The organism is Ruegeria sp. EL01, from assembly GCF_900313035.1.
Taxonomy (GTDB): Bacteria; Pseudomonadota; Alphaproteobacteria; order Rhodobacterales; family Rhodobacteraceae; genus Ruegeria.
This window is the reverse complement of sequence record NZ_OMPS01000038.1, coordinates 1-111,191: the sequence shown is the minus strand read 5'-3', so window position 1 is coordinate 111,191 and position 111,191 is coordinate 1. Positions and strand designations below refer to the sequence as shown.

The following is a 111,191-nucleotide window of genomic DNA, read 5'->3' as shown; positions in this document are numbered from 1 at the left end:
TGAAATAATGGAAAACCTTACGCGACGTCCGATTTTCGAATTGATCGGGATCAATGTGAAGCTCTGCCATTTCTGAACTAGTTGGTTCATACGCAAACAGGAGCTACCCGATGCTTAAGAAGTCTTTTGTCGTATTGCTGATGTTGTCCGCGCCCTTGCTGAGCGCGTGTGAGAATACCGGTGAAGCTTACCCCGTTAGTGGTGAACAGTGCGGCCCGGAAGATCCGGTGAAAACCCTTGACGCTGCCGATTGTAACGTACCGCCCGCAGGGGTTTGAGGCGTGGACCAAATCCGGATGTCAGTCGGATTTGGCGAAAGTACGTTCGGCCGGGGGTGCCGCTCCTCTGGCCGAGCTTCGTTTAGCCGCGCAGCCGTCGTTGTGCTAAGCTGCTATGAAAACGCGAATTCCAAAGGAGTATCGGACCATGCGCTGGGCCATTTTCGTCGTGTTTCTGCCGAGTGTCTTAGTAGCTGACCCGGCAATGGAATGTTCTGATGCAAGTTCGCAGGTCGAGGTCGGCGCTTGCGTTACTGAAATGGAAGGGCGCGTGAATGGCGCGTTGGAAGAAAGCTATTCTTTCGCCATTGCCGCAGCCAAAGAACTGGATGACGTGACCGGGCGGGTCGCGGCGCTACCTGCGCTGGAAGCTGCGCAAAACGCATGGGCCGCGTTCAGGGATGCGCAATGCGAGGCGGTTGGCGCCTCTTTCGGTGGCGGATCTGGTACTGGCATCGCAATTACGTCCTGCAGGATCGATTTGGGCCGCGCGCGCGTGGAAGAATTACTGCATTTTGCAAATTGATCGACACGAATTCTTTTGATCTTTGCGCGCAGTCCTATATAGAGGCGCATCCCAAGCCCGAAGCCCTGAGAATTTATCATGTCAGCCAAAGCGCCGATCACCCAAGACGTCATGACCATCCCCCGCAAACTGCCGGAGGGAAAGGTCAATCTTGTCGGCCTGACGCGCGACCGGCTACGCGACGTTCTGATCGAACATGGCACGCCTGAGAAGCAGGCCAAGATGCGGACAGGGCAGATCTGGCAATGGATCTATCAATGGGGCGTGCGCGACTTTGCCGAGATGACCAACCTCGCCAAAGCCTATCGCGCGCAACTGGCCGAAAGCTTCGTCATCGAAACGCCCGAGGTTGTGACGCGTCAGGTGTCCGAAGATGGCACGCGCAAATATCTGGTCCGCATCGCGGGCGGGCATGAAGTTGAAGTGGTCTACATCCCCGAGGATGATCGTGGAACGCTGTGCATCTCGTCTCAGGTCGGGTGCACGCTGACTTGTTCGTTCTGTCACACCGGCACCCAAAAGCTGGTGCGCAACCTGACGGCGGCTGAAATCGTCGGTCAGGTGATGATGGCGCGTGACGATCTGGACGAATGGCCAACTCCCGGTGCCCCCAAGGAAGAAACACGCCTGTTGTCGAACATCGTTCTGATGGGCATGGGCGAGCCGCTTTATAATTTCGAAAACGTCCGCGACGCGATGAAGATTGCGATGGACCCCGAAGGGATTTCCCTGTCCCGTCGCCGCATCACGCTGTCGACCTCGGGTGTTGTGCCCGAGATTGCACGCACGGCACAGGAGATCGGCTGCCTGTTGGCGATCTCTTTCCATGCCACCACGGATGAAACGCGCGATTTCCTGGTGCCGATCAATAAACGCTGGAACATCGAAGAACTGCTGCAAGCGCTGGCCAGCTATCCGAAAGTCTCAAACTCTGAACGGATCACGTTCGAATACGTGATGCTGGACGGGGTGAATGACAGTGACGAAGACGCCCATCGCCTGATTGATCATATCAAACGCCACAAAATACCTGCCAAGATCAATCTGATCCCGTTCAACGAATGGCCCGGTGCACCGTACAAGCGTAGCTCGAACAATCGTATTCGCGCTTTTGCGAACATTATCTATCAGGCAGGCTATGCCTCACCCATCCGCAAGACGCGAGGTGAGGATATCATGGCTGCCTGTGGTCAGCTGAAATCGGCGACCGAGCGCGCGCGCAAATCGCGCAAACAGATCGAAGCCGAGGCGGGATTGAAGGGGTAGCCCCGACTATGGGTCAATTCCGCCTGACAGATCAGATCTGATACATTTTGGTAGCTAATACAAGAATTGACGCCTCAAATCTGCGCACAAGGCAGTGAATGTGCCATGGCGAAATTGGCAAATTGCCTGATGATTGCTATTATCGCCTTTGTCGATCTACACGGCAAAACGGCGAACTGGTTTTCAGGTGGGCCACTATTATGACTATTGATTTTCAGCAGAATTTTCAAAGAACAGCGACCGCAATTGCCTTGCTTCTGGCTTGCGCAAACATGGCGATAGCCGATGAACAAGATGCCCATCTGGCGATTGAGAACCCAGCCGAGTTGAGCAAGGAAGAAGCTGAGGCGTTCTATCGGTCTTTGACCCGCCGCATGGCGCGGGGCTATGCGGCCGCCCGTCTGGATATGATCCGAAACTATCAAAATTGGCCGGTGTTCAACGATGCACCTTACATCTCGGCCACTCATGGGCAGCGCTACGTCAACAGCTATGCTAACCGGATGGCGCACAATTATGGCACCCTGCAGGAAGGCGAAGCCCTGCCAGCGGGCTCTGTACTTGCCAAAGACAGTATGACTGTCACAGACGAAGGCAATGTGCATCCCGGCGCTATGTTCGTGATGGAAAAGCTGCGTGAAGGCGCTAGCCCTGATACGGCTGACTGGCGGTACATCATGGTCTTACCGGACGGGTCGGTGTTCGGCGATACAACGGGCAATCGTTCCGCTGCAGTTGCCTATTGCCACGACTGCCACGAACAAGTCGCCGATCGCGACTATACTTTCTTTGTGCCGGAAGAATACCGGGTGGCAAACTAACTTCGACGAAAGCGCGCAGTGCCGATTACCTCAATCAAGGTATTGCGAACAGTGTCCGGCTGAGCGTCAACCGCGTTCAGCACCTCCCGAAGTTCGGCCCGTAAACAGTGCATCTGATCGATCAGAGAAATCATCATCGACAGCGCATCGGCTTCCATGTCGTATTGTTCATGCAACTCGCACGCCAGCTCAAGCCGCGCAACATCGATGCTCTGATACACCCAACCTTGTTCAGATTGTTCGGGGATCACGATTTCCGCGGCTAGATACTCTGATAAACGGTTCGACGTGAGGCGGGTTATGGTGGCGATCAGTTCCTCTTCAGTCAGGGTGCGGGTCATGACGGCATTCCTTTTCGCGGATCATAGCGATGCGTTTCGCGCCAGCTCTCCATGAAGGTTTTCAAGTCATCGTCAATTTTGTCGGGCACTGAGACAGTCAGCTCGATCAACTGATCCCCCCTGTCAGATGATCCGCGTTTTTTGACGCCTTTGCCGCGTAGCCGCAGGGTTTTGCCGCTGCTGGTTCCCGCTGGAACGTTGACATTAACGCCGCCGTCAATTGTTGGGGCGGGGACTTTGCCACCCAGAACGGCCTCGTCAATTGTGATGGGCAGCGTGATGTGTATGTCATCGCCCTGACGGTCAAACACTGGATGATCATCAACCGATACAGACACCAATGCGTCGCCCGGTGGGCCATCGCCATAGCCAGGCGCGCCTTTACCGCGCAGGCGGATGGTTTGGCCGTTGGTGATGCCAGCCGGGATCTTGACCTCGATCCGATCACCATCGGGTAGGGTCAGCTTTTGGCTGGCGCCAAAAACCGCATCCAGAAAGCTGATCTGAAGTGAATAGTTTAGATTGTGGCCCGGGGCGTGAAACTGATGGGTCTGCTGCTGCCCATGTTGCCCACGTCCGCGCATGAACTCGGCAAAGATGTCGGACATGTCATCCGGTTCGCCATAAGCAGCGCCCGAGCGATAGGGGTTTCCAGCGGCTTCAGCGTAGTCGCGATAGTATTGTTGCTGTGGCCGTTCCTGACCCGATGCGTCAATCTCGCCATTGTCATATCGGGTGCGGGTTTCCGGATCTTTCAACAGATCATAGGCTGCCGCGGCGGCCTTGAACTTTTCTTCTGCCGCGGCATCACCGGGTTTGAGATCCGGGTGACATTCCTTGGCGATTCGCCGATAGGCTTTCTTGATATCGGCAGCGCTGGCATCCTTTGGGACGCCGAGGACCGTATAAGGATCGTCGCTCATCTCACTCTCGCTGATGTGGTCAGGTCTGACCTTGATGAAAGTGTTTTATCACGTGATTTCAACAGGTCAAAATGAAGAAGGGGCCAAACAGCCTCGTAAATTTCCGCAGTTCTGTTAGAACTTACATGTTTCGAAGTGTTTATTGATGGAGGCTGACCCATGTCGCGCAGAATTAAGTCCGCTTTGGCCCTATTGGCCGGGAATGCCATCGGTTTACTTTTGGCGACACTGCTTTTGGCTGGGTTCTCGATCCGGCCGCTGTCCTTCATTATTGTGGTGATCGTCTTCACCTTGGTTCAGGTTGTGGCTGAGCCCTTGATCCTGAAGCTGGGTGAAAAGAGAGCGCCTGCGCTGAAAGGTGGGATCGCTTTGGTCGTCACATTTGTTGGGCTGTTGGCGACGGATTTGATCACATCAGGCCTGACGGTGGGTGGTATTTCAAACCTTTTGGCCGCCACCTTGTTGGTCTGGCTGGGCGCGCTGATCGCCAGCGTTGTTTTGCCGATCTATGTCTTCAAAGAACTGCGCGCTCCCAAGACTTGATTAAAGCGCGTTCAGGCTGGCTTCGAGCGCCTGCCAAAGCTCTTCAACAGGTTCGCAGCCGACAGAAAGGCGAACAAAGGCCGGATCGACATCATCCCCCCACCGGGCGCGGCGTTCGGCGGAACTGTGAACGCCGCCAAAGGAAGTGGCAGGACGCAATAGCGGACAAGTGTTGATGAACCGCTCGGCCTTTACCTCATCCTCCAGCGTGATCGACAGCAAAAACCCGAACCGGGTGGTTTGAGCCTGAGCAACTGCGTAAGAAGGATCGTCCAGCAAACCTGGGTAGCGGACTTGTTGCACCGCCTTATGTGCCTTGAAACGCTCGGCCAGAACCTGAGCGGAGGCGCACATCCGGTCAAAACGCACGTCCAGTGTCTCTAATCCGCGATGTAAAAGCCAAGCCTCATGCGGGCCCGGAATCGCACCGGACACCCGTCGCCATTCTTCGATCCGTTCCATGATCTGTGCGCTACGGCTGGCGACATGACCCATAAGAAGATCAGAATGCCCCCCCATCGCCTTGGTGTCGGAGGACACAACAATGTCGACCCCCAGATCAAATGGGCGCTGTCCCAGAGGTGTCAGTGTCGTGTTGTCGGCAATTGTAATACCGCCGGCTGCGCGGACTTCCCGCGCGACAGCGCCAAGATCAATCATATCCAAACCGGGGTTCGAGGGGCTTTCGACAAAAACCACATCGAAACCGTCAAACCCACCATCAGCGAAAGCCAAGGTGGGGCGTTCTTCGACCGAAACGCCGAGGTTTGACAGGAACCTGTCGGCCAGCAATCGCGTGACGTAGTAGCCATCCGACGGGATCAGAATTCGCGACCCGGCTTTGACGGTTGCAAACAAAGCGGCCGAAATCGCCCCCATACCAGATGGGAAGGTCAGACAGGGCGCGTTTTCCAGATGAGACAGCACATGCTCCAGATGTACCCATGTCAAGTTGTCGACACGACCATAGGTCGCGTGCCCATCCGGCGCGCCGGGCAGGTGGAACATGCTGCTTTGGGTCAACGGCAATGCCACTGGATCGCCCTTATCCAGCGCGTTGCCGCGCAAATGAAGCATCTCGCCTGACTTTGGGGGATTATTCATGAGATCAGCGTCCCGGAATCTCATCCCGAGGCGGGGCGGGTTCCCAGTTCTCGATGATGTCGAGTGCTTGCTGTGCCGTATCGACAAAGCGGAACAGATCCAGATCATCATCTGAAATCGTGCCAGCATCGGCCAGAGCTTCCCAATTGATCACCTTCTCCCAGAACTCTCGTCCGAACAGCAGGAAGGGAACACGTTCCATTCGCCCGGTCTGGATCAGGGTCAGGGATTCGAACAGCTCGTCCATCGTGCCGAACCCACCCGGGAAAATCGTGATCGCGCGGGCGCGCATCAGGAAATGCATCTTGCGGATGGCAAAGTAGTGAAAATTGAAGCTCAGCTCGGGCGTTACATACAGGTTCGGCGCCTGCTCGTGCGGCAGCACGATATTCAGACCAATGGAACAACCGCCTGCGTCCTGCGCGCCTCGGTTTCCTGCTTCCATCACACCGGGCCCACCGCCGGTGACAATCACGTTCTCATGGCCGCCGCTTTCATGCGACTTCTCGGTCATCAGCCGGGCAAATTCGCGCGCCTCGTCGTAGTATTGCGACAAACCGGCCAGTGTTTCGGTCCGCGCGGTGTGCTTTTGCGCAGGCTCAGGGATACGCGCGCCCCCAAACATCACGATGGTCGAGGTGATCTCGCGCTCGCTCATGATCATCTCGGGTTTCAGCAGTTCCAGTTGCAGGCGCACGGGGCGCAGTTCGTCCCGACACATGAAATCTTCGTCGGCGAAAGCAAGACGATAGGCTGAGGAACGTGTCTGTGGCGTGTCTGGAACCTCGCTCGCGGTCGAGCGGTCGGTTTGTGCATCGCGAAAGGGGCTGAGGCGGTCTTCTCTCATTGCTGGGGGTTCCCTGCTTGCGTGTTTTTCAAACAGCTATAGGGTTCGCAGGCAGAGTGCCAGTCACGGAAAGACAAGAATGAATTGGAAGTCGGAAATTAAGGCAGCGCGTGATCGCATCCAAGGATACGCACAGGTAACGCCGGTCATGGAAAGCGGCATTCCCGGATACCCGATTGAAATGAAGCTGGAACACTTGCAGCACACCGGCAGCTTCAAAGCGCGCGGAGCGTTCAACACGCTGCTGGGTTCTGATGTGCCAAAAGCAGGTGTGGTGGCTGCGTCGGGCGGCAATCATGGCGCAGCGGCAGCCTATGCCGCCCGCGCCCTGGGATACCCGGCGAAGATTTTCGTGCCAGAACTGGCAGGACCATCCAAAATCGCGCTGATCGAACAGATTGGCGCAGACCTGAGTGTGGTGCCCGGCGAATACGCCAACGCCCTGACGATGGCGCGCACGCACGAAGAAGATACTGGGGCGATGCAAATCCACGCCTATGACGCACCAGCAACAGTCGCCGGGCAAGGTACCTGTTTCGCAGAATGGGATGCGCAGGGTTTACAGGCTGATACTGTCCTGATCGCCGTTGGTGGCGGTGGCCTGATCGCCGGGGCGCTGGCCTGGTTTCAGGGCGCGCGCAAAGTGGTCGCGGTGGAACCCGAAACCTCATGTGCTTTGAATGCCGCGCTGAAAGCCAACGAACCGGTGGATGTCTCCGTGTCTGGCATTGCGGCCAATGCGCTGGGCGCGCGGCGGATCGGACAGATATGTTTTGGGCTGGCGCAGGACGTGACCTCTGTGCTTGTGCCAGACGCCGCCATTTCCCAGGCTCAAAAAGCGTTGTGGCAATCCCACCGGCTTCTCGTCGAACCGGCCGGGGCAACTGCCTTGGCTGCTTTGATGTCGGGAATGTATCAACCGGAACCGGATGAGCGGGTGGCGGTTTTGATCTGCGGTGGGAATGTCGCTCCGGATCCGTTCGCGACCTAGGCAAGCTGCTTTGTGAAACTCAGGTATCTGCCAAGTTTTGCAGTTTGAACGGGCGCTGACGCAATTCGGTTCGGCTACGTCGCATTGCGCCATGGGCCATGCTTGCGTATAGGCCAAACCAACGTGAACAGATTCTGCAGGGAGTACCCCCATGTCCAACGCACAATTGGAAGCCGCCATTGAAGCCGCCTGGGAGGCACGCGATACGATTACGCCAGCCACCACAGGCGAGCAGCGCGAGGCGATTGAGGACACTCTGAACGCGCTGGACGGTGGCGCATTGCGTGTGGCCGAAAAGCAGGGTGATGGCAGCTGGCATGTGAACCAGTGGGCCAAGAAGGCAGTTTTGCTGGGCTTCCGTATCAAGGACATGGAAATCCAAACTGGCGGCCCTCAGGACGGCGGCTGGTGGGACAAGGTGGACAGCAAGTTCGCCGGATGGGGTGAAAACCAATGGCGCGCCGCCGGTTTCCGGGCGGTGCCGAACTGCATTGTCCGCAAATCCGCGTATGTGGCGTCGGGCGTGGTCTTGATGCCGTCTTTCGTCAATCTTGGGGCTTATGTGGACGAAGGCACTATGGTCGACACCTGGGCCACCGTTGGGTCCTGCGCCCAGATCGGCAAGAACGTGCATCTGTCGGGCGGTGTTGGTATCGGCGGTGTGCTAGAGCCGATGCAGGCAGGTCCAACCATCATCGAAGACAACTGCTTTATCGGCGCACGTTCCGAAGTTGTCGAAGGCTGTATCGTCCGCGAGGGCTCGGTTCTGGGTATGGGCGTGTTCATCGGCCAATCGACCAAGATCGTCGACCGCGATACCGGCGAGGTGATGTATGGCGAAGTACCGCCCTACTCAGTAGTCGTTGCGGGATCGATGCCATCGAAGAACAACGTCAATCTGTATTGTGCGGTGATCGTGAAACGGGTCGATGAGAGAACGCGGTCTAAAACCGGGATCAATGAGCTGTTGCGCGACTGATCAAAGCACTGAGTCCCTGAATAGAAGCAGGCCGCCGCGGGAACGCAGCGGCCTTTTTTCTGTAACGCTGAACTTAAGAAACGAGGATAAAATAGGCGTTGTGTACCCGCAATGGAACGATGTTACCGTTCGCTCTAGCTGTTCAAATGGCCGCTTTCCTTATTCAGTGAATAAACCGCAATGTGTCAAACTCTTGCCGCCACGCCGAAACCTCAGCGCTGACTTTTTCGCCGTCCAACCCTCGGGTGATTAGGTCGGCCAATCGAGTCGCATCATCGACCGTCATGCCCCAACGAACCAGTTCCGGGGTGCCGATCCGCAGACCGTTCATGTCGCCTTTGACCGCAGTCGTGGGAAGACCAATGCCGCAAGCCAAGAAGCCGGTCTGTCGCAGTTTCCTGGACGCAGCCTGCCCCCCGCCGAAGGGTTCTGCCAAAACAGCGAACTGGTGCGAGTTGGTGAAACCCTCTGCGCCCCTGAAGACGATGGTGCCATTCGCGTCCAATGCCGCTGCCAGCGCTTGCGACATGGCGATCATTTCTTTCGCATAGACCTCGCCAAAGGTTTTCCAATCCAGCATCGTCACGGCCAACGCCGCCGTTTTTGCGGCGTCGAAATTGGCCGTCATACCAGGGAAAGCAATAGCGTCGAGCGCCTTGGCGATTTCGGCATCGTTGGACACGATCAAACCGCCCGCAGGGCCGCCCAGACTCTTATATGTGCTCATCGTCATGAAGTGTGCGCCCTCGGCAAGCGGGTTCGACCATGCGCGCCCGGCGATGATCCCACATTGATGGGCGGCATCGAACATGACCTTGGCACCGATCTCATCCGCGATTGCCCGGACTTCGGCCACAGGATGTTCAAAAAGGTTCAGACTGCCGCCGATAGTGATCAACTTGGGTCGCTCGGCCAGCGCCATCCCCCGCAAACGATCCAGATCGATCGTATAGCCGTCAGCGTTCACCGGAGCCTCAATCGTGCGCAGCCCATATAGTCCCGCGCAACCGGCAACATGGTGCGTAACATGACCCCCGATAGAGGCTGGCGGCGCGATGATCGTGTCACCTGCGTCGCAGGTCGCCATGAACCCATAGAGGTTGGCAATCGCGCCTGAGGGCACGCGGACCTCGGCGAATTGGGCATCAAAGACCTCGGCGCAGAGTTGGGCCGCGATCACCTCGATTTCTTCAATCGCTTCCAACCCCATTTCGTACTTGTCGCCTGGATAGCCCAAAGACGGACGCGAACCGATGCCCGAGGACAAAAGCGCCTCGGCCTTGGGGTTCATAACATTGGTGGCCGGGTTGAGGTTGAAGCACTCTCGTTCGTGGATCACACGGTTCTGTTCCGCCAATTGCCCGATCCGGGTCAGCACATCGGCCGAAAGTGCGGATGCTGTCTTGCCAGCAATATCCTGAACCAAGGTTTCGCTGGCGGCAGGCACCCAGCTTCGCCGTGCAAGTGTCATTGATCATCCTCCTGTTTGCTCCAATTTGTCCTTAATTCAATGACAGCGCAAAACAGATTTGCTAATTCTTGGCGTAGAAAAACTAAGGCTATAGCCATGAGTGTCATACCCAAACGCCCCAAGGGGCCTCCGCTAAACGCTATGCGCGCTTTTGAGGCCGCGGCGCGTCGCGAGAGTTTTGTCGCCGCAGGTGAGGAGCTGAACGTAACGCCAGGGGCGATCTCACAACATGTTAAGACTTTGGAAAGCTGGGCGGGCATGCCGCTGTTTCGCCGAAACGCACAAGGGGTAGAACTGACCGAAGCAGGTAAGTCGCTGGTGCCGGAATTTGCCTCTGCCTTTGATGGGCTGGCCGATGCCACTCGTGCCTTGCGGAACCTGAAACCCAACGCTGATTTCCATATCGCGACCCTTCCGTCGGTTGCGCAGCTTTGGTTACCCAAAAGGTTGAGTAAAGTCAGAATGCACTTGCCACAGATCAACTTCTCGGTAACCGCGCTTGAAGAGCCGCCAAGCCTTTCCCGGGAATTGTTCGACTTGTCGATCTTCTTTGGTGTGCCAGATGGAATATCAGATCAGGTTTGTGTTTGCCCCGATGAGATAGCTCCAGTTTGTGCGCCTGCGCTCAAAGTTCGTGGTACCGAGCTTTATTCTGCTCCGCTGTTGCACGATCTGACTTGGGTGAATGATTGGGCATTCTGGTCTGAGACGACCTCAGTGTCGCTGAAAGACCCCCAATGTGGCCCGCATTTTTCTCTCTACAGCCTTGCAGTCGAAGAGGCGAAAGCAGGCGCGGGCGTGCTGATGGGCCACTTATGTTTGATTGAAGAGGCTCTTATATCCGGTTCACTGGTGCCCGCACATGATAGATCTTGCCGCACAGGTCGCTCACTTCTCGTTGACGTGCCGCATCAATCCAGAAAAAGACCTGAAACGGATTATGTGGTCGGGTTGCTGTCTCAGGAACTATAGCCAAAGCGTTCTTTCGTGCAGAGCACTGTATTCTGCACATTGAGGGCCAAGCAGGCATCGGCAATGTATCAACGGTTGAACTTGACCGCGATCAGGCATGGGGCTAAGGCCCGCTCTATGGAAAAGCAAAAGAAACCCTCGCGTCAGCAAGTCTACACCCTGTTGGTTCAGATCGGCCGCAAGGACGGTGATGGTCTGCCCGAGGGTGCGACAGGGGCGGCTTTGATGTGCTTTGCCAGCGGTGTGGACGAGGCCGAGGCCGTGCGTGAAACCGTGGCCATCCTGAAACAAGCCGACACGGCGCCTCTGGATGTGACAGGTTATGGAACACTGGCCGAGCGTGAGTCGCAGGGGCATGAGATCGATCCGGACGAGCGCGGCTTAATGCAGCGCGCATTGGACGAAAATGCAGTTATCGTCGCACAGATGACGCCGTTTTTCGGAGACGAGGCTAAATCCTAGTTTCGGTTGCCGAACCACTTGCGGTAAATCTCGTCATAGGTGCCGTCCTCACGCAAGGCGAGAAGCGCCTGGTTTACATCTTCCACCAGTGGTGAGCCACTTGGGAAGGCGATGCCGTAATTCTCTCTTAGGAAAATCCCGCCAGTCATTGTGGCCATCTGGCGACCTTCATGGGCTGTGAAGTAGGACAGGATTGGTGCGTCAAAGACCACTGCATCGAGTTCCTCTGCTTTGAATGCAGTCAACATTTCATCAAGCCCGGGGTAGCCAGAGAATTCGATTTCGCGGCGGTTTAGAAAGCTTGCGGCAGTGGATTCCGAAATTGTACCGACGTTTTTGCCATACAGATCATTTACCGAGTTCACATTGCCAGTGATCGCATCGACCGTCATGACCGAGGTGATGCGCGCCGTAAATACCGATACGATAAACAGGGATGAGACAACCAGTACAACGCCGAGCAGCCTGCCAAAGGGGGTGCGCGGCATCCGTTCTTCAAAGCCACCATTCACAACCAGGTTGAGCGCCCACCAGAAGGACGGAAACCATGCTTCGTTCAGATTGCGATCGAAATAGGGTTGGGCACGGCGTTCGAACCCCCACATCATCATGCCTCCGCCCAGCAGGATCGCAAAGGCGAGGCCAATGGCGATAAACAACTCTTGGGACAGTAGTGCCTGGAGCAAGGATGGTCGCCGCGCGGCATCCGATGGCACCATGATCTGCAACCCGGCCTCAAAAATCGGCTGAGTGAAATCCATCTGTGTTTCACGCTTGGCCGTGATCGAGATATTGGCAATCGCCATATTCGCAGATCCGTCTTGAACCGCGTCGAGCATCTCGGCAAAAGACCCCACGCGATTGACGGAGTATTCCCAGTTCAAAGACACGGCCAATGCCTGAAGCAGGTCCATCGAAAAACCAGTCTCGGCCCCGTCTTCAACATAGGAAAACGGGGGCCGGGTCACAGTCGTGACCGTTAAGGACTGAGCCAGGCTTTGCTGTGCAAGAACGGCGAAAGTCAGGCAGATCAATCCGAAGAGAGAGCGCTTCATATTCATATTACCTGTTTCGCGGCCCTCTAGCGCGATTACGTGGCGACGGGCAAGGTCGCCGCTAGGTCAAGTTTCATGTTTTCTTGGCGTCTCAGAACGAGATACCAGCAAAATGGCCGAGTGAATTTCCGTGATTGGGGTTGGCAAATCAGCCAATTCGTTGAATCTGTGCATGTTCCCGAGCGCTGACAACTTTGAGAGGCCCCAAATGACCGACCCAGTTCAATTGACAGCGGACTTAATCCGTTGCCCATCGGTCACACCAGACGAGGGCGGCGCGCTGGTTCTGCTTGAGTCGGTTTTGACCAATGAGGGCTTTGAATGCACGCGTGTGGATCGAGGGGGCATCTGCAACCTGTTTGCACGTTGGGGGCAAAAAGCCCACGCGCGAAGCTTTGGGTTCAACGGTCACACAGATGTTGTTCCGGTCGGGGATGAGGCCGCTTGGACGGCTTCGCCGTTCGGAGCAGAAATCCGAAATGGCGTGATGTATGGCCGCGGGGCCACGGATATGAAATCCGGGGTCGCAGCCTTTGCTGCCGCCGCTGTGAACTTTGTACGCGAAACACCACCAGACGGTGCCATCATCCTGACCATCACCGGAGACGAAGAAGGGGATGCATTGGATGGAACAACGGCCTTGCTGGATTACATGGCCAATAACGGGGAACGCATGTCTGTCTGCCTTGTAGGCGAACCCACATGTCCGAATGAAATGGGTGAAATGATTAAGATCGGTAGACGCGGGTCGATGACCGCCTGGTTTACGATCACCGGGGTGCAGGGGCACTCGGCCTATCCACATCGCGCGAAGAACCCGCTACCTGCCATGACACGGCTCATGGATCGGTTGGCCAGCCATGAATTGGATCAAGGGACCGCGCATTTTGACGCTTCGACGCTTGCCGTGGTGACAATTGACACCGGAAACCCGGCGACCAACGTCATTCCGGCGCAATGTACTGGTACGGTGAACATCCGTTTCAATGATTTGCATTCCGGTGCCAGCCTCAGTGAGTGGCTACACCGCGAGGCCGGTCAGGTGGCGACCACTTACGGTGTTGAGGTCGAAACCAGAATCAAAATCTCTGGTGAAAGCTTTCTGACGCCGCCGGGACCATTGTCAGACCTGGTCGCGAAATCTGTCGAAGCCGAAACAGGTGTGCAGCCCGAGTTGTCGACAACAGGTGGAACCTCTGATGCCCGGTTTGTGAAGGACCATTGCCCGGTGGTGGAATTTGGTCTGGTTGGCCGCACGATGCATCAGGTCGATGAATGCGTAGAGGTTGCGCAGATCGAGCAACTAAAGGCTATCTACAAACGAATTTTGACAGATTATTTTGCCTGAACCATGCAACGTACTTTGATTATCATGATCAAAGAACCCCGTCCGGGCCGGGTCAAAACGCGGCTTGGGCGCGATATTGGCATGGTTGGTGCAGCGTGGTGGTTTCGGCATCAGACACGGTCGTTGATCCGACGATTGCGCGACCCGCGTTGGCAGATTGTGCTGGCCGTATCGCCGGACAAGGAAGGGTTGATTAGCCGGGTCTGGCCAGCTGATCTGACCCGAGCGGCGCAGGGCTGCGGCGATCTTGGGGCCAGAATGGGGCGATTGCTGCGGGCGGCGCCAAAAGGGCCGGTTTGCCTGATTGGCGCGGATATTCCAGGCATCACGCGCGGGCACATAGCGCGGGCATTTGGTGCGCTGGGCAGATCGCAGATGGTTTTTGGACCTGCGCCGGATGGTGGATATTGGCTGGTAGGCGCGCAGCGATATGGTGCGTTGCCGCCCGGGCTGTTCGACAGCGTGAGATGGTCGACGGAACATGCGCTTGCAGACACTCTGACCTCTGTTTCAGGACGCCGAATTGCACTGCTGGACCATCTGCACGACGTCGATACCGTGGCCGATCTGCCGAGCTGACCTAAATCGCCGTTTTTTGGTCATGACGCCGTCGTGCGCTCGTGTTAGGCCGAAGATATGACTCGCATCCCCACCAAGCAGGAGGTCCTGGACTGGATCTCAGCGAACCCCACCCTCACTGCGAAACGCGATATCGCCAAGGCTTTTGGCATCAAAGGCGCGGCTCGGATCGACCTAAAGCGTATCCTGCGCGAGCTGGAGGCCGAGGGGCATCTGGAAAAACGCAAGCGCAGCTACAGCGATCCGGACCGGCTGCCGCCTGTCAGTGTTTTGCAGGTGAACGCGCCCAATTCGGACGGTGATCTGTTTGCTCGTCCGCTGGAATGGCATGGCGAAGGGGTGGAGCCCGTTGTCTTAATGATCTTACGCGCCAGCGACCCGGCTTTGGGCGAGGGTGATCGCATTTTGGCCCGGCTATCGGTGGTGCATGAGGAAGACCATAATTACGAAGCCCGCCTGATCCGCCGTATCGGATCCAACCCGCGCCGGGTCGTGGGGATTTTCCGCAAGGGGGCGGAAGGTGGCCGGATTGTACCCATCGACAAGGCGGGCCAGACCGAGTGGCTGGTGCAAGACGGCGCTGATCACGGTGCAAAAGACGGTGAGTTGGTTGAGGCTGAACAGGCCGGACCGAAAAACCGCATGGGATTGCCACGCGCGCGTATTGTCGAGCGTTTGGGCGACCCGTCTGCGCCCAAGGCGGTTTCGCTGATAGCGATTCATCAACACGGAATCCCGGATGATTTCCCAGACAAGGTGATCGACGAGGCCGACAAAGCCAAACCCGTTGGGCTGAAAGGGCGCGAAGATCTGCGCGACATGCCGTTGCTGACGATCGACCCATCTGATGCGCGTGATCATGATGATGCGTGCTACGCACACGCAGATGATGACCCCAAAAACCCGGGCGGGCACGTGATCTGGGTCGCCATTGCCGATGTTGCCGCCTATGTGCAGCCCGGTACGGCGTTGGACCGCGAGGCGCGCAAGCGCGGAAACTCCAGCTATTTCCCGGATCGTGTCGTGCCAATGCTGCCGGATCGGCTGTCCGGGGACCTGTGTTCCCTGCACGAAGGTGTCCCACGCGCTTGTATCGCAGTGCGGATGCAAATCGGTGCGGATGGAAACAAGATCGGCCATCGCTTTGTGCGCGGATTGATGCGCTCGGCGGCGTCCTTGCATTATGCCGAAGTACAAGAGGCCATCGACGGGACTGTGAACGACAGGACGGGGCCACTCTTGGAGCCTGTTCTGAAGCCACTCTATGCCGCCTACACGGCGTTGAAAAAGGCGCGGTCGGAACGTCAGCCGCTGGATCTGGATCTGCCGGAACGCAAGATCATCCTCAGCGACAAAGGCGAGGTGCAAAGCGTTGCCTTTCGGGATCGCTTAGACGCGCATCGGCTGATCGAGGAATTCATGATCCTGGCCAATGTCGCGGCGGCGGAAACCCTGATCGCCAAACGTCGTCCACTGCTGTTCCGCGTGCACGAGGAACCCGCGCCCGAAAAACTGGAAAGCCTTCGCGAAACGGCGCAGGCCGCTGGTTTGAATCTGGCCAAGGGGCAGGTGCTGCAAACCCGCCATCTGAATGCGCTGCTGAACGCAGCGGCAGGCACCGAGGATGCCGAGTTGATCAACCTCAGCACGTTACGCTCAATGGCGCAGGCCTATTACAACCCGGAAAACTTCGGCCATTTTGGCTTGGCGCTGCGGAACTACGCGCATTTCACCTCGCCCATTCGTCGTTACGCGGACTTGATCGTTCACCGCGCGCTGATTACGGCCCACAACTGGGGTAAAGACGGGCTGACCGAAGAAGAGATCGACCGGCTGGAAGAAACCGCCACCCATATCTCGGACACCGAACGACGTTCGATGATGGCCGAACGAGACACGACAGATCGATACCTTGCCGCCTATCTTAGCGAGCGCGTTGGCAACGAATTCGCTGGACGGATCAGTGGCATTGCCCGGTTCGGGGCCTTTGTGAAGATGGATGAAACCGGGGCGGATGGGTTGGTTCCTGTGCGGTCGCTGGGCCGTGAGTTTTTCCATTTCGACCGCGAGGCGGGTACTTTGATGGGCTCAGACACCGGCCTGATCATTGCGATCGGGCAGCGTGTCACTGTGCGCCTGACCGAGGCAACACCCGTGACCGGCGGGTTGGAATTGGAATTGCTGTCTATTGACGATCAGGCTCTGCCCCGTGGACGCGGAACCGGCAAAAAGCCAACACGCCGGAAAGCCGTCAGCGCGAAGCGCAAGAAAGACAAGATCAAGCGCAAGGTCGAACGTAAGCGCCGTCAGAGGTGATAGGTCAAAGCTCGGGCGATCAGCCATCCGTGGCGCGTTTCATCGATCTGATCCGGTGAGTCGAACAGAACCGCCCGGTTGCCGTCGATCCGGTCTTCGCCGGGAAAGGCTGTGGTAAAGTCGCCCATCAATCGGCTTTGGCAGTGCACGAACAGTGCAAACTGGGCGGACTTGTGCCCACCTAGCCGAATTGTTGATCCTTTTGGTGCCAGATAGGCTGGTTGCCCCCACCGCAGTGCTTCCTGCAGCGGTTGCGCCGTGGGCAAGGAGGCGGCTGTTTCCAGTATCAGTTCGCGCAGGTTCAGGACACCTGCACGCGTGTCCTGTGGCAGCGCGTCAAACGCTGCCTCAACTGCAGGGTCGTCTATCTTTGTCATGTCAACGGCAACGCCTCTTCCACCCGGTCCACATAGCTGTTGAGCAGAGTATCTTGTTTGATACGCTGCGTCAGTGGGGTATCTGCGGGTGTTGCACGCATCGCAGCCAACATCGGGCCAACACTCATGTCAGCAGAGGTCGGCTGATTGCCCATAAGGAAGGGCGATTGCCATAAGTAGGCTGAGATCGCTTCAAGATCGCGCTCTACCCGGTCCAGTCGTTCCGACAGTGAAAACCGGCCGATCCCTTGCGAGTTGATTCCTTTTAACACGGCTTTTCGGATCGAACCGGATACCGGTTTGCGGATCAGCGCCGGAATTCCGGTAAAAAACGTCTCACGCAGGATTGGCCACACCCGGTCATTGCCCCAGCGGTCCAGCACGATATTAAAATACAGGTGTTCTTCGGCCGTGCGGACCAAGGTCCGGGATTGCGCCTTTTGAATGTCTGTGAGGCCTTTGTCAAAGTCCGCCCCCTGTTGTTCTAACCATATGCGGATCATGTCGCTGTCAGGGACCAGCCGTTCAGGGGTGCGCAGCACCGGCAGTTTTTGATGCGGCATCTTACGCGGATCAAGCATATCCGATCGCTGCCATGCTTGCCCTGACTGCTGCAGCATAAATGCGCTTTTGACGCAGAAAGGGCTGGCGCTGAACAGGCCGAAGGCAGAGGGGTATGTGAGAAGGGTCAGCATGTTTCGCTCCATCTAATTGGGATGGCTGATAGGTATCTTCCACTGATGACAATTTCTGTCATCAGCATTAGATTAGGATGGGTTATGTCCCGTACCGCCCGTCTGTTCCAATTGATGCAAGCCCTGCGCTCTGGTCCGTCGCCCAAAACGTCGGTCCAGTTGGCGCAAGATCTGGATGTCTCGGCCCGCACGATCCACCGGGATATTGATGCCTTGCGTGGCTTGGGGGCTGTCATTGACGGTGAGGCAGGGTTTGGATTTACCCTGATCGAAGACGCCACGCTGCCACCGCTGGGGTTTACCGATGATGAACTTGAGGCGTTGGTTCTGGGCCTGCGCGAAGTTCAGGTGATTGGTGACCCCGCCTTGGCCGATGCGGCCAGCGCAGCGCTGCGCAAATTGCAGGGTCGCCTGCCCCCGCGTCAGTCTCATAGGTTGAGTCATGCCGTACTGGCCGCGACGCGGTTTAACAGGCCGTCGGCCCCGACGATTGAAGTTGCGGCCCTGCGACAAGCGACATGGGATGAGCGCACGGTCGAGTTTTCGTATACGGATGCGAAGGGCGACCCCACACGTCGGCGTGTAAATCCACTGAGTATTGTCTATATGGATCGCTCAAACGTATTGTTAAGCTGGTGTCATCTCAGACAGGATTTCCGCGTCTTCCGTTTGGATCGGATGCACGAGATGTCGGTTACAGATCAAAGCTTTCGACCAAACCGGGTACCGATGTTACGCGACGCACTGGCGCGTATCCGCGCAGAACGCGCCGCAAAAGAGAGCGAGTTGCATAGCTGAGCATTTTGAGAATTTCCAAAACTGCGCTATCCTGGGGTTGAGCAGTAAACAGGAAAAATCCGGAATGCGTAAATGCGTAGGCGGCGTTATGACCGTGGCATTGTGGGCATCCATCGTACAGGCGGAAACCACAGACAATGGTCTGGGGCCCGAAACCGGGCCTTTGGACAAAACGATACAACTTGCATCCGCGGACGTTACCGTCTCGGTGCGACCGTTACCCCGACCGACAGCTGAGGTGTTGCGCGTGTCGACAGAAGGCAATGCGAGGTTTCAGGCCTGGTTGGGGTCTTTCCAACAGCGGGCACTTCAGCAGGGTGTTTCGCAGACGACTCTGGTAAGGGCGCTGGCTGGTGTAACCTATGACAACGACGTCATAAAGCGCGACCGCAATCAGGCCGAATTCTCAAAACCCATATGGAAGTATTTGGATTCAGCAGTCTCTGACGCCAGGATTTCCAATGGGCGTAGATCCCTGGAGCGGCATCATCTGGCACTGGAACAGATCGAAGCCCAATACGGGGTCGAGAAAGAGGTTGTTACAGCTATCTGGGGGCTGGAAACCGCGTTTGGATCCTACCGAGGAAACAACGAAACCATCCGCTCTCTGGCGACATTAGCGTTTGATGCGCGGCGGGCGCAGTTCTTTGAAACCCAGCTGATTGCGGCGTTGCAGATCATCCAGTCAGGTGATGTGAGTGCCGGAAACATGATCGGCAGCTGGGCAGGGGCGATGGGGCATACGCAGTTTATGCCGACCTCGTATCTGGATCACGCGGTGGATTTCGACGGGGATGGACGACGGGATATCTGGTCGGATGATCCGACGGATGCGCTGGCTTCGGCAGCGGCGTATCTTGCGCGGCACGGGTGGACCAAAGGCCAGCCCTGGGGTGTCGAAGTGCGCCTGCCGAACGGGTTCGATTTTTCCACCGCCAAGCGCGAATTCACTCTGAAGCCGTCCGAATGGGCCGCGCGGGGCGTGGTGGCGCCGGATGGCGCACCCGTGCCAGACTATGGGCAGGCCGCAATTTTGCTTCCGGCAGGCGGGCAGGGCGTTGCATTGATGATTTTCGACAATTTCAAGGTGATCGAGGCATACAATGGTGCGGATGCCTATGTTGTCGGTATTGGCCATTTGTCTGATCGATTGGCCGGGCGCGGCCCGTTTCGATCCAATTGGCCGCGCGATGACCGGGTGCTGAGTTTCACTGAGCGCAAAGAGCTGCAGACGCGTTTGACACAAGCCGGGTTTGATACGCAGTCTATTGACGGGCGCATTGGCCCAAACACAATCGATGCATTGCGCGCCTATCAGGTGGCGCAGGGTTTGCCACCAGATGGTTATGCCACTCTGCAGTTGTTGGAGCGGTTGCGGTAAAAGATAAGGGGCGGTCTTGTTGACCGCCCCTTGTGTTTCGATGCTTCGGCCAGAAAGCTCAGGACGCAGCTTTCATCAGACCCTGCTTGATGATCTCTGAATGCGCTTCGTCCAGAGATCTGTGAATGCGTTCGAACATCTCGTCGATATCTGCGGGCGTCAGGATCAGCGGCGGCGAGATGATCATTCGGTCACCCACATGGCGCATGATCAGGTTGTTGGCAAAGCAACAATCCCTGCAGATGTAACCAATGGTGCCAGGCTCTGACGCGAATTTGGCGCGGCTTGCTTTATCTGGCGTCAGGGCAATGGATGCCATCATGCCGACGATCTTGGCCTCACCCACCAGCGGATGATCTGACAGTGCCTCCCACTTTTCCTTCAGATATGGGGCAGCCACGTCGCGTACGTGATCGACGATCTTTTCTTCCTCAAGAATGCGCAGGTTCTCAAGCGCTACGGCTGCGGCGACCGGGTGACCGGAATAGGTGTAGCCGTGGTTGAATTCAGTGCCCCCGATGACTTCGGCTATCTCATCATTGACGATCGATCCGCCAATCGGCGCATAGCCCGAGCTGAGGCCTTTGGCGATGGTCATGATATGCGGTTTGATTCCAACGGTCTGCGATCCGAACCAGTTGCCAGTACGGCCAAAGCCACAGATCACTTCGTCGGCGATCAGCAGGATTTCGTATTTGTCGCAGATACGCTGAATCTCGGGCCAGTATGTATCGGGCGCCACGATAACCCCGCCGGCGCCTTGCACCGGTTCTGCGATAAACGCCGCAACGCGGTCTTCGCCCAATTCAAGAATGGCGTCTTCCAGCTCGCGCGCGCGAGCAAAGCCGAAATCTTCCGGCGACATCTCACCCCCTTCAGCCCACCAGTTGGGTTGGTTGATGTGGTGAATGTCCGGAATCGGGATGCCGCCCTGCGCATGCATACCCGCCATTCCACCCAGTGAGGCTGACCCAACTGTTGAGCCGTGGTAGGCGTTGTGGCGGCTGATGATGATGTTCTTATTCGGCTGGCCCTTCTCGGCCCAGTAGGTGCGCACAAGGCGAATATTGGTGTCGTTTGCCTCGGACCCACCTGCTGCGAAGAAAACGTGGTTCAGATCGCCCGGTGCCAGTTCGGCAATCTTGGCCGCCAGCGCGATGGCCGGAACATGGGTCGTTTTGAAGAAGGTGTTGTAGTAGGGAAGCTCTCGCATTTGACGTGCGGCAACGTCCGCCAGCTCATCCCGGCCATAGCCGATATTGACACACCAAAGACCGGCCATGGCGTCCAGAATTTCTTCGCCCTCACTATCGGTCAGGTAAACTCCGTCAGCGCGGGTGATCACGCGCGCGCCTTCCTGACCCAGCGCGCCATTGGCGGAAAACGGATGGAGGTGATGCGCCGCATCCAGTGCCTGTAGTTCGGCGGTCGGCATATGATTGGTGATGGTGGACATCGGAGAGTCTCCTGCAAAAGCGATTGGCGATCACAATATGATCAAATTTTGCGCTGTCAATCGAATCGCATGGAGCTAGACAGCTGCAAGCGCTTCGGCCATCAGCTCCATCCCTTGTTCGATGTCCTGAGCAGTTGCCTTGGCCGCCTGATCTGCATCCCCTTTGCGCAAAGCTGCGATAATATCCTTGTGCCGATCCGGCAGGCTTTGCGTGCCAAAGCGACCGCAAACAACCCTCAGCGACGGCCCAAACCTGAGCCACAGTCTTTCCGCCAGATCACTGAGGATCGGAGCGTTCGCGTGGGAATAAAGCGTCTCGTGAAAAGCTTGGTTCAAACGTAGATACCCACTGACGTCCCCATCGATGATTGTCCGATCCAGATGGCGATCAATACGTTCCAGATGGTCGATGTCGACCGTCTGTAGGTTCGCTGTGGCGCGCCTTGAAAGCTCTGATTCTATTGATATTCTGGCAAATATCATCTCTTTGATGTCAGCCGTGGACAACAGGGGGACGCTCACCCGGCGATTGCCCTGAAACACCAATGCTCCGTCCGAAATAAGCCTGCGAATCGCTTCACGTACCGGGGTCATGCCAACACCCAGCGAATCAGTTAGACCCTGTATGGTGACAGGCTGACCCGGGACCAGTTCTCCGAATAAGATTTGTGATCTGAGAGTTTGGTAGACCTGTTCATGGGCCGGGCGTTTCTCGCGCTCGGATGGTGTGACAGATGCTTTATTTTTGATCAAATCCAATTGGTTCATCCCATTTCGACTACCCCTGACTTGTCAGGTGGCGGACCTCGTGAAACCATACGCTGGATCGGGGGAAAACGCAAAACTTGATCAAATCCGAAAAAACGGGAAAATACCCGTACATTCGCAGGGAGAAGAATATGACAATCAAAAGGCTGACGCTGACAGCGGTGGTCGCATTGGGGACATCGGTGGCTTTTGCCGATGAGGTGCGTGTTTACAACTGGTCCGACTACATCGACGAGGATCTGCTAAGCAAATTCGAGGAAGAGTCGGGGCTGACCCTGATCTATGATGTTTTTGACAGCAACGAGGTCCTTGAGACCAAGATGCTCGCCGGTGGTTCGGGCTATGACGTGGTGGTGCCTTCCGGTACGTTCCTACAACGCCAAATCCAAGCGGGTGCTTTCCAAGAGCTGGATTCGTCGAAATTGTCGAACACTGGCAACCTGTGGAACGTCATTCAGGAGCGCACTGCGGGCTACGACCCGAACAACGCGTATTCCATCAACTACATGTGGGGAACGACGGGGATTGGCGTCAATGTCGGCAAAGTCAAAGAAGCGCTGGGCGATGACGTTGTCTTGAACAGCATGGATCTGGTCCTGAAGCCTGAGAATATGGAAAAGCTGGCCTCGTGCGGGGTGCATTTCCTGGACGCGCCTGCGGAAATCATCCCGATGGTTCTGCAATACATTGGCGAGGATCCGGACAGCCACGACAAAGAGGTGATTGGTAAGGCCGAAGCGGTCCTGACCAGTGTCCGGCCGCATATTCAGAAATTCCATAGCTCAGAGTACATTAACGCGTTGGCAAACGGCGATATCTGCGTGGCCGTCGGCTGGTCTGGCGACATCCTTCAGGCACGAGATCGTGCAGCCGAAGCGGAAAATGGCGTTGAGATCGAATATCATGCCTTCGCCGAAGGATCGCTGATGTGGTTCGACCAGATGGCCATTCCGGCAGATGCACCGAATCCGGAAGGCGCGCATAAGTTCCTTGATTTCATTCTGGACGCCAACAACATGGCTGCCGCGTCGAACTATGTATACTACGCGAACGGCAACCAAGCGTCCCAGGAGTTTCTTGAGGAAGACGTGATCGGAGATCCGGCAATTTATCCAGATGATGCTACGATGCAGAATCTCTACATCACGACACCTTATCCCGCGAAAGTGCAGCGGGTCGTGACTCGTCTTTGGACCAAGGTCAAGTCTGGTACTTGATCTGACCATTCGACGCTGGGCGGATTCGATGCCGCCCAGTGCAATTCCTGTCCGGACCGATATGCGGGGGCCGCTTTGAACTCTGACGTTTTTGCGCCGTGGGAAGACCCACAGGCGAAGCCATTGATCCAGTTCCAAAATGTGACCAAGCGGTTCGGAAGCTTTACGGCGATCGACAATCTGTCACTGGATATTTTCGAATGTGAGTTCTTTGCTCTGCTGGGGCCGTCCGGCTGCGGGAAAACCACAATGATGCGGATGCTGGCGGGTTTCGAGACCCCGACAGAAGGGCACATTCTGCTGGGCGGCCAGGACATTGATCCGATCCCGCCCAACAAGCGCGCCGTGAACATGATGTTCCAGTCCTATGCCCTGTTCCCGCATCTGAGCATCTGGGACAACATTGCGTTTGGTTTGCGCAGGGACAACATGCCCAAGCATGATCTTCAGGACCGCGTAGAAGAGATGTTGCGCCTAACGCGGTTAGAGCAGTTCGCTCGCCGCAAACCGCACCAGATTTCGGGTGGGCAACGTCAGCGTGTTGCATTGGCACGATCGCTGGCCAAAGCGCCCAAACTGCTGTTGCTGGACGAACCGTTGGGCGCACTGGACAAGAAGCTGCGGCAAGACACGCAATTCGAACTGATGGACATCCAGGAAAAGACTGGCACCACCTTTGTGATTGTGACCCATGATCAGGAAGAGGCAATGACCGTTGCCAGCCGCGTGGCGGTAATGGATCAGGGGCAATTGAAACAAGTCGCCACGCCGGATCGTATCTACGAAAGCCCAAACTCGATATATGTGGCCGACTTCATCGGTGACGTGAACATCATTGAAGGCCGTGCAACGCCCGGCGAAGATGGAACCTATCAGATCGACTGGGCCGAAGGGCAGTCACCGTTAACCGCGACCTCAGCCACGGATTTGTCTACAGGGCAATCGTGCCATCTGGCGATCCGGCCCGAGAAGGTGACAATCTCATCCGAGAGGCCTGCAGACGCCATAAACGCCATTCAGGGCAAGGTGATTGACATCGCTTATCTGGGCAACTTGTCAACCTACTATGTCGAACTGACAAATGGCACAATCATCAAGGCGCAATCGGCCAATACGCGCCGGATCTCGCGCCGATCCTTCACTTGGGAAGACCCGGTCTGGCTGTCCTGGACAGCAACGGCTGCGGTTCTGTTGGCGAACTGATGCGCCGCGCCTTTCTGATTGCTGTTCCGTATGTCTGGCTGTTGGCCCTGTTCATGGTGCCATTCTTCATCGTTCTGAAGATATCGCTGTCGGACACGGCCCTTGCGATCCCGCCTTACACACCAACGCTTGATCTGTCCCAGGGGTGGGCTGGTATCAGAGAGTTTTTCAGCCAATTGGATTTGGAGAACTTTGTTTGGCTGACAGAAGATGACCTGTATTGGAAAGCCTATCTGTCCAGCGTCAAGATTGCGCTGATCTCGACTGTTCTGACGCTGATTGTTGGTTACCCTATCGCTTACGGCATGGCCCGCGCGCCGGAGGAATGGCGCCCAACCCTGATGATGCTGGTCATCTTGCCATTCTGGACCTCGTTCCTGATCCGCGTTTACGCGTGGATGGGTATTCTCAGCGAGGGCGGGTACCTGAACCAGTTGCTGCTTTGGACGGGCATAATTTCGACCCCGCTGACCATTCTGAACACCAATACCGCGGTCTATATCGGCATCGTCTACACCTATTTGCCTTTCATGATCCTACCGATCTATTCGGCACTTGAACGGATGGATGGATCTCTGATCGAGGCTGCCGAAGATCTGGGCTGTTCGCGTTTGCAGGCCTTCTGGCTGGTCACAATCCCGTTGTCCCGTCCGGGCATCATTGCCGGGTGTTTTCTTGTGATGATCCCCGTGATCGGTGAATTCGTCATCCCGTCGTTGCTGGGTGGATCCGGTACATTGATGATCGGCAAAGTGTTGTGGGAAGAATTCTTCTCGAACCGGGACTGGCCAGTGGCAAGCGCCGTTGCAGTGGTTCTTCTGCTGATCCTGATCATCCCGATCGTTCTGTTCCAACGTAACCAGCAAAAGCAGACGGAGGCCGAGCAATGAACAGGTTGAGCTGGTTCAACACGGTTTCCCTGACGCTGGGGTTTGCCTTCCTCTATATTCCAATGATCATCCTGATCATCTTCAGCTTTAACGAAAGCAAGCTGGTCACGGTCTGGGCCGGGTTCTCGACCAAATGGTACGGTGAACTGGTTCAGAACGAAGCATTTCTGGATGCTGCATGGGTTACTGTACGCGTCGCGGTGTTCTCTTCCACTCTGGCGACTGTTCTGGGCACAGCAGCGGCTTATGTGTTGGTGCGCGGCGGGCGGTTCTTTGGCCGCACGCTTTTCTCGGGCATGATCTACGCTCCGCTGGTGATGCCCGAAGTGATTACGGGTCTGTCCTTGTTATTGTTGTTCATCGGGATTGGTCTGGATCGGGGTATTCTGACAATTGTGTTGGCGCATACGACGTTCTCGATGTGCTTTGTTTCGGTGGTTGTATCGTCGCGCCTCGTGACCTTTGATCAGTCGCTGGAAGAGGCTGCTTTGGATTTGGGCTGTTCATCTGCTCAGGCTTTTCGCCTTGTGACCCTGCCAATCATTGCGCCTGCTGTGATCTCAGGGTGGTTGTTGGCCTTTACCTTGTCGCTGGATGATCTGGTGATCGCGTCCTTTACCTCGGGCCCGTCAGCCACGACTTTGCCGATCAAAATCTTCTCGGCGGTGCGTCTGGGTGTCAGTCCTGAAATCAATGCGCTTTCAACCATCATGATCGCGGTTGTCACCGTCGGCGTGATTACCGCATCGCTGGTTACCAAGCGTGCCATGATGCGCCAACGGCAAGAGGAAATGGCGGCAGAACGCGCGGAATGAGGCGGATTTTCCCAGACTACACCTACGGTCCCGGACCGCGCGAGGGATGTTGGTGGGATGAGACCATCGACAGTCCGGACTGGTCGGAGCATTGGGGTGATACCAGTGTCGATGTTGCTATCATTGGGGGCGGCTTCACAGGTGTGTCGGCTGCGTTACATCTCGCCGAAAGCGCAGCTTCCGTTGCCGTGTTCGAAGCCGAAACGCCAGGCTGGGGCGCCTCGGGTCGCAACGGCGGGTTTTGTTGTCTGGGCGGGTCAAAGCTTGATCACGAAACGATAACACGCCGGTTCGGGCAGTCGGCAGCACAGGCTTATGGCCGCGCCGAACAGGGCGCCGTTCAGTTGGTATCTGATCTGTTGACGAGGCACAAAATCGACGCAGATATCCATTCAAAAGGCGAAACTCAGCTGGCTCACTCCCCGCGGGCGATGGAAAAATTGCGCCGGACCGCGGATGCATCGGGACTTTTGCATGAGCAAAACGAGTTAGCCGGAATAGGCATCGGAGGATCGTTCCACGGGGGGCTCACTCTGCCGGTAGGATTTGGTTTGAATCCAAGGAAATACCTCTTCGGAATAGCAAAAGCCGCCGCGGCCCTAGGCGTTGAATTCTTCCAAAAAAGCGCGGTTGTAAACATACAGAAGGTCGGACCAAGGTTCGTGCTGCAGACACCAAACGGCCGTGTCAAAGCCGAAAAGGTCCTTGTCTGTACCAACGGGTATTCCAGCGAGGATGTCCCAGCCTGGATGTCCGGCCGTTATATGCCTGCGCAATCCACCGTTCTGGTGACTCGACCCCTAGGCCGGGCAGAACAGTTAGCGCAGGGATGGACTTCGAATCAGATGTCCTATGATACCCGAAACCTGCTGCATTACTTTCGCCTGATGCCGGACGGGCGTTTTCTGTTCGGTATGCGGGGCGGGCTGCGATCCTCGCCCCGCACCGAGGTCGCAATTCGGCGAAAAGTGCAACAGGATTTCCGACGCATGTTCCCCGAATGGTCACGTGTCGAAGCCACTCATATCTGGTCGGGTATGGTGTGCATGTCACGTGGGTTGCTACCGTTTGTTGGCCCGGTGCCGGGGCGGGCCGGACTGCTTGCTGGCTTTGCCTACCATGGAAATGGTGTTGCCATGGGGTCGTATTGTGGGAGGGCGCTGGCGCGCATGGCGTTGGGGCAAGACAGCAACTTGCCCGTGCCGATGACACAGACTCCGGGGCGGTTTCCCTTTGGGCGTTGGCGCCGTGCGATCATGCCGCCCGCTTACGCTGCTTTGGCGCTTGCCGATCTTTGAGACCTTGCCAAGTCACAGCGTCTCCATTTCCAACCGTAACCCTTCCGAATAATCGGTGGCGCCGTTCTCGACCCGCCACAGGCAATAGGCCGCCATACGCCATGCAAACCATGGGCGTAGGGATTCGAAACGCGCGATAATGCTGGGGTGCTCGTAGGAAGACAGAAACCGGTCGATCTCCTTGGCGCTCAAAGGTGCACCTCGGTATAGGCGCTGCATGGCGGGTGAAAGAAACAAGGCGATGTCTTCGCAAGGGTCACCTACAGCCGGACATTGCCAGTCAATCAAGGTTAGCCCGCTTTCGGCCACAAGAATGTTCCCGGCCACGGGGTCGCCGTGGATCAGGCATGTTCGGTTGGTCGGAGGTACCGTATGCGCAGGGCGCAATTCGATCAGCTTGAGGCGGGTTTCTGATGCGCACCCATCCAGTATCTTTTGGCCATGCGACGCGAGATCAACGCTGCCGTTGCACCCCTCCGGGGCGACCTTCAAGGCCGGATGCGAATGTAACTTTCGCAGCAATTCGGCGACAGGTTCAGGACGTTCCCGCCAGGGTGATCCAGGCGCGTGGTCATAAAAGACCCAATGATCGTTCTGGTGCTGGCCGGTCGCCCGCAAACGTGGCACGAAGCCAGAATACTCGAGTGCCTTTAGGCACCGCGCCTCCAGTTCCGCATCGTTTCGGAACAGCGGGTTTCTAAGAGTTGTTTGGTACAGCTTCAGAACTTTGTCACCATCACCCCCAAGAACCTTCCAAACTTGATTGGTACGCCCGCCATACAGTGTTTCAAACCGCGCGCCCGTAACGACCAGCCCCTGAGTTCGAAGCTGTTGCACAAGGCCGGGAGGTGGTGAGGACAGGTCGGACAGAGGCGGTACCAATTCTTCTGGCGAGTCGGAAGTTGCCAAGGTTTGGCCCGTCCGGCCCCACAGATCAAGCGCCTGTTCGGATCGCCGTGACCTTTGTTGCCAATATCTCCAGACCGCCTTCCAGAGTCAAAACAACAGCATCATCGCCGGCCTGTGCTTCGATGACACGCTGATAAGACGACGCCAGTTTCTCAGACAGTAGTTTCCCGTTTTCATAGCTTTCCAGCGTTGCCGAATAGGTCCCTGACGCCAGAGGGTTGCCAGCCGAATCCGTACCGGCCCAGACAAATTCCGTGTCGGCTACGGGCACGGTGATGCGGTCAATGACAGTGCCCTCTTCATCGCGGATCACCAGAGTTGTCTTGTCCGCTTTGGGATTGGGTTCGGTGAACAGGGTGACCGGTTCGTCATCGAAGTGAAAAGCCGATGCGGACCGAACGTCCATGCCAACCCAACTGGCCAATTCATCCAGGTTGACGTTACCCATGGCGGTTGCCAACGCAGACAACAGGTCATTCGTCTTCACCTGTTGTTCAACCATCGAAAACTGCGCAAGCTGTGATGCATAGTCTGACGAATCCATCGGTTCCAAAGGATCCTGATTTTGAGCTTGCGTGGTCATCATCAGCAAAAACGTCTCAAAATCCGATGTCACAGCAGATGTCTGCGATTTCCCAGCAGACTGATTCTGCGCCGCGTGTTGCGCGGCCTGAGTTGGATTGATCATGCTTCAAAGCCTCATATCAATGCCCCTGCCCAGGGCAGTGCGCCGCAGAACGGGATCGGTTCGACTGTCATTTTCTTCCGCTGTCGGTTCGAAAAGAGATCCAGCCCGTGAACCCGTGCTTTGATGGTGCGGATCTGACGAGGTGCCCAGATCAAAAGACATCTCACCATATCCCAGTTTCTGAAACTCTGCCGTCAGCGTTGCAATATGTCGCCGCATTAGATCCAGCGTCTCAGGGCGCTCTGCGGCAATTGTCATGTGCAAACCGTCTTCTCGACCATTCAACACGATGGAGACCCGGCCCAGTTCTTCTGGGTTCAGCGTGATTTCAATCGCCCCTGACCCGGGTCGAGACTGGATGGCAGCGGCCAGTTGGCCAGCGATAGCCCGGGCGATTTCGCCACGCACAGTTGCTGATGGTGAACTCAGTTGAGGCACCGAATCGCGAGGGGTCTGAAGCAATGCTTCATCCCTGGCGGCAAATAGACCTTCTGCTGTTTCCGTCCGCAGAAACTCTCCTGGTTCTTGGGTCTTGGCCGCCGCAATCAACTGCATCTGCGTGACAGCCGGAGTACGCTTCGGAGTCTGAGGCCGGGCGTTTACGCCTGCAGGAACAGGGGGGTGATGTGGAACTTCGGTAGTTGGTGAGATCTTCGCGGATGGCTCGACAACGGGTTTGGGTTCTGGCCTCACGGATTGCGCCTTTTGAGCAATTGCAACTGCGTCCGAACGAATGATTTCAGGTTCATGTACCACGCGCGATGGGCTACTTGCATTTTTTCCATCAGACAGAACGGGCGTTGTCCTTGGCGGTATGCTTTGATGTGAATGACTATCCCCGCCCAAAATCGGATGTTGCCCTTTGTTTTCGTTATTTGCCTGACGATTGGCGACCTCGCGTGTTTCAGCGGGCGTTGGAGAGACATTGGAGGTGCCATCGGTGACCAGCGGTGCTGTGGCGGTGCCTTCTGCGACCTGTATTGGCCGTGATGAGTGACTTTCAACCAGTTGCTCAGACGGCAAAGGTTGGGTCGCTTCAACGTCAGGGCCGGCGGTTTCTTCCGCAGCCTCTGCTTCCGGAGTTTCAGCAGTCTCAGCCCCTTGTTCCGTTGGAACGTCCTCTTGATTCAGAACGTCCTGGAAGCTTGTCGCCCCTTCGGAATCGCGGTTTTCTCTTTGGCCAGCATCGGGTTTGTTCGGCGCTATCGGTATGGAAGTCGCCAGTGTAAGCGGGTTGGGCATTTTGCTCCGGCTCCGTTTGTCTGACCGGTAAACTGCCATCAGGAAGTTACGTTTATTTTAACTGCTTTCCCCTTTGATCGAGAAAGTCCGAAGAAATTTTCGGAGAAAGCAATGAAGGTTTCGACACTTCCCCAAATGGCGCCGCCAGCCGCGAACAGGCTTCAGGCAGTGTCTGAAGATCTTGAAGCGACGTTTTTGGCTGAAATGCTCAAATCCGCGGGCTTGGGTAAAACGCGTCAAGCCTTTGGGGGTGGCGCGGGCGAGGATCAGTTTTCTTCGTTTTTGGTGCAACATCAAGCACAACAACTGGCCCGGTCGGGTGGGATCAGACTGTCCGAAATCCTTCTGCAGTCAATGATGGAGAAACCAAATGAGACCTGATCCTAATACGTCCCTCATTAAATCGTTGGAAGAAATTCTGGACCTAGAGCGCGCTGCGCTGGTGGAAGGGGATCTGGACCGTCTGACGCATATGGTGCCCGAAAAGGAAAAACTGATCGGCGCAATCAACGATCTTCAGGTTCGGGATAGTGACGAGTTGGTTCGAATTCAAAGCAAGGTCGAGCGCAACCAAGCTTTGCTGAACAGCGCTGCTGAGGGAATTCGCGCAGTTGCGGGTCGCATGGCCGAGCTACGGCGAGTCCGGCAGGAGTTCAGTACGTATGGCGCAGACGGTCAGCGCAGCGGCTTTACAGTCCGCGGCCATGCAAAACTGGAAAAGCGGGCATAGACGAGGGTTTGATTCAAATCCGAAGTTTCTGGCTCGCGCGTTTTAGCACTCCGTTAGGGGATCGGCGGCAAAACTGATCCTGCACCTGAAACAGCAGGTGGCGCGAACAGCCGCACGGTGCGTCGCACAAGTCAGAAAGACACCATTTCCCGCAGATGCTGTGGGGTGAACAAGGGCTTAAAGGCCCGAACGGAAAAGGATGAAAGCTATGTCCAGTATTCTGACAAACAATGGCGCAATGGTTGCGCTGCAGACCCTGAAATCGGTCAACAAAAGCCTGGAAATGACCCAGAACGCGATTTCAACTGGTAAAGACGTTGCCACTGCAAAAGACAACTCTGCTGTTTGGGCAATTTCCAAGGTGATGGAATCGGATGTCAAAGGGTTCAAAGCGATCAAAGACAGTCTGGCTTTGGGTGAATCGACTGTTGCGGTTGCGCGAAACGCATCTGAAACAGTCACCGATCTGTTGACCAAGATGAAGGAAAAGATCGTTTCCGCCCAGGAGGACAACGTTGATCGGGCTAAAATCAATGACGATGTTGGCGCGCTGCGCGATCAGATTGCGTCGGTCGTCGGGGCTGCGCAGTTCAACGGTTTGAATCTGGTGGATGGTTCGGCAGGGACTGCTTCGATCCTGTCGTCACTTGACCGCGACAGCGGCGGCAACGTGAGGTCATCTTCGATTTCAGTTGCGAGCCAGGATTTGTCGACCGGCGGTTACACCAGCAAGGGTGTTCTTGCAGGATCGGACAACGCAACAACCGATAACGATGCGGCCGGTTTCACCATGGACAAGTCCGGTGGTAGCGGTGACATCGTGATCGACAGCGGAACCGATAACTTTGCTGCAGGTGACAAGATTGCGATTACCATCGGCGACAAAGTTGCATCTTACACCGTTCAGGCCGGTGATCTGGATCCGTCAGGCACTTACGACGCCGCATATACTGATGCCATCGTTGCCGTCGGGCTGAAAAACCAGATTGATGCGCTTGGAATCACGGGCGTTGCTATTGACTATGATTCCAGTGCGGCAGGTACGCTGTCTTTCGTAACAGGTACCGCAACGGCTGGTGCTGATGCATCTCGCGACGTTACCGTGTCGGCTCAGTTCACCAATGCGGGGTCTGGTGGTCTTGGCGCGCTAAGTTCGGTTGATGTGTCCTCAGATGCGGGCGCGGCTGCGGCACTAGGCACAATTGAGACGTTGATCAACACATCGATCGACGCTGCCGCGGCCTTTGGCTCGGCCCAGGGCCGGATCGAGACGCAGCAGAATTTCGTCTCGAACCTGACCGACTCGTTCAAATCGGGCATCGGCTCTCTGGTCGATGCAGATATGGAAGAGACCTCGGCACGTCTGCAGGCGCTGCAGGTTCAGCAACAGCTGGCTACGCAGTCGTTGTCGATCGCCAATCAGGCGCCGCAATCGATCCTGTCACTGTTCCGTTAAATTCGGAACCCGGGTTGAGGCGCGGTCTTCGCGCCCCAACTTTGACTGTATGAAGACGGCCCATTGGAAGGATTTCAAGTGACACCGCAAACGCTTGCTCAAAACGCATATGCGCAGACTGCCGCTCCGACACGAACGCCGCGCGATACGGAATACGAGGCGATTTCGAAGATCACGCGTCGGCTTAAAGCGGCCGCAGCCCGAAAGACGACAGATTTCTCTGCGTTTGTGCAAGCACTGCACGAGAACAGGCGATTATGGACGGTTTTGGCGACCGGCGTTTCAGATTCGGACAACGCCTTGCCAAACGATCTCAGAGCCCGAATCTTTTACCTGGCCGAATTCACCGAACATCACAGTAGTCAGATTCTTGGCAACAACGCTGCTGTAGAGCCACTTCTTGAAATCAATACAGCCGTTTTGCGCGGACTGCGCCAGATGAGGGCGACATGATGGGAGGGCTGGTTTTGAAGCTTGCCCCGAAAGAGAGGGTTCTGATCAACGGTGTCGTGATTGAAAACGGGGATCGCCGGAGCAGGTTTTCGATCATGACGCCTCAGGCAAACGTTTTGCGATTGCGGGATGCGATTCACCCGGACGAGGCAAATACACCCGTGCGTCGCGTGTGTTACGCTGCCCAGCTGGTTCTGTCAGGAGACATGGAGCCCGGTCATGCCCGCCAGCAGTTGTTGCGCCGGGTCGAAGAGCTGAGCCAGGTCTTTACCGACGCCGATAGTCACCGCATTTTGGCCGAGGCCACGGACGCGCTGGTTTCTGAGCACTACTACAAATGCCTCAAATCCCTACGGTCGCTACTGCCTCGCGAAGAGCGGTTGATGGCGTATCAACAATGACCTTTCAGCCTGTCATACCTACCAGCGGGCTGGTCGGCTGGCGGTTTATTCAGCGTACATATGACGCCCAGCTAGAGAGTTTCACGTCTTCGAACGTAAATGAAAGAGACGCCAAGTATTTCCTCGACAACATCGGGAACGCTCAAACCGCAGAAGATCTGGTCTCTGATCGGCGGTTGCTGCAGGTTGCGCTCGGTGCATTTGGTTTGGAAGGTGATCTAGACAACCGTTTCTTTGTTCAAAAAGTTTTGGAAGACGGGACCAAAGCTCAGGATGCGCTGTCCAACCGGCTGTCAGACAAAAGATATCGTGAGTTTTCTGATGCTTTTGGGTTCGGTCCGGGGGAGGTAAGAAAGACCAGGCTTGTTACCAATATGGAGAAAGTCGCACGGAACAACTTGGTCAACAGATTTGAGATTTCTGTTGGGGAAACTGATGAAACGATGCGTGTTTCGCTTTATGCGCAACATCAGTTGGTTGACCTGGCCGAGAGCGATTCCAGTGGCGACACGAAATGGTTCGATCTGATGGGATTGCCACCACTTCGCAGCATGATGGAGACAGCGCTTGGCTTGCCGTCAGTATTTGCGCGATTGGATATCGACACTCAATTGTCCCAGTTTAAGGACCGATTGCGACAGCTAACCGGATCGGATGATCTGGCTCAGTTTGCTGACAAAGAGGCGGTTGAGAAGCTTACCGACACCTATCAGGCGCGCAGTCAGGTTGCTCAACTGCAAAACTCGGTTTCTCCGGCTCAGACTGCGCTGATCTTGTTGGGGGCCGTTGGGTAGTGTCGAAGGCGGTAAGAAGGCTGGACGCCGTCGCTTCTTGTGATCCGCTTCGGATCACAAATGGCGCCCTGAAAAGTGAACTCAAACCAAATAAATTAATCTCTGGGTGTGCTTCTTTTGTTCAAAATCTCATCTGCTGAGGTACGCAACGCATAAGACAAAACCGGTTTTGACACGTTGTGCAGATTGACTTCGCCCAGTGGCAGTGCGTTGGCGCAAGCGGGCGCGATATCCTCGGACACAACAATACGATGACCGGACGCTTTGCCGAACTCTCCAAGGCGAGCGGCGATGTTTGCGGCCTGCCCGATCACAGTAAAGTCGAGACGTTCACGCGATCCCACATTACCATATGTCACACGTCCATACGCCACGCCGATTGAGCAATCGCAATGGATGTCGGTTTCGGATTTCCGCAATTCCCCCAATCTTTCGACGATTTCAATCGATGTGCGTTGCGCATTGGTGCGCGCGGCGGTGGGATTGTCATCGGTTGCGGGGAAAACGGCCAGCACAGCGTCGCCTATGAACTTAAGTACCTCGCCGCCATTGTCGTGGACGATGCCTGAAACGGTGTCAAAAAACTCATTCAGCAGATTGATGTATTCGGTTCTGCCCAACCGTTCTTCGAGACTGGTGGAATCGCGCAGGTCGCAGAACATGATTGCGGCATCAATCTCATCCCCGTCACCGCGCCTGATTTCACCCCCAAGAACACGGGCGCCAGAGCGTTTGCCCACGTATGTCTCGAGCAGAACCTGAGCATTCTCGCGCTGCATGAACACTTCATAAAAGCGGGCAATCACTGAAGCGCATTCAAATACGAGCCCCAGATTTTCTGTCGTGAAACCGTCCGGATGATCGCAGGTCAGGGTCAGTACATTCGTACGCCCATCCGAAAACGGTAGCGGCATTGCCACATAGTCTGTAGCCCCTTTCTCACGCAGCTCCTCCATAATCGGGAAGCTGTTATGGGGGTTGTCATCGTTTATTCTTTGACGAACGCCGCCCAGCCCATTGGAGACGTGGCGCAACGGGCTGTTGATGAATGCGGGGTGGTCGTAGATTTCATATGTCGGGGCGCGAGTTAGAATCTCGGGCTGACCTTTTTCCCAAATGTAGTGTTTCCCGACAATCAGCGGGTGCAGGGACCACGCCAGGATGCTAAGGCGTTGGATAGCAATGCCGTGTTGCAACATTTTTTCGGCCAGAGCCTTGGTGAAAGCCTCTGGCGTGTCGGCGAGTGACGCACCGCGCATCAACCAGTCGATCAACGGGCCGCTGATATTGCCATCTTCGGGTTCGCGTAGGTGGTTCTCGCCCAGATCAATGGAGGTATAAGCGCTGGGCATGAAGCCGATGTGGCCTTGAATGGCAGCGCTTTCGGGTAAAGCTTCTTCATAGGCCCAGACAGAATTGGCCAGATTTTCACCTGCCAGGTTCACATCATGATAGGTAGCCGTGCCCTTAAATGGGCAAAACGTCTGCAGATCGGTTTCGTCACCGAGGTCCACGCTCACATCCTGACGCGGAAAGTAGATAGTGGGGGACAGGCGCGTTTCGTACATCACCTTGGCATTCTGACTTTCGGCCAAAAGGACATCGTTCCGGTAAATGGCGACCCGACCGTTCAACGGTTCAACGGAAATACCATAACCTTTGATCTGTGGTGCGGCGTGGACGTTCATGATCGACCTCACTTGCCATAGGCTTTGTTAGAATGGGGCTTTGTGGCTGTTTTTCCAAGGGGGCTGCTGGGTTTTCACCAGCGCAGATGCTGTAGCGGGGCGCTCAGACCATTTGAATCACATCTTTTTCGATGGATAGCATATAGCCCTTCTTTGCGATGTTCTTCACAAGCAACTCGCTGACCATTTGGTTCCCCAAGGTATCGCGCAACCGCTTGATCCGCGTGGCACCTGCGGCTTCGTCGCAATCTGCAGCTCTCCGGCCGGATATCATCGCCTCAATCTGTGCGCCGGACAGGACTTCGTCATCCAGCCGGGACTCGGCCAGAACCGACAGGGTTTCCATGGCTGCGGGCGTCAGCTTAAAATCCATGTTGTTGAGGTAAACGGTGTTTTCCTCGCGACTGATCAGCAGAGATGTGACCTGAATTCCGGTGCGTTCAATTTGCGCCATGCGCCGGTTCAACAGCACAAGCATCACCAGAAAAACAAGTGCTGACACCAGCATCGCGCAGGCAAACACCAACAAGACATAGATCACCATGCGATAGCTGGCCAAAGTATCTGCGAAGGCGGTGCCCGATTGGGCGAGGATCTCAAGCAGACGGATCTCAGCTTGCGAGGTCAGATCGCTTTCGACAAACAGCCTTTCGACACGTGCGTTGAAGGCATTGGCGTCTGGCAAGGTCCAGAACAAAAAAACCGCTGCGGTAATCAGAATCGCCAGAATCGCGGCGATCCCCAAACCAACCAGACGAACGCCAGACCGCCGCGCATCAGAAACGGAGATAGAATTTTCCGGCATTGGTTTTCCTTTGATCCAAGCCTTCCGGCCCAAACACGGACAGGACGTTTAGTAAGGTCCAACCCGACGCATTCAGACGCTGGGTGACCTCTTGCTGGGCCTGGCCCTTGTCACAGGCCGAGACCTGCATGATGCCATAATGCAGGCGCAGCGGGTTGTCCTGCTTCGCCTTGTAATCTGCGTAACACTCAGCCGCTGACGCAGCAGAGCCAAGCGATATCAGGGCCGCGCAGGCCAGAGAAGAGAGGATCGGTTTCATAGGCTGCATCCTGCGCACGGGTGCATCTGATATTCAATAACTTAAGGGGCTTGCGATCGCTGATATCCGATAACAAAGCGCTGTTATTGCTTGTCTGGCAGTGACCGCCCCAGTGTCCAGCCATCGAATTTGCGGTCCTTTGCAGGATCGCCAAAACATCCGAAAGGACATCGTTATGCACCGGAAATTCATTGCTCTGATCATTGTGACTGCCGTGGCAGTCACTGGGGTTTCGGCGTCTCAGGCCCGCGCGGCCGATACCAAGGATATTCTGGGCGGGCTGGCCGCAATCGCGATCATCGGCGCAGCAGTTCATCATTACAACAAAGACAAACGCAAAAACCGCGCGACACGTCGTTACGACCCTGTGCGACCCGCACCTGTGATCACGCCGCAGCCCGTGCGACCGTTACCACAGCATGTCGCACGCTACGATTTGCCGCAACGCTGTCTGAGGACTTTCAAAGCCTACGGTGATCGTCCGCTGCTTGGGCCTAACTGCCTCAAGAAGCACTACAAACATGCCAATAGCCTGCCGCAACAGTGCAAGGTCGGTTTCTGGAATGGCAAAAAGGTCAAGCGCGCCTTCGAGCCCGCTTGCCTGCGTCAGCAAGGATACCGGGTCGTTTACCAGTAGTTTTTTCGAGCAGGAGCGGTGTCGCAGAAACGCCGTGCAGGAGGGGGTGGTGAGAACTGCCCTCTCTTTTTGCTTGCGGTGCGAGATGAAAACCGGTTTTTCGAAGGTATGACGACACCAAATTTCGACTTTGAGAAAGCCCTGCATGCACAAGGCTATGTCCGCATCGCTGGTGTTGATGAGGTCGGGCGCGGCCCCTTGGCTGGCCCGGTAGTGGCATCTGCAGTCATCCTGAACCCGCAAAACATCCCAGTTGGGCTGAACGATTCCAAAAAGCTGACCGCCAAGCGCCGCGTAGTTCTGGACACCGCGCTACGGCAGAGCGCCGAATTCGCAATAGCCGAGGCGTCAGTCGCAGAGATCGACGAGATCAATATTCTGCGCGCATCGCATCTGGCGATGGAGCGGGCCGTGGCCGCATTGAACCCGGCCCCGGATTACTTGTTGATTGACGGAAACCTGATCCCGCGCGGCTTGAAGATCGCATCACAGGCGGTGGTCAAAGGGGATGCACGATCTGTGTCGATTGCGGCGGCTTCAATCCTTGCCAAAAACTGGCGCGATCAGGTGATGGTGGATTTAGCGCAACAGCATCCCGGCTATGGGTGGGACACAAATGCAGGCTATCCGTCAAAACAACACCGCGATGCGCTGCGAAATCTTGGTGTGACCCCACACCATAGACGTTCATTCAAGCCGGTCCACAATATCTTGTATCAAGAGTAAATCGTAAGTCGCTGATTCAAAAAAGAAATTGACGGCGAATCCAGGATGACTCATCCTTGTCTCAACCAAATGAGCGCAAAAGCGCCGTGGAACCGAGGCAGTGAAATGACCACAATCAAGACAAAGAGCGCAACCGCGCTCCCTCTAAACACGATTCTATCCGGGGACTGCATCGATGTGATGAACAGTCTGCCCGAGGCATCCGTGGACCTGATTTTTGCGGACCCGCCCTACAATCTGCAACTGAAAGGTCAGTTGCATCGCCCCGATAACTCTCAGGTGGATGCGGTCGACGATCACTGGGACCAGTTTTCCAGTTTTGGGGTCTACGACAAGTTCACTCGAGAGTGGCTGAAGGCAGCCCATCGCCTGTTGAAGCCCAATGGCGCAATCTGGGTGATTGGATCGTACCACAATATCTTCCGTGTAGGCACGGCCTTGCAGGATGCAGGCTATTGGATTTTGAACGACGTGGTGTGGCGGAAATCGAACCCGATGCCGAATTTCCGAGGCAAGCGGCTTACCAACGCGCATGAGACGATGATTTGGGCCTCGAAGCAGGAAGGCGCAAAATACACGTTCAACTACGAAGCCTTGAAGGCGCTGAATGAAGGCGTGCAAATGCGCAGCGATTGGGTGCTGCCGATCTGCACCGGACACGAGCGTCTGAAGGATGAAAACGGCGACAAGGCCCATCCGACGCAGAAGCCCGAGTCTCTGCTGCACCGTGTGCTGATTGGTTCAACCAATCCGGGTGATGTCATTTTGGATCCGTTCTTTGGCACAGGCACAACGGGTGCCGTGGCGAAGATGCTGGGCCGCGAATTTATAGGCATCGAGCGTGAAGAAAGCTATCGCAAGGTAGCTGAAAAGCGTATCGCCAAGGTCCGCAAATTTGACCGTGAGGCGCTGGAAGTCAGCGCCAGCAAACGCGCCGAGCCGCGTGTGCCTTTCGGCCAGTTGGTGGAGCGTGGCATGCTGCGTCCGGGTGAAGAGCTCTATTCCATGAACCAGCGCCATAAAGCTAAAGTGCGTGCCGATGGTACGCTGGTAGGCGACAACGTCAAAGGCTCGATCCATCAGGTCGGGGCGCATCTTGAAAATGCCCCGTCGTGCAATGGCTGGACCTATTGGTGCTTCAAGCGCGATGGCAAAACGGTGCCAATCGACGTGCTGCGCCAGCAGATCCGTTCGGAACTGCACAGCTGACAACCAAATACCGCCGGTGCCTGTGGCCTGACACGAGGCACTACGCCTTGCCCCGCCGTTTACGGCGGGGTCTTTTGTTTTCCCGCCAGAGGTGGTTGCATGCAGCAGCCCTTACAGACCCTGCAAAAGGCCGAGGCCATGACAGATTCAACAGCAAGCCAATCTCGTTTCGGAAGATTTTTTCTAACGCCGCCCGACAGCGTCGAGTTGGACAATAAATACACCGAGGCTGCATTGGCACGGCACAAGCACGAGGGGTTGGAGCTTGCCGTTCGGGCCCGGTGGATCGCTATGGCGCTGACTGGAATGCTGCTGATCTTTCTGAATCCGCATTGGGATGTCATGTGGTATCATTTCATCCTGTTGCTGATCTGCGCAAATGGCTGGTTGATCCGACGCGCTGGCCGGGTGGGGCAGTCCCGGACGGAGTTACTGCTCATCTTTTTGGACCTGCTTATCATGACATTGGGCATGATAGTTCCGAACCCGTTTAGTGACGATCTAAGGCCACTGGCCATGCAGTATCGCTTTGACAACTTTCAATATTTTTTCATCATTCTTGCTGCGGGGACGCTTGCGTATTCCTGGCGGACAGTTGTCGCAATCGGGACATGGACGGCAATGATGTGGACGGCCGGATGGATTATCGCGTGGTGGCTGGCAACCCCGATACCGGGCATCAGTGAGCGGGTGGCTGATGCGTTGCAGGGCTATCCGGATGTTGCTGAATTGCTAGACCCAAACAGCTTTATGGTTCCGCAACGGGTGCAGCAGGTTATCGTTTTCGTGATGGTCGCCGTGACTCTGGGCGTTTCGATGCGTCGGTTGAATCAGTTGTTGATGACCAATGCGGGGCTCGAACGTGAGCGAGCAAACCTGTCCCGGTATTTCTCACCCAACGTGGTCGAAGAACTCAGCCAGAATGACGAGCCTCTAAAGCAGGTTCGCAAAGAGAATATCGCTGTTTTGTTCATTGATATCGTGGGGTTCACAAAATTCGCGGCAGGGCGCGACCCTTATGATGTCATCGAAGTATTGCGCGGGTTTCATGCCCGAATGGAAACCGAAGTTTTCCGGCACCACGGCACCCTGGACAAGTATTTGGGGGACGGGCTGATGGCCACGTTCGGCACACCTGTTCCGACGCTCTTTGATGCGACCAATGCGCTGGCTTGTGCCCGTTCGATGGTGGATGTCATGGAACGCTGGAACCTTGAGCGCCGTCGCGCTGGCGAGCCTGAGATCCAGGTTGGTATTGGGGTTCATTTCGGCTCGGTTGTGCTGGGGGACATTGGCGCTAATCGCCTGGAATTTGCTGTCATCGGGGATGCGGTAAATGTCGCCGCCAAGCTGGAGGCCAAGACGCGAGATCTTGAGGCACGCGTTGTCATCAGTGAGGCTGTGCGGGAACAAGCATTAAAGGAACCCCCCACGAGCCAAAATCTGACCGAGGGTTTTGTCCTGCGGCCAAATCAGACCGTGCGCGGGGTCGAGGCCGCCATGAATATCTGGATGATGTGAGAGGCAGCGCTGCCGCCGCTTGAAATTGCATCAAAAGATGCAATGCCAACCGTTGGGCCGGACAGCGCGCGAAATGCGCACTGCGGTCAGGCATTTGGGGGCGGGTTTGCTGCTTTGTTGTAGAGCTGCCAGTCCGAAATCTCAGGGTAGTAGTGACGCCGCCACTCTCGGACACGGGGATTCATCACCCGTCGCCACAAATGAGGAAACATCGCGGCTATGGTCATCACCGGATAGCCATAGGGCAGTTGTGGCGCGGCGTCCTGCGTATGATGTTGCAGTAGCGGAAAGCGTCGGTTTGGTTTGTAGTGGTGGTCCGAATGCCGTTGCAGGTTGATCAATAACCAGTTCGACGCCTTTTGCGATGCGTTCCACGAGTGGCGCGGCAAGACATGTTCGTATTTCCCGTCGCCCAGATGTTTTCGGGTTAGGCCGTAATGCTCGACATAGTTCACCAGTTCCAATTGCCAGATCGCGACACCAGCCTGAAGCAGGAACAGCGCCAGACCTAGCCAGCCGCCTATCACAAAGGCCAATAACATCATGCCGCCTTGCAAGGCCCAATAGCGCCAGAACGGGTTTTTGCGATTCGTCCACGGCTGGCCCTTGCGGGCCAGCTTGTCGCGTTCGGCCTTGAACGCCGAAACCAGACATTGCCACAGAACGCGCGGGTAGAACCGGTGAAAGCCTTCGTTGTAACGGGCCGTGACCGGATCCCGCGGCGTGCCGACATAGCGGTGATGCACCAGCAAGTGCTCGGACCGGAAATGAGAGTACAAGACCATCGCCAAAAGCACATCTCCAAACCAACGCTCAAGGCGGCTGCTTTGGTGCATCAGCTCGTGGCTGTAATTGATTCCAATAGTCCCCGAAACAACGCCCATCCCGAAGAACAACCCAAACTTTTCCAGCCCCGACAGATGATCGGAGTGGCTGGCATACCAGATCAATCCGTAGAGCGTCAGAAACTGAGCGGGCGCCCAAAGCTTGGTCAGCAAAACATACCACTGGAGCACATCGTCCGGCGCGTTTGGATCGGCATTGTCTTCATTCAAGCCGGTGAGGCGGTCAAGCACCGCAAAGGCCCACCATGTCAACAAGGGCACCAACAAAAGCCACCAGCCGCCAACAGCGGCAGTTGCCCAGATCAACGGGATCAAAAGAAACGAGACCCAAAAGGGGATAGCGGATTTCCAATCCGATAACGTGCCTGATGCGATCATCCTGATGCTCCGAAATGATATGCGCAGCCTAGCCGCGCCAAACGCGCTTGCACAGCGGACTTATTGCCCCTGCCAAAGGTCATGTGCCTTGCGCATCACGGTCGGAAGATCGCTGGGCTTGAACTCGTGCTTGCCGAGAATGGTGAGGCTGTCCGGTGTCGTATCCGCAGGCAATTCAGCGGTCCAAACCCGCAAAACCAGATGGAAATGAGTGAACGTATGGCGCACCTCTTCTGACAAGACGCTCCAGTCGGCTGAAAAAGGTGGAGCCTCGGACGGGGTGCCGGACCAGTCAGAGCCGGGCCAACCCAGCATGCCGCCCAGCAATCCTTTGTCCGGCCGACGTTCCAGCAGCAGGGCGCCGTCCTGACGGCGTGCGATGTAGACGTGCCCGAACCGCGTTGGTTTGGCTTTTTTGGCAGTTTTCTTGGGTAGATCCGCTTGTGTGCCCGCGATCCGCGCAAGGCAAGGTGTGCGCAAAGGGCAGATGCCACAGGCCGGAGATTTGGGCGTGCAGATCGTGGCCCCCAGATCCATAACGGCCTGCGCGTAATCGCCGGGCCGTTGCGTTGGCGTCAGAGCTGCTGCCTTTTCCATCAAGATTGGTTTTGATCCGGGTAAGGGGTCATGGATTTCGTAAAGGCGCGATATGACACGCTCGACATTGCCATCCAGAACCGTTTCAGGGCGGTCAAATGCAATTGCTGCCACTGCGGCCGCAGTATAGGGGCCGATACCCGGTAGTTTAAGCAGCGCGTCACCGGTATCCGGAAATTGCCCGTCGTATTCATCGGTCACGACACGCGCGCATTTCAGCAGGTTGCGCGCACGGGCATAGTAGCCCAGGCCGGCCCATTCCCCCATGACTTGATCATCCGGGGCTGCCGCCAGTGAAGCAACATCACGCCAGCGCGCAGTGAAACGCATGAAGTAATCGCGCACCGCAGCAACGGTTGTTTGCTGCAACATGACTTCGGAAAGCCACACGCGATAAGGATCTGGTGTCACTCCGGCGGCGCGGTCAGCGGGGCCAACACGCCACGGCATCTGGCGGGCATTGTGATCGTACCAGTCCAAAAGTGCGACGCTTACGCTGAATTCACAGATGTCACGCAAGTTTTATCTATCTCCCCGTCGGGTTTCTCTGGCGCCTGTGCCCATGCCCTCTACAATAGCGGCGCAGGAGTTGGAAACCAGATGCAACGCAGACGTTCGTCGACACGCGGGTTCAAACGCACCGCATCCTTGCTGAATGACCAGATTCGGCGCGCCGGTGAAAGCCGGGGCTTTGCTGTGTCGCGCCTGTTGACCCATTGGGCCGAGATTGTTGGGCAGGATACCGCCGCCATCGCGCGACCTGTGAAAGTTGGCTATGGCAAGGGCGGGATTGGTGCGACACTGACTGTTCTGACCACTGGACCGCAGGCTCCGATGTTGGACATGCAAAAAGAACAACTGCGCGACAAGGTGAACGCGGTCTATGGATATAATGCCATCAGCCGCATACGCATCACCCAGACCGCGCCGACCGGATTTGTCGAGGGGCAGGCCAGTTTCGACCACAAGCCGAAACAACCGAAACCCACGATTGCACCCGAAATTGTAGCCGAGGCAGACAAAGTGTCGCGTGATGTTCACGATGGTGATTTGCGCGCAGCCCTTGAACGTCTTGGTCGTAACGTTCTATCCAAACAAAAACGCTGAGAAAGGGCTGAGAATGAGCCGTATTGCAACCGTAATTTGTGCGGTCGTCGCCGTCGCCGCTGGCGGCTATTGGCTGACGCTGTCAAATTCTACTGTAACCAATCCTCTGGTCAGCAGTGCCGAGGCACAAGTAGCTGACCTGGACACATCGACCGTCGTCGAAATGGTGCAAGGGGACAAGGATGCGCCTGTCGAGATCATCGAATATGCGTCCTATACCTGCCCACATTGTGCGAACTTCCACAAAGGGACGTACAAACAGCTAAAGAAAGACTTCATCGATACCGGTAAGGTCAAATTCATCTACCGCGAGGTTTACTTTGACCGCTATGGTCTTTGGGCATCGATGGTGGCCCGCTGCGCGGGCCCCGAAAAGTTCTTTGGCATTACCGATCTGATCTATGACGGACAGTCCGAATGGACTCGTGCTGGCGGTCCGACCGAGATCGTTGACGAATTGCGGAAAATCGGTCGCTTGGCCGGAATCGACAATGATCAGCTTGACGCCTGCCTGCAGGACGGCACGCGCGCGCAGACTTTGGTTGCCTGGTATCAGGAAAATGCTGAGCGTGACGGTATCGAGGCAACGCCCTCGTTCATTGTGAATGGCAAGAGCGTCTCAAATCAGTCCTACGATGAATTCAAAGCGCTGATTGAAGACGAACTGGGCAGCTAAAGCCCGTTCCGGTCGGCGCATTCTGTGCCGACCGAGTCGCTTAAGGGGATGGTGCCGCGCGTAGCAGCATATCCCTGATCTTCTCTGGTTCAGATATCTGAAGGCGAACCGGCAAAGTGATCACTTTGCTTCGAAAGGCTTGGGGCAGGCGCACGGCGTCCTTCTCGGTGGTCACCATCTGCGCACCCAGCAACCGCGCCTCGTTTTCCAATCTGGACATAAGGGCTTGCGTAAGCGGCTGATGATCATCCAGCGCTTCTGCCCGCAAAAGCTCGACGCCTTGTTGGCGCAGGGTTTCAAAGAACTTTTCTGGATGCCCTATGCCCGCAAAGGCCAAAGCTCGGGTATCAGCCCAATCCATTCCGGTCTGCAACGGCTCGACCGATCCGCTGACATGCGGCACCGTGAGTTGGGCGCCCCAACGATCAGAAAACTGCGACTGAGCAACGCTGTCCCCTAGCGACAACACTATATCAGCCCGCTTCAGCCCTGTTTCCACCGGTTCCCGCAATGGGCCTGCTGGAAGGCACAAACCATTCCCAAACCCGCGTTGTGCGTCGACCACGATGACCGAAAAATCCTTGGCGACTGACGGATTCTGAAACCCATCATCCAGAACGATCACGCTTGCCCCTTCGGCAGCGGCGGCCAGGGCACCTGCGGCGCGATCTTTGGCGACCCAGACATCGGCAAACATAGCCAGCAGTAGCGGCTCGTCCCCGACCTGTGCAGCGGTATGTTTGGACGGGTCGACCTGTACAGGCCCTTCCAACGACCCACCATGTCCGCGTGTCACGATGTGCGGTTTGTGCCAGGCGTTGCTCAGTTGTTCGACAATCCAGATGACGGTCGGAGTTTTGCCGGTGCCTCCCGCGTTCAGATTGCCAACGCAAATCACTGGCACACCGGGATCAACACCGGACCCCGAAGCGACCCGGCGCGCAGTCGCAGACGCATAAATCCGGCCCAGAGGAGCCAGCAACCGTGCCCGAAAATCCAGCCGGTCCGGGGTTGTATTCCAAAACTCAGGTGCGCGCATCGTCAGTGCTCCGATGGTCCAGAGTTTCTTGCACCATCTCGATCAACTGATCGGCCTGGGGTGCACCTTCGGTAATCATTTGCCATCCCGCCAAGGCCATAGCAGCGGCCTTGTCCGGGGCAAGCAGCTGAACGACGGATTCTGCCAGCTCATTTGCCGATTTTACAGTTCGCGCCGCCGCGGCCTTTTCAAGACGATGGTACAGATCCTGATACCGGTTCACAAACGGACCGTGAATGATGGCCGAACCGAGCGCGACGAAGTCCAGCGGATCCTGCCCGCCCTCGTCAAATTCAAGCGAGCTGCCAATGAATGCAACAGCCGAGACGCGTTGCCACAGCCCAAGATCCTCGGGTTCTGATGATAGGATAACTTGGGTTGTGTCCTCGATTAGGCCGCCCTCATCCCAATTGCTGCATCGCAGGTCCATGGACTCGAGACGACGATGCAGCGGCGTGGCTTCGCTGATGTCAGCGACGTGAAGCACCAGCGCCAACCGTGGTAGCAGCCTCAGGGCCTGGCGATGCGCGCTGAGGACAGAGATGAATTCTTTGTCCTGAACCCAGGCGGCCAACCACACGGGCCGCCCCGCGAGTGTTTGGTTGATTTCGATCAGCTCGTCCTCGGGCCAGGGACTGGGGTTCGGGCTGATCTGCAGCGGAGGGGCCTCTGACACCTTCGAGGACGGAATGCCCAGACGCCGAATTTGGCGGGCGGTTTCAGGTGTTGTTGTCAGGATCTGGCGAAAACAATCGAAGGTATACCGGGTGATGTCAGGCAACCAACGTGCGCTGCGGGCAATCGTAATGTCCAGTTTCGCTTCGATCAGGATCAGGGGAATACCACGTTCGTGGGCGCGGGTGATGATGTTCGGCATCACGCCACCGCCAACCCAGATCCCCATATCCGGACGCCAGTGGTCTAGAAACCCGCGGGCGGCCCCGGCTTGTTCCATTGGAAGCTTGACCAGAGGAAATGTGCAGCCGGTCCAACGTGCAAGATCGGCGTTGGGTGGGGCGGTCAGCAAAATCGAAAGCCCGGGGCGTGCCTGCTGCATTTGACGGCAGAAATCATTGACGACACGCAGCCGATCCTGCGAGGCAATGTGTATCCACAACAGCTCGCCCTCTGGTCGGGGCAGATCCGGTTGACCAGCCCCGTTTGGCACGCCCCAGGACAAAACCCGATAGGCCGCCAAACTCAGAGAGCGTGGCTTGCTCATTCGCCAATGCCTGACCCATCCGGGTCCAGCTGCGCCGACAGTTGCCTGTGAATTTCGACACCGGCCGCAATAACCCCGTTTAGACGGGGATGAGTGTTGTTGAACCGCAGTGGCAGACCGGTTCGGTCTGAACAAAGCCCGCCCGCCTCACGAATGATCAGATCACCAGCGGCGATGTCCCATTCCCAACTGGGGCGAAGGGTCAGCATGCCGTCGAACCGTCCTTGCGCAACCAAAGCCATGCGATAGGCCAGAGAGGGGCGATAGGCTCGTTCAAAGTCAGGGACCTCTCCCCGACGCCAATGATGGGCGGCAAGGTTGGGTTTGGCCGCCAGTATTTCGGCCTGCTCCAATCCGGCAACCCGGGACGCCTGAATTGCTTGCCCGTTCAATGTTGCGCCCTGACCCTTTGCTGCGGCGTAAAGCAGGTCGCGCCTTGGCAGATACACAACGGCCGCTGTCACTTCACCCTGATCTGCAACGGCCAGAGAGTGCGCCCATGTGCGTGCGCCTTCGGCGAAGCTGCGGGTGCCGTCGATCGGATCAATGATGAACGCGATGTCCCGCGACAGACGGTCAGGGGTGTCTTCTGTCTCTTCGCTCAGCCAGCCATAGCCTGGCCTTGCGCCGGGCAGCCGTTTTTCAAGCATCGCATTGACCGCCAGATCCGCTTCGGTCACCGGGCCAGCGCCATCGGGTTTGTCCCAACGTTGTGCCTGCGTGCCAGAATAACGCGTGGCGATCTTGCCAGCCTCAAGCGCGGCCTCAATCAGAAGGGGTAAGTCAGTTGCCGGCAAGCGTCATTCCTTCGATGAGCAACGAGGGGACCACCCGCGACAGATAAGGGCGCGCGTCATTGGCCGGCAGGATCCGTTTCAACATATCACGCAGGTTTCCGGCGATGGTGCATTCATTGACCGGATATGTGATCTCACCGTTTTCGACCCAAAAACCCGAAGCGCCCCGGGAATAGTCGCCCGTGTTGGGGTTGATCGTAGAGCCGATCATCGAGGTCACCAGCAACCCTGTTCCCATGCCTGTCAGCAGGTCAGCACGGCTCTGGTCGCCCTGTGTCAGGCTCAGATTCCAGTTGCTGGGCGATGGCGGCCCCGAGACGCCGCGCGTGGCATTTCCGGTCGAGGCCATATCCAGTTTGCGTGCGCTGGACAGATCCAATGTCCATCCGGTCAAAATACCGTTCTCAACAATGGCGCGACGTCGCGTGGGCAACCCTTCGGCGTCAAAAGGACGTGAGCCGGCGATGCGTGGGCGGTGCGGGTCTTCGATCAGGGACAGATGTTCGGGCAGAACCTGCTGTCCCAAACCATCTGCCAGCCATGATGCCCCGCGCGCGATCGCGGCGCCGTTGCTGGCGGCCAGCAGGTGACCGATCAGTGATGATGAAATACGTTCGTCGAATAGGACTGGGAAACTACCAGTTGCGGGTTTGCGGGCGCCAACCTGTTCTACCGCGCGCTCACCTGCTGTGCGCCCGATCTCGTCGGGGCTGCGCAGATCAGCCTGAAAAGTGCGGCTGTCACCATCATAGTCACGCTCCATCCCGGTGCCTTCGCCCGAAATGGCAACACACGAGGTCGAGCGGCTGCTGCGCTTGTACCCACCGGAAAACCCGTTGGTCATCGCCAGATGCACCCGGTGTGTGCCGTAGCTTGCTGCCGCGTCCGACACTTGTGATACCCCGGAAACGGCCAGCGCCGCCGCTTCGGCGCGCAGCGCATCCTGCATCAAGGCTTCTGCCGATGGCTCCGAGGTGGGATCAAACATCTCGAGCGCTTGAATGTTCCAGTCTTCGGCAATCTGATTGCTATCGGCCAAACCGGCAAACGGGTCTTCGGGGGCTTCGCTGGCCATGGCAACGGCGCGTTCGGCCATTGTCCTGAGCGTTTCCGGCCGCTTGTCCGAGCTGGAAACGATGGCCTGCCGTTTCCCCAGAAATACCCTTAGACCCAAATCCGTGCCTTCAGATCGCTCGGCATGCTCAAGCGCACCGCCGCGAACTTCGACAGAAACCGAGGACCCGTCGATAACGATGGCATCGGCGGCCTCGGCCCCTGCATTGCGGGCCGCATCCAGCAGTTGCTGGCTGATTTCTTCTGGTGTGCGGGTCATGTGGCCTCCGGTTTGATTGCATTGGACCTAGCCTTGGACCGACCGTCTCGCAATACCTGTGACCAAATTGTGCAGCGAGTCGATGGCATTGCCGCGTCTAAGTTTCCGGCATACTGCACCGGCAAGACTGGTCTGCATTGCACGCAAACTTATTTCGCAACGACGCATGATCCAGTGATTTGTCTATGGGAACCGCGTTCGATCAACCACGCAAGAACGGTGATCGAGGGCCAGATCGCTGGTAGTTCGAATGAGGAGGCCACGACCAGGCAGCCTCCTCTTGTTATCACTATTTGATGCGCTGACCATTGGCCAGGATTTGGCCGTCCTCAGTGAACTCGATCTTGGAATTCAGCGTATCGGGCTCTTCTCCGGGCACGGCCATCATACCCATCATCATCCGTGCGCCCATGGCGTCATTGTCTGACATCAGTCCCATGCCGATCAGTTTGTCGATCAACGTGTTGGCCCCTACAAGCTGCAGGTTCGCCACACCGGACGGAGCCGGCAGCCCATCATACTCTTCAACGTTCGCGTTATCGAAGGCGAAATCTCCATCGCCGCTCAGCTTGGCTCCCACCATCGACACCAGCAGCTCGTTGATTTTTAGCGAATGCAACTCTCCGGGGGCTGCATCGTCCGCTTCCATGGCAGCTGCGGCTTCTGGGTCGAAGATATTCATCAGAACTTTGGCTGTGCCGACCGTATCCAGTGCAATTGTTGCAGGATCGCGCGGCAATGTGCCCGCCGGATCAAACATGCCCCACAGCACGTCAGACATGGTGAAATCAGTTAGGTTCATACCAAAGCCAAATGGCTGAATCTCTTCTGATTGCTGAAGCGGGAATTCGAATTGCAACCCGGCCTTCGCCATCGCCAACTCGATCGGGAATGGCAGATCTGCTGTTGTTACGGCCAGCTTCGTGCTGTTCTGTTCAATGTCATAAGCTACGCGTTCAGCATCTATGCTGGCTGCGAAACGTCCGCCTTCGGATGTGCTGCCCATCGAAAACGCCTCGCCCTCGCTGACGCCGCTGACATCTGTCGCGCCAGACGTGTAGGTGAAGTTGCCCGAAAAGGCGAAGCCGGCCTCGTAGAACGCCTGCGGGTTTGACAGGTCAAAGTCACTTGGGATGATGTTCTCGCCTTCAAAGGCCAGCCCATTCAGTTTTCCGTCGATCAGACCGGTTTCGTCGTTTTCCGGATCCTTGAACCGGACATTGTACGACATGTCGGCCGCATTGAACGTTTGGGCGATGTCGCGATTTTCGCCGACACGCATCCGCGAACTTCCGTCCACATCGTTCGCTTCCATGCTGACGCCCAGAATATCGTTTGGCAAGGTTTCGCCGTCCATCTCAAGCGAGTCCAAAACGATACCCAGTTTGGCCGCCGTATAGTCATAGGTCATCTCTTCGGGCGTCCCGGAAACGACCATCTTCAACTGGCTGTGAGAATAGATGACATCGGCAGAAAATTCTTCTCCCTCGGCCTGTCCGACAACGGTCATCGGGAAGCTTTCTGGCAAGTCGATACTGACCGTGCCATCGCCATTTTCCGTCAGCGTCATTTCCGGCATGGTCATCTGGAATTGCCCGTCGTCGTCGGGAAACTCCATAGACAGGGTCATGTTGGAAATTGTCGTAGTATCGCCGGATGCGCTTTCGTCACCCGCAATATCGTAACCCATTGATGTAAAATAACTCTGCCAATCAGCCCAGACATCGTTTGCGGTCAGGTCGGCCAGTGCGCCTTGGGTTGCAACGGCATAAGCCAAGGCTGCGCCAAAACTGCGGCGTAGGAAAACAGACATAAGGTAACCCTTCTTGATCAATTTGGTGCGCATGGTCGGGCTTGTTGAGGGCATCGTCAAGGGGGCAAGGGGTAGACCAATTCCCCGTTTACGCGGTACGGCTGTAGTTGATTTCCGAACCGACGGATAAGGAGAAGCAAATGCAAGGAAAAACGGTACTCATCACAGGGGCCAGCCGCGGGATCGGGGCCGAGGCAGGGTGCGTTTTTGCCGCAGCTGGCGCCAATGTCGTGCTGGTCGCTCGGAGCCGTGACCAGATCGAAACCCTGGCCGCCGCGCTGGGCGACAACGCAATTGCACTGGCCTGCGATGTCAGCGATTTTGCGCAGGTTGAACAAGTGGTTGCAGATTGTGTCGACCGTTTTGGTGGTTTGGATGTGCTGATTGGCAATGCTGGTGTGATCGAGCCAATTTTCCATCTGTCCAACGCCGATACCGAAGCTTGGAGCCAGGCAATTGATATCAATCTCAAAGGCGTCTTCTACGGCATGCGTGCGGCCTTGCCGATTATGCGCGTCGCCGGGGGTGGTACGGTTTTGACCGTGTCTTCTGGCGCGGCATCGAACCCGGTTGAGGCCTGGAGTCACTACTGCGCGTCGAAAGCCGGGGCGAAGATGCTGACAGAGTGTCTTCATCTGGAGGAAGGTCATCATGGAATTCGCGCCATGGGCCTGTCACCGGGCACGGTTGCGACCGATATGCAGCGGGTCATCAAGGCCAGCGGCATCAATCCGGTCAGCCAGTTGGATTGGGACGATCATATTCCGGCTGACTGGCCCGCGCGCGCGCTTCTTTGGATGTGTTCCAAGGACGCGGACGGGTATCTGGGCACTGAAATTTCACTCAGACAAGACGAAATCCGCAAAAAGATTGGGTTAACGTGATCGATCTGACGCAAGAGGGTGGGCTTTGGACCGTCACGATCAACAACCCGGGAAAGGCGAACGCCCTGACTGGGGCGATGTTGACCGAGCTGACCGAGATCGCCGAAGCCGCGACTGGGGCGCGTGCCCTGATTCTGACAGGGGCGGGCAAGGTGTTCAGTGCTGGTGCTGATCTGGACGAGGCGCGCGCCGGGCTTGCGACCTCGGATGTCTGGGAGCGGTTGTCCGGTGCGATTGCGGCACTGCCGTGTCTGACGGTTGCAGCATTGAATGGAACATTGGCGGGCGGGGCCAACGGGATGGTTTTGGCCTGCGATCTTCGTATTGCTGTGCCGTCAGCCAAGTTTTTCTACCCGGTCATGAAACTTGGGTTTTTACCCCAACCCTCTGATCCCGAACGCATGTCTGCTTTGATCGGGCCAGCCCGAGCCAAGCTGATCCTGATGGCCGGGCAGAAGATCACCGCACAAGAGGCATATGCCTTTGGTCTTGTTGATCGCGTCGTGGAGCCTGAAGATCTGATACCAACAGCGCGACAGCTGGTGGCAGATAGTGTTGGTGCAGACCCTGAGATTGCAACCGGAATAGCGGGGTTATGTGCATGAGGATTTCGGCCTTGCGGTTGCGGGTTTCTGATCCGGGCCGCCTTGCGCAGTTCTATTCCGAAGTGCTTGGAATGTCCGCGCGCAAAGAAGGACAGAATTACCGGATTGGATATCACGGCGAAGACGCGGATTTGCTTTTGAGTCAGGGCGGTGGGGGCTATGCACCTGATCGCGGACAACGTTACTGGAAAATCGGTGTCACCGTGCCGGATGTGGATTTGGCCGCGGCATTTCTGCAGAAGCAGGGTGTGGAGGTCAGCGCTCCGCAGCAGTTTCTGGATATCGGGTATATGTGCCATCTAAGCGATCCCGAGGGCTTTGTCATAGAGCTGCTGCAGCACGACTTCGAAGGCAACCGCCCCGAACAGGCGGGTGATCCTGCAGCCCCTTTTGCGCAGGCGCGGATCGGCCAGATCACATTGCGTACAGGGGACATAGCCTCCGACGACACATGGTGCCGTGATCAGGGGATGACGCTTTTGTCGATGCAGGATGTGTCTCCCTATGGGTTTGACCTGCACTTTTACGCCTTTACCGAGGACACCCTGCCAAATCCAGATCTGTGGGCCGTTGAGAACCGCGAATGGCTGTGGAAACGCCCTTATACTACGCTGGAATTTCAGCATGTCGCGGGTGCGGAGTTTGCGCCGGTGCCTGACTATCTGGGGATCGAGGTCGAAGGCCTACCCACACCGCTTCAGGACGCATTTGGTGACCCGGTTTTGCCGGGCTGATCACCGTCCACGCCGTTTGCCCGGCACTTTCGACCGAAACCCGGGCGGACGCTTGCGGACCCAGGCCAAAAATTTCTCAAGCCTCGGATGGGTTCGCAACGCGTTGACTGTGTTGAAGCTGCGGGCCAGTTCCGTTTCGCTCAGTGTCGCGTGAACTTCTTTGTGGCAGATCTGGTGCAATAAAACGGTCGGTTCGCCCTTGCCTCCTTTGAGTTTTGGGATCAGATGATGCAGGCTGCCAGACCCATCCGGGATCGGGCGGTCGCAAAGCGGACAGATCGGATTGCTGTTTGTCATAGTGACCGCAAAATCACGCCAATAGGCGGCTAAGGCAAGAGGGCGACAATGGCGCAGGCAGTGGTGATCGGGGCAGGGCCAGCAGGTTTGATGGCTGCGGAACAGCTGGCCAATGCTGGCCATTCGGTTGCTGTGGCCGAAGCCAAGCCGTCAGTTGCACGTAAATTTTTGATGGCCGGGAAATCGGGTCTGAACCTGACCAAAGATGAGCCGCTTGAAACCCTTATCGCGTCTTATGATGAAGCTGCAGACTGGTTGCAGCCGATGATCGCTGCATTTGATGCGCAGGCGGTTCAAAACTGGGCGCGCGATCTGGGGCAAGAGCTGTTCACCGGTTCAACCGGCAGGGTCTTTCCCAAAGTCATGAAGGCATCCCCTTTGCTGCGCGCATGGCTTTCGCGATTGGGACAGGCGGGCGTTGAAATCAGAACACGCTGGCGCTGGACTGGGTGGGATGGCCAAGCATTGACGTTCGACACACCAGAAGGGTCACAGTCCGTCGTCGCTGATGTCACGATCCTTGCGATGGGAGGGGCCAGTTGGTCGCGGCTGGGTTCGGATGGCAGTTGGGCCGAAATTTTGGCTGCGAAGGGAGTTTCTTTGACCCCCTTTGCCCCCGCAAATGCGGGCCTGCTGGTCGAATGGTCCGAACACATGTCATCCCATTTCGGAGCGCCAATCAAAGGCGTCGCTTTGCAAGCCGGGTCCATGCGGACGCGGGGAGAGGCGGTGATTTCCGAACGCGGGTTGGAAGGCGGCGGTATCTATACCATCTGCAGGGCGGTGAGAAAGGGTGCACCGCTGACCATCGACCTTGTGCCGGACCTGACTCAAGGCGAAATCGCGACCCGTTTAAATAAGCCCCGTGGTAAGTCCAGCCTGTCTAATCACCTACGCAAGGCGCTGAAACTTGGCGCTACCCGCACAGCTTTGCTGATGGAGTTCGGCCGTCCGCTTCCAGACGCTCCCGACGCTTTGGCGCAAGTGATCAAATCCCTGCCCGTCCTGCATACCGGCCTAAGACCTCTGGATGAGGCAATTTCGACCGTTGGCGGTGTTCCCAACGCCGAATTGGACGATGGTCTGATGCTCAGGGCCATGCCGGGCACGTTCTGCGCGGGAGAGATGTTGGATTGGGAGGCCCCAACCGGTGGCTACCTGCTGACCGCCTGTTTGGCCACGGGCCGGTGGAGCGGCCAGTCCGCAGTCGACTGGTTAAAGGCCCAAAACACCCGCTAGGGTGCTTTCGCGAGTTCGGCCAGCTTCAGGTACCCGGGCCGGTCCCGCATCTCTTTGCTATAGGCATTCAACACGTCGGAATTAAGCGGAAACCGAGCACCTCTGGCCCAGCTCATGCAGTGAACCAGCAGGATGTCGGCAATTGTCATCTTCTCGCCCAACAGAAACGGGCCTTTGAACTGTTTTTCAAGGCGTTGGAGGTTGCGATCAAACTCCCACATCGCCGTTTCACCAACCTGAGGGGTGCGCTTGTCCTCGGGCAAGATAAAAGTGTGACGCGCCGCGATCCACAAGACCGCATCCAACTCGTCCAGCATGGTATAGAAAACCGAATCCTGTGCCGCACGTTCGAGACTTCCGGCAGGATAAGTAAGTGCCCCATGCTTATCCGCCAGATAGGTCATGATCGCCGAGCTGTCGCTGATTACCGCATCACCATCGACCAGTACGGGGATCTTACCCGACAGGTTCAGCGCAGTGATTTGCGGATCACGCGGGCCGGCCTTGACGTGTTCATAGGGCTGACCAATTTCTTCCAACATCCAGAGAACGCGCGAGGCGCGGCTGGGGATGCTACCATAGACCATGTACATGCGGGGCTCCTGCCGGTTGAGACTGCGCAGAGTGTGGGGCAGTTGGCAAAGGCGTCAAGCGAAACGCTTGGTCACCGAGAACGGGCCAGCATTGCCAACCGGATCATCGCGCGTTCAACTAGTGCCATGGCAGGCGCTGTTTGGCCAGCGGACCGTAACGACAGATCCGTATCGGTCAGAACCGTCAATGCGGTTTGCAGCTTTGGGGCACCCCAGCCTTGTGCCTGCCGCAGGATCCGGTCACGTCGCTTGCCGTACACAGGCGGACGCAGCTTGCCGATTCCTTGTGCCGCACCACCAGGGTCAGAAGCACATGCATAGAGCGTCCGAAAGTGTCGAGTGGCACCGATGCACAGGGTAACTCCGTTGGTTCCTTGGGCTTGAAGCCGCCGGATCATCGGCCCAATCTCTCCGGCTCGACCTTCGGCGACCACGTTCAACACATCATCCACCACCGCTTCGGTCGAACGGGGTGCACAGGCGTCAATATCTTCGAGTGTCAGCTCAGAGGTGTCGCCGCGCTTATAAAGCGACAGCTTCTCAACAGTTTGGGCAAAATCCCCGGGGCTGAGGCCGACAGCCAATTCGCTGATCGCTGACATCGCATCGTTTGGAATGTTCTGCATGCCGGCTTGTGCCAGCACCCGCTCCACCTCGGCCCGTGATGGTGGATCGTCATAGATTCCCACTGCATAGGCTACTGGATGGGCTTCAAACGCCTTTCGGATCTTTGAGCTTGGCTTGAGTTGCCCTGCGGTGACGATAACTTGGGCGTCGCCCGGCGACCAATCTTCCAGCGCCGCAACGATCGCTGGCGCAGCCGTATCTGTGGCATCTTCGACGAAGACCGCGCGCGGCCCTGGAAAGAAGCCAACGGCTTTGACCGCATCCAGCAACAAGGCAGGATCACCACGCAAATCGCCGCCGGGCATCCGCGTCAGGCGCATTTCCTCTTCGGCGCCCGGACCAAGCAGAGCTGCCAGAACCTGCTGGCGCTTAAGCGCGACCCGCATTGCGTCCGCACCGTAGATCAGTAACCCGGTTTTGTTGGCGTCCGGCTTGGCGAAATATCCTTCAGCCTCGCGCGGGCTCAGTTTCATGCGGACAGACCTGGCGTCGCGTACAGTCGGTTCATGATCTGGTTCGACAGAATCACCATCAGCCGTTCTTTTGCGTCGCGCTCATCCGCCAACGTGGACACGGTTGAACCAGCAGCCGAATAGCCCACAAAATCGGTCACCGTGCCAGATGCCACGATTTGTCCCGTCTCATTGGATCGCAGCGAATACTCGGCGCGCCCGTCAGTGGTATATCGGTTGGTTTCATTGGTTGTTGAGATGGCGGCGCCTTGGGTCACGGTCGAAACTTGCACATCCAGTTTGTAGGCAGCGCCAGAGTTCGCGCTTCGGCCAAGCTGTTGTTCCAGATTTTGAACCAGAAAATAGCTTTCAACGGTGTTCGGCGCGGAAACAGCGACTTTTCCATATAGTTCCGAACCCGATCCGCCAGGAGCATACACCGGTTCAAAGCCGCAGGCTGCCAGCGCCAGCGGCATCAAAATCAAGGTTCTTCGGTCAAACAACGACATTCACAATCCGGCCCGGGACAACGATTACTTTCTTCGGCGTGATACCATCCAGCGCCTTTTGCACAGCTTCGGTGCTGAGCGCGATTTTTTCAACCTCATCCTTACCCAAATCCTTGGGCACGCTGATTTCCGCACGGCGCTTACCATTGATCTGGATCGGCAGGGTGATGGTGTCATCGATCAACATAGCTTCATCGGCGACCGGCCACGAGGCTGTGGCAACCAGCCCTTCGCCACCCTGATGTGCCCAAATGTCCTCGGCCAAATGCGGCGTCATCGGTGACATCAGCTGGGCCAGGGTCATTATCGCCTGTTTCTGGGCCGCGACTCCCGCTTTGGATTTTGCTAACGTGTTGGTGAAGGCATAGAGTTTTGCGATGGCCGCGTTGAAGCCAAAACTCTCAACGCCAAGCGACACGTCGCGGATGGCTTTGTGCATCTCACGAAGCAATTCCTGATCGCCTTCGCCCTTCGCACTGGGATCCATCTCGCCGATTTTGTCGCACAGGTTCCAGACCCGGTTCAAATGTTTGAACGCGGCCTCGGCCCCGGAGGCAGTCCATTCCACGTCACGTTCAGGCGGCGAATCAGACAGCACAAACCAGCGTGCAGTGTCAGCACCAAACGCAGAGATGATGCTGACAGGATCGACCACGTTCTTTTTGGACTTGGACATCTTGGCCGAGGGGATGATCTCGACCTCGGTGCCATCGGCCAGCTTGCCGTCTGTGACGTCTTCGGGCAGGTGATAGACCGGGCGACCTTTGGCGTCACGGGTTTGGTAGATCTCATGCGTTACCATGCCTTGCGTGAACAGCGCATCAAACGGTTCGATGGCTTTTTTCGGCATATGGCCCGTGATGTTCATCGCTCGTGCGAAGAACCGCGAATACAGCAGATGCAGAATCGCGTGTTCGATGCCGCCGATATACTGGTCGACATTCATCCAATATTCGGCCTCGGCCAAATCAGTAGGTGTTTCGGCGTTGGGCGCGGTGAAACGGGCGAAGTACCAAGACGAATCGACGAAGGTGTCCATTGTGTCGGTTTCGCGCTTGGCCGCAGCACCACAGGACGGACACTTACAATCGCGCCATGTTGGGTGACGATCCAGCGGGTTGCCCGGCTTGTCGAAGGTGACATCATCGGGCAATCGGATCGGAAGATTCTCGGGCTTTTCGGGCACGACGCCGCAGGCTTCGCAATGCACAACGGGAATTGGGCAGCCCCAGTAGCGTTGGCGCGACAGGCCCCAGTCACGCAGGCGATACTTGGTAACACCTTCGCCCCAGCCCGCCTTTTCAGCGAAATCGACGGTGGCGTTGATGGCTTCGTCGCCCGTGGCCTCGGTCAAACCAGCGAAATGGTTCGCCCAGCGGACTTTTTCTGTCTTGGGTGGCACAAACGCGATCTTGTCGACAGGCGTATCGTTGTCCAAGGCGAAGAACGTATCGATGACCGGCAAGTCGTACTTGCGGCAGAAATCCAGATCGCGCTGGTCATGCGCCGGGCAGGCAAAGATCGCGCCGGTGCCATAGTCCATGAGGATAAAGTTCGCGATCCAAACCGGCAGTTCCCAATTTGGGTCCAGCGGGTGCTTGACCCTGATGCCGGTGTCATAGCCCAGCTTTTCAGCTGTCTCGACAGCTTCCTCGGTGGTGCCGATCTTGCGGCATTCACCAACAAATTCGGCAATTTCAGCGTTCTCGGCTTCAAGCTGCTTGGCAATTGGGTGATCCGGCGAGATACCAACAAACGACGCACCCAGCAAAGTGTCCGGGCGAGTCGTATAAACTGAGATCGGCTCACCTTCGTCGGTGCGATCAAACGAGAATTGCAGGCCGCGAGACTTGCCGATCCAGTTTTCCTGCATCAAGCGCACTTTGGCGGGCCAGTTTTCGAGCGTATCCAGTGCGTCGAGCAATTCTTCGGAATAATCCGAGATCTTGAAGAACCACTGCGTCAATTCACGACGCTCGACCAACGCACCTGAACGCCAGCCGCGACCGGCTTCGACCTGCTCGTTGGCCAGAACCGTCATGTCGACTGGATCCCAGTTCACCACAGCGTTCTTGCGATACACCAGCCCGGCCTGAAGCATATCCAGGAACAAAGCCTGCTGCTGACCATAATATTCAGGATCACAAGTAGCGAATTCGCGGGACCAATCGATCGACAGACCCAGCGGCTTCATCTGCGCGCGCATGTCCGCGATATTGCCATAGGTCCAGTCTTTCGGGTGACCACCAATGGCCATGGCCGCATTTTCCGCTGGCATTCCAAAGGCATCCCAGCCCATAGGGTGCAGCACGTTGTGGCCGGTTGCCAGCTTGTGCCGTGCGATCACGTCGCCCATCGTGTAGTTGCGTACGTGCCCCATATGGATTCGGCCCGACGGGTAGGGGAACATCTCAAGTACATAATACTTTGGCTTGTCCGCCTTGTGGCTGGCCGTAAAGATTCCAGCCTTGTCCCAGGCCTCTTGCCATTTTGCTTCGATTTCGGTGGCCGAGTAACGCGACATCATGCGGTCCTTCGTGAATAAAAACGCCGGGCAGGAACCCGGCGTGGTCTTATTGTGAATTTCGTCGGGTTGCTAGAACTTGTTGTCCGCAATGCGTAACTGGCGTGCCCGCGAAAGGATGGCGTCTTCGATGGCGCGGGTTGTCGCAGCGCTGACCGGTGCGCCCCCGTTGGACTGAAGCGCAACCGACAAAGACCGCGCAGCCAACGCCGGATCGCTGACATGGACCGTGGCCCGATACGACCGCCCGCCGCCTGGCGGTTTGCCGTAACCTGTTACGATCACGCCGGTAAACGGATCAACTTCTTGCACTGGCAGAAAGCTGAGAACATCCAGCGAGGCCGTCCACAGATACCGGTTTACATTGGTTGTCTGCTCGGCGTCGCCGCGATTGAAAATGTCCCAGATCGTTGAACGTTCAGAATCATTCAATTCACGTTCGTCGGAATTTCCCCCGACGAGGTTAGGGTTGTACGTTGTTGTGCTTCGATTCTGTCCGCATGCCGAAATGGTGGCGGTCAGCATGATCATACCCAAAACTGTCGGCAGGCGCATTGTAAGCAGGTCCTGTTTCACTGATTGTGCGTTATTGGTGGATACTCCTAGCCAAGGACCCCTTCTGCAACAAGCCTATTCTTTTGATACATCGGCCTACTGTGCGGAAAGGCAGGCAAAACTGACTGTGGCATCCTTGCACCAATTTGACCCGAATGACGCCACAGCAATTAGGCCAAGCTTGCGCCCGGGGGGCAAAAAGAGCGAAACGGTGTCCGTGCTGAGACATATGCCGAGGTATGTGTCGAGTAGAAAAACTATTTAATTGAAACCGAGGGAAACAAGATGAAAAAAGTTCTCTTCGCAACGACGGCGCTTATCGCGACCGCAGGCGTTGCAGCAGCTGAAGTCAAACTGGGCGGTTATGGCCGTTTTGGTATTGGCTACCAAGAAGATCGTTCGACAGACCCTAACATTAGCGACACCATTCTGGTTTCTCGCTTCCGTCTGAACATCGACGGCATCGCAGAAACCGACGGCGGCGTTCGCTTCGAAGGTCGTGTTCGTCTGCAAGCTGACGAAAATGCCACCAATGGCGAAGCCAACGCAGCTGGCCTGAACGGCGCGCGCTTCTCGGTCATCTACGGTGGTCTGCGTGTTGACGCGGGTAACGTAGCGGGTTCGTTCGACAACCTGGCAAACTACTACGGTAACGAGCCTGGCCTGGAAAGCTTCATTGGTCAGTACTCTGGCGTTGACTACAGCTTCCTGTCGTACTCTTCGACCGGTGCTGGCGCAAACGCTGTGTTCTTCCAGTACGCCATCAACGACTTCGCTTTCGGCGCGTCGTATGACCAAGACTCCGGCGGCGAAGACAAGTGGGACATCAGCGCGACCTACACCTTCAACAACATCACCGCAGCTCTGGCCTATGGTCAAACTGACGGCGTTGGTGGTGCAGAGAAGCAGACCCTGACCGTTCTGACCCTGGGTGCAGAATTCGGTGACTTCTCGGGTACTCTGTTTGTCGCAGACGACGATGTTTCAAATGCAGCGCGCAACGGCACTGCATACGGTCTGTCGGCAGCCTACAATGTTGGCGCTGCAACCACCCTGACCTTCGCTTACGGTGACGGTTCGGCGGACGACGACAACCAGCAGTACGGCATTGGTGCCATCTACGACCTGGGCGGCGGTGCTTCGCTGCGCGGTGGTGTTGGTCGCTCGAAGCGTGGCGGCGGCGAAAGCCAGACACGTGCCGACTTCGGTGCCCAGTTCAACTTCTAAGTTGATCTGAACCGCAAGGTTTGAGGGCGGGTCTTCGGACCCGCCCTTTTCTTTTGCGCCGACATAGTGTTTCTCTGCCCCAAAGGCAGATTGAGGAACGCCATGTCATTGCAAGAGATCACCGCCCGCATTGCCAAGGCCGTATCAAATGTTGGACGGCCTGCTGGGTCGGTAACGTTGATCGCTGTGTCCAAGGTGCAGCCGAATGAGCGCGTTCAAGCCGTGCTTGAACAAGGGCACCGCTGTTTTGGTGAAAACCGGGTTCAGGAAGCTGTTGGCAAATGGCCCGCTTTCAAAGAGCAGTACTCCGATGTTGATCTGCATCTGATTGGTCCCTTGCAAACCAACAAGGCGCGTCAGGCGATGGAACTGTGCAATGCCATTCATTCCGTCGACCGTCCCAAACTGGCAAAGACTTTGGCCCGATTGGCACAAGAGATCGGATCCTGCCCGGATCTGTTCATTCAGGTAAACACCGGAGAAGAAGATCAAAAGGCGGGAATTTTACCTGTAGATGCGGATCGGTTTGTTGCTGAATGCAAAGAGCTGGACCTGCCGGTCCGCGGGCTAATGTGCATCCCTCCGGTCGACCAAGAACCCTCACTGCATTTTGCGTTACTGGCCAAAATCGCGGCACGCAACGGATTGACAGGTCTGTCCATGGGGATGAGCAGCGATTTCGAACAGGCCATCGCATTGGGGGCAACCCATGTGCGTGTCGGATCCGCCATCTTTGGCGAGCGGGTCAAACCGCAGGGATAATCAGTCGTGTGCCCGGTACAATCTTACGGGCAATCCAGTGCAGATGCTCACGTCGAAAGGCCACGCATCCTTCGGTCGGATAGCCAGGTCGCCGCCATTGATGCAAAAATATTGCAGAACCTCGACCTGCTACCGCGTTTGGCCAGTTCCAATCGGTTATGAATACCAGATCATAAAGCGGGTCTGCGCGGCGCAGTTTTTCGTGGCTGAACGGATATGGCGCTGAGACTAAGCGGTTGTAATTATTATCCGATGTATCGTCCGACCATAGATCCCAAGGCCCGATCGCGCGTGCCCAGAAGGTTGGTGTGGCGATGCGGTCCGGCCGATACAACATGCCCGTGATGCGGTGCGCGCCTGTTGGGGTCGCTCCGTCGCCTTCACGTTTGGAATTACTCAACCCGCCCTTGCCGATCGAACAGGGGAAAAGCTGACCACGAAACCGAACGCCACGCGGGGTCAGCACCAAATCATTGGGTGTCACAGCAGATGCCCGGACTTCGCCGCCTTGGTCGCCAGATACGCGCGGTTATGGGCGGTTTCGCCGACTTTCAACGGAACACGTTCGGTCACAGCGATGCCGGTACGCTCCATCATTGCGATCTTGGCCGGGTTGTTGGTCAGCAAGCGGACCGAGTTGAAGCCCAACGATTTCAGAATGTCCGAGCCGAGGCGAAAGTCCCGTTCGTCATCTTCGAAGCCCAGGCGGTGGTTGGCTTCGACCGTGTCAAACCCTTGATCTTGCAAGAAATAAGCTCGCATCTTGTTTGCCAGACCAATGCCTCGACCCTCTTGATTCAGATAGAGCAGGACACCTGCGCCTTCTGATCCCATTTGGGCCAACGCGCCACGCAGCTGCGGGCCGCAGTCACATTTCAGGCTGCCCATGAGATCACCGGTAAAACAGGCCGAGTGCAATCGTGCCAGAACCGGTTTGTCCCGGTCCGGGCGCCCGATTTCAACAGCATAATGTTCTTCCCCGCCATCCTCGGGGCGGAAAACATGCAGCCGTCCAGCTTCTGATACTTCCATCGGCAGGCGCGCTGCGACAACCTCGTGCAGCGCGCTGCGGCCTGCCAGATGAGGGGCAGCGCGGGTGTGATCGATGCATGTCAGGCCGTGGCTTGCGGCAAATGTTCTTCCGTCTTCGACCTGAACCACGATCGCTGCAGGCAGAAGGCGTGCAGATTTTGCCAGTGCGATGGCAATGCGGTGCAAATGGGCATTGCCCTGACGCTTTGTCATCAGTGGCCCCTTCATAGGGGAACTCAGATCATCGGAAGGATCGGCAACGGCCTGAACCCAACCGATATCTGCATCCTCCGGAATCAAAATCCGCGCCAGATCACCATCATAGGCCCGTGCCTTGAGCGTTTCCGCCCGTCGCCCGGTTATTGTGACCACCGGATCGCCGCAAAGCCCACGAAGATCGGCCAGACGTTGGGGGCTGATTGTTTCTGCCGAGGCAGCAAGCACGCCAAACCCGGTATCGTCCATCAGTACGACGGGTACGCCCATGCGCAGATCTGCCCGGGCTCGCGCAAGCAGTTCGGTGATATCTGGGATAAGACTCATCTATGTTACCCTGTAACGTTCAGCCTCTCTCCTAGCGCTTTCGGCACGAAATGTGAAACATTTCCGCCACCTTGGACACGAGGGCGTGAGCCCGTTGCAGCAAAGCTTGTTGATTGCGTATTCCACGCGCAAGTGATGGAAAAGGCTTAGGAGGACCGGGAAATGGCTCAACTCAAGAAAATCCTGCTGGTGGATGACGATGAAGACCTGCGCGAGGCACTCAGCGAGCAACTGGTGATGACCGAGGATTTCGATGTGTTTGAAGCGCATGATGGTCAGTCCGCAATGGAGCGTGCGCGCGAAGCGATCTATGACCTGGTGATCCTGGATGTTGGTCTGCCGGACACGGATGGCCGAGAGCTTTGCCGTCTGATGCGCAAACAGGGTGTTAAAAGCCCGATTCTAATGCTGACGGGCCATGACAGTGATGCCGACACGATCCTGGGACTGGATGCAGGTGCAAACGATTATGTCTCAAAGCCATTCAAGTTTCCGGTCTTGTTGGCCCGTATTCGCGCGCAGCTACGCCAGCATGAACAATCCGAAGACGCTGTCTTTGTTCTTGGCCCCTATACGTTCAAACCTGCAATGAAGATGTTGATCACTGAAGATGATCGCAAAATTCGCCTGACGGAGAAAGAAACCAATATTCTCAAGTTCCTCTACCGCTCGACCGATGGTGTGGTGGCGCGGGACGTGCTGCTGCACGAGGTGTGGGGCTACAACGCTGGCGTAACGACGCATACGCTGGAAACTCACATCTACCGGCTGCGCCAGAAAATCGAGCCTGATCCGTCAAATGCGCGTCTTTTGGTCACAGAATCGGGTGGATATCGCTTGGTATCATGATCGCCTGTAGATTGATTTGGATCAAAGTGATACTCTGTAGTCATAATTAGATTACTCCCAACCCGTGCATGTCCGGGTAATGACATGCACCTCCCTGTTGGACTGCCGGGCCTTTGGCCCGGCCTTTTTTTATTCTGTTATCGCTTGTTATCAGCAAGATTGCGGGTCATTCCAACATTGCCCCACCGTAAGTGTTCCTGTAATGTTCCACTCATTCTTTTCCAGATGGAGACATTTGTAGTGATTCAGGGAAGTTGTTGCTGCGGAACCGTCAGGTTTCAACTAAAGCGCGAACCGTCTGTAATGGGTACGTGTCACTGTTCCCGATGCCGCAAGTCAGGGGCCAGCACGATTGTGTTTGCGAAAAAGGATGATCTGATATGGGTGCAGGGTAAGGACAAGGTGGTGTTGTATCGGCCGAACGCTCCGTACAAATACGGCAGATGTTTCTGCAAAAACTGCGGAACGTCCCTTGGTGAAATCCTGTCGGATGAAGACAGTTTCCCAATCGCAGCGAATACGCTGGATACGGCATTACATCTGAAGGTTCAGTTTCATGAGTTTGTCTCGGAGAAACCTGATTGGTACAAAATCTGCGATGAAGCACCCCAATCTGATGGTCACCCGTCCTAAATATTTTTTCCGATAGCACCTGTTCTTACACCGCGATAGGTTACGCCAACCGCGACAGAGGAAACCCGCCCCATGCCCTTTACGATAGCCACATGGAACATCAACTCGGTCCGTCTGCGTGAGCCGATTGTGCTGAAACTGCTACAGGAAGAAGCGCCGGATATTCTGTGTCTGCAGGAATGTAAGTCGCCAGTGGAAAAGATCCCAACCGAAGCGTTTTCGGCGCTTGGTTACAGCCATATGATTGCGCGGGGGCAAAAAGGCTATAATGGCGTCGCCATTCTGTCTCGCTTGCCTATTGAGGATGTTGGCGACAAGGATTTTGCAAGTCTGGGTCATGCCCGACATATCGCTGGTCGACTGGAAAATGGGGTCACGATCCACAATTTCTATGTTCCTGCAGGCGGGGATGTACCCGATCGCGAAGTGAACGAGAAATTCGGTCAGAAACTCGACTATCTGACTGAAATGCGGGACTGGTTTCACGCGGACAAGCCGCAGAAGTCAATTCTGGTAGGGGACCTGAACATCGCCCCGCGTGAGGATGATGTCTGGTCCCACAAAAAGCTGCTCAAGGTCGTGTCGCACACACCTGTCGAGGTCGAGCAATTGTCAGAAACCCAGGATGCGGGAGGCTGGGTTGATATCACCCGTCAGGATATCCCCGAAGGGCAGCTTTATAGCTGGTGGTCCTATCGTGCGCGCGATTGGGATGTCGCGGACAAAGGGCGGCGATTGGATCATGTCTGGGCGACACCCGACATCTCGAATGCCGGCCATTCCAGCAGGGTTCTGCGTGACGCGCGCGGCTGGGAAAAGCCCAGTGATCACGCGCCGGTTTTTGCGACCTTTGACGTTTGATCGGATCCGGTCTTAAAACTCACCCCTTGGTTTCCGCGCTCAGCGGTTGCATATAGGGCGCAAATTGGAACGAAAGAGTGATTGCCATGGATCTTCTGAACACCGCAGCTGGCTCAGACACCAGTGATCTGATCAAGGACGGAACCGAGGCCACTTTCATGGCCGACGTTGTTGAAACCTCGCAGGATATTCCGGTTATCGTTGATTTCTGGGCGCCTTGGTGTGGCCCATGCAAGACGCTTGGTCCACTTTTGGAAGAAGCCGTAACCGCCGCCAAAGGCGCGGTGAAAATGGTCAAGATCAACGTCGACGAGGCTCAGGCAATTGCCTCGCAATTGCGTATCCAGTCGATTCCGACCGTTTATGCCTTTTCTAAAGGTCAGCCCGTCGACGGGTTTCAGGGGGCTGTGCCGGGATCTGAAATCAAGGCGTTCGTGGATCGCGTGATCGAAGCCGCTGGCGGCGAAAGCCCCGGTGGGCAATTGGACGATGCTGTGACAGCTGCGGAAGACATGCTGGCCGAAGGTGCCGCTGTTGATGCAGCGCAGACCTTTGCCGCCATCCTGGGCGAAGATCCGAACCACGCCGGGGCCTATGGGGGGCTAGTGCGGTCCCATATAGCATCGGGTGATCTTGAGCAGGCCGAAGCGATCCTGAATGGCGCCCCGGCCGAGATTTCTACGTCGCCCGAAATCGAAGCGGCCCACGCGCAGCTTGAGCTGGCCAAACAGGCTGCGGATGCGGGTCCGGTGGCTGATTTGACGGTGATGGTAGAAGCCGATCCTGACAATCATCAGGCACGGTTCGATCTGGCGCAGGCACTGCATGCCAATGGCGATGTGGAAGAAGCCGTGGGGCAACTGCTGGAACTGTTCGGTCGTGATCGCGAATGGAATGACGGCGCGGCCAAGTCGCAGCTGTTCACGATCTTTGACGCGCTCAGACCCAATGATCCGATTGTTCTGAACGGACGCCGCAAACTCAGCTCGATGATATTTGCCTAATTCCGGTTCAGAGCTACACTCGGGTACATGATGCATCCTGCCGACCTGCCGGATACGATATCCGTTTTTCCACTGCCCGGGGCGTTGCTGTTGCCCCGGTCACGCTTGCCCCTGCACATATTCGAGCCGCGCTACCTGCAGATGCTGGATGATGCTTTGAAGACTAAGGAACGTCTGATTGGCATGGTGCAACCGAACCCGTCTGTGAACGACGATACCAAACTGCATCAGATCGGATGTGCCGGACGTGTGACACAGTTTTCCGAGACTGAGGATGGCAGATATCTGATCACGCTCACCGGGGTTTCCCGGTTTCGAATGATCTCGGAACTGGACGCATTCACACCTTATCGGCGGTGTGCTGTCGCATGGGGTGGGTTTGATCGAGACCTGGGCAAAACCGAAAAGGATGACGAGTTCAATCGCACGCGGTTTTTGACCTTGCTAGAGCGATTCTTCTCATCACGGGATTTGTCAACGGATTGGGATTCCATGAAAGATGCCGATGACGAGTTATTGGTGAATTCGCTTTCGATGCTTCTGGATTTCGACCCCGAAGAAAAACAAGCCTTACTTGAGGCGCCCTGTCTGCGCACACGTCGCGAAACTTTGGTGACATTGATCGAATTCGCCCTTCGTGGCGGTTCAAATGAGGAAACACTGCAATGAGCGCATCTGAACACGCGTTTGACCGCCACATGCTTGAGGCGCTGATTTGCCCTAAGACCCAAACGACCCTGCACTACGACGCAGACCGGCAAGAGCTGGTTTCCAAAGCCGCTGGTCTGGCGTTTCCGGTCCGCAATGGAATACCGGTGATGTTGGTGGACGAAGCGCGCGAACTGGATTAAATCGCGCGGCCTTGCAGCAGTTTCGGCAGGTCACCGGTCAGTCCGGCGGCCTCGCGCACAAAGCTACGGCGCAGCCCGGGCAGCGAGCCGACCAGGCCCATGCCGATATCGCGACCCATCCGTAGGATCGGATTGTCGTTTGAAAACATCTTGTTGAACACATCTGTCGCCATGGCCAACGCGGCCGTGTCGAACCGGCGCCACTCTTGATAGCGCTCTAAAACCAGTGTTGATGCGATGTCTTCCCCACGCCGCCCTGCCAAAGTCAGAACCTCGGCCAATGCCCCTACATCGCGCAGGCCCGCGTTCAGGCCTTGCCCGGCAATCGGGTGCATGCCGTGGGCGGCGTCCCCGACCAAAGCCAAATGATCCGAGATAAAGGAATTAGCAATGGTCAGGTTCAGCGGGTAGGTGAATCGGTCACCTTGTAGTCGGATATCACCCAGGAAATCCCCGAACCGGGGGCGCAGAACCTGAAGATAGTCCGCCTCGGACATGGCGTTGATGTGCTGCGCGGTATCCGTACGTTCGCTCCAGACAATCGAGCTGCGGTTGCCGGTCAGCGGCAGGATCGCCAGCGGGCCGGGGGGCATGAAAAACTGATGGGCGACGCCATGATGTGGCAGATCGTGTTCGATGGCGCAAACAAGGGCGGTTTGGCCATACTCCCACCCGCTGCGTTTGATCCCGGCGCGGGCCGCTGTGCCGCTGCGGCGACCGTCACATCCGACGACCAGTTGGCCCGAAACGGTCGACCCGTCGTCAAGTGTCAGTGTTACGCCTGTCGTGCCAGTCTCTTGTGAAACAACTGTTTTACCGCTGAGCTGGGTGATCCGCTGCTCTTGCGTCATCGCGTCCAGAAAGGCGCGGCGCAGGTGGCGGTCTTCGACCATGTAACCCATCGGGCCTTCTTCGATCTCGGCATGGTCGAAATGCATAAAAAATGGCGACGGGCCAGCGCCTGCATGGCCGTCTGTCACCTTGATTTCCAGCATCGGTTGCGCCTGCTCTGCGACCCGTTCCCAGATTCCGATCACTTCCAGAAGGCGTTGCGAAGCCAGCGCCAGCGCATAGGCGCGTCCATCAAAAGTGGCGTTCATACGCAGCGTCTCGGCCAGCGAATCTATCACTGTCACCGAATGTCCGGTTTGCGCCAATGCCAGTGCCAGCGCCGGGCCATTTAAGCCGCCGCCAACGATCAGGATATCCGAAGCCTTTGTCATGCCCTGCAATATGCGCGCCCTTTCGGGATTGTCCATGTGCGGTCCTGTCGCTACCGTCCCTAAAAGCAAGAAATCGGAGGGATAAAATGCAGGATTGGTTGACCATGACGGCGTGTGATTTGGGTCGTGGAATCGGCATGGGCCAAATTGATCCGGTTGAGCTGACCGAAACCTACCTGACTGCCATTGATGCACATCCGCACCGCGACCGGATCTATGCGCGTGTAACCCATGACAGGGCGCGGGCCGAGGCTGCCGCCGCGAAAGACAGGGCAGGTCTCGGCTTGCGACGTTCGCTGTTGGATGGGGTTCCGATCAGTTGGAAGGACTTGTTCGACACCGCAGGTACGGCAACCGAGGCAGGATCAGCCTTGTTGAAAGGCCGCGTGCCCGACGCAGACGCAGTGGTTTTGCGCAACGCGACAGCCATGGGGACTGTCTGCCTGGGCAAGACGCATATGAGCGAGTTGGCCTTCTCGGGCCTTGGCCTGAACCCGGTCACCGGCACGCCGCCCTGTGTTGACGACGAAGATGCGGTCTCAGGGGGGTCGTCCTCTGGCGCGGCGGCGTCTGTCGCTTGGGGCTTAGCGGCATGTAGCATTGGGTCCGATACGGGTGGATCCGTGCGTATCCCGGCTGCGTGGAACAATTTGGTGGGTTTAAAAACCACCGCTGGGCGGGTCAGTCTGGAAGGCACGGTACCGCTCTGCCTGCGCTTTGACACCGTCGGGCCCTTGGCGCGATCCGTTGAGGACGCCGCACATATGTTGGCGCTTCTGGAAGGCGGAACACCGGCAGATCTGCGCGGGGCGACACTGAAAGGGCGGCGGTTTGCTGACTTGCAGAATGTGGCCAAGGACGATCTGCGTGATGCGCCGCGCAAATCCTATGATGATGCGCTGCAAAGACTGCGGGAGGCTGGCGCTGAAATCGTTCCCTTGGACGTGCCGGAATTGGACGAGGCGATGGGCCTGTCTGGAGTCCTGTACACCACCGAAGCCTATGGCCTTTGGCGTGACGTGATCGAAGCCAACCCCGAGGCGATGTACCCCGAAATTCTGGAACGGTTTCGCATGGGCAAGATGTATTCCGGTCCAGATTACGTGTCCGCGTGGTCGAAGCTAAAGGCTTGCCGCACCGCCTGGGATGCGGCTACGGCCAGTTTTGACGCCGTTTTGGCCCCGACTGCGCCAATACTGCCGCCCAATCTGGACCGTTTGATGAGCGATCATGAGTATTACGTGACCGAGAATCTACTGGCCCTGCGGAACACCCGGATTGGCAATCTGATGGGCCTGGCGGCGCTGACTTTGCCCACTGGAACACCGGGATGCGGCCTTATGATGTTGGGCTATCCGGGGTCTGAAGAGGCCCTGTTGCGGGTCGGATCAGCGGTCGAATCTGCACTGACCTGAATGCCACAATCCCCTGATTCGGCACCTCTTTGTCTGGACGAAGGGGTGTGTGATCTGTAATCTGACAAAAAACGGGGCGAAAATGATCCCGGTATTGAGGCAGTACTTATGAATTTCCCCGAGCGGTTTTCGAACCTACCGGCATATGCATTTCCGCGTCTGCGCGCCCTGTTGGATCATCATCAACCGGGGGGCGACGTGATTCACATGACCATTGGTGAGCCCAAGCACGATTTTCCGGCTTGGATAACCGATGTGATTATGGAAAACGCCGCTGGATTCCAGGGATATCCGCCAAACGAGGGATCACCCGAACTGCGCGCCGCCATCACTGACTGGATCAATCGCCGCTATGGCGTGACAATGGACCCGGACGCCAATGTGATGGCCCTGAACGGAACGCGCGAAGGGTTGTACAATGCCGCGATGGCCCTGTGCCCGGAACAAAAGAACGGTCAAAAACCGGTTATCCTGTGCCCGAACCCATTTTATCAGGTCTATATGGTCGCCTCGATCTCGGTCCGAGCGGAGCCCCATTTTGTGCCTGCCACCGCTGCTACGGGTCATTTGCCGGATTATGCAGGCTTGCCCGAGGACGTGCTGAACCGCACCGCCGTGGCCTATATCTGCTCGCCCGCGAACCCGCAGGGCGCAGTCGCGTCGCGCGACTATTGGGCCGAATTGATCCGGTTGGCTGAAACATACGACTTCCGCATCTTCGCCGATGAGTGTTACTCCGAGATCTACCGCGATGATGCGCCAGTTGGTGTTTTGACTGTCGCGCAAGAGCTGGGAGCGGATCCCGAGCGGATCACGTTGTTCAATTCATTGTCAAAAAGGTCGAATTTGGCCGGTTTGCGGTCAGGTCTGATTGCAGGCGGACCAGAGACGATTAAACGCGTCAAACAGTTGCGCGCCTATTCAGGTGCCCCTTTGCCCGCCCCGCTTCAAGCTGCCGCCGCCAGAGTTTGGGCCGACGAGGCGCATGTAGCGGAAAACCGTGCGCTCTATCAGGAAAAATACGCCATCGCGGATACGGTTTTTGCAGGTGTCCAAGGTTACATGCCCGCCGAAGCCGGGTTTTTCCTGTGGTTGCCCGTCGAGAACGGCGAGAAAACGGCGCTTAAAGTTTGGCAGGAAACCGGGGTTCGGGTTCTGCCGGGTGCATATCTTTCTCAAGGTGATCCGGGACAGAACCCGGGCGAGCAGTTTATCAGGGTCGCCATGGTGGCCCCAAAAGCAGAGATGCAGCGCGGGCTGATTCAGCTCCGCGACTGCATCTATTTGTGAGGTACGAGGGCAAAATGGCATCTTACAACGCGCGCAATCGCGATCCATTGTTGGACAGCACGACGCAAGCCGCCATCGAACGGCGCAGCAAGGAACTGATTGGGATCGCCCTGATCCTGTTGGGGTTGGCCGCTGCTGCAATGATCTGGTCCTATACGCCGGAGGATCCGAACTGGATGGTGTCGACAGACGCACCGGTACAGAACTGGATGGGACGGATTGGTGCCTCGATCGCAGCGCCGCTGTTCATGATCGTTGGTTGGGGTAGCTGGGGCATTGCGTTGGTGCTGATTGGCTGGGGTGTGCGGTTTGCCGGGCATTTCGGTGAAGAGCGTGCCGTAGCCCGATTGATCTTTGCCCCGATCTGGATTGCTGTAGTCTCTGTCTACGCCGCAACACTGGTACCCGGCGCCGAATGGCGCGCGACCCATAGCTATGGGTTAGGGGGCCTGTTTGGCGATACTGCGATGGGTGCCTTACTAACGCTGCTGCCTATCGCCTCTCATTTTCTGGTCAAACTGATGTCTCTGGTTATGGCGGTTGGGATGATCGCATTGGGTATCTTTGTGCTGGGCTTCATCAGAACCGATGTGCAGCGGGGATTCCGCGCGTTTCTGTTAGGTCTTGTTATGTCCTACGACATGCTGATGACCCTGTTGGGTCGTGGCGCTTCGGCGACGGCACGGGCTGCTCGTGAACGTCGGGCGCAGTGGGATGATCGCAAAGCCGCCCGCGGGGAAGCGGCCGACGCAGTTTACGAAGACGAGTTGGCCTATGCCGATCCGATCTTTGATGAGCCCGAATTGTTCGATCCGGAACCCGTTGTAAAGACGGGTCTTCTGGCCAGAATGCCCTCACTGATCCGCCGCCCGGATCCAATGCCAGAGCCCGAGTTGATCGACCCGGATCCTGTCATGGGTTACGATGATATGCCCGGAGAGGACCGCATTCAGTCCAAAATCTCGGCAGCTGTACGCAATCGCAAAGTCGCCAGCGGGGAAGTGACGCCCGAGCCCGATCCGAATCTGCCGCTGACCAAAGGCAGGGGGCGCGGGCCTGATCCTTTGATCTTGAATGCCCCGCAGAACGGGGGATTGCCGCCCGAGCCGCCACTGACGTCAGCAGGTTTGCCACCTGAACCGCCGATGACAGGTGCCGCGGTCGTCGATTGGCAAGACCCTGTTGCTGACGAATATGCATCGCAGCCGGACGATATGCATGACTATGTGAGCGAGTATCAGGCAGAGCCAGAAATTGAGGACGAAGCCGTGTTTGAAGATACGGCCGATCAGGCGATGCAATCGCGCCCTGCTATGAAGATCCCGGTCGCAGAACCGCGTAAACCCGTTGTGGCGCAGCCGGTTCGCCGTACACCTCCGCCGTCGCGCCGTGCACAGGCCGAGGCGCAACCGACATTGTCATTCGAAGAAAAGCACTCGGATTTCGAACTGCCGCCGCTTGGCTTGTTGTCAAACCCGTCCGCCATTGAGCGCCACCATCTGAGCGATGAGGCCTTGGAAGAAAATGCGCGCATGCTTGAAAACGTGCTGGATGACTATGGTGTCAAAGGTGAGATTGTCAGCGTCCGCCCCGGCCCGGTCGTCACCATGTACGAGCTGGAGCCCGCGCCAGGCCTGAAAGCCAGTCGCGTGATCGGTCTGGCTGACGATATCGCGCGCTCGATGTCTGCGCTGTCAGCACGGGTTTCGACCCTGCCCGGGCGCTCGGTTATTGGCATCGAACTGCCAAACGAAAACCGCGAAATGGTGGTGTTGCGGGAAATTCTGTCCAGCCGAGACTTTGGTGACGGCAACCAAGCCCTGCCACTGGCTTTGGGTAAGGATATCGGCGGCGAGTCTGTAGTGGCCAATCTGGCCAAGATGCCTCACCTTCTGATCGCCGGGACCACCGGGTCCGGTAAGTCGGTGGCGATCAACACGATGATCCTGTCGCTGCTGTACAAGCTGACACCGGATGAATGTCGCCTGATCATGATCGACCCCAAGATGCTGGAACTGTCGGTCTATGACGGCATCCCGCACCTGCTGTCACCCGTTGTGACTGATCCGAAAAAGGCAGTTGTGGCCCTGAAATGGGTCGTGGGCGAAATGGAAGATCGCTATCGCAAGATGTCCAAAATGGGTGTTCGTAACATCGCTGGCTACAATGGCCGGGTAAAGGACGCGCAAGCCAAGGGCGAGATGTTCAGCCGCACGGTCCAGACCGGGTTTGACGATGAAACTGGCGAACCGACGTTTGAGACCGAAGAGTTCGCACCCGAATCGATGCCCTATATCGTCGTGATCGTCGACGAGATGGCCGACCTGATGATGGTTGCAGGCAAGGAAATCGAAGCCTGCATCCAGCGTCTGGCGCAGATGGCGCGGGCCTCGGGTATTCACCTGATCATGGCCACGCAACGCCCCTCGGTCGATGTGATCACCGGTACGATCAAGGCGAACTTCCCAACCCGGATTTCATTCCAGGTGACCTCGAAAGTCGACAGCCGAACCATTCTGGGTGAAATGGGCGCGGAACAACTGCTGGGGCAGGGGGACATGCTCTATATGGCGGGCGGGGCTAAGATCACCCGCTGTCACGGCCCGTTTGTGTCCGATGAAGAGGTCGAGGAAATCGTCAACCACCTGAAACAGTTCGGCCCGCCGGATTATGTGAATACCGTTTTGGATGGTCCGTCTGAGGATAAAGCCGATAATATCGACGCGGTTCTGGGCCTAAACACCGGCGGCAACACCAATGGTGAAGATGCCCTGTACGATCAGGCGGTGGGGATTGTGATCAAGGATCGCAAATGTTCGACGTCGTACATTCAGCGGAAACTTGCCATTGGCTACAACAAAGCTGCGCGGCTTGTTGAGCAAATGGAGGATGAAGGCGTTGTTTCATCAGCAAATCACGTTGGTAAACGCGAAATCCTCGTCCCCGAGCAATAGGATATTTAATAACAAGGGCAGAGCGCATATCTGAGTGTCATGAAACAGATTGCATTTGCCCTTGCTTTAACACTGGCTGCTCCGGCGGCCTGGGCGGCGGACAAGCTTCCGCTGTCGCAGATATCCAACTATCTGAATGGTTTGAAAACGGTTCAGACAACATTCACTCAGGTCAATGATGACGGGTCGCTGAGTACCGGTAAGCTGTGGCTACAGCGACCGGGAAAAATGCGGTTTGAATACGACCCGCCCAGCAGTGCGGTTGTTGTCGCTCGGTCTGGCAGCGTCAAGATATTCGATCCTAAATCGAACCAGCCGCCCGAACAGTACCCTCTGAAGCGCACTCCGCTATCTTTGGTTTTGGCGCGGAACGTGGACCTTGGCCAGGCGAATATGGTTGTGGGACATAGTTTCGACGGAACGGCCACAGTTGTGACGGCTCAAGATCCTAAAAACCCGGAATCGGGTCGTATCGAACTTATGTTCACGGGCGATCCGGTCGAGCTTCGCAAATGGGTGATCCATGACAACGCAGGCAGCCAGACCACAGTATTGTTGGGACCGCTGGCGGAAGGTGGTCGCCTGGATCAGGACTTGTTTTCCAGCAAGGAAAGGCGCGGGTCAGACAATCGCTGACCCGTCAGACCTGTCTTAGTATCTGCAGTTGGTCAGTTGTGCCTGATACAGTTGCGCGCGGGAATCCACATCATTGGCCACGTTTAGCAACCAGGACTTGTTGTTATAGCTGCCCCTTGCATAACCGGTGTGACCTTCGTGATAGGCCAAATACTGATTGCGGGTGTCAGCAAGGTGAATTCCATTCCGCTCGGATGACTTGTTCATGTACCAACCGATAAAGTCAGATGCATCACGGATGCGATCCCGTTTGGCGCGGCGCTTTCCGGTTTCCTGTTGATATTCATCCCAGGTTCCGTCCAGCGCCTGGCTGAAGCCATAGGCGCTGCTTTGCCGGCCCATAGGGATCACGCCTAAAACGTAACGATGCGGTGTGCGCGCATCGTGGCGGTATCGGCTTTCCTGATAGATTGTTGCCATCTGGACGTGTACGGGTACGCCCCACTTTCGTTCCGTGCTTTTGAACGCCTTGATGAAATCCGGACGTTCGCGCGCAATGCTGCATGCATCATTCAGTTTGCTGGGCGGTCGTTGTGATCCACCCCCACAGGATGCCAAAAGCAGCACCCCGAAGAGTACGATAAGAATTCTGCTCATGTGCCTCGTGCCTTTTTTCTTTATTCTAGCGCAGATTGTGGTCTGAGGGAATCACATTCGTCATAAAACGATGGCCAAAGCAGCCGATCCGTCAGGCGCGGACACGAAAGCAGACGCCATTTCCTTCGTTACAAATCGGGGCCGGACCGCTGATGGGTAACGTGACCTAACGTCACCCTGACAAAACCAATCCTTGTCATCAAAAAACCAGTCCCATGTCCTTGCACACTGTCAGTCAGAGGTTCACAGACTGTTTCCCTGAATTGCAGATCAATGATTGGATTTTGTACCCGGAACGGGGTAGTAACTGCTTTGGGGGCAGAATTAATGCTGAAGACACAAGCCAAGTACCGCCTGGGTCAGGTGGTTCGCCACAAAAAACATCCCTTCCGAGGGGTGATTTTTGACGTGGACCCCGAGTTTTCAAACACAGAGGAATGGTACGAGGCGATCCCGGAAGACAGTCGGCCGATCAAGGACCAGCCGTTCTACCATCTGCTGGCCGAGAACGATCAATCCTTCTATGTAGCTTATGTTTCAGAACAAAATCTGATCGCCGACCAATCTGGCGAGCCTGTTGAGCATCCCGATATTCCCAACATGTTCGGGCCCTTTGAAGATGGTGGATATCCACTGCACTTTCACCTCAACTAAAACCCGTGTGCATCGCGTTTCAAGGCGGTTTCCGTTAGTAACCGATGGCGCAGCCGTCTTTGCGCGGGTCACTCGCACCTTCCAGAACTCCATCCTCGCGGATTCGGATTGACTGTGCGCCACCTAGCGGTGTTTCCAATTCTTGTATATTGTGCCCCATTTTTGACAATTGTTTCGATGCCTTGCCCGAATAGCCGCGCTCTAGTTTTAGGACGGGTCCGTCTGCAAAAGCGCGGGGGGCGTCAATGCTCTCCTGCAGATCAAGGCCGAAATCGGTAAGGTTGGACAGAAAACGCGCATGTCCGGTTGGCTGATAGGCTCCGCCCATAACTCCAAATGGCATCATCACCCGGTCGTTTTGGCGAAGCATACCTGGGATAATCGTATGCATTGGACGTTTCCCACCACCAAATTCATTGGGATGACCCGGCTGCAAGGTAAATCCAGCCCCCCGGTTCTGCAGAAGGATTCCGTATTTTTCGGACGCAATGCCCGAGCCAAAGCTGTGGAATATAGAATAGATCAAGGACACGGCCATCCGATCACGGTCTACAACAGTAATGTAAACAGTGTCCTTATGGATCGCTTCGGTCAGCGGTGCCGGTGCGGGCATCGCGCGTTTTGGATCGATCAGGGCGGCAAGCTTATCTGCCGTCTTTTTGTCCAGGAACCGCTCCGACATATCGGTGTGATCCGGATCAGCGATGAAACGATTTCGTGCGTCATAGGCCAATTTCGTGGCCTCAGCCTCGATATGCACCCGCTCCGGGCCAAACGGATCCATGTTTTGCAGATCGAAATGCTTGAGAATGTTAAGCAACAGAATAGCCGTTGCGCCTTGTCCGTTGGGCGGATGCTCTACAAGTTCGATGCCTTTGTAGTCTCCGCTTATGGGGTCTGCGACCGAGCATCTGGTGTTCCAAAAATCCTCGGTCGTATGAACGCCGCCCATTGAAGCCAAGACTGCGATCATGTCTTGCGCGATCTCGCCCGAATAGAAGGCATCGCGCCCGTGGCGGGCGATCTGGCGTAACACTTCTGCCTGTCCTGATGCGCGAAAAATCTGTCCTGTTTCTGGTGCTTTTCCATTGATCAAATAGTGTTCTCTGGCTGTGCCCTGCAGCGTCGGGGCACCAATCTGCCAGTCAAACGCCACTCTGGGGGCAACTGGCACGCCCTGTTCCGCATAGTGAATTGCTGGATGCAAAAGGGCTTCCAGCCCCAGGCGCCCCTCAGTCTCTGCAAGGTGACAAAAGGCGTCCACTGCACCGGGAATATTGACGGCGTCCGCGCTGCTCAAAGGAACGGAGGCAAGATCTTTGTCCCGCAAGTGCTGTGCCACAGCATGTTTGGGCGCGCGACCCGACCCATTCAGGCCGCGTATGTCGCTTTCGCCCGCCCGATTGAAGAGAACGAAGCAATCTCCGCCCAAACCGGTCATTTGTGGTTCACAAATTCCAAGCAGGACAGCACCGGCAATCGCAGCATCCATCGCATTACCACCCTGGCCGAGAACATCGATTGCCACTTTTGCGGCCAGCGGGTGCGATGTGGCGCACATCCCTTCGGTTGCCAAAACCTCTGACCGACCTGGTTTGTGCAAATCACGCATGGTGCATTCCCTTCGCATTGACGTGGCGAAGGTATATCGCGGCCATGTTTTGTCCAGCTATTTCAAGGGAGAAGTTCCTCGGCGCCGTTCACTGGGTGGGGGCTGTGATTCGTGGCGCCGAGGGAAGCTATTTGAGCTACAAGAGGAGTCATGAAGGTTGTTTGAGGCGCTACAATGGTTCGAAAATGGCCTTATTGTGACTGCCTGCACCAAGCTAACTGAGTTCTGCGAAGTCAAACCGCAAGGACAATCGGTTGCATCCTTTGCGACGCTCGTATCGGATATCACTGGTCAATTCATGAATGAGGTACCATCCAAACCCGCCTTCCGGCAGATCCTGCAGGGTCGTATCAACGGAGGCTGGCGCTCCATCGGGGGGATGCAATCCCGGCAGTGGATTGCCTGTGTCCGAGATCAGAATATCCAGTCGATCCCGGTCCAACCGGCATGTGACCTGTACTTTGGCCGGTGCGATGCCAGCATAAGCATGTTCGACGACATTGTTGATTGCTTCGGCCAGTGCGATCTTCACCTCATCCGATTTCTTCACAGGTAAGCCCTGATCGGACAATCCGGTACTAAGCTGTTCAATCCCGGCACTGGCCTCGGTTTCCGTTGCGGGAAAGCTCAGCTCCAGGCAGGTCTTGTTAGAAATTGGATTCACGCCCGTCCACTCCTGCTAGGGGTCAGTCAGCGGTGGCTGACAATGCGTCGTCCAATGTTGCGAACAACCGGAACACTGTGTCCATGCGCGTCAGTCTGAATACTTTTTCGACGACCGGCTGAGGTCCTGCCAAATCCAGTTTTCTATTATCCCCCAGCTGCTTCATTGACGCGACAATCGCGCCAAGGCCACTGGAATCGATAAACTCCACGCCTGCGAGATCGAGAACAACGCGGTCTGTCCCCGAATCGGTTTCGCGGCGCATGTCTTCTTTGAACTGTATGGCCATTGCGGCGTCGATCCGGTCGGAATGAACCGTGATAATCTGTGTCACGCCAGTGGTTGTGCTGGTCAGCCCCATGTTCGACTGCCCTCCAAACTGAAATTGCGTCGTAGAAATACGCTAGACGGCAAATCTTACCATTCGGTATTCAAGAGGCGACAACAGAAGGAATACCGGGATGAAAGAAGTCGTGATAGCAGGGGCCGCCCGTACACCAATGGGCGGGTTTCAGGGTGTCTTTGATGGCGTCACTGCGGCTGAGCTTGGCGGCAGCGCCGCCAATGCGGCCTTGCAGCAGTCCGGTGCCCGGACAGTTGATGAAATGTTGATGGGGTGCGTTCTTCCGGCAGGTCAGGGTCAAGCGCCTGCGCGTCAGGCCGGTTTTGCGGCAGGTCTGGGCGACGAGGTTCCAGCCACCACGCTCAATAAGATGTGCGGTTCGGGCATGAAGGCGGCGATGATTGCCTTTGATCAGATCGCGTTGGGCCATACCAACACGATGATCGCGGGCGGGATGGAGAGCATGACAAACGCGCCATACCTGCTGCCGAAGATGCGTGGCGGAGCACGTATTGGCCATGGTCAGGTGGTTGATCACATGTTTCTCGACGGGCTGGAGGACGCCTATGACAAGGGTCGCCTGATGGGCACGTTTGCCGAGGACTGCGCAGAAGCCTATCAGTTCACGCGCGAAGCACAGGACGAATACGCCCTGCAATCGCTGTCAAACGCATTGGCCGCGCAAGACAGTGGTGCGTTCGAAGGTGAAATTACACCCTTTGTCGTGCGAACTCGAAAAGGTGACCTAACGCAAGAGATTGATGAACAGCCCAAATCCGCGCGGCCCGAGAAAATACCGACCCTTAAACCGGCCTTCCGGAAAGATGGAACGGTTACAGCCGCCAATTCTTCCTCCATCTCAGACGGGGCCGCTGCGCTTGTTTTGGCCTCCGCGGAGGTAGCCGAAGCTCAAGGTTTGAACGTCCGCGCCCGCATTCTGGGACACGCCAGCCATGCGCAGGCCCCGGGCCTGTTCACCACTGCTCCGGTTCCTGCAGTGCAAAAGCTGCTGGACCGCATTGGATGGACGAAAGAGGATGTTGATCTGTGGGAAGTCAACGAGGCTTTTGCGGTCGTTCCAATGGCCTTCATGCATGAAATGGGCCTGCCAAGGGATAAGGTCAACGTGAACGGCGGTGCCTGCGCATTGGGGCATCCAATCGGCGCATCCGGTGCCCGGATCATGGTGACGCTTTTGAATGCGCTGGAAAAACGCAACCTCAAGCGGGGCGTCGCCGCGATTTGTATTGGTGGTGGGGAAGGTACAGCCATCGCCATTGAACGCGTTTGACCCTTTCCCTGTTTCGCAATAGTTCGGGGAGACTTGACCGTGCGGCTCAGGAAAAGGGCAGTGCCCGGCCCCTCAGCGAAACAGGTGCACACATGACGATCGACTATGACACGCTTGCCAATACCATCGCTGCCCTGACCGAGGGCGAAACGGACGATGTCGCGCTGATGGCGACGATTGCCTGTGAGGTGCACCATTCCGACGCGCGGTTCGATTGGACCGGATTTTATCGCGTCACCGAACCCGGTCTATTGAAAATAGGCCCCTATCAAGGCGGTCACGGCTGCCTTGTGATCCCGTTTGATCGCGGCGTGTGCGGGGCGGCCGCCCGCACGGGTGAAGTGCAGCTTGTTGCCGACGTCGATGCCTTTCCGGGCCACATTGCCTGTGCATCCTCGACCCGGTCCGAGCTGGTTCTACCGGTCCGGAACGCGACTGGCGAGGTTGTCGCGGTGTTTGATATCGATAGCGATCAGCCAGATGCTTTTGACGAGATAGATGCAAGCGCGCTGGACAGTATTCTGTCTTCAGTTTTCGCCCGACAGGTCTAAAACCTATAGTGCTTTGCGCCTGATCATACCTATTTCGCTGGAAAACTCACGACGAACACGTAGATCATGGCTGCTTGAAGGGCAAAAATCCCCAGCACCCACATCGTGAATCCGCGCTTGCGGGTTTTGTGCTGGAACATCCAGCGACCCAGAAGGGCTGCGGGGCTGCCTCCAAGCGCGGCCAGCCAGAGCAGTCTGCGCTCAGGAACCCTGCGCCTGCGTCGTCTTGAGCGCGCCTTGTCCCATCCAAAAGCCAGCAAGGTCAGGACATTAATCGTCCAAAGATAAATTACCGAAATCCACATGCCAGACGATTAAACGTCTGGATGACACGCTGCAAATGAAAAAGTGCTTTGAAATTTCACGGTTTTGCCTCATCGTGAAAAACAGATAGAAAATTTCATGAGATTCGGAGCGGTCAGTGAACAGCCAGGCCTCAACCAGCGCCACACTCGGAGCGGATCTGCGCGCCTTGCGCAAGGCACGTGGGTTGACCCTGACCGAGATCGCAGCGCGGTTGGACCGGTCGGTTGGTTGGCTCAGCCAGGTCGAGCGTGACATGTCCGAACCTTCGATCTCGGACCTGCGGCTGATCGCTGAGTGTCTGGGCGTGCCGATGTCGATGTTGTTTGCGCATTCTGCCGCGCCTGCGGATGAGCAAGGATACATCGTCCGGGCAGGGTCACGCCGGCCAATGGGGTCAAATGAGGAAGGCTTGATCGAAGAATTGCTCTCACCCGATCTGACCGATGACTTTGAGATGGTGTATTCCACCTTTGAACCGAACTCTCGCATGCAGACCCCAGCAAATCGGCCGACGCAGGAAGTGGGATACATGATCTCGGGCAATCTGGATCTTAATATTGGAGAGCGTAAATTCACCGTTGGGCCCGGTGACAGCTTTCGGATCCGACACGAACCCTACCAATGGTCGAACCCATTCTTCTCTCCAGCTGTGGCCATCTGGGTCATTGCCCCGCCGGTGTACTGATGAGCTTCGAGGCCTGGACCATATTCGCGCTATTCTGGGTGGTGTTCGTCACCACACCGGGGCCGAATGCGGTCAACTGTATCTCGAACGGGATGAGCTTGCCGCTTTCCAAGGCGATGCTGGGTGTGCTGGCGATCCTGACACAGGCCAGTGCATTCCTGATCCTTTCCGCGCTGGGTGTGACAGCCCTGATCGCGGCGTCACCAACCGGATTCTTCGTTGCAAAACTTGTTGGGGCCGGGTTTCTCATCTGGTTGGGTCTTCGTGGCTGGATGAACGCTGGAAAACCGGCACCCGCCTCGGAGCGCCCCTCGCGGCAGGTTTATCTGCACGCCTTGGCGGTTGCGACGATCAACCCCAAAAGCGTTGCCGGATACCTGGCGGCATTTTCCCAGTTTGTGCAACCAGACGTGCCGATCTGGGAACAGATGGTTGTGATCATGCCGACCGCGCTGGTGATCACGACGCTCAGCTACACAGGGTTCACGGTATTGGGCGCTATGATGGGCAAAGCAGCGCTAGGGGCGGTGTTCAATACCTGGGTGCGTCGGGCGATGGCGGCCTGTTTCATCATCTACGGTGTGTTGCTGGGGACCAGCAACGCACCCATTTCAAAGGGGTAATCACATGCATTCAGGCTCATGCCTCTGCGGTTCGGTTGCGTTTGTAATTGACGGCGATCTTTCCGCACCATCGGCGTGCCATTGCGGCCAATGCCGCAAACAATCGGGCCACGTCTGGGCCTCGACCGGTACCCATCAGGACAATCTCAGCTTTTCTTCGGACGAAACGCTGAGTTGGTTCCGCGCCTCAGATATCGCGCGCCGTGGGTTCTGCGAGGCCTGCGGATCGTTCCTGTTCTGGCAGCGCAATGATGAAGATACGATTTCAATTTCCATGGGCGCGCTGGACGAACCTACCGGCCTGAAACTCGCCCGGCACATCTTTGTAGCCGACAAGGGCGATTACTACGACATCAAAGACGACCTGCCTCAAGAGGCACAGTAACAGGGAACTAAACGCATGAGTGATTTTCCGACGAAAGCCCGCGTGGTCATCATCGGTGGTGGTGTGGTGGGGACCTCCTCGCTCTACCATTTGGCAAAGAAAGGCTGGACCGATTGTGTTCTGCTTGAAAAGAACGAATTGACCGCAGGCTCGACTTGGCACGCGGCGGGCAACGTGCCGACCTTCTCGACCTCTTGGGCGATCATGAACATGCAGCGCTATTCGACCGAGCTGTATGCGCGTTTGGGCGAAGAAGTCGACTACCCTATGAATTACCATCAGACCGGCTCGATCCGTCTGGCGCATTCGAAAGAGCGGGTGCAAGAGTTTGAGCGCGCTTTGTCTATGGGCCGCTATCAGGGTATCCCTATGGAGATGTGGACCCCGGAGGAAGCGAAAGAACGTTATCCGTTCCTCGAGACGCATGACCTTGAAGGTGTCCTATATGATCCAACCGATGGTGATATCGATCCTGCGCAGCTGACGCAGGCACTGGCCAAAGGCGCGCGTGATCTCGGGCAGAAGATCCTGCGCTTTACACCTGCAACCGGCGTGACGCAGCGCGACGATGGATCTTGGACCGTGCATACGGACAAGGGTGACATCGATTGCGATTATGTCGTGAACGCTGCCGGTTACTACGCGCAGCGTGTGGGTGAGTGGTTCAAGGCTTTTGGCGGCCGCACCGTTCCGGCCATGGTCATGAGCCACCAGTACCTGTTGACCGACGAAGTTCCAGAGATCGAAACATGGTCCAAAGAGAACGGCGGCAAGAAACTACCACTGCTGCGTGACGTAGACATCTCGTATTACTTGCGGCAGGAAAAGAACGGCTTCAACCTTGGCCCCTATGAACCCAACTGCAAGGGCCATTGGATGACCGAAGATGATCCGATGCCCGAAGATTTCTCGTTCCAACTGTGGAATGACGATCTGGATCGGATCGAGGACATCATGACCGACGCGATGGAGCGGGTGCCGTTGATGGCAACCTCGGGCGTAGGCCGCGTGATCAACGGACCGATCCCCTATGCACCGGATGGGTTGCCGCTGATCGGACCGATGCCGGGTGTCCAAAATGCGCTCGAGGCACACACCTTTACCTTCGGGATCGCGCAGGGCGGTGGCGCTGGCAAAGTTTTGGCCGAATGGATCATCGATGGCAGCACTGAATGGGATATGTGGGCCGTCGATCCGCGCCGGTATACCGACTACACCGATCAGGACTATTGCAACCAGAAAGGCATGGAAGTTTACGGCAACGAATACGCCATGCATTTTCCCCACCACGAATGGCCTGCAGCGCGGGACAAAAAGCTGTCTCCGATACATGCCAAGATCAAAGAACGGGGCGGTGTCATGGGCGCCTATAATGGCTGGGAACGCGCCAATTGGTTCGCGCAACCCGGCGATAACACCTCGCTTGAGGCGACCCACACCTGGGGCCGTACTGGTCCGTGGGAGCAGCGGATTAAAGAGGAATGCGAGGCTGTGCGCGACCATTGCGGCGTTCTGGATTTGCCGGGCTTCTCGCGATTCATGGTCAAGGGAGAGGGCGCCGCTGAGGCTTTGCGAGGTCTCGCAACCGGAGGTCTGCCAAAGGTTGGCCGGATGAACCTCATCTATGTCTCTGACAATCGTGGGCGCATCCTGACAGAGATGTCCTGTATCCGTCTGGCTGAAGACGAGTTCATGATGATCACCGCAGCAACGGCGCAATGGCACGACCGTGACATCCTGATGAACGCAATGCCTGCCAGCGTATCTATTGAGGACGTGACAACGACGCGCGATACGCTGATCGTCACCGGTCCGAATTCGCGTAACGTCTTGTCTAGCCTGACCGATGCAGATTTGACTTCGGGGTGGTTGACCCACCAGTCCGCCACTGTTGCGGGTCAACCTGCATACCTGATCCGCGTTTCCTTTGCCGGTGAGCTGGGCTGGGAGGTGCATGCCCTGAACGATCATATGCCTGCGATCTATGACGCGATTATTGATGCTGGTGCCAGGCCGTTTGGCATGTACGCTCTGAACTCGCTGCGCATAGAAAAAGGCTATCGAGCGTGGAAGGGTGACCTGTCGACCGACTACTCGCTACTGGAAGGCGGTCTGGAACGCTTCGTCAAACTCGACAAACCGCAAGACTTCCCCGGCAAGGCAGCGATCCTGAACGAAAAGCAGCAGGGCGTAAAAAAGGCCTTTGTCACCATGACCGTTGATGCAGGCGATTGCGATGCGCCATATATGTCATGCATTTGGCAGAATGGCGAGATTGTAGGCGAGACAACGTCAGGTGCCTGGGGATACCGGGTTGGCAAATCGATCGCGCTGGGCATGATCAAGGCCGATCTGGCAAATCCAGGCACTGAACTGGAGATCGAAATCTACGGTCAGAAGTGCCGCGCCGTGGTAGAGCAGGATCAACCGCTTTGGGATCCCGAGAACGAGCGGTTGCGCGCTTAGACTCTCAGGGAGGCCACCATGAGCAAACGATACTCCATTTTGGGACCCGGTGAGGGTCCCAACTATGATTGGGAAAACGATCATACGTTTGTCAAAGTGTCCGGGCAGGACACGGATGGCGCTTACACGCTCATGGAAGACAATCTGAAGGCCAGCTTTGCGCTTGGCCTTCATCGCCACGACACCCATGCCGAGACGTTTTATTTCCTTGAAGGTGAAGTTGATTTCTACGTCGACGGAGACTGGCACCGATGCAGCAAAGGGACCACTATGCATGTCCCACCAGGGATAGCGCATGCCTGTCGTGTAGCCGGTCATGCACCCGCGAAGATGCTGATGATCTTTCAGCCATCGGGGTTTGACGGTTTTCTGGCGGAACTGGCAAAGATGAGTAAGGCCGATTTTGCGGATGAGGCAAAGATGGCTGACCTGAACGTCCGCTACGATATCGTGCCAATGGGCCCAGTTCCGTCTCATCCCGATGATGAGGGCTGAGTGATGGCACCCTCTGCAACCATGTCTGGTGTTTACCTCACACGCCACGGCGGGCCGGAGGCGTTGGAATGGCGCGATGACATTCCCGTTCCCCAGCCCGGGCCGGGTCAGGTGCTGGTCCGGGTGGCTGCTGCCGGGGTAAACAACACTGATATCAATACGCGGGTGGGCTGGTATTCGTCGGATGTGACCGGCGCAACAGATGCGGTTGATCAGGATGTTGAAGCGGGCGGCTGGGGCGGGGCCCTACAGTTCCCGCGTATTCAAGGCGGTGATCTGTGCGGTATCGTTAAGGCTGTTGGAACAGATACTTCCTTCGAGCATGGGCAGCGCGTGACCTGCCCAATCAACCTGCCGCGCCCACGGCCCGGCAACTCGCGTGGGTTTATCGCTCTGGGTTCAGAAATTGATGGGGCGTTCGCGCAGTATTGTCTGGTTGAGGCGGATGACCTTTATGATGTGTCCGCTTCGCCCCTGTCTGACGTTGAAATCGCGGCAATTCCCTGCGCGTTCGGGACCGCCGAGAACCTATTGACACGGGCTGGCGTCGCCGCCGGGCACAAGGTCTTGATCACTGGCGCTTCCGGAGGCGTTGGACTGGCGGCGGTACAACTGGCTGCTTTGCGCGGTGCGTCCGTCTGCGGTGTGACCGGTGCGGCCAAAGCAGAAGTGGTCAAATCACAAGGTGCTGTTTCGACTTTCGAACGCGACGCTTCCATCCCAAAGGACATGTTCGATGTCGTGATAGATGTGGTTGGCGGCGCTGCATGGTCTGGCCTGATCCTCGCGCTGAAGTCAGGCGGTCACTATGCCGTTTCTGGTGCCATTGCCGGGCCGATCGTCGAGGCAGATCTGCGCGATATCTACCTGCGCGACATAACCATTCACGGCTGCACTCATCAGTCGCCCGAGGTTTTTGGCCGCCTGGTAGAGTTGATGAATGAAGGGCGGATCAAACCATTGATTTCGCGCACCTACCCCCTGCAGGACATCGCCAAGGCACAAGAGGTTTTTCAATCCAAAACGTTGCCCGGAAAGCTGGTCCTGATCCCTTAAGGAGTCGTAAGATGGCAGATATTACTCTTTTGGATGGCTCAGTTGGGCAAGAACTGGTCAAGCTCAGCGGTGACAGACCCACGCCTCTTTGGTCGACCAAAGTTATGATGGACCATCCCGAACTGGTTCAAGCCGTTCATGCCGAATACTTCCGTCGTGGCGCGACAGTTGCCACAACCAACACCTATGCGGTCCACCGGTCGCGTTTGGTGCGTGAAGGATTAGAGGATCAGCTAGAGACGTTGATCGACACGGCCGTGTCCCAAGCTCGGGCAGCACGTCCGGACACGCATGCCCGCATTGCCGGGGCACTTGGGCCTTTGCTGGCGTCTTATCGACCGGACCTGAAACCCGATCCCAAGGATGCCGCCGAAAAGTTCGCCGAATTGGTCAGGTTGATGGAGGATGGAGTCGATCTGTTTTTGATCGAAACCGTGTCTTCAGTGCTTGAAGCCGAAGGTGCCTTGCGAGGCACGGCAAATTGCGCAAAGCCAGTTTGGCTGGCCCTGTCGGTCATGGATGAAGACGGCACATGTTTGCGTTCGGGCGAGGCGCTGGGCGACATCGCGCCACTCGTTGCGCGATACCGGCCTGACGCTTTGCTGATAAATTGTTCGCGGCCCGAGGCGATTCCGGCTGCCTTGCAGATCCTCGCAGGGATGGGATTGCCGTATGGTGCCTACGCCAACGGGTTCACACATATCTCGTCGGGATTTCTGGAAGATGCACCCACCGTCGACAGTTTGGATCAGCGTCAGGATCTTGGCCCGGAGCCATACGCAGAACATGTCATGAACTGGATCGCGCAAGGGGCGACCATTGTCGGCGGGTGTTGTGAGATTGGTCCCGATCACATCGAGGTTTTGTCCAAAAAGCTTCGATTGGCCGGGCATCGGATCGTCTGAGGACGGCGCATGGCAGCCCAAGCACCTCCCGCTGGTTCAGAGCAACCTCAGGAAACCTGGAGCTTCGACGTTCTAGTGGCACCAGGTTTTGTTTTGCTGGAAGTGGCCTCGCTGGTGGATGTCTTGCGTCTTGCCAACCGTGTTTGCGCTGCGCCTCCGTTTAGGTACACGTACCGATCCCTGCGCGGTGGTCCGGTCGCCAGCAGCAGCGATGCCACGGTTTCAACCGAATGCGTGCCATCGCAGCCAAAGGCCGATTACCTGTTTGTCATCGGCAATTCGGACCCTGATCAATCTGATCTGTCGCTGGGGCGGATCGTTTCAGATTATACCTATCGCGGTGCCCAGGTTTTTCTGCTGGCAGAAGCCGCCAGCCGATATATCGACGAACAAGGTACTGCCGACCTGGCAACGCATTGGGAAAATGCCTTTTTCCTTCGTGAGCGTGGGGCGGGCTTCGAGGCAAAGCTATCAATTGCCACCGAACAGGGTGGCGTTGTGACCTGCGCGGGCATGGGCGCGACGGCTGACATCGCCTTGGCGGTGATCGGTCGGCATATTTCAGGGCCTGCAAAGATGACGGTTGCCGATATCATGCTGCACGAGAACATCCGAGATTTCTCATCCATGCAGCCGTTTTCTGGCGCGAAAACAACCGCTACCGGAGATGCGAAGCTGGATCAGTGTATCAAGCTGATGCAGGCGAATATCGAAGATCCCGTGCCAATCCACCAGATCGTCAAGGATCTGCACCTGTCGAACCGATCACTAGAGCGTAAATTCAAATCCTTCTTCGGCACGACCCCGAATGGATTCTATCGGGAAATGCGGTTGGCCAAAGCTAACAACCTGCTGTTGAACACGACGATGAGTGTGCGGGAAATTGGGTTGGCCTGTGGTTTCCCCAACGGATTCTCTTCGGTCTACAAAAGCGTTTTTGGCATCACACCGTTTGTGATGAGGCGGGAAAAACGACAAGCGTCTCAAAGGTGATTTTCGCCGACACGCTGACGTTTTTGATAGGTTTTCTGTCGATCTTTCGTGTCATTCAGGACGAAACCTGACAAAGCGGAGTCGTCAGAATGGTTGATCTTCCCAACAAGGCCCGTGTGGTCATCATTGGTGGCGGCGTCATCGGATGCTCAGTCGCCTACCATCTGACTAAAAAAGGTTGGACGGATGTTGTGTTGCTGGAACGCAAGCAACTGACCAGCGGTACAACCTGGCACGCTGCGGGTCTGATCGCCCAGCTGAGGGCGACGGCGAACATGACCAAACTGGCGAAATACAGTCAGGAACTCTATGGCGCGCTCGAGGAAGAGACGGGCGTGGCCACGGGCTTTAAACGGTGCGGGTCGATCACCGTTGCCCTGACCGAAGAGCGTAAGGAAGAAATCTATCGTCAGGCCGCGATGGCCCGCGCTTTTGGTGTCGAGGTTGAAGAGATTTCCAACGCGCGTGTGGGCGAGCTGTATCCGCATTTGAATCTGGAAGATGTGAAAGGCGCTGTCTACTTGCCGTTGGACGGGCAGGGCGATCCGGCCAATATCGCGCTGGCCCTGGCGAAGGGCGCGCGGCAGCGGGGCGGGATCGTCAAGGAACGTGTGAAGGTCGCTGACATTGTCAAAGATGGCCGCAACGTCACTGGCGTGGATTGGGTCGCGGATGATGGCAGTGCTTCGGGCCACATCGAGTGTGATATGGTGGTCAACTGCGCCGGAATGTGGGGCCACGAGGTGGGTCGCATGGCCGGGGTCAACGTTCCGCTTCACGCGTGCGAGCACTTCTACATTGTGACCGAAGGGATCGATGGGCTGACTCAGCTGCCCGTGCTGCGCGTGCCGGACGAATGCGCCTACTACAAGGAAGACGCGGGAAAAATCCTGCTGGGCGCGTTTGAACCCAACGCCAAGCCCTGGGCGATGAACGGCATTCCCGACAGTTTCGAGTTTGATCAATTGCCCGAAGATTTCGATCATTTCGAGCCGATCCTTGAAGCCGCCTGTACCCGGATGCCGATATTGGCCGAGGCGGGTATTCATACCTTCTTCAATGGCCCGGAATCATTCACGCCGGACGATGCCTATCATTTGGGGCTGGCGCCCGAGATGGATAATGTCTGGGTCGCTGCGGGCTTTAATTCGATCGGTATTCAATCCGCCGGTGGCGCAGGTATGGCACTGGCCGAGTGGATGGATTTCGGCGAGAAACCTTTCGATCTGGGCGATGTGGACGTCAGCCGAATGCAGCCGTTCCAGGGCAACAAGCAGTATTTGTTCGAACGCTCGAAGGAGACGCTGGGCCTATTGTATGCCGATCACTACCCGTATCGCCAGAAAGCCACCGCGCGCGGCGTACGTCGGACCCCATTCCATCACCAGTTGAAGGAACAAGGCGCGGTGATGGGCGAGTTGGCCGGTTGGGAACGCGCAAACTGGTTCGCCGATGAGGGCCAGGAGCGTGAGTACAAATACAGCTGGAAGCGTCAGAACTGGTTCGAGAATTCGGCGGCCGAGCACCGCGCGGTGCGTGAAAACGTGGGCATGTATGACATGTCTTCGTTCGGCAAGATCCGCGTTGAAGGACCTGATGCCGAGGCGTTCATGAACTACATCGGTGGCGGCGATTATTCGGTGGCCAAGGACAAGATCGTCTACACCCAGTTCCTCAATAGAACAGGAGGGATTGAGGCGGATGTGACGGTGACCCGTCTGGCCGAAACGTCTTATTTGGTTGTCACCCCAGCGGCGACCCGATTGGCGGACCAGACCTGGATGATGCGCCACGCCCGAAACTTTAACGTGGTCATCACTGATGTCACCGCAGGTGAAGGTGTTCTGGCTGTTATGGGTCCCAATGCGCGGGCGCTGCTGGAAAAAGTCTCGCCCGCTGATTTTTCGAACACAACCAACCCGTTTGGCACTGCGCAAGAGATCGAGATCGGCATGGGCCTGGCCCGCGCGCATCGCGTCACCTATGTGGGTGAGCTTGGTTGGGAAATCTACATGTCCTCCGACATGGCAGGACACGTGTTTGAAACGCTGCACGAGGCAGGCCAGGACATGGGGCTGAAGCTGTGTGGTATGCATATGATGGACAGTTGCAGGATTGAAAAAGGTTTCCGCCATTTTGGCCATGACATTACGTGCGAGGATCATGTGGTCGATGCCGGGCTTGGCTTTGCAGTCAAAGTCGATAAGGGCAGTGATTTCATCGGGCGTGAGGCCGTGATTGCGCGCAAGGAAAGTGGGCCCAAGAACCGTTTGGTACAGTTCAAGTTGACCGATGCCGAGCCGCTGTTGTTTCACAACGAACCAATCGTGCGGGACGGCGAATATGTGGGTTACCTCAGCTCGGGCAATTACGGCCATACTCTGGGCGGTGCGATTGGCCTTGGCTATGTGCATTGTGAGGGCGAAAAAGCTGCTGATGTGTTGGCGTCAACCTACGAGATCGATGTCTGCGGCGTGAAGGTCAAAGCCGAAGCGTCGCTGAAGCCGATGTATGATCCGAAATCAGAACGCGTGAAGGTCTAACCCAACGCGATGACGAACTGGTCGAGGCGCATATGCGCCTCGTTTCCACTGTCATGTGCTGGTCTGCCAAGGACCCATCACATTTCTTGATGCCCGACTTCACGGATTTCACAGTTCCCAACAGGAGATGATCTGCCGTAAAGGTCTTTGGTATCAACCGGAGACGCGCAATGGCCAATACGCCCAAACAGCCTCAGAACGAGGATACGCCAAAGGGCTTACTCCTGGCTGTAACCGCTTACGTGCTTTGGGGTTTTCTGCCGATCTACATGAAGGCGATGGAACATATCGGACCGGTTGAGGTCGTGGCCCATCGCATCCTCTGGTCGGTTCCTATCGCGGGATTGCTGTTGGTCGCCCTTGGCCGCACAGGGGATGTCAAAGCTGCGATCAGGAACCCGGGGATGCTGGGCATGGCCGCGTTGACGGCCATGTTGATTTCCGTGAATTGGGCGATTTATGTCTGGGCGATCACGTCAGGGCACGCGCTGGACGCAGCACTAGGGTACTATATCAATCCGCTGTTCAGTATCGCGCTAGGTGCGATCCTGCTGCGCGAGCCATTGAATCGCACACAATTGGTGGCTGTTGGCTTGGCGGCACTTGGCGTTCTGGTGCTGGTGCTTGAGGCCGGGCGATTGCCGTGGGTCGCGCTTGGCCTGATGTTTAGCTGGGGGTTCTATGCGTTTTTCAAACGCTCGCTTCCCATAGGTCCCAACCAAGGTTTTTTGTTAGAAGTTCTGATCCTTCTGATCCCGGCATTGGCCTATGTGACATGGTTAGGTGCGCAAGGCACTGGTCATTTTGGGGTGGTCAGGATGGACACCATGCTTCTAGCGGGCGCGGGTATCGTAACCGCGGTTCCGTTGCTGGTGTACGCAAATGGGGCAAAGCTGGTGCGCCTGTCCACAATGGGCATCCTGCAATATATAGCACCAACAATGATTTTCATTACCGCAGTCGCCGTGTTTGGCGAGCAAATTGACCGGGGTCGCATGATTGCATTCCCACTGATTTGGTCGGCGCTTGTGGTCTACTCAATCCCGATGATCCGGCAAGCCCGGGCTCAGACCTGAAGCAGCAGGCGCGCCGCCTCTTCAGCCCAGAGCGCATAGGTTTTTGGGCTGGGGTGATACCCGTCAGGGGCAACCAGTGCCGGGTCATCCGGCAGATCGAGCGTCAGATGCCGAACTTGCGGGTAGGTGTCAGCGATCTGCTGCAGTCCTTGATCCAACCGCGCGGCCTGACGCCCCAGAACCCAGGCCAACGGCTGCGGTAAGGCGGGAAACCGACCCATCTGCGGCACAGCTGTAACGACAACCCTGCGCGCGCCCAAAATGCCAGTCAGGACATTTACGAGCCGCGTTTGCCGTTCGATGAACTGCTTACGCGTTACTGCGCGGGTCACATCGTTCACGCCAAGCGCGGTCACCACGACATCGAACGGGTCGTGAAGCGACTGCAGGCGTTCAATCGTGTCTTGGGTGGTATGGCCGGTCGTGGCCTCAAGGCGCCATTCGACCGAATGGTGTTTGGCCAGTTGTCCCACCAAATGCCCCGACAGGGCCTGCGCCTGTGTCCCCGCGCCAACCCCGGCTGCCGAACTGTCGCCCGCGATCAACAAACGCAGACGAGGTCCACGCCCTGCGCGCCCCTGCCTTGGGCCTGTTGGTTCCGGCAGCAACTGTGCTTTGCGCCGCACGGACAGGCCTTGCGCGGCAAGCACGGGCAACAGTGGCAATCGTAGAATCTGATCAGCGGCAATTCGACCGGGCATGATCAGCTTAGGGCGTTTTTGAATTCCAGGAACCGGACATCGGTCATCACCCGCGCCATCATCGCCTCACGCAGGGCACCGATGGTTTTGTAGGGACGCATGACAACCTCAAAGGTCTGCACCAGGCCGTCGTCGTTCAACGTGATCAGATCTGCACCAACCGCGTCTAGATCACCGACCTTGCACTGAAACTCCAGCGCCCAGTCCTTGCCGTTACCCATAATCCGACGATAGCTGAAATCCGAGAAAACCTGTCCAACATGGCCCAACACGGCCGCCACTGGCGCGCGGCCCGTCCAGGTGCTGTAATAGGTCGGCGGCATGAACCGGACATCTTCTGCCAGAAGCTCTGAAATCTGGGATTCGTCGCCTTTGGCAACGACCTCTTGCAGTCGTTCGATGGTCGGGTGCATGGCCTCTCCTTTTTTGCTGGTGCGAGAGTTGCCTAAGGTCGGCCTGCAGGCAAGGACGACGTTGCGAGAGGTTGCGGGCTGCGATAGGCAGGCGCGCATGAGCGAAACCTATGATCCCCCACAAACACCGCTGGACGTGTTGCATGAAGATGCCCAGTTGATTGTGATGAACAAACCACCGGGCCTGTTGTCAGTGCCGGGGCGCGGAGAGCATCTGGCGGATTGCCTGCTGGCACGGGTTCAGGCATCGTTTCCGCAGGCATTGCTGGTGCACAGGTTGGATCGGGATACATCCGGCGTGATGGTCTTTGCCCAGACGCCACATGCGCAACGTCACCTCGGCCTGCAATTCGAAAAGCGCCAGACCCGGAAGACCTATGTCGCGCGCGTCTGGGGGATGGTCGAGCCCAAAACCGGCACGGTGAATCTGCCTTTGATTGTGGATTGGCCCAATCGTCCGCGTCAGATGGTCTGTCACGAGACTGGAAAACCGGCAGTCACGGACTGGCGTGTCACAAAGCATGAAGCCAACACCACCCGCATCCGTCTGTTTCCCAAGACAGGTAGGTCGCATCAGTTGCGGGTTCATATGTTGGCATTGGGGCACCCGATTCTGGGCGATCCATTCTATGCCGAAGGTGCGGCCCGTGACTTCCCGCGTCTGATGCTGCATTCCGAAGAATTGCGCCTGAAGCACCCGGAAGGTGGGGTGTCCATGAAATTCAGGGCCGCGCCTGCATTCTGACGTCAGGCCGTGCTGCCCCAAAGGGACTTCAGGTTGCCCAACGAAAACCGCTTAGTGCGCGTTTTGGGTTTAACCGCTGTTTTCTGACGGGCTGACATAATCTCGCGTTCAATCTCGAACGCGCGCAGGGTGTGTTCCTGTGACCAACGGCCAAGTTTCAAGGTCATCATGACGTGGTTGTCGCGGTAAGGCATGTTGCGATCCTTTCTTCAGCTCTCAGAAAGTTTCGCGCATCACTCCTGACACCACCCTGTCAGGGGGGTGTGCTAGTGTGTCAGCAGACCGCAAGGAGTAAGACATGCGCCGCTCGACCCGATTGTTTGAAATCATCCAGATCCTGCGTGCGGAAGGCAAACCGGTGACGGCTGAAGCGCTGGCTGAGAAATTGGAAGTCTCGGTGCGCACGGTTTACCGGGACATTGCGGAATTGCAGGCCCAGCGGACGCCTATCGAAGGCGAGGCGGGTGTCGGGTATCTGATGCGGCGCGGCTATGACCTGCCGCCGCTGAATTTCGACTCCGAAGAGGTCGAGGCGCTGTGGGTTGGCCTGTCCATGCTGGCCCGCACAGGCGACAGCCACCTTCAACAGGCGGCCAGCCGCATATGTCGTAAGATCGATGCGTTGCATGCCCCTAGGAACTGGTTGCAGGTCGCCCCTTGGGGAACACCGGCTGACGATCCGGCCAAGGGATGCGTGCCGGTGGCGAATTTCCGAGAAGCCATTCGGGCCGAACAAAAACTGCGGATTACATATGTGAGCTCAGAAGGCGAGCGCACAATACGCGTTGTTCGGCCGGTCGCGCTGATCTATCACATAGAATGCACTATGTTGGCCGGTTGGTGCGAGTTGCGGAATGGATTTCGCCACTTTCGCACGGACCGTATCTGGGCGAGTGAAAGCGTTGAAGAGAGCTTTTGCGGACAAGGTGAATCTCTTCGGGATCTGTGGCAGGAGCAAAACCGCTGGGATCGCCCTGTTGATGCTGTCTAACCTACTGCACTTGGCGAGTATTCGCCGATATCACTGTTTTGTTGCTTGAGGCTGCGCGTATGCACTGTGTTATACTGCGCCGAACGAGGCAGGCCCGGATAACGGGTGCCGGAGCAGAAGGTGAAACTATGACGATTTCCAAGTTTGTTGTGTCCATTGGGCTGTGTTCAGCCCTTGCACTGGGCGCGTGTACCGATCCGGGCACGCTGAACGTCCAAAACGACCCTAATCAGAACACCAAACAAGGCGCGCTGATTGGTGGCCTGATCGGGGCAGGTGTCGGCGCGATTGCAAACGACTCGGATCCGCTTTTGGGAGCGTTGGCAGGTGGTGCCATTGGTGCCGCAGGTGGTGGCGTGATCGGCAATCAATTGGACCGTCAGGCGGCGGAACTGCGCCAGCAATTGGCCAATGACGGAATCACGATCGTAAACGCGGGCGATCGCCTGATTGTTACCGTGCCAAACGATATCACCTTTGACACCGACAGCTCGACCGTGCGCCCGGCGCTGCGGTCCGATCTGGTGAAAGTGGGCCAGAACTTGGTCAACTACCCGAATTCCAACGTGCAGATCATTGGTCATACCGATAGCGACGGCGATGCGGGCTACAACCAGGGCCTGTCGGTACGTCGGGCGAACGCCGTGGCCGATATCTTGCAAGCCAACGGTGTCGGCTACAATCGCATTCGCACCATCGGGCAGGGTGAAAACAATCCGGTGGCGTCGAACCTGACGCCCCAAGGTAAATCGCAAAACCGTCGGGTCGAGATTGTCGTCATTCCCAGCGGCAACGCCTGATCACCGACACAAAGTTTGAACAGGGTCGCCTGAGGGCGGCCCTGTTGTTGCGCAGCGATTGTGCAAAAACGGGGTTTGGAACCGGGTGAACTCGGTCTAACTATTGGAAAACCAAGAAACGGAGTTTTCCCTGATGTCCGATCCGATCCTTCTGGGCCTTTCCGGGTCCCTGCGCCAAAGCGCAACCAACCGCAAACTTCTGCGCGAAGCAGCCCGCTTGTTTGATCCCGCCAGTTTTGTCGAAGCAGATTTAAACCTGCCCCTTTACGACGGTGACGTGGAAGAAGGCGAAGGCATACCTGCCGCGGTTCAGACACTTTCGGATCAGATTGCGCAGGCCGACGCGATTATCGTTTCGACCCCTGAGTACAACAAGGGGCCTTCCGGTGTTTTGAAAAATGCGCTGGATTGGGTCAGTCGAACACAGGGCAACCCTTGGGCAGGCAAACCGGTTGCGGTGATGTCGGCTGCGGCGGGTCGTGCCGGTGGGGAACGGGCGCAAATGGTTCTCAGGGCTTACATGGTACCGTTCCAGCCGCGCATCCTGCAGGGGCCGGAAATTCATCTGGCCAACAGTTCCAACGAATTTGATGAACAGGGCAAGCTGACATCGGACCGGTATGAGAAAATGCTGCACACGCTGATGCAGAAGCTGCGTGCCGAGATCGGTAGATAAGCCCAGATTTTCAGCATGGTGGACGACATCCAGTCTGACGAAATGGATCCGGCTCGCGCTACTGCCTTTCAGGTGGCGCTGGGCCAAGCTCCTACAATTGCCGACGGGTCATCCCTGCCGCCGTTCTTCCACCAACTGTACTTCTGGGCATCACGCGCACCTGCCGAACTGGGGCGCGATGGGCACCCTAAGGTTGGCCTTGGTTTGATCCCCGATATGGGGCTGCCACGTCGAATGTGGGCTGGTGGTCGCCTTGAGTTTCATGCACCTCTGCGCGCAGGCGTTGAGGCAGAACGCAGGTCAGCGCTGGAAACCAAAAACTCCAAGACCGGACGGTCCGGGCCACTTGGTTTCGTGACTTTGCGGCATGAGATCTGGCAAGAGGGCGCGCATTGCCTGACCGAATGGCAGGACCTTGTCTATCGCGAAGATCCCGTGGCATCGACGGTTGAACCGCTGTCACCCACCGCCAGAACGGATGAAACAGACCAACGCGATGTTGGGTTCGATTCAACTCTGCTGTTTCGGTATTCGGCTTTGACGCTCAATGGTCACCGCATCCACTATGATCTGGACTATGCGCGAGATGTTGAAGGCTATGCCGGGCTGGTCGTACACGGCCCTTTGCTGGCGCAACTTTTGATGCTGTTTGCCGAAGAGTTGGTGGGAAAGCTGACCCGGTTCTCATTCCGCGCCTCTTCGCCGTTGATGCATTTCGAAACCGCTACGCTGTGCCGCAGAGAGCAGGATTTGTGGGTGCGTGGTCCAGACGGGCGGCAGTGCATGCAGGCCGTTGCTTCAGTCTAGTCGCCTTTGCATCGTGATGAAGGTCGCCCGGTCATAACCGGGATGGGCGCTTTCAGCGGTTTTTCTAAAACCCATGCGGGCAAATGCGGCGTGATTTTCAACAAGTTCGATGCGCGTTTGTAGTTCCAAAACGGGCAATCCCAACGCTTTGGCCCGTATCTTGGCCATATCCACAAGGCACCGGGCCAGCCCTACACCGCGCCTGTCTGTATCGACGGCGAGCTTGCTCAGGTAGAGGCACTTTGGCTTGGGTGTCAGAAACATCACCGCATCAGGCCGCTCACCGATCGTCCAGACCTCAGCCTCTTGGGCCTGCCGGCGCACTTCAATCTCAGACAGCCGGTGCATAGATGAGGGCGGGTCGATCCGCCCTTCCATATAGGCGAAGCTATCGCGGATCAGCCTCATGACTGCTGGTATGTTTGGGCTCTCCGGCCCGAGTTGCATTGCTGTATGGGCTGCTTCTCTCACAGGGATGCCTCGGGTCGGAAATCGTCGGGAATTGAATCGCGATCTTCAAGGATCAAATCCGCCATGACATCAGCCACTTTGGGGGCCATGCCAAAACCGATCTTGAAACCCCCGTTGGCGATGAATTGACCCTGATGCAAGGGATGGGCCCCCAGCATCGGTGCCCGGCTTTTGCTACGCGGCCGCACCCCGGCCCAACGCTCGATCACCTCGGCGCCGTGCAGGACAGGAACTGCGCGCATGGCCCGGTCAATCACGTCGTCCAAAGCGCTGTCGGTGCTGGTGGGATCATCATAGTCGCGCTCGGACGTGGACCCGACGGCCAGTGTTCCGTCCGCGTGCGGCACGATGTGGACCGCATCGGCGAAGAGTTGCGGTACAGCGCCTGCATCAAAGCGCAGCAGCGCCGCTTGCCCCTTGACGCCATTACCGATGGTCTTACCGAAGGCTTCGTTCAGTTCCTGCAACCCGGCAAGCCCGGTTGCATGCACAACACGACCTTGGTCAGGGACCTCGGTCAGGACCTCTACACCCATCACGGACAGGGCGGCAACCAGCGCCGCACAGGCGCGGCGGGGGTGCATGCGCGCCGTCAAAGTATCGTGAATGACATAGCCTGTTGGGCTGGGTGGGCACCAAGAACCGGCTTCGGCTGTTTCTACGACACGCCATTCTGCCCGACCTTGCCACAGCTCCGCTGCCGTAATCTGGCGCTGGCGGGCCAAGTTCAGTGTACGTTGATCGGGGATGGGTTGGATGCGCCCGAGACGGCCATAGCCGGCTGATACTCCGCCGGTTGCCTCGATCTGAGTCCAGAATCGCTCTGCCATGATAATGCTTTCGAATTGAAAAGCCTTCTTGGCGTTCCAGTTCTCGGGCACGTGTGGGGCCAAAGCGCCGACCAGACCTCCGCTTGATCCCGCGCCGGGACCAACGGGGTCCACAACCTGAACCTTTGCACCGCGTCGGGCGCAGGTCCATGCGATGGACAAGCCAAAAATCCCCGCACCGCGCACGGTCACATCGACCATTGCCAATTCCCTTATCCTTGTTCAGTGTCGCGCCGCTTAGCTACAGGATTCCCGAATGGCAGACCAGCGCGCCCAGTTGACGTGGACGGACGATCAGATTCCGGTCTCGGACCGCTTTGATGATCCGTACTACTCGCTGCATAACGGCCTGGAAGAAACCCGCCATGTCTTTCTGGCGGGCAATGATCTTCCGGCGCGTTTTATCCCAGGGTTTCACATTGCTGAGCTTGGCTTTGGCACCGGTCTGAACATGTTGACTGTTTGGTCCGAGTGGGAGAGATCAGGCCAAACAGGGCCGCTGCATTTTACCAGTTTCGAAGCCTTTCCCATGGTGCCCGCGGATATGCGGCGCGCTTTGGCGGGGTTCCCTGAGTTGCAGTCGTGGAGTGATCGGTTCCTGACGCATTGGGATGGCCATAAATGCCAGCTTGAGACACTGCAGCTTGAAGTCATCAAGGGAGATGCGCGCACGACACTGCCCGCTTGGGTCGGTTCAGCAGATGCCTGGTTTCTTGACGGGTTTTCCCCTGCCAAAAATCCTGAACTATGGGGCGCGGAGTTGATGCAAGGCGTCGCCCAGCACACTGCGGTCGAGGGCACGGCGGCCACCTACACAGCCGCAGGTTTTGTACGTCGAGGTCTGCAAGACGCAGGTTTTCAGGTCACGCGAACGAACGGCTATGGCCACAAGCGGCATATGACGCAGGCGGTTATACTATGACGCAGCAAAACAACGCCCGTGCGGGCATTGCGCTGATGATTGCCGCGACGATTGTGTTTGCGTTGCAGGATGGCATCTCTCGCCATCTGGCCGGGACCTATAACACGTACATGGTCGTGATGATCCGCTATTGGTTCTTTGCTGCTTTTGTCATTGCGCTGGCGGCTCGGGCACCCGGTGGGTTGAAGGCAGCAACCCGAACCAATCAACTGGGTCTTCAGGTGTTTCGCGGCGTTCTGTTGGCGGCCGAGATCTGCGTTGCGGTGTTCAGTTTCACGGTCTTGGGTCTGATCGACTCTATGGCGGTTTTTATCTGCTATCCCCTTCTGATTGCGGCGTTAAGTGGGCCGGTTCTGGGGGAAAAGGTTGGATGGCGGCGGTGGGCTGCCATCGGGGTTGGGTGCGTTGGCGTTCTGATCATTTTGCAGCCAGGCGTGGGTGTGTTTAACCCCTGGGCCATTGTCCCGTTGATTTCAGCGCTGATGTTTGCGCTCTACGGGCTTTTGACCCGATATGCGGCGCGTCAGGACAGCACCGCCACCAGTTTCTTCTGGACCGGCGTTGCAGGTGCGGTGGCGATGACAATTGTTGGGATGTGGTTCTGGGAACCCATGGCCAGAGGCGATTGGATTTGGATGGCGGTGCTTTGCGTCAGTGGCGTGCTGGGGCATTGGTTGTTGATCAAATGCTATGAGATGGCCGAAGCCAGCGCTGTGCAGCCATTCGCCTATTTCCACCTGGTCTGGGGCGCAATTCTTGGAATCACCATCTTTGGCGAAGCGCTGCGCCCCGAGGTTGTCACAGGTGCATCGATTGTCGTTGCCGCTGGGCTGTTCACCTTATGGCGCGAACGCCGCCAGAGTTGAGCCAACCAATTCCTGCGAGAAGGGAACCGGTAGCGCCGGTTGGCCCAGCCGAGCGCGGTACACCGGCAGGCTTTCCGCGACGCGCATCACGTAGTTTCGGGTTTCGCTGAACGGGATGGTTTCAATCCAATCGACCACGTCTATGTCCCCTGCACGAGGGTCTCCGTAACGCGCCATCCAGGATAGTGGTCGCCTGGGTCCGGCATTATAACCAGCGGACATCATCACGATATTGCCATTGAAATCAGCGGCCAGCCCGGACAGGTAGTTGGCCCCTAGCTTTGCGTTATATTGCCAGTCCGACGTCAACCGGCCGGTCTGATGTCCGCTGAGGATCCCGAGTTCCCGCGCGACCAGTTTCGCAGTGGCAGGCATCACCTGCATCAAGCCGCGCGCGCCGGCGCCGCTGACGACGACCGGATCAAACTCACTTTCACGCCGGGCGATGGCCAAGGTCATTTCCTTGGCCATTGGCAGGCCCATGTCTGCAACCGGGTGAACCGGGTAGTAGGCAGCAGGCAGAACTGTTCCGGTTTTTGCAGCGCGCTTGGCGATCATTACGGCAAGATGCGGTTCTTTTAGTTCGATGACCAAATCGCCCAACTGGGCAGCTTCAACGGTATCAAGGCCTTCGACCAAATGAGTGAGAAAGCGTTCGGCCAAATTGTCCTCGCCAGCTTTCAGCAGCAGCAACCCGGCTTCCAAAACGCTTGAATCGGCGAAATTGGCTTGTTTCCAATGCGGTGCACGTCGGGGTGTGGCCAATTCGGTATCGAAGGGTCGCCCTATTTGTTCAGCCGCCAGCAAGCCATAAAAAGAGGTCTGATAGTCAGCGCCCTTTGCATATGCGTCATAAGCTTTTTCGGCGTCCCCTGACGCAGCGTATGCGCGGCCCAGCCAGTACCCGCCTCGTCCTTTTGAGATGGGTGATTTCACCGCGCCAGAGAAATTCTGAAAATGCCGGGCAGCCGTTGCCGGATCGTTCAGTTTGCGCAACGCCAGAAACCCGGACAGCCATTCAAGATCGGCATAGCCATATCCCATCTCGGGCGTCATGTGGTGGTTTGCTGCAATTTTGTACGCGCGCGACGGGTCGCCATTGCGCATTTCAAGGCGGGCCAACCTGCGCCGCCCTTCGGCCCATTTGTCCGGCTCGCCCAGTGCGTTTGGACCGGTGGAACGGGTCAGCATCAGGTCGATCGCACTGTCATCAAGTTCCTTACGGTCGCGCCATACGAAGCGGTCAAACGCAAGGCCCGCGGACCCGGTCAGCGATTTCGGTACCGCCGCGACTTTTTCATCCACACCCGGTTGGCGCTTTTGCAGGGCAATGCGTGCTTCGGCCAGCTTGCGATCATCGTCGTTGACCAAGGGTAGCATCCGTCCGGCGCTGATAAGATGGCCGTCCCACAGCAGACGATCCAGCCGTGCCCCGTGATGGGGCTTGAGCAACTTACCGAAGTTCTCCAGATAATCTTTTTGCAGCCCGGACCCCATAGGCATCGTGCGCCATGCGGTAACGACATCTGCCTCGGCCTCGCCTTGCCGACCTTTTGCCATCAAGGCGACGGCATAGTTCAACGCGCCCTCCGCGGTTTGTGGTGACATCTCAGCGTAGAACTTCAATGCCCGGTCAGGGTCAGCTCCGGTAAATGACGGCTCACTTTCGCGGCGCAGCCAGGCCAATCCGGGCCAATCCGGGCGTCGTTCGAGAAACACGAGAACGTCGCCCGAGCCGCCGAAACCTTCGCGCAACCAGTGCCATACGATGATGTCGCGCGACACAGATCCACGTGCCCCCGAAACCCGCAGCGCTTCGTTCCAGTCGCCTTTGCGCATTTCATACAGCCCGGCCCGCAAGTCCCCTGCCGTATTCGCCAGCGCCGAGACCGGCTGCATCGCCAAAAATATAATCCCTGCTATCAACCGGGCTATTACGCGTGTCATCCCTTGCATTTCCCAACCAACCGAGGATAGAGCCTGTGAGGATAAACCTTGCGCCGCCGGGATCAACTCACAAAGCTAAAATCGTGATGGACCGGGGTGCGAAAATTACAAACTGCACCCGAAGGAGCGTTTCATGTTCAAAGGCTCGATGCCAGCTCTCGTCACCCCGTTCCGCAACGGCGAGTTGGACTTGGATACGCTCAAACACCTGGTTGAGTGGCAAATCCAGGAAGGCTCCACCGGGCTGGTGCCTGTTGGCACCACCGGGGAAAGCCCAACGCTTAGCCATGAAGAGCATGAGACCGTGGTCGAAGAGGTTGTCAAAGCTGCAGCGGGCCGGGTTCCGGTCATCGCCGGGGCAGGATCAAACAACACGGTCGAAGCCACCCGGTTTGTCCAGTTTGCCAAAACAGTCGGGGCTGCTGCGGCTTTGGTCGTGACGCCATATTACAACAAACCGACTCAGCGCGGGTTGTTGGCGCATTTCACGACCCTGCACGACTGCGCGGACATTCCGATCATCATCTACAATATTCCAGGTCGGTCCGTCATCGATATGTCGTCTGAGACGATGGGAGAACTGGCCAAGCTGCCACGCATCATTGGAGTCAAAGACGCGACCGGTGATCTGGCCCGTGTCAGCCAGCAGCGCGCGACCTGCGGTCCCGATTTTTGTCAGCTGTCCGGTGAAGATGCGACCGCGCTTGGCTTCAACGCACATGGTGGGGTTGGGTGCATCTCGGTCACTGCAAACGTGGCGCCAAAGCTTTGTGCAGAGTTTCAGCAGGCAACACTGGCCGGCGATTATGCGAGCGCATTGGAGTATCAGGACCGTCTGATGCCGTTGCACGAGGCGATTTTTATCGAACCCGGGCTTGTCGGTGCAAAATACGCACTCAGCAAACTGGGGCGTTGCAGTGACGAGGTACGCTCGCCCCTGACAACGCTGGAAGACAGCACCAAGGCCGCAATCGATGCGGCCATGACCCACGCAGGGTTGCTGTAAAGTCAAACCTCTGGGCCTGTGCGTCGTGCGGGCCCTATTGCGTCAGTAACGCTTCAAGGTGCCGGGTCTTGTCCGGGTTGCGAGCCATGTAGATGGCTGTGATCTGGCCTGCTTCGACGTTGAGGGAAATCGCCTGCACGAATCCTTTCGGGTCGCGACTAACGATCGAAGGTTGACCATTTAGCGCGCACATGGCCCATTCGACTTTTTGTTGTGCAGATGGCTTCCGTGCCAACCCGGCAAAGAATCGAATGACCTTATCTCGTCCATAGATCGGGTTTAAGGTCGCGATGACCTTGCCTCCGCCATCGGAATGTAACTGGACATCCTGCGCCAGCATTTCGGCCAGACTGTTGGTATCCCCACTTTTCGCGGCTTTGAAAAAAGCGGCGGCAAGGCTTTCGCCGTGTCCGCGTGCGATCTTGGTTCGCGGTTTGGCCTGATCGACATGCTTTCTTGCGCGGCTGACCAATTGCCGGCAAGAGCTTTGACTGCGGTTTAGCGTTTTGGCCAGTTCGTCGTATGATTGATCGAAAACGTCATGCAGCAGAAAGGCTGCGCGTTCCAAGGGGGACAACCTTTCCAACGCCATCAACAGCGCGATCGACACGTCCCGATCCAACCGTTCTGTTGGATCATCAGTCACCAGTGGTTCTGGCAGCCACACGCCGGGATAGGTTTCGCGAACAGTCTTTGACGCACGCAAATGGTCGAGACAGAGGCGCGTGACAACGCGGATAAGGTATCCAGTTGCATCACGCACAATTTCGGGATCGACACGCCGCCAACGCAGATAGGCATCCTGCACGATATCTTCAGCATCGCTGACAGTTCCGAGCATGCGATATGCAACCGCGAACAAGCGCGGCTGCAGATTGACGAAAACCCCATCGTCCGGTTCTACCCCGCTTCGGGTCATGCGGCAGACGCCTTGCCGGAAACGGGGTGTGGCATCGCGAAGCCAATTGCGATGCGGTTCCAGGCGTTGATGGTTGTGATCACCAATGTCAGCGCCACTTGATCTTCCTCAGAAAACTGTGCCGCCATTGTCTGATACGTCGCTTCGGCGGCTCGGCTGGATTCAATCCGGGTCAGGCTCTCAGCCCAAGACAACGCCCCGCGTTCACGTTCGGAATATAGAGACGATTCGTGCCACGCATTCAGCAGATGCAGCCGGTCCTCGCTCTCGCCATCTGCGCGGGCGTCATGGGTGTGCATGTGGATGCAATAAGCGCAGCCGTTGATCTGTGACACGCGAAGCTTCACAAGTTCGATCAGACTGTGTTCCAGCCCCGATGTTCTGAGACGCTCTTCCATGTCGAGCATGGGTTGCATCAAGGTTGGCGCAACGGAAAAATGATTGATGCGTGCGGACATTGAAATCTCCTGTTTTTGAGTTGAACAGAAACAGGACGGGCCAGCGACGGGTTTTGTGACATGGTTGAAAAAAAGAGCCTCGAAATCGAGGCTCTTTTCAAAATTATCACCGTTTTCCGTAATACAGCCCGACAACATGTTCGGCTTGCGCAAAGAAAAGCCACCTGGAGACGACGACGCCAGCGATGTGAGAGAGGACGGCAAACAGCGCGAAAAGGTGTTTGATCAGGATACCGTCTACCGGAGCGATGATCAGCAGGATGGGCAGAACAAAGGCGAGAGCGAACGAGATGATGCGCAGTTTTTGGGCGTGTCTGCGCCCGACGATATGAACGAATTCGCGCAGAAGGTAGTTTGTGCCGGTGTGGGGCGGTTCAAATGCGCGGACAGAGCCGCGATCACCAAGACCCGTTGCCGAACCCAGGTCGGTGCCCGCGTTCTGAAACGCTTTGTCCCCCATCGCCCAATAGATCAATTGCACGACCCCGGCCACCGCCATCAGCTTGGGCGCAAGGCTTTCCGCACCCGCCAGCAAGGACCCGCCCGCGATACTGAAGGTGATGAATATGGCGGGTGTCGCCCACATGTTCCAGCGCGGGATGGTCTTGAGCTGGGCATAGATCATCGAGGTCGTAAAGACCGTTGCGAGGCTGAGGACTGAGCCGAGAAGTCCGAGAAAGGCCCAGCGCTGTCCCAAGAATATCACGCCAATGGCATAAAGCCCCATGACCAGCAGGGCGGCCACGGCGCAGATGCCCTCGCGACTCAGCCAGCTTGATTTCCATTGGCTGAACGCTTTCCAGGCCCGTTCCGGATGGCCGAGGTGGAAGGTCGACGCCAGCAGGCCGCCGACAGCCAGACCAAAGGCGATCGCGAAGAACACAAATGCCGTGACGCCCGAGACATCCGGGACACCGAACCCTAGGAAATACAGTAACCCGAAGCCCAGACCAGAGAAGGTGGTGAAGATGATGACAGAAGGAGCTGGATGCATCAGTTTGCTCCCCCGGGGAGTTTGTCGAGTGCCTTGTCGAGCCATCCCATGAAGCCCGCTGGTTCTTCGGCAACAGGGGCCAGCAGCGGTGCCAGAATATCGATCTGGTCTTCGACTGTGTCCTTGGGCCGGGGCGGCAGGTACTTATTAACCGGCTTTGTACCCATCTCGGGCATCAGATCCATGCCTTCACGTTCCGCGACCAGTTTGCTGACATCGCTGTCCGGATCGCCCAGATCGCCAAAATGGCGCGCGCCTGCCGGACAGGTGCGGACACAGGATGGAACCCGATCTACCTCGGGCAGGTTTTCGTTATAGATGCGATCGACGCACAGCGTGCACTTCTTCATCACACCCTCGGCCATATCCAGTTCGCGCGCGCCGTATGGGCAGGACCAGGCACATAAGCCACAACCGATGCAGTCGCTTTCATTGACCAAAACGATGCCATCCTCGACACGTTTGTAGCTGGCCCCGGTGGGGCATACGGTGACGCAAGGTGCATCTTCGCAATGCAGGCAGGATTTGGGGAAGTGAATCAGTTGGGCGTGGCCTTCGGCTGGCTGCACCTCATAGGAATGCACCCGGTTCAGGAACGTACCCGAGGGGTCAGCGCCATAGGCGTCCTGATCAGACAAAGGCGCGCCATAATTTTCGGTGTTCCAGCCTTTGCATGAGATAACGCAGGCATGGCAGCCCACGCAGGTATCAAGGTCGATGACCAGACCCATCTTGCGGTCAGTGGATTGGGGGAGTTGGGTCATTTGCCTACCTTCCACGCAAGATCTTTGGGACCGGTTCCCACCGGTGACTTAATTGGATCAAACTCTGGCTGGCTTTCAGCATCGCCCGGGGGCTCAGATTTTTCGATCTTGACCTTCAGGTCGAACCACGCGGCCTGACCCGTAATCGGATCCGAGTTGGCCCAGCGCATCCCGTCGCCTTTGGGCGGCATCAGTTCGTGGATCAGATGATTCAGTAGGAACCCTTTGGTTGCCTCGGGCGCATCGTCCTGCAGCGCCCATGCGCCCTTGCGTTTACCGATGGCGTTCCAGGTCCAGACTGTGCTGTCATTCAGCGCCGCCATTTCCATGACCGGCACCGTGATTGCACCGTGCGGAGAGCTGACCTTGGCCCAATCGCCATCCTCCAGCCCATGCTCGCGCATCAGTTTTGTTGGCACATAAAGCGGGTTGCGTCCGTGCAGCTGTCGCAGCCAGGCGTTCTGCGTGCCCCAGCTGTGATACATCGCCATGGGGCGTTGGGTCAGCGCATTGATGGTGTAACCTTCGTTGCCCTGCTGATCTGTTTCGTACCAGATGGGCAGTGGATCCATCGTGTCTTGGATGCGCTGACGCAGATGATCCGGCGGTTGGCGGTCGCCATGGCCTTCGGCGGCCAGTTGGAACTTGCGCATGGGTTCGGAGTACAGCTGGAACAAGTAGGGCTGAGGGCTGTCGTAGATACCCATGCCGACAGCCCAGTCCTGATAGGCAGAGTTCCAGGGCTTGTAATAGTCAGCCCCTTCCGGAATATGCGCAACATAGAACCCGCCATTCTCGATATAGCGGTTCAGCTGCTCGGGATTGGCCTCGCCACGCCCTTCTTTGTCACCGTCGGGGCCACGGAACCCGGCCAGTGGTCCGATGCCCGGTCGACGTTCGTGATTAACGATATAGTCTGCGTAGTCTTTCCATTTTGGACTACCGTCCTCATTGGTAAAACCGGGCAGGTTCATGCGGTTGGCCAATTCAACCAGAACCGATTGGAATCCCCGCACATCACGATCGGGTTCGATCACCGGCCAGCGGATGGCGTCGGCGGCTGCGTCGGCCTCACAGATCGGGCGATCCAGAAGCGAAATACAATCGTGCCGTTCCAGATACGTTGTGTCAGGCAGGATCAGGTCGGCATAGGCAACCATTTCCGACGAATACGCATCTGAATAGATGATATTTGGTATGACGTATTTGCCATCTTCGTTGCGGGCGGTTAGCATTTCCATCACGCCCTTGGTGTTCATGGAGGAATTCCAGGACATGTTGGCCATGTACATGAACAGCGTATCGATCTTGTAAGGATCGCCCGCTGCGGCATTGGAAATCACCATGTGCATCAACCCATGGGCCGACATCGGGTTTTCCCAGGTAAAGGCCTTATCGATGCGCAGCGGCTGTCCGTCATCATCAAGTAACAGATCGTCGGGACCGCGTGGGAAGCCCAGGTGCGGGCCATTCAGCGGACGACCGGGGCGGCGATCACCATGCGGTGTCGGGTGTGCCTCAACCGGTTTGGGATAGGGCGGTTTGAAGCGGAAGCCGCCTGGAACCTCGACGGTTCCCAACAAGATCTGCAGCACATGCAGTGCGCGACAGGTCTGAAACCCGTTGGCATGGGCGGAAATTCCGCGCATCGCATGAAAGCTGACAGGGCGGCCGATCATTTTAGCGTGGGTTTCACCACGGAAATCAGTCCATTCCTGATCCAGCTCAATCGCCTCGTCAAAGGCCACACGGGCGATTTCAGCGGCAATCGCGCGAATGCGTTTGGCCGGGATACCACACCGTTCGGCCACGGCCTCGGGCGTGTGTTCATCCGAGAGGTACTTGTCCGCCATCAGGTGAAAGACGGGACGATGGGTTGTGCCGTCTTGTACGTAAGTCGCTGACAAATCGGGGCGGACACCAGGTTTGTCAAACGCTGTGGGCTTGCCGGTCACGCGATCAATAACTAGTGGCTTGCCGTCGCTATCGCGCAGAAACAGACCCTTTTCCGGGCCGTCAGCCGCATTCACCAAAACCGGCGCGTTGGTGTACCGGCTGAGATAGTCCAGATCGATCTTGCCTGCCTTCATCAGCACATGGATCAGGGATAGGATAAACAACCCATCGGTGCCCGGCGTGATACCAACCCAGTCATCGGCCACAGCGTTATAGCCAGACCGTATCGGGTTCACTCCGATCACACGTGCGCCGCGCGCCTTGATCTTGCCGATGCCCATTTTGATCGGATTGCTGTCGTGGTCCTCGGCCACGCCAAACAGCATGAACAGTTTGGTATGGTCCCAATCCGGCTGGCCGAACTCCCAAAACGCGCCGCCCATCGTGTAGATGCCACCGGCAGCCATGTTGACCGAGCAGAACCCGCCGTGTGCGGCATAGTTCGGCGTTCCGAAGTTCTGTGCCCAGAATGAAGTGAAGCTTTGGCTTTGATCGCGCCCGGTGAAAAACGCCAGCTTTTGTGGCGCGGTCTCGTGCAGTTCGTTCAACCAGCCTACCGCAGTGCTGATCGCTTCGTCCCATTCGATCTCGCGAAACTCACCCGATCCGCGTGGCCCGACCCGGCGCAGAGGTTTGCGCAGGCGCGACGGGGCGTTGACCTGCATGATCCCGGCGCTGCCCTTGGCACATAAAACGCCCTTGTTGACCGGGTGGTCACGGTTGCCTTCGATATAGGCAACCTTGCCGTCTTTCATATGTACATTGATGCCGCATCGACAGGCGCACATGTAACAGGTGGTTTTTCGGACCTCGTCCGAGACCTTCGGCGATGTGTCGATAACTGGCTGGTTCATGTACGTCCCTTTGGCTGTTGCCTTGATCCTTCCAGTATTCTGGTCAGAACAAAACCTTTATTGCTACTTGGCTTTAACCGGATGCATCCTGCGCTTTCGAGTGATGCGCCTGCACGGCAGTCACGGCAATCATATGCAAGACATCCTCGGCCGAGCATCCACGCGACAGATCGTTGGCTGGTTTGGCCAAACCCTGCAGGATTGGTCCGATTGCCTCGGCACCACCGATTCGTTGGGCGATCTTGTAGCCAAGATTGCCTGCGTCCAGGTTTGGAAAGACAAAGACATTTGCCTCGCCCCGCAGTGGCGAGTCCTTCGCTTTCTTCGCAGCCACTTCCGGAACGAAGGCGGCGTCGAACTGTAGTTCACCGTCAATCAAAAGGTCAGGATTTGCGGATCTCGCAATCTGCGTTGCCTCGATGACTTTTGATGCTTTGGGGTGACTTGCACTGCCGCTGGTCGAAAACGACAGCATCGCGACCCTTGGTGTCTCGTGGGTCAAGGTCTGATAAGACTTGGCCGACGCTTGCGCGATTTCTGCCAGTTCTTGTTCATTAGGGTCCACAACAAGACCACAATCGGCAAAGATATGCGCGCCCCGAACAGTATGATGGTCCCGGCAATAGAGCATCAGGAAGAAGCTGGACACCATCGCGGCACCAGGCGCTTTGCCGATGATCTGCAGCGCGGCCCGGACAGTGTTCGATGTTGTTTCGACCGCCCCGCCAACTGTTCCGTCTGCGAAACCTTCATGCACCAGCATTGCGGCATAGTTCAGACGGCTGCAGATTTGTTGCTGCGCCTGTTCGGGCGTCATGCCCTTGTGTTTGCGCAACTCATAAAGAGATGCGGCAAATGCCCCTGAATGCGGGGAATCGTTTGGGTCATGAATGTCTATTCCGTCGACATCCATCCCGCCTTGATCTTCAAGCAAGGCGATGACCTTTGCCCGATCTCCAACAAGGATGATCCGGGCCACGCCCTCGGCACGCGCCTTTAAGGCACCTTCGACAACGCGTGGATCATCGCCCTCAGCAAGGGCGATGATCTTGTCGGAACTGGTCGCAGTTCCGAGAATTGTGCGCAGAGGTTTCACCCTTTTACGCTTCTGCTTGGGGTGTCATGTCGTTTGCAGAGACACCTGCGACTGCGACGGGTTTTTTCATGGCGTCGCGGCGGAAGGGTTCGCCCAGTTCCTGGTTGATCAGGGCCTCGATCAGCGTGGTGATGCCGTTTTTCTGGTCGGTGATCGCCTGGTTCAGGGCCGCGGTCAGCTCGTCCTGGGTGCGCGCGATGACGCCCTTCAGACCGCAGGCATTGGCGATGCCGGCATACGAGACCTTGGTGTCCAGTTCAGTGCCCACGAAGTTGTCGTTAAACCACAGGGTCGAGTTGCGCTTTTCCGCGCCCCCCTGGTATTTTCGGCACCCGATCTGGGTCACGGCAGGCCATTCTTCGCGGCCAATCGCAGTCAGTTCGTTT

118 protein-coding genes are annotated in these 111,191 nt (G+C 56.9%); 68 read left to right on the top strand and 50 right to left on the bottom strand.

The window, feature by feature from the left end; genetic code table 11:
• The first annotated feature begins 110 nt into the window (after positions 1–110).
• The 4 genes from D9K61_RS26995 (at position 111) to D9K61_RS15520 (ending at position 2,891) form a co-directional block, all read left to right on the top strand.
• Positions 111–278 carry a hypothetical protein gene (locus D9K61_RS26995; protein ID WP_162946917.1) on the top strand — a complete coding sequence of 56 codons (168 nt, stop codon included), beginning with the start codon at positions 111–113 and terminating at the stop codon, positions 276–278.
• A 148-nt stretch (positions 279–426) separates the two neighbouring features.
• Positions 427–804 (top strand): lysozyme inhibitor LprI family protein, encoded by a 378-nt coding sequence (locus D9K61_RS15530; protein WP_254055798.1) that lies wholly within the window; start codon positions 427–429, stop codon positions 802–804.
• Between the two features lie 78 nt (positions 805–882).
• Positions 883–2,070, top strand: a complete 1,188-nt coding sequence (gene rlmN, locus D9K61_RS15525; protein ID WP_120634103.1) for a 23S rRNA (adenine(2503)-C(2))-methyltransferase RlmN — start codon at positions 883–885, stop codon at positions 2,068–2,070.
• Positions 2,071–2,270: 200 nt separating this feature from the next.
• Complete coding sequence (locus D9K61_RS15520; protein ID WP_120634138.1) at positions 2,271–2,891, top strand: cytochrome P460 family protein; 621 nt, start codon at positions 2,271–2,273, stop codon at positions 2,889–2,891.
• On the opposite strand, the gene D9K61_RS15515 is transcribed toward D9K61_RS15520, so the two are convergent.
• Together D9K61_RS15515 and D9K61_RS15510 are read right to left on the bottom strand one after the other, a co-directional pair.
• The gene (locus D9K61_RS15515) at positions 2,888–3,232 is read right to left on the bottom strand and encodes a hypothetical protein (protein ID WP_120634102.1); all 345 of its coding nucleotides are present in this window, start codon (positions 3,230–3,232) and stop codon (positions 2,888–2,890) included. The two genes, D9K61_RS15520 and D9K61_RS15515, sit on opposite strands and share 4 nt — an antisense overlap.
• Positions 3,229–4,155, bottom strand: coding sequence for a DnaJ C-terminal domain-containing protein (locus tag D9K61_RS15510; protein WP_120634101.1), 927 nt, complete (start codon positions 4,153–4,155; stop codon positions 3,229–3,231). The genes D9K61_RS15515 and D9K61_RS15510 overlap by 4 nt, the downstream gene beginning before the upstream one ends.
• 159 nt (positions 4,156–4,314) lie before the next feature.
• On the opposite strand from D9K61_RS15510, the gene D9K61_RS15505 reads away from it, so the two are divergent.
• Complete coding sequence (locus D9K61_RS15505; protein ID WP_120634100.1) at positions 4,315–4,698, top strand: hypothetical protein; 384 nt, start codon at positions 4,315–4,317, stop codon at positions 4,696–4,698.
• On the opposite strand, the gene D9K61_RS15500 is transcribed toward D9K61_RS15505, so the two are convergent.
• Positions 4,699–5,802, bottom strand: a complete 1,104-nt coding sequence (locus tag D9K61_RS15500) for a cystathionine gamma-lyase (protein WP_120634099.1) — start codon at positions 5,800–5,802, stop codon at positions 4,699–4,701.
• A gap of 4 nt (positions 5,803–5,806) precedes the next feature.
• Positions 5,807–6,649, bottom strand: coding sequence for a TIGR00730 family Rossman fold protein (locus tag D9K61_RS15495; RefSeq protein ID WP_120634098.1), 843 nt, complete (start codon positions 6,647–6,649; stop codon positions 5,807–5,809).
• Positions 6,650–6,728: 79 nt separating this feature from the next.
• Between D9K61_RS15495 and D9K61_RS15490 the strand changes: the two genes are divergently transcribed.
• Positions 6,729–7,640: a threonine/serine dehydratase gene (locus D9K61_RS15490; RefSeq protein WP_120634097.1), complete on the top strand. Its 912-nt coding sequence runs from the start codon at positions 6,729–6,731 to the stop codon at positions 7,638–7,640.
• Positions 7,641–7,791: 151 nt separating this feature from the next.
• Positions 7,792–8,619 (top strand): 2,3,4,5-tetrahydropyridine-2,6-dicarboxylate N-succinyltransferase, encoded by an 828-nt coding sequence (gene dapD, locus D9K61_RS15485; RefSeq protein WP_120634096.1) that lies wholly within the window; start codon positions 7,792–7,794, stop codon positions 8,617–8,619.
• Between the two features lie 163 nt (positions 8,620–8,782).
• On the opposite strand, the gene glyA is transcribed toward dapD, so the two are convergent.
• Positions 8,783–10,090, bottom strand: coding sequence for a serine hydroxymethyltransferase (glyA, locus tag D9K61_RS15480; protein WP_120634095.1), 1,308 nt, complete (start codon positions 10,088–10,090; stop codon positions 8,783–8,785).
• 96 nt (positions 10,091–10,186) lie between these two features.
• Here glyA and D9K61_RS15475 point away from each other — a divergent pair, with 96 nt between their 5' ends.
• Together D9K61_RS15475 and D9K61_RS15470 are read left to right on the top strand one after the other, a co-directional pair.
• Entirely contained in the window at positions 10,187–11,062 is an 876-nt protein-coding gene (locus D9K61_RS15475; RefSeq protein WP_120634094.1) for a LysR family transcriptional regulator, read from the top strand.
• A gap of 117 nt (positions 11,063–11,179) precedes the next feature.
• Positions 11,180–11,524, top strand: coding sequence for a hypothetical protein (locus D9K61_RS15470; RefSeq protein ID WP_120634137.1), 345 nt, complete (start codon positions 11,180–11,182; stop codon positions 11,522–11,524).
• On the opposite strand, the gene D9K61_RS15465 is transcribed toward D9K61_RS15470, so the two are convergent.
• Positions 11,521–12,579 (bottom strand): transporter substrate-binding domain-containing protein, encoded by a 1,059-nt coding sequence (locus tag D9K61_RS15465; RefSeq protein WP_120634093.1) that lies wholly within the window; start codon positions 12,577–12,579, stop codon positions 11,521–11,523. The genes D9K61_RS15470 and D9K61_RS15465 overlap by 4 nt on opposite strands.
• A gap of 208 nt (positions 12,580–12,787) precedes the next feature.
• Here D9K61_RS15465 and dapE point away from each other — a divergent pair, with 208 nt between their 5' ends.
• The 3 genes from dapE to rnr are packed head-to-tail and all read left to right on the top strand — an operon-like array spanning position 12,788 to position 16,822.
• A complete protein-coding gene (gene dapE, locus D9K61_RS15460; RefSeq protein ID WP_120634092.1) occupies positions 12,788–13,927 on the top strand; it encodes a succinyl-diaminopimelate desuccinylase in 1,140 nt (379 codons plus the stop codon).
• A gap of 3 nt (positions 13,928–13,930) precedes the next feature.
• The gene (locus tag D9K61_RS15455) at positions 13,931–14,506 is read left to right on the top strand and encodes a TIGR04282 family arsenosugar biosynthesis glycosyltransferase (protein WP_120634091.1); all 576 of its coding nucleotides are present in this window, start codon (positions 13,931–13,933) and stop codon (positions 14,504–14,506) included.
• A 57-nt stretch (positions 14,507–14,563) separates the two neighbouring features.
• A complete protein-coding gene (gene rnr, locus D9K61_RS15450; RefSeq protein WP_120634090.1) occupies positions 14,564–16,822 on the top strand; it encodes a ribonuclease R in 2,259 nt (752 codons plus the stop codon).
• Here the strand turns inward: rnr and D9K61_RS15445 are convergent.
• Both D9K61_RS15445 and D9K61_RS15440 read right to left on the bottom strand, forming a co-directional pair.
• Positions 16,813–17,199 (bottom strand): DUF1801 domain-containing protein, encoded by a 387-nt coding sequence (locus D9K61_RS15445; RefSeq protein ID WP_120634089.1) that lies wholly within the window; start codon positions 17,197–17,199, stop codon positions 16,813–16,815. The two genes, rnr and D9K61_RS15445, sit on opposite strands and share 10 nt — an antisense overlap.
• The gene (locus D9K61_RS15440) at positions 17,196–17,894 is read right to left on the bottom strand and encodes a glutathione S-transferase family protein (protein WP_162946916.1); all 699 of its coding nucleotides are present in this window, start codon (positions 17,892–17,894) and stop codon (positions 17,196–17,198) included. The genes D9K61_RS15445 and D9K61_RS15440 overlap by 4 nt, the downstream gene beginning before the upstream one ends.
• Positions 17,895–17,978: 84 nt before the next feature.
• Here D9K61_RS15440 and D9K61_RS15435 point away from each other — a divergent pair, with 84 nt between their 5' ends.
• Both D9K61_RS15435 and D9K61_RS15430 read left to right on the top strand, forming a co-directional pair.
• Positions 17,979–18,692, top strand: a complete 714-nt coding sequence (locus D9K61_RS15435) for a YafY family protein (protein WP_120634087.1) — start codon at positions 17,979–17,981, stop codon at positions 18,690–18,692.
• Positions 18,693–18,756: 64 nt separating this feature from the next.
• Complete coding sequence (locus D9K61_RS15430; RefSeq protein ID WP_120634086.1) at positions 18,757–20,073, top strand: lytic murein transglycosylase; 1,317 nt, start codon at positions 18,757–18,759, stop codon at positions 20,071–20,073.
• 58 nt (positions 20,074–20,131) lie between these two features.
• Here the strand turns inward: D9K61_RS15430 and D9K61_RS15425 are convergent, their stop codons facing one another.
• Entirely contained in the window at positions 20,132–21,529 is a 1,398-nt protein-coding gene (locus D9K61_RS15425; protein ID WP_120634085.1) for an aspartate aminotransferase family protein, read from the bottom strand.
• 75 nt (positions 21,530–21,604) lie between these two features.
• Complete coding sequence (locus D9K61_RS15420) at positions 21,605–22,288, bottom strand: GntR family transcriptional regulator (RefSeq protein WP_371688480.1); 684 nt, start codon at positions 22,286–22,288, stop codon at positions 21,605–21,607.
• 140 nt (positions 22,289–22,428) lie between these two features.
• Between D9K61_RS15420 and D9K61_RS15415 the strand changes: the two genes are divergently transcribed.
• The 5 genes from D9K61_RS15415 (at position 22,429) to D9K61_RS15395 (ending at position 27,720) form a co-directional block, all read left to right on the top strand.
• Entirely contained in the window at positions 22,429–23,514 is a 1,086-nt protein-coding gene (locus D9K61_RS15415) for a polyamine ABC transporter substrate-binding protein (RefSeq protein WP_120634083.1), read from the top strand.
• A 75-nt stretch (positions 23,515–23,589) separates the two neighbouring features.
• Positions 23,590–24,717, top strand: coding sequence for an ABC transporter ATP-binding protein (locus D9K61_RS15410; RefSeq protein ID WP_120634082.1), 1,128 nt, complete (start codon positions 23,590–23,592; stop codon positions 24,715–24,717).
• Positions 24,717–25,607: an ABC transporter permease subunit gene (locus D9K61_RS15405; protein ID WP_120634081.1), complete on the top strand. Its 891-nt coding sequence runs from the start codon at positions 24,717–24,719 to the stop codon at positions 25,605–25,607. Before D9K61_RS15410 ends, D9K61_RS15405 begins: the two co-directional genes overlap by 1 nt.
• Complete coding sequence (locus tag D9K61_RS15400) at positions 25,604–26,422, top strand: ABC transporter permease (protein WP_120634080.1); 819 nt, start codon at positions 25,604–25,606, stop codon at positions 26,420–26,422. The genes D9K61_RS15405 and D9K61_RS15400 overlap by 4 nt, the downstream gene beginning before the upstream one ends.
• Positions 26,419–27,720, top strand: a complete 1,302-nt coding sequence (locus D9K61_RS15395; RefSeq protein WP_120634079.1) for an FAD-binding oxidoreductase — start codon at positions 26,419–26,421, stop codon at positions 27,718–27,720. Before D9K61_RS15400 ends, D9K61_RS15395 begins: the two co-directional genes overlap by 4 nt.
• A gap of 12 nt (positions 27,721–27,732) precedes the next feature.
• On the opposite strand, the gene D9K61_RS15390 is transcribed toward D9K61_RS15395, so the two are convergent.
• From D9K61_RS15390 to D9K61_RS15380, 3 genes are read right to left on the bottom strand one after another with little or no spacing between them, the layout of a single operon-like run.
• On the bottom strand, positions 27,733–28,629 hold the full coding sequence (locus D9K61_RS15390; RefSeq protein ID WP_254055797.1) for a phosphotransferase family protein: 897 nt from the start codon (positions 28,627–28,629) through the stop codon (positions 27,733–27,735).
• 25 nt (positions 28,630–28,654) lie between these two features.
• Positions 28,655–29,317 carry a flagellar hook capping FlgD N-terminal domain-containing protein gene (locus D9K61_RS15385; RefSeq protein ID WP_120634078.1) on the bottom strand — a complete coding sequence of 221 codons (663 nt, stop codon included), beginning with the start codon at positions 29,315–29,317 and terminating at the stop codon, positions 28,655–28,657.
• Positions 29,318–29,320: 3 nt separating this feature from the next.
• Positions 29,321–30,559, bottom strand: a complete 1,239-nt coding sequence (locus tag D9K61_RS15380) for a flagellar hook-length control protein FliK (protein ID WP_162946915.1) — start codon at positions 30,557–30,559, stop codon at positions 29,321–29,323.
• Positions 30,560–30,670: 111 nt separating this feature from the next.
• Here D9K61_RS15380 and D9K61_RS15375 point away from each other — a divergent pair, with 111 nt between their 5' ends.
• The 6 genes from D9K61_RS15375 to D9K61_RS15350 all read left to right on the top strand — a co-directional run bounded on the left by D9K61_RS15375 (position 30,671) and on the right by D9K61_RS15350 (position 34,393).
• The gene (locus D9K61_RS15375) at positions 30,671–30,940 is read left to right on the top strand and encodes a rod-binding protein (protein ID WP_120634076.1); all 270 of its coding nucleotides are present in this window, start codon (positions 30,671–30,673) and stop codon (positions 30,938–30,940) included.
• Positions 30,930–31,289, top strand: coding sequence for a flagellar biosynthesis protein FlgN (locus D9K61_RS15370; RefSeq protein WP_120634075.1), 360 nt, complete (start codon positions 30,930–30,932; stop codon positions 31,287–31,289). Before D9K61_RS15375 ends, D9K61_RS15370 begins: the two co-directional genes overlap by 11 nt.
• Before the next feature lie 208 nt (positions 31,290–31,497).
• Positions 31,498–32,745 carry a flagellin gene (locus D9K61_RS15365; RefSeq protein ID WP_120634074.1) on the top strand — a complete coding sequence of 416 codons (1,248 nt, stop codon included), beginning with the start codon at positions 31,498–31,500 and terminating at the stop codon, positions 32,743–32,745.
• A 78-nt stretch (positions 32,746–32,823) separates the two neighbouring features.
• The gene (gene flaF / locus D9K61_RS15360; RefSeq protein ID WP_120634135.1) at positions 32,824–33,198 is read left to right on the top strand and encodes a flagellar biosynthesis regulator FlaF; all 375 of its coding nucleotides are present in this window, start codon (positions 32,824–32,826) and stop codon (positions 33,196–33,198) included.
• Positions 33,198–33,599 carry a flagellar biosynthesis repressor FlbT gene (flbT, locus tag D9K61_RS15355; protein WP_120634134.1) on the top strand — a complete coding sequence of 134 codons (402 nt, stop codon included), beginning with the start codon at positions 33,198–33,200 and terminating at the stop codon, positions 33,597–33,599. Before flaF ends, flbT begins: the two co-directional genes overlap by 1 nt.
• On the top strand, positions 33,596–34,393 hold the full coding sequence (locus D9K61_RS15350) for a DUF1217 domain-containing protein (RefSeq protein ID WP_120634073.1): 798 nt from the start codon (positions 33,596–33,598) through the stop codon (positions 34,391–34,393). Before flbT ends, D9K61_RS15350 begins: the two co-directional genes overlap by 4 nt.
• Positions 34,394–34,488: 95 nt before the next feature.
• Here D9K61_RS15350 and D9K61_RS15345 read toward each other — a convergent pair whose 3' ends face one another.
• The 3 genes from D9K61_RS15345 to D9K61_RS15335 all read right to left on the bottom strand — a co-directional run bounded on the left by D9K61_RS15345 (position 34,489) and on the right by D9K61_RS15335 (position 37,145).
• Positions 34,489–36,081 (bottom strand): DUF427 domain-containing protein, encoded by a 1,593-nt coding sequence (locus tag D9K61_RS15345; protein ID WP_120634072.1) that lies wholly within the window; start codon positions 36,079–36,081, stop codon positions 34,489–34,491.
• 103 nt (positions 36,082–36,184) lie between these two features.
• Positions 36,185–36,886, bottom strand: a complete 702-nt coding sequence (locus D9K61_RS15340) for a hypothetical protein (protein ID WP_120634071.1) — start codon at positions 36,884–36,886, stop codon at positions 36,185–36,187.
• Entirely contained in the window at positions 36,858–37,145 is a 288-nt protein-coding gene (locus D9K61_RS15335) for a hypothetical protein (protein WP_120634070.1), read from the bottom strand. Before D9K61_RS15335 ends, D9K61_RS15340 begins: the two co-directional genes overlap by 29 nt.
• Before the next feature lie 175 nt (positions 37,146–37,320).
• Between D9K61_RS15335 and D9K61_RS15330 the strand changes: the two genes are divergently transcribed.
• The 4 genes from D9K61_RS15330 (at position 37,321) to D9K61_RS15315 (ending at position 41,238) form a co-directional block, all read left to right on the top strand.
• Positions 37,321–37,782 (top strand): hypothetical protein, encoded by a 462-nt coding sequence (locus tag D9K61_RS15330; protein ID WP_120634069.1) that lies wholly within the window; start codon positions 37,321–37,323, stop codon positions 37,780–37,782.
• Between the two features lie 108 nt (positions 37,783–37,890).
• Positions 37,891–38,508, top strand: a complete 618-nt coding sequence (locus D9K61_RS15325; RefSeq protein ID WP_120634133.1) for a ribonuclease HII — start codon at positions 37,891–37,893, stop codon at positions 38,506–38,508.
• A gap of 105 nt (positions 38,509–38,613) precedes the next feature.
• Positions 38,614–39,717 (top strand): site-specific DNA-methyltransferase, encoded by a 1,104-nt coding sequence (locus D9K61_RS15320; protein ID WP_120634068.1) that lies wholly within the window; start codon positions 38,614–38,616, stop codon positions 39,715–39,717.
• 138 nt (positions 39,718–39,855) lie between these two features.
• Positions 39,856–41,238, top strand: coding sequence for an adenylate/guanylate cyclase domain-containing protein (locus D9K61_RS15315; RefSeq protein WP_120634132.1), 1,383 nt, complete (start codon positions 39,856–39,858; stop codon positions 41,236–41,238).
• Between the two features lie 86 nt (positions 41,239–41,324).
• On the opposite strand, the gene D9K61_RS15310 is transcribed toward D9K61_RS15315, so the two are convergent.
• Together D9K61_RS15310 and mutY are read right to left on the bottom strand one after the other, a co-directional pair.
• Complete coding sequence (locus tag D9K61_RS15310) at positions 41,325–42,461, bottom strand: alkane 1-monooxygenase (RefSeq protein WP_120634067.1); 1,137 nt, start codon at positions 42,459–42,461, stop codon at positions 41,325–41,327.
• 60 nt (positions 42,462–42,521) lie between these two features.
• Complete coding sequence (gene mutY, locus D9K61_RS15305) at positions 42,522–43,577, bottom strand: A/G-specific adenine glycosylase (RefSeq protein ID WP_120634066.1); 1,056 nt, start codon at positions 43,575–43,577, stop codon at positions 42,522–42,524.
• An 81-nt stretch (positions 43,578–43,658) separates the two neighbouring features.
• Here mutY and D9K61_RS15300 point away from each other — a divergent pair, with 81 nt between their 5' ends.
• Together D9K61_RS15300 and D9K61_RS15295 are read left to right on the top strand one after the other, a co-directional pair.
• On the top strand, positions 43,659–44,165 hold the full coding sequence (locus D9K61_RS15300; protein ID WP_120634065.1) for a DUF721 domain-containing protein: 507 nt from the start codon (positions 43,659–43,661) through the stop codon (positions 44,163–44,165).
• 13 nt (positions 44,166–44,178) lie between these two features.
• Entirely contained in the window at positions 44,179–44,841 is a 663-nt protein-coding gene (locus D9K61_RS15295) for a DsbA family protein (protein ID WP_120634064.1), read from the top strand.
• A 40-nt stretch (positions 44,842–44,881) separates the two neighbouring features.
• On the opposite strand, the gene lpxK is transcribed toward D9K61_RS15295, so the two are convergent.
• The 5 genes from lpxK to D9K61_RS15270 all read right to left on the bottom strand — a co-directional run bounded on the left by lpxK (position 44,882) and on the right by D9K61_RS15270 (position 51,078).
• The gene (gene lpxK / locus D9K61_RS15290) at positions 44,882–45,880 is read right to left on the bottom strand and encodes a tetraacyldisaccharide 4'-kinase (protein WP_120634063.1); all 999 of its coding nucleotides are present in this window, start codon (positions 45,878–45,880) and stop codon (positions 44,882–44,884) included.
• A complete protein-coding gene (locus tag D9K61_RS15285) occupies positions 45,867–47,102 on the bottom strand; it encodes a 3-deoxy-D-manno-octulosonic acid transferase (RefSeq protein ID WP_120634062.1) in 1,236 nt (411 codons plus the stop codon). Before D9K61_RS15285 ends, lpxK begins: the two co-directional genes overlap by 14 nt.
• Positions 47,099–47,899: a 3'(2'),5'-bisphosphate nucleotidase CysQ gene (locus tag D9K61_RS15280; protein WP_120634061.1), complete on the bottom strand. Its 801-nt coding sequence runs from the start codon at positions 47,897–47,899 to the stop codon at positions 47,099–47,101. Before D9K61_RS15280 ends, D9K61_RS15285 begins: the two co-directional genes overlap by 4 nt.
• Entirely contained in the window at positions 47,886–49,232 is a 1,347-nt protein-coding gene (locus D9K61_RS15275) for a TldD/PmbA family protein (protein ID WP_120634060.1), read from the bottom strand. The genes D9K61_RS15280 and D9K61_RS15275 overlap by 14 nt, the downstream gene beginning before the upstream one ends.
• A gap of 289 nt (positions 49,233–49,521) precedes the next feature.
• Complete coding sequence (locus D9K61_RS15270; RefSeq protein WP_254055796.1) at positions 49,522–51,078, bottom strand: DUF2125 domain-containing protein; 1,557 nt, start codon at positions 51,076–51,078, stop codon at positions 49,522–49,524.
• Positions 51,079–51,185: 107 nt separating this feature from the next.
• On the opposite strand from D9K61_RS15270, the gene D9K61_RS15265 reads away from it, so the two are divergent.
• Genes D9K61_RS15265 through D9K61_RS15255 form a run of 3 tightly spaced genes read left to right on the top strand, consistent with a single transcriptional unit; the run spans position 51,186 to position 53,268 of the window.
• Positions 51,186–51,929 (top strand): SDR family oxidoreductase, encoded by a 744-nt coding sequence (locus D9K61_RS15265; RefSeq protein ID WP_120634059.1) that lies wholly within the window; start codon positions 51,186–51,188, stop codon positions 51,927–51,929.
• The gene (locus D9K61_RS15260) at positions 51,926–52,534 is read left to right on the top strand and encodes an enoyl-CoA hydratase/isomerase family protein (RefSeq protein WP_120634058.1); all 609 of its coding nucleotides are present in this window, start codon (positions 51,926–51,928) and stop codon (positions 52,532–52,534) included. The genes D9K61_RS15265 and D9K61_RS15260 overlap by 4 nt, the downstream gene beginning before the upstream one ends.
• Positions 52,531–53,268, top strand: coding sequence for a VOC family protein (locus tag D9K61_RS15255; RefSeq protein WP_120634057.1), 738 nt, complete (start codon positions 52,531–52,533; stop codon positions 53,266–53,268). The genes D9K61_RS15260 and D9K61_RS15255 overlap by 4 nt, the downstream gene beginning before the upstream one ends.
• Here the strand turns inward: D9K61_RS15255 and D9K61_RS15250 are convergent, their stop codons facing one another.
• The gene (locus D9K61_RS15250; RefSeq protein ID WP_120634056.1) at positions 53,269–53,565 is read right to left on the bottom strand and encodes an HNH endonuclease; all 297 of its coding nucleotides are present in this window, start codon (positions 53,563–53,565) and stop codon (positions 53,269–53,271) included.
• A gap of 48 nt (positions 53,566–53,613) precedes the next feature.
• Here D9K61_RS15250 and D9K61_RS15245 point away from each other — a divergent pair, with 48 nt between their 5' ends.
• Positions 53,614–54,804 carry a TIGR03862 family flavoprotein gene (locus D9K61_RS15245; RefSeq protein ID WP_120634055.1) on the top strand — a complete coding sequence of 397 codons (1,191 nt, stop codon included), beginning with the start codon at positions 53,614–53,616 and terminating at the stop codon, positions 54,802–54,804.
• Here the strand turns inward: D9K61_RS15245 and D9K61_RS15240 are convergent.
• The 5 genes from D9K61_RS15240 to D9K61_RS15220 all read right to left on the bottom strand — a co-directional run bounded on the left by D9K61_RS15240 (position 54,801) and on the right by D9K61_RS15220 (position 60,064).
• Positions 54,801–55,397: a glutathione S-transferase family protein gene (locus D9K61_RS15240; RefSeq protein WP_120634054.1), complete on the bottom strand. Its 597-nt coding sequence runs from the start codon at positions 55,395–55,397 to the stop codon at positions 54,801–54,803. The two genes, D9K61_RS15245 and D9K61_RS15240, sit on opposite strands and share 4 nt — an antisense overlap.
• Before the next feature lie 71 nt (positions 55,398–55,468).
• Positions 55,469–56,497, bottom strand: coding sequence for a DNA polymerase III subunit delta (gene holA, locus D9K61_RS15235; protein WP_120634053.1), 1,029 nt, complete (start codon positions 56,495–56,497; stop codon positions 55,469–55,471).
• On the bottom strand, positions 56,494–56,985 hold the full coding sequence (gene lptE / locus D9K61_RS15230) for an LPS assembly lipoprotein LptE (RefSeq protein WP_120634052.1): 492 nt from the start codon (positions 56,983–56,985) through the stop codon (positions 56,494–56,496). The genes holA and lptE overlap by 4 nt, the downstream gene beginning before the upstream one ends.
• Positions 56,972–59,509, bottom strand: coding sequence for a leucine--tRNA ligase (gene leuS, locus D9K61_RS15225; RefSeq protein ID WP_120634130.1), 2,538 nt, complete (start codon positions 59,507–59,509; stop codon positions 56,972–56,974). The genes lptE and leuS overlap by 14 nt, the downstream gene beginning before the upstream one ends.
• A gap of 72 nt (positions 59,510–59,581) precedes the next feature.
• On the bottom strand, positions 59,582–60,064 hold the full coding sequence (locus D9K61_RS15220; RefSeq protein ID WP_120634051.1) for a DUF3576 domain-containing protein: 483 nt from the start codon (positions 60,062–60,064) through the stop codon (positions 59,582–59,584).
• 285 nt (positions 60,065–60,349) lie between these two features.
• On the opposite strand from D9K61_RS15220, the gene D9K61_RS15215 reads away from it, so the two are divergent.
• Together D9K61_RS15215 and D9K61_RS15210 are read left to right on the top strand one after the other, a co-directional pair.
• A complete protein-coding gene (locus D9K61_RS15215; protein ID WP_120634050.1) occupies positions 60,350–61,291 on the top strand; it encodes a porin in 942 nt (313 codons plus the stop codon).
• A 102-nt stretch (positions 61,292–61,393) separates the two neighbouring features.
• A complete protein-coding gene (locus D9K61_RS15210) occupies positions 61,394–62,053 on the top strand; it encodes a YggS family pyridoxal phosphate-dependent enzyme (RefSeq protein ID WP_120634049.1) in 660 nt (219 codons plus the stop codon).
• Here the strand turns inward: D9K61_RS15210 and D9K61_RS15205 are convergent.
• Positions 62,037–62,537, bottom strand: coding sequence for a L,D-transpeptidase (locus D9K61_RS15205; protein WP_120634048.1), 501 nt, complete (start codon positions 62,535–62,537; stop codon positions 62,037–62,039). The genes D9K61_RS15210 and D9K61_RS15205 overlap by 17 nt on opposite strands.
• Entirely contained in the window at positions 62,534–63,628 is a 1,095-nt protein-coding gene (ribA, locus tag D9K61_RS15200) for a GTP cyclohydrolase II (RefSeq protein WP_120634047.1), read from the bottom strand. Before ribA ends, D9K61_RS15205 begins: the two co-directional genes overlap by 4 nt.
• A 162-nt stretch (positions 63,629–63,790) precedes the next feature.
• On the opposite strand from ribA, the gene D9K61_RS15195 reads away from it, so the two are divergent.
• From D9K61_RS15195 to D9K61_RS15170, 6 genes are all read left to right on the top strand, one after another.
• On the top strand, positions 63,791–64,477 hold the full coding sequence (locus tag D9K61_RS15195; RefSeq protein WP_120634046.1) for a response regulator transcription factor: 687 nt from the start codon (positions 63,791–63,793) through the stop codon (positions 64,475–64,477).
• Between the two features lie 84 nt (positions 64,478–64,561).
• Complete coding sequence (locus D9K61_RS27905; protein ID WP_371688479.1) at positions 64,562–65,110, top strand: GFA family protein; 549 nt, start codon at positions 64,562–64,564, stop codon at positions 65,108–65,110.
• Positions 65,111–65,182: 72 nt separating this feature from the next.
• Positions 65,183–65,971, top strand: a complete 789-nt coding sequence (locus tag D9K61_RS15185) for an exodeoxyribonuclease III (protein WP_120634044.1) — start codon at positions 65,183–65,185, stop codon at positions 65,969–65,971.
• Positions 65,972–66,057: 86 nt separating this feature from the next.
• Positions 66,058–66,975, top strand: a complete 918-nt coding sequence (gene trxA, locus D9K61_RS15180) for a thioredoxin (protein ID WP_120634043.1) — start codon at positions 66,058–66,060, stop codon at positions 66,973–66,975.
• Between the two features lie 27 nt (positions 66,976–67,002).
• A complete protein-coding gene (locus D9K61_RS15175; protein WP_120634042.1) occupies positions 67,003–67,644 on the top strand; it encodes an LON peptidase substrate-binding domain-containing protein in 642 nt (213 codons plus the stop codon).
• Positions 67,641–67,826: a Trm112 family protein gene (locus D9K61_RS15170; RefSeq protein ID WP_120634041.1), complete on the top strand. Its 186-nt coding sequence runs from the start codon at positions 67,641–67,643 to the stop codon at positions 67,824–67,826. The genes D9K61_RS15175 and D9K61_RS15170 overlap by 4 nt, the downstream gene beginning before the upstream one ends.
• On the opposite strand, the gene D9K61_RS15165 is transcribed toward D9K61_RS15170, so the two are convergent.
• Positions 67,823–69,085, bottom strand: a complete 1,263-nt coding sequence (locus D9K61_RS15165; protein WP_254055794.1) for an FAD-dependent monooxygenase — start codon at positions 69,083–69,085, stop codon at positions 67,823–67,825. The genes D9K61_RS15170 and D9K61_RS15165 overlap by 4 nt on opposite strands.
• Positions 69,086–69,135: 50 nt before the next feature.
• Here D9K61_RS15165 and D9K61_RS15160 point away from each other — a divergent pair, with 50 nt between their 5' ends.
• The 4 genes from D9K61_RS15160 to D9K61_RS15145 all read left to right on the top strand — a co-directional run bounded on the left by D9K61_RS15160 (position 69,136) and on the right by D9K61_RS15145 (position 75,344).
• Positions 69,136–70,464 (top strand): amidase, encoded by a 1,329-nt coding sequence (locus D9K61_RS15160; RefSeq protein WP_120634040.1) that lies wholly within the window; start codon positions 69,136–69,138, stop codon positions 70,462–70,464.
• Between the two features lie 108 nt (positions 70,465–70,572).
• On the top strand, positions 70,573–71,754 hold the full coding sequence (locus tag D9K61_RS15155; RefSeq protein ID WP_120634039.1) for an aminotransferase class I/II-fold pyridoxal phosphate-dependent enzyme: 1,182 nt from the start codon (positions 70,573–70,575) through the stop codon (positions 71,752–71,754).
• 14 nt (positions 71,755–71,768) lie between these two features.
• Entirely contained in the window at positions 71,769–74,708 is a 2,940-nt protein-coding gene (locus tag D9K61_RS15150; protein ID WP_120634038.1) for a DNA translocase FtsK, read from the top strand.
• 39 nt (positions 74,709–74,747) lie between these two features.
• Positions 74,748–75,344: an outer membrane lipoprotein carrier protein LolA gene (locus D9K61_RS15145; RefSeq protein WP_120634037.1), complete on the top strand. Its 597-nt coding sequence runs from the start codon at positions 74,748–74,750 to the stop codon at positions 75,342–75,344.
• A gap of 15 nt (positions 75,345–75,359) precedes the next feature.
• Here the strand turns inward: D9K61_RS15145 and D9K61_RS15140 are convergent, their stop codons facing one another.
• Positions 75,360–75,941 carry a lytic transglycosylase gene (locus tag D9K61_RS15140; protein ID WP_120634036.1) on the bottom strand — a complete coding sequence of 194 codons (582 nt, stop codon included), beginning with the start codon at positions 75,939–75,941 and terminating at the stop codon, positions 75,360–75,362.
• 327 nt (positions 75,942–76,268) lie between these two features.
• On the opposite strand from D9K61_RS15140, the gene hspQ reads away from it, so the two are divergent.
• Complete coding sequence (gene hspQ / locus D9K61_RS15135) at positions 76,269–76,595, top strand: heat shock protein HspQ (RefSeq protein ID WP_120634035.1); 327 nt, start codon at positions 76,269–76,271, stop codon at positions 76,593–76,595.
• Between the two features lie 34 nt (positions 76,596–76,629).
• Here the strand turns inward: hspQ and D9K61_RS15130 are convergent, their stop codons facing one another.
• The 3 genes from D9K61_RS15130 to D9K61_RS15120 form a co-directional block, all read right to left on the bottom strand.
• Entirely contained in the window at positions 76,630–78,207 is a 1,578-nt protein-coding gene (locus D9K61_RS15130; protein WP_120634034.1) for a gamma-glutamyltransferase family protein, read from the bottom strand.
• A gap of 214 nt (positions 78,208–78,421) precedes the next feature.
• Entirely contained in the window at positions 78,422–78,871 is a 450-nt protein-coding gene (locus D9K61_RS15125) for an ATP-binding protein (RefSeq protein ID WP_254055793.1), read from the bottom strand.
• A gap of 22 nt (positions 78,872–78,893) precedes the next feature.
• A complete protein-coding gene (locus D9K61_RS15120) occupies positions 78,894–79,232 on the bottom strand; it encodes an STAS domain-containing protein (RefSeq protein WP_120634033.1) in 339 nt (112 codons plus the stop codon).
• Between the two features lie 100 nt (positions 79,233–79,332).
• On the opposite strand from D9K61_RS15120, the gene D9K61_RS15115 reads away from it, so the two are divergent.
• Both D9K61_RS15115 and D9K61_RS15110 read left to right on the top strand, forming a co-directional pair.
• Positions 79,333–80,505, top strand: a complete 1,173-nt coding sequence (locus D9K61_RS15115; protein WP_120634032.1) for an acetyl-CoA C-acyltransferase — start codon at positions 79,333–79,335, stop codon at positions 80,503–80,505.
• 92 nt (positions 80,506–80,597) lie between these two features.
• Entirely contained in the window at positions 80,598–81,056 is a 459-nt protein-coding gene (locus D9K61_RS15110; protein WP_120634031.1) for a GAF domain-containing protein, read from the top strand.
• Between the two features lie 29 nt (positions 81,057–81,085).
• On the opposite strand, the gene D9K61_RS15105 is transcribed toward D9K61_RS15110, so the two are convergent.
• On the bottom strand, positions 81,086–81,361 hold the full coding sequence (locus D9K61_RS15105; protein WP_120634030.1) for a DUF1294 domain-containing protein: 276 nt from the start codon (positions 81,359–81,361) through the stop codon (positions 81,086–81,088).
• A gap of 116 nt (positions 81,362–81,477) precedes the next feature.
• On the opposite strand from D9K61_RS15105, the gene D9K61_RS15100 reads away from it, so the two are divergent.
• The 10 genes from D9K61_RS15100 to rarD all read left to right on the top strand — a co-directional run bounded on the left by D9K61_RS15100 (position 81,478) and on the right by rarD (position 92,589).
• Positions 81,478–82,047, top strand: a complete 570-nt coding sequence (locus D9K61_RS15100) for a helix-turn-helix domain-containing protein (protein WP_120634029.1) — start codon at positions 81,478–81,480, stop codon at positions 82,045–82,047.
• Positions 82,047–82,670 (top strand): LysE family translocator, encoded by a 624-nt coding sequence (locus D9K61_RS15095; RefSeq protein WP_120634028.1) that lies wholly within the window; start codon positions 82,047–82,049, stop codon positions 82,668–82,670. Before D9K61_RS15100 ends, D9K61_RS15095 begins: the two co-directional genes overlap by 1 nt.
• 4 nt (positions 82,671–82,674) lie before the next feature.
• Positions 82,675–83,055 carry a GFA family protein gene (locus tag D9K61_RS15090; protein ID WP_120634027.1) on the top strand — a complete coding sequence of 127 codons (381 nt, stop codon included), beginning with the start codon at positions 82,675–82,677 and terminating at the stop codon, positions 83,053–83,055.
• Positions 83,056–83,070: 15 nt separating this feature from the next.
• Entirely contained in the window at positions 83,071–85,521 is a 2,451-nt protein-coding gene (locus D9K61_RS15085) for an FAD-dependent oxidoreductase (RefSeq protein WP_120634026.1), read from the top strand.
• Positions 85,522–85,539: 18 nt separating this feature from the next.
• On the top strand, positions 85,540–86,016 hold the full coding sequence (locus D9K61_RS15080; RefSeq protein ID WP_120634025.1) for a cupin domain-containing protein: 477 nt from the start codon (positions 85,540–85,542) through the stop codon (positions 86,014–86,016).
• A gap of 3 nt (positions 86,017–86,019) precedes the next feature.
• A complete protein-coding gene (locus D9K61_RS15075; RefSeq protein ID WP_120634024.1) occupies positions 86,020–87,072 on the top strand; it encodes a zinc-binding dehydrogenase in 1,053 nt (350 codons plus the stop codon).
• 11 nt (positions 87,073–87,083) lie between these two features.
• Complete coding sequence (locus tag D9K61_RS15070; RefSeq protein ID WP_120634023.1) at positions 87,084–87,977, top strand: homocysteine S-methyltransferase family protein; 894 nt, start codon at positions 87,084–87,086, stop codon at positions 87,975–87,977.
• 9 nt (positions 87,978–87,986) lie between these two features.
• A complete protein-coding gene (locus D9K61_RS15065) occupies positions 87,987–88,970 on the top strand; it encodes a GlxA family transcriptional regulator (protein ID WP_120634022.1) in 984 nt (327 codons plus the stop codon).
• Between the two features lie 89 nt (positions 88,971–89,059).
• Positions 89,060–91,513 carry an FAD-dependent oxidoreductase gene (locus D9K61_RS15060; protein ID WP_120634021.1) on the top strand — a complete coding sequence of 818 codons (2,454 nt, stop codon included), beginning with the start codon at positions 89,060–89,062 and terminating at the stop codon, positions 91,511–91,513.
• Between the two features lie 170 nt (positions 91,514–91,683).
• Positions 91,684–92,589 (top strand): EamA family transporter RarD, encoded by a 906-nt coding sequence (rarD, locus tag D9K61_RS15055; RefSeq protein WP_120634020.1) that lies wholly within the window; start codon positions 91,684–91,686, stop codon positions 92,587–92,589.
• Here the strand turns inward: rarD and D9K61_RS15050 are convergent.
• Positions 92,580–93,290 (bottom strand): SGNH/GDSL hydrolase family protein, encoded by a 711-nt coding sequence (locus D9K61_RS15050; RefSeq protein WP_120634019.1) that lies wholly within the window; start codon positions 93,288–93,290, stop codon positions 92,580–92,582. The two genes, rarD and D9K61_RS15050, sit on opposite strands and share 10 nt — an antisense overlap.
• 2 nt (positions 93,291–93,292) lie before the next feature.
• The gene (locus tag D9K61_RS15045) at positions 93,293–93,703 is read right to left on the bottom strand and encodes a nuclear transport factor 2 family protein (protein ID WP_120634127.1); all 411 of its coding nucleotides are present in this window, start codon (positions 93,701–93,703) and stop codon (positions 93,293–93,295) included.
• Between the two features lie 97 nt (positions 93,704–93,800).
• On the opposite strand from D9K61_RS15045, the gene D9K61_RS15040 reads away from it, so the two are divergent.
• Entirely contained in the window at positions 93,801–94,448 is a 648-nt protein-coding gene (locus D9K61_RS15040) for an RluA family pseudouridine synthase (protein ID WP_120634018.1), read from the top strand.
• 2 nt (positions 94,449–94,450) lie between these two features.
• Here D9K61_RS15040 and D9K61_RS15035 read toward each other — a convergent pair whose 3' ends face one another.
• Positions 94,451–94,642 (bottom strand): hypothetical protein, encoded by a 192-nt coding sequence (locus D9K61_RS15035; RefSeq protein WP_120634017.1) that lies wholly within the window; start codon positions 94,640–94,642, stop codon positions 94,451–94,453.
• Positions 94,643–94,746: 104 nt separating this feature from the next.
• On the opposite strand from D9K61_RS15035, the gene D9K61_RS15030 reads away from it, so the two are divergent.
• The 4 genes from D9K61_RS15030 to D9K61_RS15015 all read left to right on the top strand — a co-directional run bounded on the left by D9K61_RS15030 (position 94,747) and on the right by D9K61_RS15015 (position 97,722).
• Positions 94,747–95,439 (top strand): YafY family protein, encoded by a 693-nt coding sequence (locus D9K61_RS15030; RefSeq protein ID WP_120634016.1) that lies wholly within the window; start codon positions 94,747–94,749, stop codon positions 95,437–95,439.
• A gap of 128 nt (positions 95,440–95,567) precedes the next feature.
• On the top strand, positions 95,568–96,239 hold the full coding sequence (locus D9K61_RS15025; protein WP_120634126.1) for an OmpA family protein: 672 nt from the start codon (positions 95,568–95,570) through the stop codon (positions 96,237–96,239).
• Positions 96,240–96,372: 133 nt separating this feature from the next.
• A complete protein-coding gene (locus D9K61_RS15020) occupies positions 96,373–96,915 on the top strand; it encodes an NADPH-dependent FMN reductase (RefSeq protein WP_120634125.1) in 543 nt (180 codons plus the stop codon).
• A 15-nt stretch (positions 96,916–96,930) separates the two neighbouring features.
• A complete protein-coding gene (locus D9K61_RS15015; protein WP_120634015.1) occupies positions 96,931–97,722 on the top strand; it encodes a MaoC family dehydratase N-terminal domain-containing protein in 792 nt (263 codons plus the stop codon).
• Here D9K61_RS15015 and D9K61_RS15010 read toward each other — a convergent pair.
• Positions 97,714–98,130 (bottom strand): N-acetyltransferase, encoded by a 417-nt coding sequence (locus D9K61_RS15010; protein WP_254055792.1) that lies wholly within the window; start codon positions 98,128–98,130, stop codon positions 97,714–97,716. The genes D9K61_RS15015 and D9K61_RS15010 overlap by 9 nt on opposite strands.
• Positions 98,131–98,189: 59 nt before the next feature.
• The gene (locus tag D9K61_RS15005; RefSeq protein ID WP_120634014.1) at positions 98,190–99,224 is read right to left on the bottom strand and encodes an FAD-binding oxidoreductase; all 1,035 of its coding nucleotides are present in this window, start codon (positions 99,222–99,224) and stop codon (positions 98,190–98,192) included.
• A gap of 55 nt (positions 99,225–99,279) precedes the next feature.
• Between D9K61_RS15005 and mnmD the strand changes: the two genes are divergently transcribed.
• Positions 99,280–99,945, top strand: coding sequence for a tRNA (5-methylaminomethyl-2-thiouridine)(34)-methyltransferase MnmD (gene mnmD / locus D9K61_RS15000; RefSeq protein ID WP_120634013.1), 666 nt, complete (start codon positions 99,280–99,282; stop codon positions 99,943–99,945).
• Complete coding sequence (locus tag D9K61_RS14995; RefSeq protein WP_120634012.1) at positions 99,942–100,811, top strand: DMT family transporter; 870 nt, start codon at positions 99,942–99,944, stop codon at positions 100,809–100,811. Before mnmD ends, D9K61_RS14995 begins: the two co-directional genes overlap by 4 nt.
• On the opposite strand, the gene D9K61_RS14990 is transcribed toward D9K61_RS14995, so the two are convergent.
• On the bottom strand, positions 100,785–102,758 hold the full coding sequence (locus D9K61_RS14990; protein WP_174235106.1) for a lytic transglycosylase domain-containing protein: 1,974 nt from the start codon (positions 102,756–102,758) through the stop codon (positions 100,785–100,787). The genes D9K61_RS14995 and D9K61_RS14990 overlap by 27 nt on opposite strands.
• 133 nt (positions 102,759–102,891) lie before the next feature.
• Between D9K61_RS14990 and dapA the strand changes: the two genes are divergently transcribed.
• Positions 102,892–103,764 (top strand): 4-hydroxy-tetrahydrodipicolinate synthase, encoded by an 873-nt coding sequence (gene dapA, locus D9K61_RS14985; protein WP_120634010.1) that lies wholly within the window; start codon positions 102,892–102,894, stop codon positions 103,762–103,764.
• Between the two features lie 34 nt (positions 103,765–103,798).
• Here dapA and sigJ read toward each other — a convergent pair whose 3' ends face one another.
• The 7 genes from sigJ to D9K61_RS14950 all read right to left on the bottom strand — a co-directional run.
• Positions 103,799–104,683: an RNA polymerase sigma factor SigJ gene (sigJ, locus tag D9K61_RS14980; protein ID WP_120634009.1), complete on the bottom strand. Its 885-nt coding sequence runs from the start codon at positions 104,681–104,683 to the stop codon at positions 103,799–103,801.
• Complete coding sequence (locus tag D9K61_RS14975) at positions 104,680–105,141, bottom strand: carboxymuconolactone decarboxylase family protein (protein ID WP_120634123.1); 462 nt, start codon at positions 105,139–105,141, stop codon at positions 104,680–104,682. The genes sigJ and D9K61_RS14975 overlap by 4 nt, the downstream gene beginning before the upstream one ends.
• 106 nt (positions 105,142–105,247) lie before the next feature.
• Positions 105,248–106,135, bottom strand: coding sequence for a DmsC/YnfH family molybdoenzyme membrane anchor subunit (locus D9K61_RS14970; protein WP_120634008.1), 888 nt, complete (start codon positions 106,133–106,135; stop codon positions 105,248–105,250).
• On the bottom strand, positions 106,135–106,899 hold the full coding sequence (locus D9K61_RS14965; RefSeq protein ID WP_120634007.1) for a 4Fe-4S dicluster domain-containing protein: 765 nt from the start codon (positions 106,897–106,899) through the stop codon (positions 106,135–106,137). The genes D9K61_RS14970 and D9K61_RS14965 overlap by 1 nt, the downstream gene beginning before the upstream one ends.
• On the bottom strand, positions 106,896–109,709 hold the full coding sequence (locus D9K61_RS14960) for a molybdopterin oxidoreductase family protein (RefSeq protein ID WP_120634006.1): 2,814 nt from the start codon (positions 109,707–109,709) through the stop codon (positions 106,896–106,898). The genes D9K61_RS14965 and D9K61_RS14960 overlap by 4 nt, the downstream gene beginning before the upstream one ends.
• Before the next feature lie 73 nt (positions 109,710–109,782).
• On the bottom strand, positions 109,783–110,805 hold the full coding sequence (gene pta, locus D9K61_RS14955) for a phosphate acetyltransferase (RefSeq protein WP_120634005.1): 1,023 nt from the start codon (positions 110,803–110,805) through the stop codon (positions 109,783–109,785).
• A gap of 4 nt (positions 110,806–110,809) precedes the next feature.
• Positions 110,810–111,191 (bottom strand): thiamine pyrophosphate-dependent enzyme (locus D9K61_RS14950; RefSeq protein ID WP_254055791.1); only part of this gene is annotated, 382 nt, incomplete at its 5' end.

Coding starts and splice junctions, on each gene's coding strand:
- D9K61_RS26995 (WP_162946917.1), top strand. CDS start 111: ATGCTTAAGAAGTCTTTTGTCGTATTGCTGATGTTGTCCGCGCCCTTG.
- D9K61_RS15530 (WP_254055798.1), top strand. CDS start 427: ATGCGCTGGGCCATTTTCGTCGTGTTTCTGCCGAGTGTCTTAGTAGCT.
- rlmN (WP_120634103.1), top strand. CDS start 883: ATGTCAGCCAAAGCGCCGATCACCCAAGACGTCATGACCATCCCCCGC.
- D9K61_RS15520 (WP_120634138.1), top strand. CDS start 2,271: ATGACTATTGATTTTCAGCAGAATTTTCAAAGAACAGCGACCGCAATT.
- D9K61_RS15515 (WP_120634102.1), bottom strand. CDS start 3,232: ATGACCCGCACCCTGACTGAAGAGGAACTGATCGCCACCATAACCCGC.
- D9K61_RS15510 (WP_120634101.1), bottom strand. CDS start 4,155: ATGAGCGACGATCCTTATACGGTCCTCGGCGTCCCAAAGGATGCCAGC.
- D9K61_RS15505 (WP_120634100.1), top strand. CDS start 4,315: ATGTCGCGCAGAATTAAGTCCGCTTTGGCCCTATTGGCCGGGAATGCC.
- D9K61_RS15500 (WP_120634099.1), bottom strand. CDS start 5,802: ATGAATAATCCCCCAAAGTCAGGCGAGATGCTTCATTTGCGCGGCAAC.
- D9K61_RS15495 (WP_120634098.1), bottom strand. CDS start 6,649: ATGAGAGAAGACCGCCTCAGCCCCTTTCGCGATGCACAAACCGACCGC.
- D9K61_RS15490 (WP_120634097.1), top strand. CDS start 6,729: ATGAATTGGAAGTCGGAAATTAAGGCAGCGCGTGATCGCATCCAAGGA.
- dapD (WP_120634096.1), top strand. CDS start 7,792: ATGTCCAACGCACAATTGGAAGCCGCCATTGAAGCCGCCTGGGAGGCA.
- glyA (WP_120634095.1), bottom strand. CDS start 10,090: ATGACACTTGCACGGCGAAGCTGGGTGCCTGCCGCCAGCGAAACCTTG.
- D9K61_RS15475 (WP_120634094.1), top strand. CDS start 10,187: ATGAGTGTCATACCCAAACGCCCCAAGGGGCCTCCGCTAAACGCTATG.
- D9K61_RS15470 (WP_120634137.1), top strand. CDS start 11,180: ATGGAAAAGCAAAAGAAACCCTCGCGTCAGCAAGTCTACACCCTGTTG.
- D9K61_RS15465 (WP_120634093.1), bottom strand. CDS start 12,579: ATGAAGCGCTCTCTCTTCGGATTGATCTGCCTGACTTTCGCCGTTCTT.
- dapE (WP_120634092.1), top strand. CDS start 12,788: ATGACCGACCCAGTTCAATTGACAGCGGACTTAATCCGTTGCCCATCG.
- D9K61_RS15455 (WP_120634091.1), top strand. CDS start 13,931: ATGCAACGTACTTTGATTATCATGATCAAAGAACCCCGTCCGGGCCGG.
- rnr (WP_120634090.1), top strand. CDS start 14,564: ATGACTCGCATCCCCACCAAGCAGGAGGTCCTGGACTGGATCTCAGCG.
- D9K61_RS15445 (WP_120634089.1), bottom strand. CDS start 17,199: ATGACAAAGATAGACGACCCTGCAGTTGAGGCAGCGTTTGACGCGCTG.
- D9K61_RS15440 (WP_162946916.1), bottom strand. CDS start 17,894: ATGCTGACCCTTCTCACATACCCCTCTGCCTTCGGCCTGTTCAGCGCC.
- D9K61_RS15435 (WP_120634087.1), top strand. CDS start 17,979: ATGTCCCGTACCGCCCGTCTGTTCCAATTGATGCAAGCCCTGCGCTCT.
- D9K61_RS15430 (WP_120634086.1), top strand. CDS start 18,757: ATGCGTAAATGCGTAGGCGGCGTTATGACCGTGGCATTGTGGGCATCC.
- D9K61_RS15425 (WP_120634085.1), bottom strand. CDS start 21,529: ATGTCCACCATCACCAATCATATGCCGACCGCCGAACTACAGGCACTG.
- D9K61_RS15415 (WP_120634083.1), top strand. CDS start 22,429: ATGACAATCAAAAGGCTGACGCTGACAGCGGTGGTCGCATTGGGGACA.
- D9K61_RS15405 (WP_120634081.1), top strand. CDS start 24,717: ATGCGCCGCGCCTTTCTGATTGCTGTTCCGTATGTCTGGCTGTTGGCC.
- D9K61_RS15400 (WP_120634080.1), top strand. CDS start 25,604: ATGAACAGGTTGAGCTGGTTCAACACGGTTTCCCTGACGCTGGGGTTT.
- D9K61_RS15395 (WP_120634079.1), top strand. CDS start 26,419: ATGAGGCGGATTTTCCCAGACTACACCTACGGTCCCGGACCGCGCGAG.
- D9K61_RS15385 (WP_120634078.1), bottom strand. CDS start 29,317: ATGATCAATCCAACTCAGGCCGCGCAACACGCGGCGCAGAATCAGTCT.
- D9K61_RS15380 (WP_162946915.1), bottom strand. CDS start 30,559: ATGCCCAACCCGCTTACACTGGCGACTTCCATACCGATAGCGCCGAAC.
- D9K61_RS15375 (WP_120634076.1), top strand. CDS start 30,671: ATGAAGGTTTCGACACTTCCCCAAATGGCGCCGCCAGCCGCGAACAGG.
- D9K61_RS15370 (WP_120634075.1), top strand. CDS start 30,930: ATGAGACCTGATCCTAATACGTCCCTCATTAAATCGTTGGAAGAAATT.
- D9K61_RS15365 (WP_120634074.1), top strand. CDS start 31,498: ATGTCCAGTATTCTGACAAACAATGGCGCAATGGTTGCGCTGCAGACC.
- flbT (WP_120634134.1), top strand. CDS start 33,198: ATGGGAGGGCTGGTTTTGAAGCTTGCCCCGAAAGAGAGGGTTCTGATC.
- D9K61_RS15350 (WP_120634073.1), top strand. CDS start 33,596: ATGACCTTTCAGCCTGTCATACCTACCAGCGGGCTGGTCGGCTGGCGG.
- D9K61_RS15345 (WP_120634072.1), bottom strand. CDS start 36,081: ATGAACGTCCACGCCGCACCACAGATCAAAGGTTATGGTATTTCCGTT.
- D9K61_RS15340 (WP_120634071.1), bottom strand. CDS start 36,886: ATGCCGGAAAATTCTATCTCCGTTTCTGATGCGCGGCGGTCTGGCGTT.
- D9K61_RS15335 (WP_120634070.1), bottom strand. CDS start 37,145: ATGAAACCGATCCTCTCTTCTCTGGCCTGCGCGGCCCTGATATCGCTT.
- D9K61_RS15330 (WP_120634069.1), top strand. CDS start 37,321: ATGCACCGGAAATTCATTGCTCTGATCATTGTGACTGCCGTGGCAGTC.
- D9K61_RS15325 (WP_120634133.1), top strand. CDS start 37,891: ATGACGACACCAAATTTCGACTTTGAGAAAGCCCTGCATGCACAAGGC.
- D9K61_RS15320 (WP_120634068.1), top strand. CDS start 38,614: ATGACCACAATCAAGACAAAGAGCGCAACCGCGCTCCCTCTAAACACG.
- D9K61_RS15315 (WP_120634132.1), top strand. CDS start 39,856: ATGACAGATTCAACAGCAAGCCAATCTCGTTTCGGAAGATTTTTTCTA.
- D9K61_RS15310 (WP_120634067.1), bottom strand. CDS start 42,461: ATGATCGCATCAGGCACGTTATCGGATTGGAAATCCGCTATCCCCTTT.
- D9K61_RS15300 (WP_120634065.1), top strand. CDS start 43,659: ATGCAACGCAGACGTTCGTCGACACGCGGGTTCAAACGCACCGCATCC.
- D9K61_RS15295 (WP_120634064.1), top strand. CDS start 44,179: ATGAGCCGTATTGCAACCGTAATTTGTGCGGTCGTCGCCGTCGCCGCT.
- lpxK (WP_120634063.1), bottom strand. CDS start 45,880: ATGCGCGCACCTGAGTTTTGGAATACAACCCCGGACCGGCTGGATTTT.
- D9K61_RS15285 (WP_120634062.1), bottom strand. CDS start 47,102: ATGAGCAAGCCACGCTCTCTGAGTTTGGCGGCCTATCGGGTTTTGTCC.
- D9K61_RS15275 (WP_120634060.1), bottom strand. CDS start 49,232: ATGACCCGCACACCAGAAGAAATCAGCCAGCAACTGCTGGATGCGGCC.
- D9K61_RS15270 (WP_254055796.1), bottom strand. CDS start 51,078: ATGCGCACCAAATTGATCAAGAAGGGTTACCTTATGTCTGTTTTCCTA.
- D9K61_RS15265 (WP_120634059.1), top strand. CDS start 51,186: ATGCAAGGAAAAACGGTACTCATCACAGGGGCCAGCCGCGGGATCGGG.
- D9K61_RS15255 (WP_120634057.1), top strand. CDS start 52,531: ATGAGGATTTCGGCCTTGCGGTTGCGGGTTTCTGATCCGGGCCGCCTT.
- D9K61_RS15250 (WP_120634056.1), bottom strand. CDS start 53,565: ATGACAAACAGCAATCCGATCTGTCCGCTTTGCGACCGCCCGATCCCG.
- D9K61_RS15245 (WP_120634055.1), top strand. CDS start 53,614: ATGGCGCAGGCAGTGGTGATCGGGGCAGGGCCAGCAGGTTTGATGGCT.
- D9K61_RS15240 (WP_120634054.1), bottom strand. CDS start 55,397: ATGTACATGGTCTATGGTAGCATCCCCAGCCGCGCCTCGCGCGTTCTC.
- holA (WP_120634053.1), bottom strand. CDS start 56,497: ATGAAACTGAGCCCGCGCGAGGCTGAAGGATATTTCGCCAAGCCGGAC.
- lptE (WP_120634052.1), bottom strand. CDS start 56,985: ATGTCGTTGTTTGACCGAAGAACCTTGATTTTGATGCCGCTGGCGCTG.
- leuS (WP_120634130.1), bottom strand. CDS start 59,509: ATGTCGCGTTACTCGGCCACCGAAATCGAAGCAAAATGGCAAGAGGCC.
- D9K61_RS15220 (WP_120634051.1), bottom strand. CDS start 60,064: ATGCGCCTGCCGACAGTTTTGGGTATGATCATGCTGACCGCCACCATT.
- D9K61_RS15215 (WP_120634050.1), top strand. CDS start 60,350: ATGAAAAAAGTTCTCTTCGCAACGACGGCGCTTATCGCGACCGCAGGC.
- D9K61_RS15210 (WP_120634049.1), top strand. CDS start 61,394: ATGTCATTGCAAGAGATCACCGCCCGCATTGCCAAGGCCGTATCAAAT.
- ribA (WP_120634047.1), bottom strand. CDS start 63,628: ATGAGTCTTATCCCAGATATCACCGAACTGCTTGCGCGAGCCCGGGCA.
- D9K61_RS15195 (WP_120634046.1), top strand. CDS start 63,791: ATGGCTCAACTCAAGAAAATCCTGCTGGTGGATGACGATGAAGACCTG.
- D9K61_RS27905 (WP_371688479.1), top strand. CDS start 64,562: ATGCACCTCCCTGTTGGACTGCCGGGCCTTTGGCCCGGCCTTTTTTTA.
- D9K61_RS15185 (WP_120634044.1), top strand. CDS start 65,183: ATGCCCTTTACGATAGCCACATGGAACATCAACTCGGTCCGTCTGCGT.
- trxA (WP_120634043.1), top strand. CDS start 66,058: ATGGATCTTCTGAACACCGCAGCTGGCTCAGACACCAGTGATCTGATC.
- D9K61_RS15175 (WP_120634042.1), top strand. CDS start 67,003: ATGATGCATCCTGCCGACCTGCCGGATACGATATCCGTTTTTCCACTG.
- D9K61_RS15170 (WP_120634041.1), top strand. CDS start 67,641: ATGAGCGCATCTGAACACGCGTTTGACCGCCACATGCTTGAGGCGCTG.
- D9K61_RS15165 (WP_254055794.1), bottom strand. CDS start 69,085: ATGGACAATCCCGAAAGGGCGCGCATATTGCAGGGCATGACAAAGGCT.
- D9K61_RS15160 (WP_120634040.1), top strand. CDS start 69,136: ATGCAGGATTGGTTGACCATGACGGCGTGTGATTTGGGTCGTGGAATC.
- D9K61_RS15155 (WP_120634039.1), top strand. CDS start 70,573: ATGAATTTCCCCGAGCGGTTTTCGAACCTACCGGCATATGCATTTCCG.
- D9K61_RS15150 (WP_120634038.1), top strand. CDS start 71,769: ATGGCATCTTACAACGCGCGCAATCGCGATCCATTGTTGGACAGCACG.
- D9K61_RS15145 (WP_120634037.1), top strand. CDS start 74,748: ATGAAACAGATTGCATTTGCCCTTGCTTTAACACTGGCTGCTCCGGCG.
- D9K61_RS15140 (WP_120634036.1), bottom strand. CDS start 75,941: ATGAGCAGAATTCTTATCGTACTCTTCGGGGTGCTGCTTTTGGCATCC.
- hspQ (WP_120634035.1), top strand. CDS start 76,269: ATGCTGAAGACACAAGCCAAGTACCGCCTGGGTCAGGTGGTTCGCCAC.
- D9K61_RS15130 (WP_120634034.1), bottom strand. CDS start 78,207: ATGCGTGATTTGCACAAACCAGGTCGGTCAGAGGTTTTGGCAACCGAA.
- D9K61_RS15120 (WP_120634033.1), bottom strand. CDS start 79,232: ATGGGGCTGACCAGCACAACCACTGGCGTGACACAGATTATCACGGTT.
- D9K61_RS15115 (WP_120634032.1), top strand. CDS start 79,333: ATGAAAGAAGTCGTGATAGCAGGGGCCGCCCGTACACCAATGGGCGGG.
- D9K61_RS15110 (WP_120634031.1), top strand. CDS start 80,598: ATGACGATCGACTATGACACGCTTGCCAATACCATCGCTGCCCTGACC.
- D9K61_RS15105 (WP_120634030.1), bottom strand. CDS start 81,361: ATGTGGATTTCGGTAATTTATCTTTGGACGATTAATGTCCTGACCTTG.
- D9K61_RS15095 (WP_120634028.1), top strand. CDS start 82,047: ATGAGCTTCGAGGCCTGGACCATATTCGCGCTATTCTGGGTGGTGTTC.
- D9K61_RS15090 (WP_120634027.1), top strand. CDS start 82,675: ATGCATTCAGGCTCATGCCTCTGCGGTTCGGTTGCGTTTGTAATTGAC.
- D9K61_RS15085 (WP_120634026.1), top strand. CDS start 83,071: ATGAGTGATTTTCCGACGAAAGCCCGCGTGGTCATCATCGGTGGTGGT.
- D9K61_RS15080 (WP_120634025.1), top strand. CDS start 85,540: ATGAGCAAACGATACTCCATTTTGGGACCCGGTGAGGGTCCCAACTAT.
- D9K61_RS15075 (WP_120634024.1), top strand. CDS start 86,020: ATGGCACCCTCTGCAACCATGTCTGGTGTTTACCTCACACGCCACGGC.
- D9K61_RS15070 (WP_120634023.1), top strand. CDS start 87,084: ATGGCAGATATTACTCTTTTGGATGGCTCAGTTGGGCAAGAACTGGTC.
- D9K61_RS15065 (WP_120634022.1), top strand. CDS start 87,987: ATGGCAGCCCAAGCACCTCCCGCTGGTTCAGAGCAACCTCAGGAAACC.
- D9K61_RS15060 (WP_120634021.1), top strand. CDS start 89,060: ATGGTTGATCTTCCCAACAAGGCCCGTGTGGTCATCATTGGTGGCGGC.
- rarD (WP_120634020.1), top strand. CDS start 91,684: ATGGCCAATACGCCCAAACAGCCTCAGAACGAGGATACGCCAAAGGGC.
- D9K61_RS15050 (WP_120634019.1), bottom strand. CDS start 93,290: ATGCCCGGTCGAATTGCCGCTGATCAGATTCTACGATTGCCACTGTTG.
- D9K61_RS15045 (WP_120634127.1), bottom strand. CDS start 93,703: ATGCACCCGACCATCGAACGACTGCAAGAGGTCGTTGCCAAAGGCGAC.
- D9K61_RS15040 (WP_120634018.1), top strand. CDS start 93,801: ATGAGCGAAACCTATGATCCCCCACAAACACCGCTGGACGTGTTGCAT.
- D9K61_RS15035 (WP_120634017.1), bottom strand. CDS start 94,642: ATGCCTTACCGCGACAACCACGTCATGATGACCTTGAAACTTGGCCGT.
- D9K61_RS15030 (WP_120634016.1), top strand. CDS start 94,747: ATGCGCCGCTCGACCCGATTGTTTGAAATCATCCAGATCCTGCGTGCG.
- D9K61_RS15025 (WP_120634126.1), top strand. CDS start 95,568: ATGACGATTTCCAAGTTTGTTGTGTCCATTGGGCTGTGTTCAGCCCTT.
- D9K61_RS15020 (WP_120634125.1), top strand. CDS start 96,373: ATGTCCGATCCGATCCTTCTGGGCCTTTCCGGGTCCCTGCGCCAAAGC.
- D9K61_RS15015 (WP_120634015.1), top strand. CDS start 96,931: ATGGTGGACGACATCCAGTCTGACGAAATGGATCCGGCTCGCGCTACT.
- D9K61_RS15010 (WP_254055792.1), bottom strand. CDS start 98,130: ATGAGGCTGATCCGCGATAGCTTCGCCTATATGGAAGGGCGGATCGAC.
- D9K61_RS15005 (WP_120634014.1), bottom strand. CDS start 99,224: ATGGTCGATGTGACCGTGCGCGGTGCGGGGATTTTTGGCTTGTCCATC.
- mnmD (WP_120634013.1), top strand. CDS start 99,280: ATGGCAGACCAGCGCGCCCAGTTGACGTGGACGGACGATCAGATTCCG.
- D9K61_RS14995 (WP_120634012.1), top strand. CDS start 99,942: ATGACGCAGCAAAACAACGCCCGTGCGGGCATTGCGCTGATGATTGCC.
- D9K61_RS14990 (WP_174235106.1), bottom strand. CDS start 102,758: ATGACACGCGTAATAGCCCGGTTGATAGCAGGGATTATATTTTTGGCG.
- dapA (WP_120634010.1), top strand. CDS start 102,892: ATGTTCAAAGGCTCGATGCCAGCTCTCGTCACCCCGTTCCGCAACGGC.
- sigJ (WP_120634009.1), bottom strand. CDS start 104,683: ATGACCCGAAGCGGGGTAGAACCGGACGATGGGGTTTTCGTCAATCTG.
- D9K61_RS14975 (WP_120634123.1), bottom strand. CDS start 105,141: ATGTCCGCACGCATCAATCATTTTTCCGTTGCGCCAACCTTGATGCAA.
- D9K61_RS14970 (WP_120634008.1), bottom strand. CDS start 106,135: ATGCATCCAGCTCCTTCTGTCATCATCTTCACCACCTTCTCTGGTCTG.
- D9K61_RS14965 (WP_120634007.1), bottom strand. CDS start 106,899: ATGACCCAACTCCCCCAATCCACTGACCGCAAGATGGGTCTGGTCATC.
- D9K61_RS14960 (WP_120634006.1), bottom strand. CDS start 109,709: ATGAACCAGCCAGTTATCGACACATCGCCGAAGGTCTCGGACGAGGTC.